Raw genomic sequence first — 114,065 nt, forward strand, 5'->3', positions numbered from 1 at the left:
ATGTGGGAGCCCCTTTACGTACAAACCGCACAGAAGTATCCCCCGCCCCCATATATAGATTTCCCAGCTTACCGTAGAAATAATTACCATAATTATCAACTAAATAATATTTCGGCTCATTTTCATAAGTCGGCTTTTCAATAATACTGAGGTGATGAGCAAATCCTGCCTGTAGAATATTATTTTCAAATAAAGCTAGATCCATATGCCAATCTTGCTCTTTGAACGCATTAATATAATGCTGTATATTCATCTCTTGCTGGCTACGTAAGGTTGGGTCTAAGCCTAAAGCACCGCGGATCCCTTCTTCTAATTCACGATCCCAATCAATATCAATAACTTGTTTGATGTTTTCAACCGCACGAACGCCGCTATAAATCCAGCCTCCTACCAGTAAGATCCCACCAATAACTAGCCCAGCAACTGGAATTGTAGAAGACCCCACTAAGATACCAATAACGGTGACCCCATTGATCACCGCACTCGCAATAGAGAAAGAAGCATTCACAATAAGGTCTTGGCGCTGTTTAGGGTCTGTTACACTGTCCAGTTTAGATAAGCTGTCGTAAGCTTGATAGATATCAATTCCCATCCCCACCAAATTGAAAATCACCACCGTCCCCGTGGCGATCCTCGCGCGGACTAACGAAGTCGCACCCTTACCTGATGCGATATTTAATAGCATTGGTTGCACTATCATATCGCCATAATTAAATAGAGCAGACGCAGCAAGTAAATAAAACTGTTTTTCTAGCTCTTTAATTTCTTCGTCACTAAGATCTGGGTTATCTAATTTGTCCAAAATTGCATACGCGCTGATCAGGCTTTGGATAGCACCGGTTGCGCCCATTAGTTGACCAGCACGATTGGCTATGCGCTGAAATTGAGGAAGCTTATGACCTGCTTGACGAACCTTAGCTAAAGTGGAAGGCGCTATAGTCTCCTGTTGAGCATCAACATTATTCACTAAATATTTAAACTGTCTTTTCAATACCCCCGATTCAGCAAAATTAACTTGGCGCTCGACTAGCTGATGGATATCTGCTGATTTTAATTGCTCATGGAACACTTTAATGAAAGCGAGATCTTCTTTTCCACCTTCCATCAGTGTGAAATACATCGCTAGTTTATCAGGAGAAAAACGGATTTTATTATGTAAATCAATGGATTTTAGGTCGCCTAGAGAAATCGGTTTTCCTTTAATAGTTGCACCAAGTTGTTGTAATTTGGCAAAAGCAATTTTTTCACCATTGAGCGTGACCCAGCGGTTTTTTGGTAGTGTAAATTCAGCTTGGTCAATAATTGTTTGTCGTTGGTTACGCATAGAAGACAATACGGTTTTAAAACCTGTCGAATCCAAGTCAATAAACTGGAAGTCTGCTCTAAATTCGCCATTAGAAAGTTGGAGGTTTTCACTAAAATAATGCTTAATTTTCCGTTGGAATTGCTGCTGAGCTTGCTGAGAAGATCTGTTTTTTACACTTAACTGAATCCCTTGAGGATCAAATAAGCTGATTTCATAACCTCCATTACGTTGCACATGAGTGACGGTGTAAGTTACCGATTTCCCCTTTAAGAATATTATTACATTATTCGTATCTGTAACTGCTGAAAACAGATTTCCTATCGGTTGATCCGCTATTGATATTCCATTTTTGTGAACTTCAATATTAATATATTGGCTATACTGTTCCATCTTTTTCAACAGTGATCTTTCTGCTGATGTCGATGTATTTTTCACTATAGCTTGCTCTATTTGCGATTTACGTTCAATAAAGTCTCGTGCTAAATGACCGTCTGCTAAATAAAATTCAATCGCGTATGTCCCCCCCAACGTTTGATCCATACCTCGGTTTTGAGAGCCAGAACGAATAACCCCATGGTTCAGTAACTCAACCTTATTACCATACATTAATTGTTGGTTAAATTGTGCCAATCGCTGTGCTTGGCTTTGTTCATAAAAATAAAACGCTTCTGTAAAAGAATATTTTTTGAATGGTGCATTTTCCCCAATAAAATTAGCTGAAGATAGTTCACTAAACTCATTTAACCTATTGTTAAATGAAATCAGTTTATGATTATCAGTCACTAACTCTAAAATTTTACCTTTATCTATTCTATCCCCAGCAGGAAATAGTTTCATTAATATATTCTGCGAACGCTCACTTAAGTGATTTAATATTGATAAATCATTTTTTATCGCGATCAATAATGTCTGAATATCACTCGCTTGTTGTTGATAACTACTTGATATTGAGGGTTCTAAGAGCAACTCTAGTGATAATATATTCGTTTCAGCGTTTTGACTTAGATATTCATTTAGTTTTCGGTTAACTAACGGGTCTGATACTGCAATTTTTAATTTTTTAATATCTATATTTCCATTTCCATCTGAAAAATACGTCAATAAATAAGCGTGATCTGTCTTATTGATATCTTGAATAGAAATTTCTTTTAACGCTATTTTTTCTAGTAATACAGTTAGCTGGTGGTGTGGCTGCCACTCTAATTTGGCAAACGGTTTACCGAAATTATTTTCAATATTATCAATGTATCCACTTTGAGTTTCTTTACCTTCAATAAAATTTCGCACAGCGATAGGAATACTTTTCTTACGCTGTATCTCTCTACTTGCATTAATATAGCTATCCGATATTTTTCTTTTTGGATTAAAGTATTCAGCATATTCCCCTTCACGCCAGTTAGCATTAAGAGGAGCACGATATCCCTCATTGATTAATAACTGTTGAAAATTTGAAAGGCTTTCAACATCATTAATAATAACCGCACCCGATGAATTCATTTGGAAATATGTACCTATCGACTGACGTGTTCCTGATAATTTATTTTTTCCTTTTAATTTATCCGGTAAGAAAAAAGTAATCGGAAAGTTATCTTTCATCACACTTCCAGGATTGGCATCATCAGCCCCATGATGTACTAACTCTAATCCAATGGGGCGCTCTAATTTTTTATTTAACTCTTGATTAATCTCCTTGATTTTTGCATTCGTAATACCATTATCTTTCCCCTCTCTTTTATTATATTCAGCTTCATTGTGATAAAGCTTTTTCTGTTCATTTGTGAGTTCATCATAGTTAACACTCGCTTTCCACTCTTGCCATGAAGGCATTTCTGACACTTTAACGTAATGCTCTAGCTCAGAAACTGGATAGATAACACTAAAGAGATCATAATCTGCTGTCATAGCTTTCCCTGTTTTAGGGTCACCGACTACCAGGAAAGGAGCTGTTTTATGACCAGACTGATAAAAGACTTGCCATAACTTAGTTTCTCCTCGTGTTATATTATTCAGAATAAAACTATGTGGTACATTATCCACTTTGGCAGTTGTTCTTCTTATATGGTCCCCCCTGCCTATATCCTCCAATGAAGTCACAGCCCCATATTTAAGTAGCTCATTCATACGCTCATGAGTTACTTCAAGTATTACCGGCTTTGCATGCCCTTGCTCAATAGACTGCGTTATATAACCATTATATTTTTCTTGCTCATCCCGGCCTGATTTTTTAGCAAACTGCTGCAAAATAGGAATAAAGCCACTATGAGGCCCCCAATCTGAACTTTTACCTTTAATCATGAGCCCTTTACTGCCATATAAGCCAGAAGCGATTAAACTTGTCGATTTATAATCAATAGGTCGCATACCTATAATAACATTATAGTCATTAGCAACTTGCGTAATGGCTCGTTGATGATTTTCTGGGATCCCTGTAATAGCCTTAGGTTCATTACTGGATAACGGTTTTAAATGCAAGTTGGTACGAATATAATCCCTTGCAATGTTTTGGTTATTATGGCTTTTATTGATATTTTCAAAGGTCTTGATGTCGAAATTTTTATTTATCGAATATATTTTATATCCATCTTGAGAGATAAAAACATCTTTTTTAATTTTTGCTATAGTTTCAGGATTATTAATTATCCGTGTATAAAGGTCTTGTCCATCTAAAATATCCGTATATGCTATAAACTCTGTGCTCCCTGTGACAACCTTAATTTTTAATAAACAATTTTCCGGATTAAATTCTTTATATATTATTTTACACTTACTCCCCTTCTTCTGATAAGTGATTCCCCTCTCAGCTAAAAGTACATTTTCAGTTATTTTTAAACTGGTATTATTTATTTTTTTAAAATCAATCCAACTATTTCCATTTTTTACAAACTCACTAACAGCTATATTATAATCATTCTCAAAAATAGGTATTTTGCTTTCTTTAGCAATTTTCTTAATATGACTATCTAAATAAGAAAAAAAATCAACCTGTTTGTTAATCATCGCAACACCATAATTAGGGTCAAAGAATTTATATTCCCATGATTTATTTTTATTGTTATACTTTGCGCTAACAACAACTACGTGGTTACCTAAAATCAATTGATAATAGAGTGGTGTTTTATTTTTAGCTGTATGGCCAATAACGACGTCCTTAAACCTCTTGACTGTCGTTCCCTTTAATGTATTGAATGAATAATTCTGATGTATATTATTTCCTTGAACACCTCGTTTTTTATTTATTAATTCTAACTTTAAATAATTATCTCTATTAACACTTTCAGATATCGAATCAATAAAAAAATTTGCATCAGAGACGGAGTATTTATTTCCTAATACCTCCCCACCCCGAATAAATCTATCTTTTAATTTTAAAAATATAGGGTCAGAACTAATAATCTCTCCTTCCTTTGTATTAAAGAAATCTTCTCCTACATATAGTGCATTGATATATTCTTTAAGTTTTATTTTTTGAGATTCATAAAGATACTGATAATACACTTTATCTTTTTTATTTTCATTTACTGCTTTATTAAAATTTTTATCAATTATATCATTAAGATAATCACGAAAAACTCTATTATTAATTTCATCATAGGCTAGGCTATCAAAATAAGTTTTATTCCTTAATGTGTTATTATGAATTCCCTGAATTTTAATAAAACCATAAATATAGTCATTCAATAAAACTTGGGCGTGCATTTTCAAAGCATCATACTTTACTTTATCTATTGCAGATAAACCCTCGCTATCAAAATTAATAATATCATATAAATAATTCAATTGCTGAATGTAATCAGCACCTTTATTGTTTATTTCATAGATTAAAAACTCATTTGTCAACCCATAACAATAACCTGGTGATTGGCTATGATTGATACCATACTCAGTCATCATATTGATAAAAAATGTTTTGTTTTTAGGAGCATTAATATAATTATATAAATTATATTGCATGAAATTAATAGTTTGGTCATTTTCTTTCATCTAGTAATTATCCATAATTATTATTTAAAATAGAAAAATAGCAAAACCAATACTTTCATTCCATAAGTAATATAAAATTAGGAGTAAATTTAACTACACTCATAAAAATAAAAATGCCTCAATAATGAGGCATCAATGGATAATATGAATAGTTTTTAATTACCAAACTGGTTGTTCATCTTGCAAGAAAGGGTTTGTTTTTCGTTCAAAACCGAGATTAGACATCGGCCCGTGACCTGGTATAAATTGAAAATCATCACCAAGAGGTAATACTTTATTTTTAATAGAGGAGATTAAGTCTTGGTGGTTACCGCGAGGAAAATCACTTCGCCCGACTCCCCCTTTAAACAATACATCACCCATTGAAATTAATTTATCAGCGTGATTCACAAAAATAATATGACCAGGGGTATGACCGGGACAATGCAACACATCAAATGTGATATTGCCACAAGTTACTTTATCCCCTTCTTCTAACCAGTAATCTGGCGTAAAATCAGGGCATTCGCCAATGTAAAACATCGCATTTTGCTCTGCGAGGTTTTCAATCCAAAAAGCGTCTTCTTTTTGTGGGCCATAAATAGGCACTGAAAAGTGCTTAGAGAGGATAGCTGATGCACCGATATGATCAGAATGGCCATGAGTTAACAGAATTTTAGTTAACTTCAACCCAAGGTTTTCAATAGTAGAAATTAATTTTTCCGCTTCTCCTCCGGGATCAACAACAACTGCATCTAACGTATTTTCATCCCAAATAACTTGGCAGTTTTGCATAAACGGTGTTACTGGGATAATAGTATATTTCATCGAGCAATTACTCCGTAATCTATGTCACCTATGCACAGATTACCACGTTCTTGCTGGTCCTGTATCGATATGTATAAAATTGCTTCGAGGATAATAACCAACGCCACCCGCTTTCATTTTCAATGCGGCTTTACGGATATTGCTCAACTGTAAACCTTCAATATGGAAATCCATTGCCTGCCCGCGTGTGTGGTAGCTTTTTTTCGCCACACCAGAGCTTTTACTGCGTAATTTATTATTAGTCTCTAGAGAACGATAACCAGAAATAAGCTGCACAGGTTTATTTGTTCCCATCATCATTTGTAATAAATAGATTTGATCAAACAGTTTGGGGTCGATGGTTTTCACTTTGTCACAACGATAGTCACGGAAAAAATGATTTAAACGTGCTAGTTCAGACTTATTGTAGCGGCGCCCATCAAAAAATTCAGTTTTTAACGATTCGCCTGTATTAATATTTTGAAAACGTAAAATACGTGGTCGAGGGGTCGTCATTGCAGCAAATACATGGCTTGGTAATAAACTAAGGCCAATCGTTGCGGCCCCAATACCTAACCATTTTCTGCGGGATTGATCAATTATATCCATAGGTGATAGCTCAGACTCTAATAAATTCAGTATTAATCGATAAAATTTTGGCAACCTATTGAGTCTAGCAAATCATGCCTAGCTTTAATGTATAATAATGTAAAGATATGCATACTTCACAGAAATTTTATTGCAATTTTCGTCAAAAAGAGAGTTTTGTCACTCAAACCGCTCGAAACATGCAATTTAAAACACAAATTATGCTGCCTTTTTCAAAGGTGAATAAAATGGTAATGGCTGAATAGCCATAAAACAATAGAATAAACAGGATAAAAACGGATTTTAGTGGAATTTTGCTGAATGGAAATGTACAGCAAAGAATATTCAGACAGTTAATTTAAATATCTAAGGGGAGAAAAACTCCCCTTTTAAATAAACAATTAGTGTAAAATCTTTTTCAAAATTGGCAAATATTTATCTGCATTATTAATAGAATTATCATACTGATAAATATCGGCTCGATATTGTGGTTGCTGGTCTTTATCTACCCAAGCAGTTTGATAGTACAGAAAAACTGGGATCCTATCGGGTATATTCACATACCGTGTTGCGCCTTCTTTCAATGCACCATCAATTCGTTTTTGTTCCCAACCAGCATCACCTAACAAAATACTGGCTAATTCGCTTGCTTTATTCACTCGCACACATCCAGAGCTTATTGCACGTGCATTACGATTAAATAAACTATGGTTTGGTGTATCGTGTAAATAAATCGCATCTGAACTCGGCATATTAAACTTGTAGCGCCCTAATGAATTGGTAGGGCCAGGGGCTTGTCGAATGCGATATGGGAAATTCGCTGGGGTGATATTTTCCCAATCTATCGCATAAGGATCAATTTCGTACGAATCGGAGCCCCAACCTGAATACACTGTATACCCTTTACGGCTAAAATAACTTGGATCTTGCTTTCCTTTTGGTGCGATATCTTTACGAGCCATACTGGTTGGCACGCTCCAAGGCGGATTAATAACCACGTTATTTAGTGCACTACTCATGATCGGTGTTTTGCGATCAGCACGACCAACAATCACTTTTGAATCTAAAATCACTTCATCATTTAAATAGAAATCTAAAGAATAGCCAGGAATATTGACTAAAATTCCGGTACCACTACTTGCAGGAATAATACGCAAGCGCTGAATATTAAGTGCCATTAAACCCGCTTTCTGCTTAGGCTGCATATTTAGCCAAACACGCGTACCTTTTCCAACCACACCATCTGCTTCTAAACCATATTGTAATTGGAATTTTTTTACAGCCTCGACGAGTTCTTGGTCATAGACTTTCGACACAGCGCTCGCTGGTGTTTCTGATGATTCGACTGTTTGTTCAACCGCCTGTTCTGCGACTTGAGCCATTGTCTCAGGAGGTTCAATTTCTTCGGTTACACTTCCACCTTCAAGTAACCCTTCACGTTGTAAGATTTGACGTAACATAACCACATCATCGCTAGACTGCCCTGGCTTTAATGTTTTCGTTCCCACAATTTCCAAATTATCTTCAGGCATCGCCAATAATTTCAACATTTCCTTGCGCATTGGCACATACATTGGATGATTTGGCGCCTGCGATTTTACCCAACTACTTAGGTTATTAGACTCAACTGCATCTAGCCATGGTTTCATTTGAGCCGTCGTGGGCGCAATAATTTTATATGGCCGATTCGTGTATAACCAATACTGCCCACTCGCTTCTATCGAAGATAAATACTGTAAATAGCCAAGCATGGCATCAGACAAAATAGCGTCACGGCCCAACTCATTTAATTGGTTATTTTCCAATATCGCCAACCATTCCCCGAATTGCGGCTGAACGCCAGCAAGAGATAATTCTGCCAATTGCTGTTGAAATTGGCTAATTGCTGTTTCATCTTGCCACAATAGCTGCATTTGCCTTTCAGCATATAGTTTTGCTAATTGCGTAGAAAAAATGGGTTTCACATCCGTAGGAAGCGACTGTGTTATTTTGGCTAAACTTTCTGTTGGTGTAACTGAAGCTATCGTTTGAACTTCAGAAACACTTTGCTGCGTATTTTCTTCGTTTGAAAATGCAGGAAATTGTAACGCCATCAACCCGCATATTACTGAGACTTGCAGAGCTCGCACTCTTCTCTTCGCCATACATCCACCTTAATTTACTACATGGATAACAATATTTTTATTATAATTACAATTTTATTGTATTTGATTTTAGCAGTAATGTTATAGGAATAGACTAATTTTCCTTTTTTCAGATTATATGCAGTTACGTTAACAATTAGTGAGAAAAAGAATTATTTTCATCATAGATAAATTCAAACATTTATTGGTGCCTTAAACATAGATGAAATTTATTTTAATTAAAAGCTTTAACTAATACTTTCTTTGCCACTTAATTCCATATAAAAAAAGTGGTTTTTATCATGGGATAATATATTTTAAAAATCGGGTTTTATTCAAATTAATTAATAATCCTGTGAAACTGCTTTTATGCTATTTGTTAAATATAAAAAAACCGATATTCATTCCTAAATACCGGCTTTCATTTTATTCACAAAGACTATTATTGCAATGAGGGTGCTTGTACATTCGGGTTTTCTTGCCCGAATCCCTTTAGGCCAACAACATGCACATGCTCATGTGTGCCAATCACTTTACGAACTAATTTATACGTCGTGCCTTTCTCTGGGCTAATATTTTCTGGTGCGGCAATAATCAATTGCATTTCAAGCCTATCGCACAGCTCAAATAACGTCGCAATAGATTTAGCATCTAATCGCGCAGCTTCATCTAAGAATAATAAACGACAAGGAATAATATCTTTCGCACGTAAACGACGAGACTCTTCTTCCCAGCTCTGTACGACCATCACTAAGATCGACATCCCAGTACCAATCGCTTCACCCGTTGATAACGCACCACTTTCCGCTTTTAGCCAGCCATCTGAACCTCTGTTCACCTCGACGTCTAACTCTAAGTAATTACGGTAATCAAGTAGTTCTTCACCTATCGTTTGTGGCAACCGCTGCCCAACATCCACTTGTGGGTTAAGGCGTTGATACAATTTCGCCATCGCTTCAGAGAATGTTAACCGTTGGCTGGTGAACAAGTCTTGATGCATTTCACTTTCTTCAGAAAGCACACTAAGTAACAATGCATGGCTTTCACGAATATTCACATTGAGGCGAACCCCTTTAACCTGGCCAAACGCCACCGCTTGCAGCCCTTGGTTTAGCATACGAATACGATTCTGCTCGCGCTGAATGGTTTTGCGAATAATATTCGCCACACTTTTTGAACTGATCGCCAATTTTTGCTCACGCGCTGTTAGCTCTTCTGTTAAACGCGCCAGTTCAATCTCCATTTGCTCGATTGCATCAATCGGGTCATCTGTACGAATAATATCTTGGCGAATACGTTCACGTAGGTGTTGGTATACCGCGATAAAGAATTTTATCTTCCGATCTGGGTGTTTTGGATCTTCAGATAAACGCAATACATCGCGTAAATGTTCGTTATCCGCAACCGCTAAACGCAGCGCACCCAAGGCTTTATCCGACATCGAACGTAAGCTATCACCGTCAGTATAGGCCAGCTCACGGCGATGTAGACGACGCTCAACGCCATTGTCTTTCACCAAGCGCATGACCGCACACCAACCTGCTTTTGCCGTCACGACCTGCTCACGCAGCATATAGTAGTCTTTTTCTAACTTACGAAGACGCTTCTGTAAGTTATCCATTTCAGCTTCACATAATGTCAGCTGTTTTTCTAACTGGTTAATACGACTACGATTTTCCATGACCCGCTGGTGCAATTCATCGCGTCGAATGCGAGCACGTTCTTGAGCATCAGGATCTGCTTTTACGCCAATCTCTTGCATTTCAACTTCGAGTTCTTTCAACATCTCTTGTTTGGTATCGAAAGAACTGCGTAACGAAGCAAGGACTTGATGGAACTGTGCACTTTGTGCTTGGTGCTGACGCAATTGTTCACGAGCACGTGTACGTTCAGTTTCTGCCTGCTCTAAACGTTGGCGTAGTTTTTCATTCAAGTCCGCATTTTCATTCACCATCCCCGTTGAATCACTGTAACTAAAGTGAGCACGGCGCTGAACGACTTCGACTAATGCAAAAGCTTGTTGTTTAGCATTTTGTTGGCTGTGTTTTGCTGCCTCATAATCTTTACGTAATTGCTCATGTTGTTCAGGGTCACTGAGCAACACGGTCACAATCGGTTCTAATTTTTCTAACGCATGACCATGCTTATTCAGAAAATGCGCGGCTTCTTCCGCTTCCGTTAGCTCTTCGCTTATCTCTTCGACTCTGTCCACCAATGTTTCATCGAGTAATAACCCCATCTGAGGTAATAAGCGATTAAGAGCCGCAAGGCTTTCTTTGCCTTGTGCAAATTGTTGACGTTGTTGCTGAGTTTGCTCTTCAAACTGTACCAAAGCACGTTCAATTTCCGAACGTTTCTGATTAAGCGTACGAATTTCAGCTTCAGGATCATCTTCAAAGGCCACCGAAATATGTTGACCAATAAACCGACTGAATGCTTGGTGTGAACGCTGAATTTTCTGTACGTCAAATGACAGGTTCGCGTAACGCTCAGCCAGCTCATCACGCTCAGCAGTTAATGACTCTAAATGACTTTCACGAGCAGCACGACCAAACAAAGGCAATTCAGGATAACGAGAGTAACGCCATTGACGCTCAGACGAACGGACTAATACCGCACTTTCAAATTCTTGTGCATCAAAAACGCTGTCATCGAACGATTGAGGATCCCCTTCGATAAAATAAACATCATCAGGGCAATCTTGTAATGTTTCGAGCTGGCTACGGACCACAGATAAGTCTTGAACCACAATACCATGACGAGCAGGGCCATATAATGCAGAAAAATAAGCCGCATCTTCAATGGTAATATCATCATAAATTTCAGATAACAAAACACCATTAAAGCGCTCTGCCAACGCTAACATGCGGCCATCTTCCGCACCGCTTGGCTGGCTTAGCCGCTCAATTTGCTTTTCGAGATCTTTACGTTGCGCAGCAACTTCATCTCGTTCAACCGTTATTTCCCTTTCTTGTTCGAGGAGTTGCTGCATAAATTCAGTCACTGCAGTACTTGACTCAAACGTTTCATGAGATTGCTCATTAAGCTGTGTTAGTGCTTCTTGAGCCATAATCCATGCGGGAGCTTTAGATGAAAGTTGGCTAATACGCAGGCGAATTTGTTCCAATTCTTGGCGCATTTGCATCCGCCTTTCGCCACTCTCATTCACACCAACACTAAGTTCCTCTTGTTGTGCTTCCAGTTCAGCCATAAATGCGTCAAGCTCATCTGGCTCATAGCTTTGCCCATGACGTTTACAAAATTCCGCCAACATACGTTCTGCATTTTGCTGGCTATTCAAACGCTGTTGTAATTCAGAGAGTTGCATACGTAACGGTTGCACTCGCTCCGCTAAATGCTGTTGAGATGACCAATCACGTAATAATGTACGCGCTTGTTGGTATGCATCACTGCGGCTAACTTCCCCTATCATATTTTTAACTAATTGATAGGCTTGTTCAAATTGGCTATGAGCAGCATCCGCTACACTTATTTTTTGCTCAAGCGCTAATAACGTTTGAGTTGCTTGTTGCTCACGCGCTTCGAAGGTATCTAACCATTCATCTGCATTATCAATGGATAATTCAGGAAGTTGACACAATTCACGAGCACGCGTTAAAGCATGCAACGCTTGTTGGTACTGAATAGCGCGTGTTTGTTGTACATCCAAAGCTTGTTGGTAATCGGCGAGTTGATTTTTTAGTTCGTCAACTTCAATTTCAGCGGCTTCAGCTCGTGCTTCATATTCTTCTTGAGTTTCAGTCGCCTCAGCAACAACTTCACTTTGTTCTTCAAGACGATAAGTCAGTTCTTCGATGTCTGCTTGATAGCGATCGATTTTTTCTTGTTGACGCAGCGCGGCTTGCACTAAATTTAAATGGTCACTGGCTGCTTGGTAGTCCGCTTCTAATTCTGTAGAAGCCCCATTCTGCTCATTCAACTCACGCGCCATTTCGACACTGCGGACTTGTTCAATTCGCAATTGTTTACGGCTGGCTAATAGCTCATTGCGCGCAGCTAGTGCTGCATCAAGGTGAATGCGTCTTTCATTGGAATGGCGCATATAATCCGCAGAAACATAATCAGTCGCCTGGCTAATTAAATGTTTGAATAAGTCGCGGTCTGATTGAGTGACACGAATGGCTTCTAATGTTAAACGGTTTTCACGCAAAGCCGCTTCCATATCTTGGAATGCTTTACGTACCCCACTGTTTTCTGGCAATAAATAATCACGTAATGAGCGGGTGATTGCGCTAGAAATACCGCCATATAGTGACGCTTCAATCAGTCGATAATATTTGCTTCGATCACTCGCGGAGCGTAAACGTTTAGGTAAAACCCCTAATTCAAACAGGGTCGAATGGTAATCGGTAATTGAGCTAAACTGCTTAAATAAAACGCCTTCCTGTTCCTCAAGACGTTCTTTTAGTTCATTGAGTGGAATGACTTTGGCTTGTCGCCCATCGATAACTTCCGTCAATATTTCCGTTGGAACTGTCGCCAATGGAATGCCTTGTACCATAAATGGCTTAATATCAACTTTCTTATCGCGCCCAGCGACTTGCTGTAAACGCACACCCACCATGACACGCTGATGCTTCGAGTTTAATACATCCAAAATAGCGTAGCAGACACCTGGGCGTAATTTCCCGTGTAAGCCTTTATCCCGCGAACCAGATGTCGCACCGGCTTCCGTTGTGTTACGGAAGTGAAGTAAGGTTAAATCGGGGATCATTGCGGTAATAAACGCCGCCATTGTGGTTGATTTACCCGCACCATTACCACCCGATAACGTGGTCACTAATTCATCAAGGTCAAAGGTTCGGGCAAAAAAACCGTTCCAATTCACCAGCGTCAGTGAGCGAAATTTTCCGCGTTCAATCATTATTCTTCATCCTCATCACTTTCTGCCGGTTCTTGACTCTCTTCGCCATCCTCTTCATCACCATCTTTTAGTGATAATTCACCGTCAAGAGAGATAGCTTCACCATCACGGATCATCCTTAACTGTGCATCTTGTGGGTTATCACCACTGCGTACATCGGCACCAAAACGAAATACAGATTCGCTAATAATAAATTTACTTGAATCATTTTGCAGAAAATGCACCATTCCCAAACGGCGTAAGCGATTGAGTGATGTTCTTAATTTTTCCTGCAATTTTTGTTTATCTAGGTCAGAACCTGTCGAACGTTGATTAACAAATTTAAGTAATTTGCTTTCATCCGCTAATGATAACAATTCTTCAAATAACTCTTGTGAGGTAAAAATACCTTGGTTACTCAAGCGTTCAGGGCTGAGATAGAGATAACAAAGAATTTTTCCAACCATCATATCTAATTCAGATAACACGGAGCGAGGTATTAAGGTTGTTGAGCGCGGACGTAAATAAAAGAAACCTTCAGGGGCGCGAATTAGCTCTACGTTATACCGTGCATAAAATTGTTCTAATGCTTCCTGAAAATCCATTAAAAATGCGTGGTTATCAAGGTCATCAACACTAATATGGCGACCTGAACGCAATTGGCTATCTAGCTCTGGAAAAATCGGGTTAGCTAATGCTTGAGCCAGCTTAACTGGCATAAATTGTTCAATATTTGTCGATGACATGTGCCTGTACCTTGGCTCCGTGATCATTAATAGCTTGCCATTCTGCCGGTAATCCCGCCAAATCAGCCTCTGCGATACCTAATTTAACAGCTTGGTCGATAATAATTCGAGCAACATCAAAATGACGTTTTTGTGGGTATTGCAGTAAGTAGTCATGCAACACACGGCCCACATCGAGTGGCCGCTGCTCTGTTTTATAAATGGCTAACTCAATTTCCATTAGCTCTGCAAGCTTGTCATTTAATTCACTAAACTCTTCAAATTCAAGCTCTGGGGGTAATTCACCCATGACTTCTTCATCATGCAACGCAAGCTCTTCATCACGCATATCGAATAATCGATCCGCATTGGCGTAAGTGAGTGCCCAAGGGCTATCAAGGTAATGCTGAACAGATTGACGTAACCGCTGAGAAAAAATTCTATTTTTGTCCATATCGATGGCCGTACGGATAAACTTATGAACATGACGATCATAACCAATCCATAAATCGATAGATTGTTGACCCCAGCTAACGATACGATCTAATTTATTTTGCAGGTCAAAAACCAGCCTATCCACTAAATCCGAGAACGCTGGCGCATTCATATTGGCTTCTTGAATACGTAATAAATTCGCTTGCAGTTTATCCCCTGCAGCTTCCAATGTGTCTTGCAACTCACGCAATGTACCTGATGTTTCTGAGAGTAATTGCTCACAGTTAGCGATAGCTGCCTGCCAGTCTTGATTTAATAATGCCGCAATATCTTCTTTTACTGAATTTTGTTGTTCATCCATAATGCGTTGCGATAAATCAATACTGTCAAAAATTTCAGCAACTGAATATTTTAGTGGAGCAAACACATAACGATGCCAATAAAATTCATCGCCCCCTTCCTCAGCAGCCTCAGCGGCACGTTGTAGTTCTCCAGCAACAATAGAAAGCTGCATGGAAAGTCTTAATGTTGAGAACTCTCGCTGACGAATATAATAATCGCTGATACCAATCCCCAAAGGGGTTAGGCGGTAAATTGCATTACCTTCAACAATGTCACTAGCAAAACGGTTAAATATCTTCTGGCGAACCATATCATTGATAGCATTATTGGCTCTTACCGCCAAAGATTCAGTCGTCTGTTCAAACCCTTTGCAAACCTCACGAAAGGCATCAATCAGCTCCCCTTCACTCATTTCACCATTGACTCTTTCACTGTTTAATACCGCTACCGCGAGCAAAAATGCTAAACGTTCAGCGGGAAGTGAAATCGAAAAATCATTTTTTCGTGCCCAAGACACAAGTTCAGGGACGGTCTGGGAAAAATCACTCATAAATCGTCCTTTTGTATTTGTTTGCGTGCCATGACATGAATATAACGCCCCATGCTAATATAGGGTTCTTCACGGCAATACTGCTGTTCTAATGCCAACAATGCCGGAAAATCTTTCTGCTGTAACTGCCGACTTTGTAAATAGTCATGGAATACCCTGACACCACTTTTACCGATAATTTGCATATTACACTCACCCAACCAAGCATCAACTTGATGAGGAAAAAGCGGTTTTTGTGGTGATAACGAGCGTTTACGACGACGTTGAATATGTGGCGTTGCAAGATGAAAATTTCCCAAAATTGCGTTACGCATCACCAAGCCATTTGCATTATAGAACATGACAGAAAATACGCCTTCAGGTCTAATTATATCTACCAGTTGTTCAATTGCATATTTTTGATCGCTAATCCATTCAAGTACTGCATGAAATAAAACAAGGTCAACCGGTTCATCAATATACTGAGCTATGTCTTGCGCTGCACAATGAATAAAACGCATGTTATCGCTTATGCCTTGTTCCTTGGCGAGTTCACCGGCGCGCTCCAACATCTCTTCGGATAAATCGCAAAGTATCACTTGATGTCCCATTTCGGCTAGTTTGCGTGAAAAATGCCCTTCTCCCCCGCCTGCATCAAGTATTTTTAGGGTTTTCCCTTCAAATTGGCTGCACAATAATTGAGTTAAATCTTGCCAAACTACCGCTTCTCGTATTTTTCCTTTTGTCGTTCCGTAGATATTTTTTGCAAATTTATCGACAATATCATCAAAGTTGCGGTCTGCCATGTGCTATCCGGTTGCCTATCATCTATTATTTAAAGCGGTTTATGCGCCAATTTGTCGCGAAAAAACGTAAAATGGTTGATTACACCCTGATACTGGGAAAATTAATGCTAACCAGAAATATTCTCACATTGTATTGCACTTATCACATACAATGCGAAGCGACAGTTAAAGCAGGAATTATAACAGATAATCGCTATATTTTTGCATAGTACTTTATTGTACTCAGCAAATTTCAATTTAGTGCTATTAAACACTAATTTGTTATTTTTACGCCAATTTAGCTGCTTTATTGCGTTTTTTTTCTGTAAACACCACCACAACGATTGTTCGATAACCCTTAAGAATAGGCTTAGTTATGTTATTTCTCTTAAAAAAATATATTGGTTCGCTATTGATGCCATTACCATTATTGCTCATCGTCGGGTTTATCGGGTTACTTTTGCTTTGGTTCACGCGCTGGCAACGTTGTGGGAAAGCATTTGCTACCCTAAGTTTAGTTTTAATAACCCTATTAGGGTTACAGCCTATTTCAGATACTTTGCTTGCTCCTGCAGAAAAGCAATTTAATAAACGCTATGAACTTATCACTGAAACTCCACCTCAAGAGGTACGTTACATTGTTGTACTCGGAGGCGGTTTTACATATAACCCTGATTGGAGTCCAAGTTCTAACCTATTGAATAATAGCTTACCTAGAGTGACTGAAGGCGTCCGCCTTTATCTTAACCACCCCGGCAGTAAACTCATTTTCACTGGTGGTAAAGCAAGTAGCCCTATCAGCAGTGCCGAAGTTGCCGCACAAGTCGCTCAATCCTTGGGGGTTCCTGCACAGGATACGATCCCACTCACTGAACCCAAAGATACACAAGAAGAAGCTTATGAAGTTGAAAAAATTATTGGGAAATCGCCTTTTTTATTAGTAACTTCTGCTAACCATTTACCTCGAGCGATGACTATGTTTACTCAACGGGGAATGAACCCTTTCCCTGCACCCGCAAACCAGTTAGTTATCACGAGTGAAATTAATCCATGGGAGAAATATATCCCTTCCTCGTATTACTTCGGTCATAGTGAACGTGCTTGGTATGAATTTCTTGGTACGCTTTGGTGGCATTTAAAACCCAATAATACACAAACGTTAGAAGAGCAGCTTGCCACGCCTGATGTTATTACCGCTGAATAGTAACAAAAAAGGTGTAATCTATTGAGATTACACCTTTCATTTAGCTAAATAGCATATTGGCCATTCCCGCTATTAGGGAAATTCTGACTACGGAATAAATTGCTTTCTAACTAGTTCAAGATCTTCAGGGGTATCAACACCAGCACCTGGCGTAGTTTTCGCAACATCCACATGAATTTTCTCTCCATACCAAAGCACCCTAAGTTGCTCTAACATTTCGATTTTTTCTAATGGGCTTGCTTCCCACTTAATATAACGGCGAATAAACCCTGCACGATAAGCGTATATACCAATATGACGTAAAAAGGTATCACCTATTGTGTCTTGGCTTTTCGCAAAGTTGTCTCTATCCCAAGGGATGGTTGCCCGAGAAAAATACAATGCATAACCTTCGTGATCGGTAACAACCTTCACCGCATTTGGGTTAAACGCTTCATGGGCATCATTAATAGGCACAGCTAGAGTCCCCATTTCAGCTTTGCTCCCCTGAAGGTTATGAGCAACTTGGCTGATAATCTCAGGTGGAATTAAAGGTTCATCACCTTGCACATTCACGATGATTTCATTGTCAGAAAAAGCGTAGGTGTCGATAACTTCAGCCAATCTTTCAGTTCCAGATTGATGGTTTGGATCTGTCATACAAGCTTCACCACCTGCTTCAATCACCGCTTTAGCAACATCAGAGTGATCTGTCGCAACTATCACTCGACTAGCCCCTGATTTAATCGCTTGCTCCATCACTCGAACAACCATCGGCTTGCCGTGGATGTCAGCCAAAGGTTTACCAGGTAGACGTGTTGACGCATAACGAGCAGGAATAATAACCGTAAACATGATGATTACTGGCCTTCATCTAATGAAACAGGGCGCGCTTCATTTTCTAGCAATACAGGAATGCCATCACGAATGGGATAGGCTAGATGATCAAACTTACAGATAAGTTCAAGGTTTTCTTTGTTATAACTCAATTTGCCGTGGCATACAGGACAGGCAACGATTTCAAGTAAACGGTGATCCATGTTTTCTCCCGAATGGATTTTAACTCACTTGGAGTCAGGATATCACATGCAGATATCACCGTTAACTTTAATCTTCCTGAATAAGATCTCCTGCAGGAGATGAGAGGATAAGCAGGAGAAATTGTTCTGTTTATTATTTAATAAGCAATAACGTCAGCTGCCGTTACGCCATCCGAATTACGAGTAACAGAGAACTCAACGTTTTGACCTTCGAATAATGATTTGATTTTTTTATTAGCAATTGACTTTGTTGTCACAAACACATCATCACCACCATTGAATGGGGAAATAAAACCATAACCTTCTTTTGCGTCAAACCATTTAACTCGACCCATATGTAATTGAAAATTCATATTAAAACTCCTTTTGTTCTGAGAACAATATTTTTTTTATCTTTGTATCATTACTCTTTCTTGCTTCCCATTTATAAATTGCCGATCTATTAATACATCAAAGAGTAATTAAACTTTACCAATTCATGCGCACAAATCATTGTGCATATTTTATAACGCTCATATATGTAGATTTCAGACACCGCAAATCTACTGCGAAGTTAACAGTCTATTTTGACATTATGATGACAAAACGCAGTGACAACGACTTTACAGTGTAGATTGTGCGAGGATATGAAGACTAACTAAAGAACGGAGCGTGAAATTTAAGCTAGTATAAAATCCAATTATCAATGTATTGCATCTAGATACATAATAAGTGGATCTATATCACATTGGCGATATTATTATCACAGAGAAACGTTATAGACAAGTTTTTTTGTTATTTGTGATAAGTTTTTTTATTCCGCTTAAGATTTTTTCAGCATCAGTTGTCTGTAATTGTGCTTGGACTGGCAGGAACCACCAATTCGGCTGAGCAAAAGCACGGCATTTCACCGCATCCTTTTCAGTCATTAATAAGTTTTGTTCATTTTTAACTAACCGTGAAAGCTGTTTTAATTCATATGACTGGTGGTCAGCAAAAGCATGAGTGTTAATGACGTCTACCCCTTTGTTTTCTAATGAGGTAAAAAAACGAGGTGGATGACCAATGCCTGCCATTGCGATAACCGCAGGTAATTGTGTAACCGCTCGTTTTTCCCCACTAACAAGGTTACAAGCAACATCACCTTCAAGGGCCATTAAGGCTTCATTTTCTTGAGCTTCACCGCCGTTAACAACAACAGCATTAACACTTTTCAAACGCCCAGCCCTTTCGCGCATAGGCCCTGCAGGTAACCACCAACCATTACCAAACCGACGTTGACCATCAATAACGACAATTTCGTAGTCACGTTGCAAAGCATAATGTTGCAACCCATCATCAGTAATAATCACATCTAATGGAAATTTCTCTAATAAGGCTTTAACTGCATCACTACGCTTGGGGGCAACCGCTACAGGAGATTTAGTACGATGAAAAATTAATACGGGCTCATCTCCTGCAACTTCAGTTGTCGTTGTTTCATCGAGTATCAGCGGGTACTTTTCAGATTTACCACCATAACCTCGAGAAACAACCCCTACACGGTAGCCTTCTTTAGTAAGTGATTCCACTAACCAGATAACAACAGGGGTTTTACCATTTCCCCCCGCTGTCAGGTTTCCAACCACTACTACTGGAATTGGGGCTTTCCATGAACGTTTTAGCCCGATTTTATAAACCATATCTCTAATTACCGTTACTAACCCATAAAGGAAAGATAACGGCAGTAATAAGAGATACAGCCATGATTTACCAGACCAAATACGTTCTATCATTGTTTAAATTGAATACTATGTAATTGTGAATATGCACCATCTTGAGCTAATAGCGATGCATGGTTACCACGTTCAATGATTCGTCCATCTTGTACAACTAATATTTCATCCGCATTTTCTATCGTCGATAACCGGTGGGCAATGACCAAAGATGTTCTATTTTTCTGTAACTCGTCGAGGGCCGCTTGAATAGCACGTTCAGACTCTGTATCTAGTGCAGACGTCGCCTCATCAAGAATAAGAATTGGAGCGTCACGTAGAAGTGCTCGAGCAATCGCTATTCTTTGACGTTGTCCGCCAGAAAGCATCACACCATTTTCGCCAATAACAGTATCTAGACCTTTTTCAAGTTTAGCAATGAAATCCATTGCATAGGCCATTTCTGCAGCTTTCTCTATTTGCTTACGGCTGTAGCTACCATCTGTTGCATAAGCAATATTATTCGCTATCGTATCGTTAAATAGATAAACATGCTGAGAAACCAACGCGACTTGGCTACGTAATGAAGACAATGTGTATTCGCGGATGTCATGGCCATCAATTTGAATAGACCCTTCATCAATGTCATAAAAACGAGTAATCAAATTTGCAATTGTGGATTTACCTGAGCCTGATCGCCCAACTAGAGCAACTGATTTTCCTGCTGGCAAAGTAAACGAAACATCGTCTAACGCAGGATGCTCTTTGGTTGCATAGGTAAAGGTGACATGCTCAAATTTAATATCACCTTTAACTTCTTTAAGTACTTTGGTTCCGTTATCTTTCTCTTGTTCAGAATCTAAGATAGCAAATAAAGTTTGGCAAGCCGCCATACCACGTTGGAATTGAGAGTTAACATTCGTTAATGATTTTAACGGACGCATCAATGCAAACATTGATGAGAATACAACAGCAATTGTACCCGATGTTAATTCATCACGAATTTCAGGAAAACTCGCAGCATATAGAACAAATGCTAATGCAAATGATGCAATTAACTGAACAATAGGGTCTGAAATTGCTGAAGCGGTTACCATTTTCATATTTTGGCGGCGCATATTGTTACTGACTTTATTAAAACGTTCAGTCTCAACTTTCTGCCCACCAAAAATTAAAACTTCTTTATGGCCTTTTAACATTTGTTCAGCACTAGCCGTCACATGCCCCATACCCGTTTGCATATTTTTACTGATCTTACGAAAACGTTTGGAGACAATACGAATAGTGATTGATACAACGGGGGCGATCACGATTAAAATAAGGGAGAGTTGCCAGCTATAATAAAACATCATCGCAAACAACCCGATGATGTAAGCACTTTCCCGAATAATTGTAATTAATGCCCCAGAAGAAGAGGATGCAACTTGTTCTGAGTCATAGGTAATCCTAGATAACAGTGTTCCTGTCGATTGCTGGTCAAAAAAACTAACCGGCATTCCCATCATATGACCAAATAATTTACGGCGCATGTTCATCACGACTTTACCTGCAACCCACGAAACACAATAGGTTGAAACAAAGCTAGACCCACCACGAACAACCATTAATCCTAACACCGCGAGCGGAAGCCATTTTAAAACGTCATTATCTGCCTTATCAAAGCCTTCATCCAATAAAGGTTTTAATAAAGAAATCATAAACGCGTCACCTGCTGCGTTTATGATAAGTGCTATTGCTGCAACGATTAAACCCGCTTTAAAAGGCGCTATTATTGGCCACAAGCGACGAAAAGTTTGTTTTGTCGAAAGGTCTTTATCATTCATACTTTTAATTACCAGACTTAATGTAAGCGCACTATTCTACTCGGGAAATAGCGGTAAGCCAAACCACAGATGATACCAGCGGGGCTGAATTTCATAGCGATAACGCGAAATCTGAATTTTTTCCTTTTTAAACCATAAAGTTAACTGCCCATCTTCTGCTGTATTTAACCATTTAATGTTACTATTTTTATATCTAAAATAGACTTTTGGAGATGGAATTTTCCATGCACTATACCTTGCTGATGATACTACCACCATTGAAGGTTGAACATTTCTTAACAATAAATCTGTTGATGAAGTGCTGCTTCCATGATGTGGAGCGAAAAGAAGAGTCGAACGTAATCGATTTTTGTACATTTCAACAAGTGATTTCTCCCCTTGTTTTTCGATATCCCCTGTTAATAAAATTTTATGGTAGCCATCCGTTAATTGAATGACACAAGAATCATTGTTATGCGATATTGGCGCTAACTTTTCAGGCCATAATACTTCAAAAGTTAATATTCCCCACCGCCATTTTTGACCTTTAAAACATGGAAGGTGAGCCATATTTTTTATCTTATTAAGTTTATTATTTTTTTTTCCTGTATGCCGAAGTTTTTTGTGGCCCAAAACTACTTCTTACACTTAGCCATGGATATTGCTGGATTAAATAATTAGCCCCTCCAGTGTGATCTAAATGATTATGGCTTAAAATTACTCCAATTGGGGTTATATCATGATATTTAAGAAAAGGAATAATTTGACGCTGTGCATTGCTATCCCCTTTCCATGCATTACCTGTATCATAGAGTAATGCCACATTATTTTGTTCTATCACAACTGCCAAACCGTGTCCGATATCTAATACCGTCATTCTCCAGCCTTCTTTGAATTGTTTACCACTTCCCCTTTCTAAGAAAATCAAAATAACCACACAACTAACAAGCCCGAAATAACGCTTATACCACTTAAATAAAACGACAATGATACTTAGCCAACATATTAAGAATAAATAATAGGGGACATTGATGAATTCTGACCAAAAAGTACTTAAATAAGGTAATGGTTTTAGTCCTAAGGCTATAACGCTATCTATCACATATAAAAGCGACTGCTGAACTACTTCTATTGGCACTAAAAATACGACAAAAATAGCAGGAACAACACACCAGGAAACGAGCGGGACAAACCAAAGGTTAGCCACTAAACCCATTATGTTAATACCATTAAATATGATAAGTTGCATTGGAATAAGTAATACTAGTAAGCCAATTTGTAAGTGTATTAATCCTATAATTTTTCCCTGAACACCTTTAGCTAAATGATATGGTAGTGGAAATATCGATAACCAATAAAGAATGGCTAGAACAGCGAAACTAGACAACCAAAAACTATCTGACAAAATCGCCAATGGATCAAATAATAATATTCCCGCTATACTCCAAAGAGCCCATTGCCAAACAAAATACCTTGCTGGTTTATTTTTAATATATATCCATAATAGTAAGGCAAATAATGCTCGAGTCGCAGGGATAGCAAACCCCGAGATCCACGCATAAAAAACAGCTAACCCCAAACCTATTACTGTTGGTAGTATTTCATTGATATATTTTATTGGTAAAAAATATTGAATTCCTCGAGTAATAAAAATACCAAACAAGTAAGCTAAGCCAATATGCAAACCTGATATGGCCATTAAATGTGTTAAGCCCGTTTTTTGTAGTAAATAGGCTTGATCTGCGGCTAATAAACTTCTATCACCAAACATTAACCCATAAATAACTCCTTTATTAGACAATGGATTAATTAGTTCCATGTAGTTATAAATGATTTTTTGCCTTACAGAACACCTCATTTGTAATGGTTTTACTTTTTGGCTTTTCAAAACCCCTATAATTCTATTAGCTAAATAGTAGCGTTGTAGATTAAATCCACCTTCATTTAGTGAGCTGTGCAATGGCCTTACTTTACCATTGATTCGCCAAGATTGCCCTGCGCAAACAGATTCTTTTGTTTTCCATGTAGCATATAAAGGCGGAAAAACAATACGGTTGTTAATTTTTTCAATACGTACTTTGATTTTTTGCTCTTTGTTATTCAAAGGAGTACCAATAATAATCACATCAATATCATTATTTTGGTTAGATAGATAATTAACATGATTAATAATGTTAACTCCATGCCAATTACCCCACAGGAAAAACATAATAATTAATGCTAAAAATTTACCTAACTTACCAAATACAAAAAACATTATTATCAACGTAAAAAATAAAAAAACAAATAACAATTCACTCAACATTATAATTTTAGGTATAAATAAAAGTGGTAACGTACCAAAAATCAATGCAATAGAAGCCATTGTTATCGAAACAGGTAAACTTTTACTAAAGATTGAATTATATTTTTCGAGTCGATTGTTTAGCCATCTTATTATGTAGATGATATTTTCTATCAATTTTTGTATCCCTACATAGCATTTATTCGCTTTAGTTTATTTATTTCTATTATTTTTTTAAAGTTTCCTTCTTTTATTTTACGTAGCGCTTTCCAATATATTTTTCACCGACAAAAAAGTACATATTCGTTTGCGAGGAGCTTCGCAAAATATGGATATACCACTCAATATGGTTTTGAATTGGTTTTAATATTTTTTATAAATATAGAGAGGTGTTGGTGTTGGTGTTGGTGTTGGTGTTGGTGTTGGTGTTGGTGTTGGTGTTGGTGTTGGTGTTGGTGTTGGTGTTGGTGTTGGTGTTGGTGTTGGTGTTGGTGTTGGTGTTGGTGTTGGTGTTGGTGTTGGTGTTGGTGTTGGTGTTGGTGTTGGTGTTGGTGTTGGTTAGATATAAAAAACAGTGCCGTATAGAATACAAGCACTGTTTTGATGTAATAATTAAGATTTACAGCCTAATTATTGGCCGTAAATATTTACACGATCACGTAATTCTTTACCTGGTTTAAAATGAGGAACATATTTACCTTCTAGTTCCACTTTATCACCAGTTTTCGGGTTACGGCCAACGCGTGGAGCACGGTAGTGAAGAGAAAAACTGCCGAAACCACGGACTTCAATACGTTCACCGTTAGCTAACGTATCCGCCATATGCTCAAGAATTTCCTTTACAGCTTCCTCAACGGTTTTTGCTGAAAGATGAGACTGCTGGCTAGCCAGTCTTTCAATTAATTCAGACTTGGTCATAGTACCTCCCTAAACTACCGTTACAAAGGGACAACACTACTGTTGTCCCCACTTAATTATTCGCCTTTAGCTGCTTTGAAAGCTTCAGCCATAGCATTGTTGCCGAATGCTGTATCTTCTTGTTTGTTCACAGCTGCGACAGCGTCTTTCTCATCAGCTTCGTCTTTAGCGCGAACAGACAGGTTGATTACACGGTTTTTACGATCAACACCAGTGTATTTAGCTTCAACATCATCACCAACGTTCAGAACCAGAGTTGCATCTTCAACACGGTCACGTGAAGCTTCTGATGCACGCAGGTAACCTTCAACGCCCAGTGTCAGCTCAACAGTTGCACCTTTAGCATCAACTGCGATTACTTTACCAGTCACGATTGCGCCTTTCTTAGTTGCTGCTAAGTAGTTATTGAATGGATCTTCAGCTAACTGTTTAACACCTAAAGAAATACGCTCACGCTCTGCGTCGACTTGCAGAACAACAGCTGCGATTTCATCACCTTTTTTGTATTCACGAACTGCTTCTTCGCCTGCAACGTTCCAGGAGATGTCAGACAGGTGAACCAGGCCATCGATGCCGCCGTCCAGACCAATGAAGATACCGAAGTCAGTGATAGACTTGATTTTACCTTCAACGCGGTCGCCTTTGTTGTGAGTCTCAGCAAATTGCTGCCATGGGTTAGATTTGCACTGTTTCAGGCCCAGTGAGATACGACGACGTTCTTCATCGATATCCAGAACCATAACTTCAACAACATCACCAACATTAACAACTTTAGATGGGTGAATGTTTTTGTTAGTCCAATCCATTTCTGAAACGTGAACCAGACCTTCAACGCCTTCTTCGATTTCTACGAAGCAGCCATAGTCAGTCAGGTTAGTAACGCGACCAGTCAGTTTAGTACCTTCTGGGTAACGTTTAGCGATTGCGACCCAAGGATCTTCGCCCAGTTGTTTCAGACCCAGAGAAACACGAGTGCGCTCACGGTCGAATTTCAGAACTTTAACATTGATTTCATCACCAACGTTGACGATTTCGCTTGGGTGTTTAACACGTTTCCAAGCCATGTCAGTGATATGCAGCAGGCCGTCAACACCGCCCAGATCAACGAATGCACCGTAGTCAGTAAGGTTCTTAACGATACCTTTAACTTCCATGCCTTCTTGCAGATTTTCCAGCAGTTGATCGCGCTCAGCGCTGCTTTCAGATTCAATTACAGCACGACGAGAAACAACAACGTTGTTGCGTTTCTGATCCAGCTTGATTACTTTGAACTCAAGCTCTTTGCCTTCCAAGTGAGTAGTATCACGAACTGGACGTACATCAACCAGTGAACCTGGTAAGAACGCACGAATACCGTTCAGTTCAACAGTGAAACCACCTTTAACTTTACCGTTGATAACACCAGTTACAGTTTCAGCTTCTTCGTAAGCTTTTTCCAGCATCAGCCATGCTTCATGACGTTTAGCTTTCTCACGAGACAGGATAGTTTCACCGAAACCATCTTCTACTGCATCCAGAGCTACATCGATTTCATCGCCAACTTGGATTTCTAGCTCACCCTGAGCATTTTTGAACTGTTCTACTGGGATAGCAGATTCTGATTTAAGACCTGCGTCAACAAGGACTACGTCTTTATCGATGGCAACAACAGTACCACGGACGATAGAACCAGGACGAGTTTCAATATTCTGCAGGGATTCTTCAAAGAGTTGAGCAAAAGATTCAGTCATATTAATGATCTTCAAGAGTTTTAAATTAACGTCCACTTAGCTTCCCGCCAAATGGGGTTGTTTCACATACCCCACAACATTCCATGTCGCAAGGTTGATGCTATGCTAATAATATAATCACATAGCGATAACTGCGTATATTATCTAATTATAAGCTAAAATAAAGCCTATTATCACGATAATTGTAGAATTTTTTTTGCATAGGTGTGTGCTTTTTCAATAACTTCCCCAATAGACATACTTGTGGAATCCAGCACTAATGCGTCTTTCGCGGCAATAAGGGGGGCAACAGAACGGTTACGATCACGAAAATCACGTTCTTCAATTTCGCTCAAAAGACGTTCAAAATTAACATCAAAACCTTTCTCTTGCAACTGCTTCATCCGCCGATGAGCCCGTTCTTCAGCTGAGGCATCAAGAAAAATTTTTACTGGTGCATCGGGGAAAACCACCGTTCCCATATCACGGCCATCAGCAATAAGCCCAGGTAGTGTTCTAAATGCACGTTGGCGTCGAAGTAAAGCTTCACGTACGCGAGGAAAAGTTGCTGTTTGGGATGCCGTATTTCCTACTGTTTCGGTTCTAATTTGATTTGAAACATCTTCCCCTTCCAGAATGACTTTCAGTACATTGTCTTCAGGAACAAATTTCACATCTAAATTTGCAGCCAAAGGAACTAACGCATCTTCGGATTGGATATCAACATGGTGATGTAACGCAGCTAACGCTAATACACGATAAATTGCGCCTGAGTCTAAAAGTTGCCACCCAAATTCGTTTGCTAATGCTTGGCAAAGTGTACCTTTACCTGCTCCGCTTGGTCCATCAACGGTGATTACAGGGGCTATCGCCACCATAAAAAATCTCCTTTTCTGCAAATAGCCGAGCTACCCGCAATTAAAATCTGTGAAAGTATTATACCAATTCAGTAGATTTGTGAAATAAGCAGGTTCTGATGATTGCTAAAAAATAAGAAAAAATTGATATTTGAACCATAAAAATTAGGTTGATATCAAACAAAGTAATATCAACCTAATCAATAAATTAATGACTTAAACGTGCCAGCTGTTCGAAGTAATCAGGAAATGTTTTTGCCGTGCAGCCCGGATCCAAAATTGTTACTGGCGTATCTGATAACGCAACTAATGAAAAACACATCGCAATACGATGGTCGTTATAGGTTTCAATTACAGCATGCTGTAATTTTTTCGGTGGAACCACACGAATATAATCATGCCCTTCTTCCACTTCAGCACCAACTTTTCTCAGCTCTGTCGCCATCGCATATAACCTGTCGGTCTCTTTTACTCGCCAGTTATAGATATTACGTATCACTGTTTCGCCTTCAGCAAATAGAGCGACGGTGCCAATAGTCATTGCCGCATCAGGAATCGCATTCATATCCATGTCAATGCCCGTCAATGTTCCGCGTTCACATTCAACGTAGTCATCACCCCAACGAATAGTCGCGCCCATTTTTTCTAATACGTTGGCAAATTTAGTGTCCCCTTGCAAACTATTGCGCCCAATTCCTGTTACACGCACTACGCCCCCCTTAATGGCGGCCGCAGCGAGGAAATAAGACGCTGATGAAGCATCACCTTCCACTAAATATTCGCCTGGTGATTGGTATTGTTGCTGCCCTTTGATAACGAAATATTCATATTGATGATTTTCGACATTAACACCGAACGTTTTCATTAATGCTAATGTGATATCAATGTAAGGTTTGGAGACTAACTCGCCAATAATTGTAATTGTTGTGTCTTGCTCTGCACGTGGAGCCGCCATTAACAGCGCAGTTAAAAACTGGCTGGAAACAGACCCATCGACTGAAATTTGACCACCGATAAAACCACCTTTTAAACGTAGTGGCGGGTAGTTTTCTTGTTCCAAATATTCAATCTCTGCACCACCTTCCATTAATGCATCGACCAAGTGCCCAATTGGGCGCTCTTTCATGCGAGGCTCACCCGTTAAAATAATATTATTACGGCTTAGTGATAGTGCTGCAGTCAGTGGGCGCATTGCCGTTCCCGCATTGCCTAAAAATATTTCTAGCTCATCTGGATGAGATAAATTTCCGCCTAAACCTTCCACACGACAACGTGTTTTATCTTCAGACAGTTGGTAGCTAACACCTAACTGGGTTAATGCATTCAGCATATGGCGAATATCATCACTGTCCAATAAATTAGTGAGTGTGGTCGTTCCTTTAGCCATCGCTGCTAATAACAGTGCGCGGTTTGAGACACTTTTTGACCCTGGCAAATTAATTGTGCCGTTAATTGAAGGAATAGGTTGTAATGTCAGGGATTGCATAAAAAGCAGTTTCTCCAGTGAAGTTTTGCAAGTAAATAAAATTTGGCTCTATTTTCTTTTAAGTCAAATACAAAGAGCACAAATAACCGACTGAACATCCTATTTCAGTCGGCAAATCTCATTATTGAGCGTTATGACGTTCAAAATCAGCCATAAAGTCAACCAAAGCCTGAACTCCCGCTAATGGCATCGCATTATAGATTGATGCACGCATACCACCAGCCACTTTGTGGCCTTTCAGCGAAAGTAAGCCTTGTTCTTTGGCTTCGTCAATAAATTTCGCATCAAGGGCTGGATTTTGCATTTGGAACGGTACATTCATCCAAGAACGGTTTTGAACTGCAACACGGTTAATATAGAACTGGCTATCATCAATTGCATTGTAGAGTAATTGTGATTTTTCATAATTACGCTTAGCCATTTCTTGCAAACCGCCTTGCTCTTTTAACCATTTGAAGACCATACCTGCGAGATACCAAGCGAAAGTCGGTGGAGTATTAAACATTGAATCATGTTTTGCTAATACCGTGTAATCAAATACGGATGGAGTCTGAGGTGAAGCTTTACCGAGTAGGTCTTCTCGGATAATAACGATAGTTAGTCCTGCTGGCCCAATATTTTTTTGAGCCCCTGCATAAATTACACCATAACGGCTTACATCAATCGGTTTAGATAAGATAGAAGAGGAATAGTCAGCAACAATAATTTTATCTTCAGGGAAGTCAGGTTCCTCATGAATAGCTAAACCGCCTATGGTTTCATTTGGGCAATAATGGACATAAGCTGCATCATCACTTAATGGCCATTCTTTCATGGGTTTTAAACTCACTACACCGTCTTTTTCTTCAGTAATTTGAATCACATTAGGAGAGCAGTATTTTTCAGCTTCTTTTGCTGCAGACTCGGACCAATAGCCGCTTACAATATAGTCTGCTGTCGTTTTATCACCTAATAAATTCATTGGTAACGTTGCAAAATGGGCCCGTGCCCCGCCGTGACAAAATAAAACTTTATAGTTATCAGGGATGTTTAATAAATCACGTAGATTTTGCTCTGCTTCTGTTGCCACTTCGACAAAGTCTTTTCCGCGGTGACTCACTTCCATCACAGAAACGCCTAACCCCTTCCAATTACAAAATTCTTGTTCAGCACGACGCATGACTTCAACAGGTAGCATAGCTGGACCTGCACTGAAATTATAAACCTGACTCATTGACCTCACCCTATCCATCTTCAATTATGGTTAATAAAATTCACTCAGATAGTTAAAGTTGTACCACTCCAAGCCTTTAGCTGCAACGGTTATTGTCAGCAAGTCCAAAAAAGAAAGAGGGGTTATTTTTTGATAATGAGGAAAAGAATTTTGTTAATCTTGTCACACTCTCGACAAGCATCATTTTATGGAGAAATTAACAATAAATAAGCGATAATATCCCGAATTACGTCATTGCGCTGTATTTCGGGATATTCATTGAATATGTCTTTTATTGAGGATTAAAAATTAGCGAATAACTTTGCTTACGATTTCAATCGCTTCTTTTTCTATTTGACGTAAGTGCTCTTCACCACGGAAACTTTCACAATAAATTTTATAGGCTTCTTCCGTGCCTGATGGCCTTGCTGCAAACCAGCCATAATCCGTCATGATTTTTAAACCGCCGATTGGTGCATTGTTACCTGGCGCAGCGGTTAAACGCTGTGTAATTTTATCTCCCGCCAATGTATCTGCTGCAACCATTTCAGGTGATAATTTACTTAGCTTTACTTTTTCTTCGTGAGTGGCTTTCGCTTGGATACGGTTATAAATCGGCGCGCCGAATTTCTTAGCGAGATTATTATAACGTTGTTGAGGATTTTCACCTGTAACAGCCGTAATTTCAGCTGCGAGTAGGCAAAGAATGATACCGTCTTTATCCGTTGACCACGGTGTGCCATCAAATTTTAAGAACGATGCTCCAGCGCTTTCTTCGCCACCAAAACCTAATTTACCGCTAAATAAGCCATCAACAAACCATTTGAACCCTACAGGTACTTCGACTAGTTCACGACCGATGTCATTAACCACACGGTCAATCATGGCGCTCGAGACCAATGTTTTTCCGACCGCAACATCTTTACCCCATTGAGGACGATGTTGAAATAAATAATCAATAGCAACAGCAAGATAGTGATTTGGATTCATTAAACCATCTGGCGTGACGATGCCATGACGGTCGTAATCTGGGTCATTGGCAAACGCAAGATCAAATTTTTCTTTCATCCCAAGCAAACCCGCCATCGCCCAACTGGATGAGCAATCCATGCGAATAACACCATCATGGTCAAGTGGCATAAAGCGGAAAGTTTGGTCGAGTTGGTCGTTTACGATTTCAATATCGAGTTGATAATATTCTGCAATTTTTTTCCAATATTCAATACCGGAGCCGCCTAGAGGGTCAACACCAATTTTTAAACCTGACTTAGCAATTGCTTGCATATCAACAACATCACCCAATGCACAGACATAAGGCATGATTAAGTCTTGCTGGGTCACATATTCGCTTGTCATTGCTGTATCAAAACTGACTCGTTTTACACCTTCGAGGTTATTGGCTAGCAATTGGTTGGCATTTTTCTCAATCACAGAGGTTAAATCGGTATCAGCCGGCCCGCCATTTGCTGGGTTGTATTTAATACCGCCATCTTCAGGTGGGTTATGTGATGGTGTAATCACAATGCCATCTGCAATATCTTGGTGTGATTGGTTATAACTTAAGATAGCGTGAGAGATAGCTGGAGTTGGAGTAAACCCATTATTCTCCTGAACAATAACATGAACCTGATTTGCCGCTAACACTTCAACCACAGTCATAAATGCCGCTTCTGATAACGCATGGGTGTCTTTGCCCACAAAGCAAGGGCCTGTTACGCCTTGCTTTTTGCGTAAATCAGCAATTGCTTGTGCAATGGCTAGTATATGGTTTTCATTAAAGTTTTTACGCAATGAGCTACCGCGATGCCCTGATGTTCCAAACTTAACAGCCTGAGATGCATTTCCAGGTTGTGGTTGCTGCGTATAATATTGAGCGGTTAATTGAGCGACATTGATCAAGTCACTTTGAAACGGAAGCTGCCCTGCACGTTCATGTATTGTCACTTGTTTTCTCCCAAAGCACTGATGCTTTGTTATCAACACCAGTGGCCTGTCAGTTTTTAAATAGTATTACAAACTTTTTCAATCACATTGGCTGGAAATTGCATTTCCTGCATGATTGCATCAACCATACTACGCTTACGATTAGTATTCGTATTTGTGATCACCCAATAGGGTGTTCCTGGTATATGACGCGGCTTAGATTGCTTGCCAGCTGCAAGTAATGTTTGCTCATCACCAGCAAAATAAATACGAGTTCGGCCATGCATTAACTCTGTTGCACTCGCAAAACGATTTGAATCTAAACTATATAAGGTAGATAAAATCAACATAAAGCGGTCAATCGCTTTACTTTTTTCTGCATAAGCGTCAGATAACAGAAGCTCTCTAATGACTCTAACAGGATTTAATGCAACAGCGGGTGTACTCATCGCAGGTTCAGCCTTAATGACGGCATGTTCCTGACTAATTTCTTTTGCTTGTACTGGCTGCCCGGATTTGAAATTTAACATACGGCGCAAAATATCCGATGCACTTTCACCGATATGCTGTGTATGGCTCGCAATATAGCGGTAAAGCTCTTCATCAACTTCTATCGTTTTCATTTTTTCCCAGTACTTATTTAACTAAAATTTGCGGTGTGATTATAAGACAGATTTAAAAAAAACAAAACAATTAAAATTTCAATAACTTAAAGTAAACACTTTTCTAAGTTCAAAGATAATTCAGTGGGTTATCATGCCATTAATTTCAATATTTTACTTCCGTGAGCGAATTCAATTTTCTGAAATTTATTGGCTATAAACCTCCTAGTTATCGACTATTAACTTACCTCAGCCAAGATAGCCGTTTATTCGACCATTTGGATTTTACTCAGAGCCGTGACATGATAAGACCACATGTACCACTGACGAATTGATCAAATAAATATGACTGTGTTACTTAACCATACTATCCATAAACCTGAAAATCCAATCTCAAATAGCCCTATAGTACTCATACATGGGTTATTTGGTGACCTCAATAACTTAGGTGTTTTAGGTCGTAATTTACAACAATATTTCGATACGATTCAAATTGATGTTCGTAATCACGGTGACTCATTCCGTGATGAGCAAATGAGTTACCAGCAAATGGCCCAAGATGTTATTACATTAATAAAATCTTTAGGGTACGAAAATGCTATTTTAATTGGTCACTCAATGGGTGGCAAAATAGCCATGGCTGCAACTGCAATCGCCCCTAATTTTATTGATAGCATCGTTGCTATTGATATGGCGCCAGTCGCTTACCAAGTCCGTCGTCATGATAAAATATTTGCGGCTCTTGATGCCGTCACGGAAAAAAATGCGAAAACTCGCCAAGAAGCTACCGTGATTATGCGTGATTACATTAACGAAGATGGCGTTATCCAATTTCTGCTTAAATCTTTTAAACAAGGTGAATGGAAATTTAATTTGCCTGCCCTCAAAGCGAATTATGAACATATTATTGGTTGGGAAACCGTACCCGCTTGGAATAAACCCGTATTGTTAATCCCCGGAGGAAACTCCCCTTATGTGCAAGCGGAATATAAAGAGCAAATAGCGCAACAATTTCCACAAGCCAAAGCATGGGTTGTCGCCGATACGGGCCACTGGGTTCATGCAGAAAAACCAGACCATGTATTAAGAGCTATCCATCGCTTTTTATCTATTCCTGATCCTGAATAATTAATCATATTTAAATATAGATATTGGAAAGACATGTATCTTTTCAATATCTTTAAATATATTTGTAGTTAAATATAATTACTTTATTAATTACACAATAAGACTAACTTCAATACACAGCGAATTATAAACCCTGTATTATCCAAATTCTACTCTACCTTATTACTATCTAGTGCATATTTTATTAATGCAAGTTTGGATTTAAAAATTCAAATAACTTAAGGAATTTATTAATATAGAAAATGGATAGTCTAAAATCAAAATCAACATTATATTTCATTAGTGTCATTGCTAAGTTATCAGGGCAAGTAAATCCTAAAGAACTAGAACAAACACTCAATCAATCTATTGGTTATAATGAAAAAATTAACATTATTAAATCGAAACACAACATTCGCTGTAGGAATAAATATCAGAAAGATAAAAATATAGCTAAAATCGTTTGCCCAGCAATTTTATATAATACCAAAGGCGAAGCTTTTCTATTAGCTAACCGCAATCAAGAACAAGTTCTCATTCAGCAATTTGGGAATAAACCGCCAGAGATATGGAGCATTGACGAGCTAAACCAACAATGGAGTGGCCATTGGTTACAGGTAAGCCTTAAACAAGGGCAATTTGACATCACTTGGTTCCAAGCTGAATTTATGAAATACAAATCCATTATTTTGTGGGTTTTATTTTTTTCATTTATATTGCAAATCCTCGCATTAGTCTCCCCTATTGTTATGCAAGTGATTATGGATAAGGTGCTCGTTCATAATAGCTTAGTCACCTTGGACGTTTTAATCTTTGGGTTAATGGTTGCTGCACTAATAGAAGTAACGTTAAAAGGGTTACGTGAATATATTTATCATCATACAGTTAACCGTATTGATATGACACTCGGCTTAAAGCTAGTTAATCATTTATTGAAATTGCCTATTCCCTTTTTTAAAAGTAGGCAAATAGGCGCGATTGTCACTCGCGTAAAAGAGCTCGAAACTATTCGCGAATTTTTAACCAGTAGTTTTTTCACGCTATGTGTTGATGTGTTGTTTTTATTTGTATTCATTTTCGTTATGAATTTAATATCCACAACACTCACAATAATATTTTTGTGCTCTATTCCTTTTTATCTTTTATTGGCTTGGTGGCTAACGCCTAAAATCGAGTCTGCCGCACAGCAACAGTTTACTAATATCGCCATTAATACCTCTTTTTTGACCGAAAGTATTAATGGGATAGAAACCGCCAAAAGTTTATCCGTCGAACCGAATTTTACGCGTCGCTGGGATGGTCAAACCTCAGATATGAGCCAAACTAACTTTGTAGCAGGACAAATTAGCTCCCGTTCCGAGCATCTCGTAATGGCTATCGAAAAAATTACCAGTGCGATTGTATTGTGGGTTGGTGCCTCTGAAGTTCTAGCATTGCAGATGACAATTGGCCAACTTATTGCTTTTTATATGATGGTTAACCATGCTAACCAGCCTCTCATCAAACTGACCAAGCTATGGGGAGACTATATTCGCACGAGCGTCGCTATCGAAAAACTTTCCCAGATTATCAACTTACCCATCGAACAATCTCAGCAAGAAAATAAATTACCTCTTCAAGGGCATTTAAACCTAAAAAATATCTCGTTCCGCTACCAACCGAACATGCCGTTTGTTCTAAAAAACTTTAATTTAAATATTGCAGCGGGAGAAACCATTGGCATTGTTGGCACATCAGGGTCAGGCAAGAGCACTCTTGCTAAATTATTACTACGGCTTTATACCCCTGAAAGTGGAACCATATTTGTGGATGGCACTCCCATATCCGCGATTAACTTACACTCTCTTCGTCAGCAAATTGGTATTGTGTTGCAAGAGAATTTCTTATTCAGCCAATCTGTTTTTCATAATATTGCTCAAACCTCACCTAATGCCTCCATGGATGAAGTGGTTCATGCTGCCAAAATGGCGGGAGCACATGAATTTATTTTGAAATTACCCAAAGGCTACGACACTGTTCTTGCTGAGGGGGGATCATCTCTTTCTGGCGGTCAACGCCAACGCATTGCAATTGCTAGAACGCTGCTTTCAAACCCTAGAGTAATTATTTTTGATGAGGCGACTAGCGCTTTAGACGACGAATCCCAAGCAGTTATTCAAGAAAATATGCAATTCATTGCCAAAGGAAGAACCGTCATCACAATTGCTCACCGCTTATCAACCATTCGCCATCACCAGCGGATTATTGTGATGCAACATGGTGAAATCATTGAGCAAGGTAGCCATCAGCAACTTATTGAACAAGGTAATTTTTATAAACACTTGTGGACTCTACAGCAGTCTCTGAAATCAGACATGGACGTAAAATGAAACATCGATTAGACAAAAACCGTTATAACAGCTTTTTGCCTTCACACTTGGCGATATTAAAAACTCCCCCATCTTACTTGGCACTTTACGTCGCTATTTCTATTAGTGTGGGTATTTTTCTTGCTGTGACTTGGTCGTTTTTTGGTAAGTTGGATATTCAAGCCACCACGCAGGGTAAACTTATTGTTTCAGGGCGAACACAATTAATTCAAGCGTTTGAATTAAGCCGTTTAGAACATATTCATGTTACTGATGGGCAAACAGTAAAACAAGGCGATCCTTTAATTACCGTCAATGTGTTAGGTGTTGACCAAGATATTCTAAGTTTAAATTATCAACACAACTTCCATTTGGCCGAAATAGTAATTTATCAAGCATTGATTTCACAACAGCCTATTGAGCAGTTACCTCTATTTAATCAATTAACTGAACTAGAGCAAAACAACACGCGGGCTAGCTATCAAACACAAAAATTAGAATTTGATTCATTAATGAATGAACTTAATAATGAAATTCAATTGAATACCGTCAATCAACAAGCCCGAAAAGATGAATTACTTACCATCAACTCCCTTATTGTCAATATCAAAAAACGCCTCGATGCACACCATTCGTTAACTGAAAAACAGTTAATCAGTCAAAAGGAATTTTTAGAACAAGAGCGAGAGCTATTAATCGCTAAAAAAGAAAAAGTGACCAAATTATCTGAGCTTTCAATTCTGAAAAGCCAGCACCATGCCTTAAATGAAAAAATAGACCGGATAAAAGCCCAAAAAAACCAAGAGTGGGATGAGAAATACAAACAAGCTGACTTTAAACGAGCTTCTCTTGAGCAAGAACTATTAAAAAATAAAGAAAGAAATCAATTAGAAATTATACGAGCCCCCGTTGATGGCACTATTCAACAGCTTGCTACACACACTTTAGGAGCTGTATTGCAACCCGCACAGCAACTAATGGCTGTTGTTCCTAACAATAATGTTCAATTAGCTGAAATTAAAATCTTGAACAAAGACATTGGGTTCATCCATGAAGGGTTGAGAGCAGAGGTGAAAATAGATGCGTTCCCTTACACACGTTATGGCACGATTGAAGGTGAAGTGATTTCCATATCGCGCGACAGTACTCACGATGAAAAGCTTGGATTAGTGTTCTTAGGGCAAATTGGTCTTAACCAAAAAGAACTATCCGTTGATGGTGAATCTATTGAACTGACTCCCGGTTTATCCATTGTGGCAGAAATAAAAACGGATAAACGCCGTATTATTGACTACTTGCTTAGCCCTATTAATGAATACACCTCAAACGCGATGAGAGAAAAATAATCGATGGAACAGTTTAATAATCATGGCTTGGATGCCTTAGTTTGGGTGGCTAAATATTACCAAAACAATGTTTCATCAGATCAACTCAGGCACGCAATTGGTATGCAAACTTTATCTCCTACAGAGTGGGAAATTAGAGAGTGTGCACATACATTGGGGTATGAAACCGAGCTTATTACTGCACGATACACACAATTAATAACGCTACCTTTACCCGCTTTAATCTATATAGATGGTTTTTGGCAAGTTATTAGCCAAGAAAATGAATTAATTCTCATTAACCCTACTAATGAGGAACGAAAACCTATTCATAACTCTATTGGACATCAAGAAACTGAATATGATGTATTACTCATTAAGGAGCAATTAGAGCCAGAGCAAAAAAAGGCCTTTGGCTTTAGCTGGTTTATTCCCTCTGTTTTGCGACAACATGTTAAATTACGAAATATTTTTATTCTCTCTGCCATTATTCAGCTTTTCGCCTTAATTAGCCCGCTGTTGTTTCAGAATTTAATCGACAAAGTGTTAGTTGGTCGCAGTCTCTCAAATTTACATGTCATTGCATTAGCGATTTTTGCCATTGCTGTTGCAGAACCGATATATGGTTTTATTCGTAATAAAATTTTTAGTCATAGTAGTAGCCAGATCAGTGCTGAGTTGTCAGGGAAAATTTATCGCCACTTAATGGCCTTACCGTTAAATTATTTTAAGTTAAGGCCAACAGGGAAAATTATTGCCAGAATCCGTGAATTAGCCCATATAAGGCAATTTTTAACGGGCTCAACACTGATGCTGTTTATTGATTTTATCTTTGTCATCCTTTTTGTCGCAGTTTTATTTTCCTACAGTAGTTTGATGGCTTGGATTTTATTGGGCTCAATGGGGGTATTTTTTGTTTTATGGATGATACTCGGCCCCATTATTCGCCAGCAAACTGAAAAATCTTATCAAGCGGATGAAAATGGTCTCACTTTTCTCACCGAAAGTATTACTGGGATTGAAACCATCAAAACAACCGCAACAGAAAAATACTTTAATCAACGTTGGAAAAAAATATTTAGCAAACAGCTAACTCAAAGCTTTAAAGTATCAATGCGCAGTGAAGTAGCCTCTCAATTAATGACATTTGTGAGCAAAATAACGACTGCGATCCTTTTGTGGGTCGGTGTCAAAGAGGTATTAAATGGTGGAATTTCTCCTGGCGAATTAGTGGCATTTAATATGCTAAGTGCGCATGTTACGCAGCCCGTATTGCGGTTTGCCCAGGTTTGGCAAGATTTCCAACATACCATTATTTCATTACGCCGAGTGGGAGATATTCTTGATGAACCGGTAGAAAATGAACGTAAAGGGATTGCAAATACATCAAATATTCACGGAAAAATAGAGTTTCAAAATATCCGTTTTCGCTATCAACCTGATACACCTGAAGTTCTCAATAATTTATCCTTAATGGTTAATGCAGGTGAATTTATTGGTATTACTGGCCCCTCAGGTTCAGGAAAAAGTACCTTAACGAAATTATTACAGCGGCTTTATGTCCCACAACATGGGCAAGTTATTGTTGATGGCATGGATTTAGCTGTCGCAGATACCGTATCATTACGCCGAAAAATGAGCGTCGTATTACAAGAAAGTACCTTATTCGTTGGTTCTATCGCAGATAATATCCGTTTGAGTCATCCACAAGCGACTGACGAGCAGGTGATTCACGCAGCAAAATTAGCGGGAGCTTATGAATTTATCATGACATTGACTGATAATTTTAATTATCCCTTATCAGAAAAAGGCTCCAATCTTTCAGGTGGTCAACGTCAAAGGATTGCACTTGCGCGTGCATTACTCACCGAACCCGATATCTTAATTCTCGATGAGGCCACTTCTGCACTCGATTACGAGTCACCGGATGTGCAAATATTGATTAACGATTTATCGCTAGCAAAGCCGCACTACAAGCCAGCCAGCATTTTTGCGATTTGCTTATTTTTGTCTATTTTTATCCATTCATATCATTTTTGTGACACGTTTTTGTCACAATCACCTCTTTATTTGTTTTCAATATAAAACCGACTAATATTGATATCTCTCTACTAAGTGCTCACATATCATACGACCTCATAATCGGAGGTTACATGAACAACAATCAGCTACTTTTACTTGCACTAAACTGTATCAACGAAAATAGAGAGCCATCTCACACTGAACTGTCAAAGATTTACGTTTTTTATAGAACTGAAGTAGATTGCAAAGGCATTTCAATTAACGAGTTTATGCTTAATCAGAATTGGCAACTCGCTGATGAACAAAAGATTCAAAAAGTGATAAGATTTATTGAAACGTATCTTCATCTGTCATCGGAAAAGGCTAAAGATAGAAAGCATGTCGAATAAAACTATTGGTGAATTTATTAAGCAATTGCGCTTATCAAAAAATATATCAACTTCAGAAATTGCAAAGAATCTCACGATTTCCGAAGCTGAATATATAAAGTGTGAAAATGGCGAGATATCTATCTACGTAGATGATTTAAAGAGTATCGCTGGTATGTTATCAGTGAAAGAATCAACCTTGATAGAAAAATACATTGATTAGGCCAAATTGCTTGGCCTTTTGCTTCCCCTCTCATTTTTGTGTCACAGTTTCGGCACAGCTCGTCACTGTGATTTCCCCCTCCATGCTATACTCGTTTCATTATCCCCTCGCAGAATACCATCATGCACAATCTCTCAGAACTATAGAAAGAAGATAAAGACAAAGTGAATGTCGATTTAGCTGCTTCCGGTGTCGCATATAAAGAAAGACTCGGCAAGCCAGTTATCGATGTTGAAGTCGAGCGACAGCACCCCGAGCACCTGCGCGAGTATTTTCGTGAGCGTTTAGTTTATTACAGGGAATTGAGCAAGCGATTTCCGCAGGGGTATGAGTACAACAAAGAGAGTTAAGGTTTTTGTGGCCAGTCAATATCTGGTGCTAGTGAAGCATCAACACGGTTTAACAAAACACGGTATGTTTTCCACGCTATTAATTTTGCTTTGTAACCGTCATCATCAAGACCGACTTCAATGGCATCCTGTAAATACGTGATAGTGGCATTCGCTTCCTCTAATCGCTGCGCCTTTTCCTGCTCGGCTTGTGCAACCAATACCGCTTTTTGAGCTTCAATATCTGTTACCCATTTTTTACCGTTCCACTTATCAAATTCTGTTTTCGGTTCTAAGAGAGTTAGCGTATCGGGTAAATCGCCAATGAAATCAATATCAATCGGTTGGCGTGTTTCAGTACTGTAAGCGGTTTTCCCTCTGTTATCTGTCAAGATTTCCCATTTGGAGCCATCTTCTCTACGCACCACGGCAAAACCGGCTTTTGTCGGTAGTTCTGGTGCATCAATATAAGCGCCAGCGGACACGCTTACATCAAAATAAATATTCTCCATGCTAGCGTTTAAATATTCGCGCGTTTGAGGATCTGCGATGTAGACTTTAATCCAACCCGCTTTTGTGGCTAAACCATTTTCGCCAATTTCGGCTTGTTCAATATCTAAATTATAATTTTTCATTATGCTGCTCTCACAATATATAAAAATGCAATGTTACGAGGACGGTTTTCGTTTGCAGTTCGCGCTTGATTTGATGCTTCAAATTTTGCCCTTGATACTGATGTTCCCGCATCACCTGCGGATGCGATTCGATTTGTCGTTGATTGAGTTGGAGTAAAAACACCATTAGCAATAGTGAACAGCCCGTTTTCTCCCCATCCGATTTCGCCAGTGATGTTCTGCATTGCGTCACTTTGTGCAGATAAGACAGTGCGACCACTATCAACATTTCTCCCTGCATCCAGACCACGAATAAATTCACTACGCAAATCGGGTAATTTTCCCGATGGGTAAGCCACGGCTAATAGCGGGTAAGTTGTTTTATTGAATGTTTGACCATTACAAACTAGAAAACCAGTTGGTGCAGTCGCTTGAGGCCAAGGAATAGGTGAACCAACAGGAAAATCACTTAATTCATTTGAAGTACCAGCTACTTTTAAACAGCCATTTCTGTCTATTGTTGTGTTTATTGTTGTGTAAAAATCTGCCCATTCTTTTGTGGTGTTGTTTTCTATATTACGAAAACCTACTCGACCATCATTAGTAAAGGCAAGCTGAACGCCGTAATTTCTATTTACATAACCAAAAACATTTAAAAAATGATGATTGGTTTTATGGTAGGTATCTGTTTGAGAAGCGGAATAAGCATACCCTATGGAATTTAAACGATAGTCTGATAATAATGAAATACCACCAAATACGGCGCCCGTATCCGACATCCAGCCGCCATCCCCCAAATGCATTAAAGTACCACTTTTTTCCTGTAGTGTATGAGTGTAATACATTTGATTATCTGTCGATGAGACAATACCCGTTTTCCCGCCACGCGTTTCTAACTTAACGATATAGCCGTTATATTTTGAAGCGACATCACCTTCGACTGTCACATTCCCTGAAATGCTCCCACCTGTTTTATTAAATTTCTTATCAAGCCCGTTAGTTAATGCTACATTGGTTGCATAGTCACCCGCAGGGGCGTAATTTCCTTTAGGTTGATATCTGCCGTCTGATTCAATTTTTGTATAACTATCTCCCTTAATTGCGTAACTTCCTGAGGGTTGCTTACCCGCGATTTGCTGTAACATGTCATCAGTACTGATTAGTTTCCACGCAGCATTGACTTGCGTTTGTGTCGCAGTATTAAAGTTAACTTTGTTGTTATCGATTGAGCTTTGATACTCTTTCTTCTCGTCATCGGACTGTAATATCGCCCCCTTCGGATATCCACCAATGGACTCAGCGTACTCTGGAGAAAATTTAAAGCGACCACCTTGAGATTGGTAAACAATGTTCTCTGAAATCTGGTTGAGAATGCCGTTAAAGTCCTGACCTTTTGGTGGCAAACCTCCCGCAGCTACAGGCAGCATGGTAATTTGACCGAAACCCTGATCCCACGTTGCTTGGTTTGAATCCATGCTAGTTTCATAGTTTTCAGGGATAACGTTTTTCTGCCCGTTCTTAGCGAAAGGCTTTACTATTAATTTTGGATTTTTCATTTCGTACCTATTTTATGAAAGGTGCTTGATTGAAAGGTTGGAATCCAGTTTTATAAAAACCGAAATATTCACTCACTGGCAGCTCTGTGATACTCACTTCAACGCCGCAAGGTTTTGGTAATATGTTATGGTTAAAGATTAAATTCTTTTCAAACTCGGATAGACGATACTCAAATACATACCTCGCCTTCATATGCCCTGTTATCAGGTAATACGCTCTTCCTCTAGTGAATGAATCATTTAGAAAGGCGTTAATATTGGGAGCAGTAGCATAGATAATGTTTGCATAAGCTTTCATGATAATGACTTCTCTAAACGATTCATCAGACATCATATAAGCGCTTTCGCTACCATCGCCGCTATAAAATGGCGCTTGGTCAAATGGAAGGTATTTTTCCGTACCATCAAAGCCGAAGTAATCTTGATCGGGATCGGGAATGGATATGCCCCTATCAATTCCAACTATCCTCCCCCAAATATCCAGACCGAACCCCTGCGCTGTATGCACATTAAAAACAAGGGAATAGAAGTCATCTATATTATTCGATAGATCTATTGATTCGTTTGCTGATTTAAGGATAGAGGTGATAATTGGGGAGTTTGCATACTGACTCATTAGGGTTGGGTTAATGCTATCCATCACGTCATCCTTATGTCATCTGGAGATAAGACAGGAAACTCGTCTATCCCAAAATCAATATAATTCCCTAAATCGCCGCCTTTCCTTCCTATTTGAATAGATATCAATCTGTTTCTAGTTGACTGAGCAACAGAGCAGATATAATCACTAGCAATCAGCCGCTTAGCTATCCTCCCCTTGCCTATCCCTGTGTTGAATTCATTGATGATTGCGTTTTTAATTGCTTCTTTATCCTGCAGTGTCAGCAAATCTTTATTCTCAAATTTCACATTAAATTCAACGGGGATGTGGGTTGGTCGAATGAACTTAACGTCATAGGTCGGCGGCATGTATGGGAAGTTAACGGAGTCCTCATAAGTCACCGTGGTGTTACCAACAAATGCGCACCCGGTGCCAGCTTTAATTAAAATCTGTTTGGCAATCTCATTATCATCACCTCCCACAACCGATACTGCGATTGAGTTTCTAATCAGTGAATAGTTGGTTTTACCTACCGTAATGGTCTTATCGCTAGGATTATCAATCACATAACAGTCGATAACGTCGTTAATATTGGAAACAGCTCCGTATGTGGCATCGTTTGTGTTCTTTGCATTCTTCGAGACAGATAATGACCTTCTAAGCTCAAACTCTTGTCGTGTTTCCGTATTTCGACCCGCTATCGCTGCCTTGGTATTTGTTACGCTATCAATACCGACAACATTCAGAACAATACGATTAATTGTATTTGGCTGAGCGTAAATCATGCCATCAACATCACAGGTTGCTTCGACGACAGCTAGCCCATTGCTCATAATGAAAACATCCCTCGATGTTGACCATGTATTGCCATTGTCATCTTGGACTTTGAAGCCTGCTGGAACCGACACGCCAGATAGACCGTTAAAAGTTAACTCGGCTACTGATTTTGTGGCTTTCTTTCGCTGCAAAAAATAAATATAACCTATGGCGTTTTGCATTTGACCATCGGCATATCTCGGATCGAACTGATTAAACAACTCAACCAGCTGATTTCTTTCATCAGTAATGATGGCTGCAAGTGTCGTCACTAGCTGACCTTGTGGCGTGTCCATGTCTTCGTTTAGACCTTCCCCAAAGGTATCTCTCATCATCGACCATAACCCACTTATCACCTCTTGTGTCGTAGGTGTGATAATGCCGTTTGGCGTTATTTCTAGCTTGGGGATCATAATTCTATCACTCCTTCTCTGCCTTGCTTGTCAGTGAAAATCAACCTACCTCTGACTACCCTATCATTCGCGGTGCTTAATTCAGCTTTAGCCGACACCACACCATCCACTGACATTGCCGCATCTTCTAAATGTTGGCGATACAGAGATAATGAATACCTATTTTTACCCAGTATTTTCTCTAGGTAAGGGATGCCTTCATTTTGTGAGTAGTACATATCATGCATGAACACCTTGCATTTATTTGCCACTGACTGAGCGATAGCATACTGATCGGAAGCCATAGCAATATTTCCCGATACATCTAGGGTTAAGTCCCACGTATCAGGCAATAGAAACAGTGTTTTCATTGGTTATACCTGCTGATTTGGCTTATCTGTGTTTGCGTATTCACCGTTAGCTTTGTGCGTGTGACCGTTATAAGTAGCGCGCATATTCGCCATGGTTTGAGTGTTACCGCTGCCAGTGTTGTCGGTGATATCGCCATTCGATTTAATTGTTGATGTGGTTTCCACGGGAGCATCAAGGATTATCTTGGTGCCTTTCTGTCGAATAACACCCGTTGAGACAATATCAATTCCGCTTTCTAGGAAATGAATGTATTGGGATGGAGTACCATTGAGTATGCCCCCTATGTAAAGGCTATCTGCGATGTCATATTGCCGCTTAGTCGATGGTGGCGCGTCCTTCTTGGTTCGCTTTATTCGTGAGATATCTCGTGAAGCGACTAAGCAAATCCCAATATCACCAACCTTTGGATCAATAATTACTGCGTTTCCGCCGCCCTGATAGCGAAAATATGGGACGTTATAGATAGTGGCACTATCGAAGATATTCCCGCCGCCATCCACTTGAAGAACCATTGGTTTGACATCAATAAACCCAACCGGATTTACCCCGCCACCTTTAACCTTCACCACCCTGCAAACTGTTACAGTGCTAATTTTCCCAATCAGGCTATTAATAATGAACTCTTGTGTTCTGGCACCGCCCGCTAAGTCTTCAGGAGCATAAGGTAATACCGTTTCATTTTGCGACATGTACGTTTTTATCCTTCAGGTTTGAGCCGACTATTTCCATAAACCAGCGACCGGAGTCCATCTCAGTTTCTAATTGCGCTCGCATTCCATAGACTCGCCAATCCCCATTACACAATTCAATCTCACTGCCCTTCACGCGGACTAACGCGCCAAACTGAATAGATGGGTCATACAGGCATTTAAAAGTTGCGCCTATATTTGTTATTACTGGATAGCCAATAAGGCCAGTATCAGGCGATATGACCGCTATTTTTATGTTTCTTGGTACGCCTTTTGGTGCTATCGCCACGCTGTTATTACCAAGGTATAAATCAAGGTCGTTATTGACACATAGCCACCTGATTTTTTCTAAGTCAGATCCAGTTAGATAAGGGTTATCGACCATCGCATTGACGTTATTGGATTCAAACGAAAACCCGATACGTTTACATATGCCACTGATAATTTCAGAGACAGAGTGTGAACCCTCGTAGCTTTCGGCTGGTGTCGGTAATTTGCTCTCAAAAACCGCAGAGATAGCCTCAATAACAATTGAAACGTTCGGGGCTTCTGAGTATTCAGGTAAAGCCATGAATATCCCGCCGCTAAACACTTGAGCAAAATCACCCTCCGCGGCTTCAATGGTGATTAAAGTCCTCAGCGCCTTTACATTCTGCCACTTTGCAGTGATGAGTTTATTCATCGTCTCTTGAGGTAGACCGTAAACTCTTATTCGTGCATATGGAGCCGGAGAGCCATAGCCAAATGTCACATCTGCACTAATACGCAAACCGACGTCTGATAGCTTATTTTGGTTATCCGAAGTGAAAACTTCATCTTTACCGTTCAGTTTCAGCGTTAGTTTGATCCTCTTTCGATTAAATGCCATCAGCCCACACCAACTTATATCTAGCACCCAATCCAGTGTAAATCGGGTCTGTATTACCTTGTTGGTCTGCAAATATTAACCACTGACAGATGTACGTCATGTTTCGACATATCCGATTGCAAACCACGTATTCGTTATTCTTTTTCACTGTCGCGTACAGATTATTCCTGCGAGAATTTAGCTCTATCTCGTATTCATCAGTATCAAGCGTGAAGGTTAGAATTTGATTGGGAATTGGAGAGGTTGGAATTATTGTCATCATTGGAGGCTAACTCCTTGATCTACTATCATCTCAGCTTGTTGCTGTATCTGAGTTAGGTCGCCGCCAAGGTTAGAGACTGCTTTATAAAGTACCGATGCCACTTCTTTTGTTCTCAGTAATGCTGATTTGGTGGGGTCATCAATAATCTTCATTAATTCATCAAGCGTATCGCCAGAAAACATGGATGATACTTGCTGCGTTTTGTCTCCAGTGTCCTTGATTCGTGTATCATCAGGATTAGTCACTTCTTCTTCGTCGTACTGAACCGATACCTCGCGTATTTCCTCAAGATGTACGTTCACCTTAATCAAGGTCGCACCGTCTCTAGCCTCACGAGCAAAATCAAAGCCGACAATATTTGCGCTTTTATAAACATACTCAGGCGTGATGATGTAAAACTTGAGTGTGCTTTTGGCTAGTATTTCCAACTGAGCCAGAAAAGCCCCGCGCTCTAATGTGCCACCGCTACTTTTGCTTAATTGCACAGTGGCCTTATATGGGTCAGCCACTTTGTTGTAACTGGTAAAAGAACCCTTCTCTATCGGCGCATTCACTACACGGCTCTGATTTTGGTATTGCAGGGATAGAACGTTATCAGCAAGCAATAGCGGAACGCCGAACTCGTTAAATATTCCCCAGTAGTTACCGAATAGAGTATTGATTAACGCACCACCGCCTAAACTAATTCCTGCGTTAATGGCAGCGTCAGGGATACCCTTCCAGTTTGGTATATCTGGCATTCCGAACATAAGAACCTCGAATTTTAGGTAATAAAAAAGGCCGCCTGAGCGACCATTTATAAAATTTAGATAAACTGCAATCTTCGGATTTAAAACCTAAACTAACTATAGATTTTATTGATTACTCTTCTGGATATATTCCCGATGTTATAGCTTTTCTGAATACCATTAACGGCGTAACGCCATAACTTCCTGCTCTTCTTCCCATGCTATTTCTTATAGAGTCTAGCATTTCATACAGCCCGCTTTTTAGAGGGTTCATATCTTCAGGGATATTCATAAACTGGCCAGATTCCCAGTCAGGTAAAGCATCAACAATACCGATAACGTACCACTCTCCAGGTATTTGAGAGCCATATTTAAGTGCTAGATCTGAAGAGTTGATGGTCATGCCACTAGATGAAAGAGTCATCCAGGTTTGATTACCATTGTGCTCAAATAAATCAACTTGCAATGAGTCATCAACTAAGTCAAGCAGTCCAGACATCATGCCTATAGTCACCCCTGCTTCTATCTCAATATCATGGATATCTACTTTAGACCTTTTAGCTTTTTTAGCTTTTGGAGGGAGATTTGAATTATTTTGCTGGAATCCTGCAAGCGCACCCAGCACAGGAATAGCTTTTCTGAGGCTTATAACATCAAATATCCTTATTCCTCCTCGAGCTAATATCACAGAGCCAATATTCGCACCATCTGTTCCACGATGAATTATATTTAGCTCACTCAATACATCTAAAAGCTGCATTGGTGACGACCAAGAAACATCATGCATAGATTCAATTAGCTCCGATGCATCTTCGGTTGTTTTGTGAGAGCTAGCTACCGCACCGGCAGCCACACCTAGGTTACCCTTTCCTTCCATCTTTTTTTCTGTTGTTTCTGCGCTTTTTTCGCCATTAATTTTTTTTAATGACTGCTGCACGCCATCTATTGAAAGTTGGGCTAGAAGTGTGTAAATACGGGGCTTATCTAAATAAATAAAATCATACAATGAAACGGTGTTTTGTGAGTCTAGCGCCATTCTCTTTTATCCTCTTAAATCTGTCCTTTTTTTCAGCTAAGGATAATTGTGCGCGCTCCATTTTGACATCCACTAATTCCATAAACTCAGAACACTCTTCAACAGATGCGATGAGTGCGTCAGTATCTTTTTTGGATTTTAAGTTTCTAGTCTTCATGTTTCACCTCCCTAATAGGGTGGAATATATCATAATAGAATAAAAAGCACACAATCATATTTTATGCATGTCTATTATGATTATTTAATTACTAAAGTCCAATATTAGTAATGTATTATGTGTATAAATACAGTTATCAAAAAAAACATCTCTTTGGTTTGCATTAGATTATTGAAGTAAACTTTCTTTTTCTATCAAAAATGGCCTTTATTCTAGTAATTTTAATTTAACCATTTTACGGTGTTACTGATCGTTTGATCAGTTGTGATTTAACGCTCTTTCCACGATATCCAATGCCATTCTTGAATAAGGTGAGTCACTTTCATTATATGGCATTGTGTTTGTTAATACAGGCTCTTCACCTTGCATCTGCGTGTAATGCTTAACCTCGCCATTGCTGAATTCGGTTATCAAGAATTTCCCCTTAAAAACCTCGCTCATAAAGACAAGTTTAAATCTTTCGTTCCCCGACAGTAAACCATTTCGGCTTTCTTTATTCAGGTAAATATCTAGTTGGTTCATTTTCTATCCTCAATAAAAAAGCCCCGAGGGGCTTGTTGGTTACTGTTTTTTGTCGTACTTGCAATTGGCTACACCAATGCTAATCTCTTTCCCTTTGTTCTTGTTTTGGATCACTACAGTAACCCCTATTTCATTACTTACAATATAAGCAAAGAAATCTCCAGACTTATCACTACCATAAACAGTTTTCTCCGCTCCCTTTGAAATTAATTCCAGCTTTGGCGATGTTAGAACCACTCCTGTATCTAATACCACATTTACCATCGCGCTATTATCGCCAGAATAAGGCGTAACCTCTAACTTAGCCCCGCCTATACGGACATTATTATATTTATCACTATCATTCAGGTCATCTGGAACAGAATATACGCCACATTCATAACCACCTGCCAATGCTAGTATATTGTAACTATTATCCCTATATAGCCCCATATCATTATTGTTTGTCGCCGAAAACGAAAAGCCAGAAAACAAAATAGGCAGAGCACAGATATACTTAATCATCATTCACCTCATGAACGTTATTTAAACATATTGTGCCACTGCCTTAATGCAAATGGTAGCAAATCAATTCATTGTTGGTACTAACTGATAAACGCGATTAACTAGAGAATCACCAATATCTTCAGCAACACCAGATATTGTACTGGCGGTGGTGCTTATATTGATATCACCAGTGGTAATATCTGTCTTATTGTTGATAGTTTGACTTTGAGTTTGTAGTTTACTAGTTTGCCCCAAGAAATTATCAGCTAAACCGCCAATTCCAGCAGCAAAAGGTTTTGATAGCGTAGACATAAAACCTTTCGCATTATTGATAGCATTGGACTGATTTACTGAATATTCCTTACCTACATCCCACCCCTCTTTCTTGTCAATCAACTCTAGTATAGCCCTTCTCTCAGATGGGCTGTAATCCCCCATCCTCTTGTCTTTTCCGCCTACAACCGCCAACGCATCTCTTATGTATGCCGCCGTATCATTTGATCCCTCAATAGGAGAATGACTAGTAATTGCCTGAGATAGGGTTTTATCTTTATACCCAAGCCCTGCGCCATAATCACCTTTAGTACTCAATTGTTTAGCCCAGTTACTTTCAAACAACATCCACTCTCTAGCTTTATCCCCTGTTTCTTTATCTGGGAATATAGCCATGACATGACCAGCAGCGTTCTTATCATGACCGATAGCACCTAAGCTTTTCGCACCTTCACCCCATATCATATTGCTAGGGTTATTATTGCGCCACGCTCTCGATCCACCTTCTCGAACAATATCCCCGTTAGCTGTTCTGTAGATACGCTTATCTTGATTTGGAACCTCAACCCCCGAAGCGGTAAATCCAGATGATGACCCATTATTTAATAAAGCTTTTTTGAAATTATTAAATACGTTCTTAGCGCCTTCCGTCCCTAAACTTAACAATCCCGCACCAGGAGCAATTCCAAACCCATCAACAGCTTTAGCTGCTGCCATTGCCTTTTCCTCGGCTGTGGCATTTGGATCATTGAACTTATGCACAGCAACCGCAACATTGCCAAATTTTTCAATCATCTTGTCATTGAATTTTTCAAGAGAATCAAAAACTTCATCAATTTTGTTTGCCAGTATACCAAAGGCCAATACAGCTCCGCCCACCAGTAAGCCCGGCAAGCCAAACATTCTAAAAAATCCTGCGCCAATCTTGGTTAAGGTAGATAGTATTTTGAGAGCCCACTTACCAGCAAACCAAGTTGCAAATCCACCTAGAGCCAATTTCCAACCACTCAGGTTTCCGTCTTGGTCAGTAAACCATTTGCCGATAGTGGTATCTTGGAACCACTCCTTAAACGCTTTAAGTTTTTCGAGAACAAAGGTAATTGAAGCATCCCACTCCGACCAATCGAACAGGGATTTTTCACCTTTCTTCCATTTATCGTAATCGTCATAGAGAGCTGCGATTGCGCCACCAAGAAGAAGTAGTAAACCAACGCCACCGAACAACGGTGCAAACATACCCATGAATGCCGCACCAGCTTTCAGGGCTAGAGGGATAAGCGTAACGCCTATTACTGCGCCTATGAACTTGAACACAAAGACAGCCGTGTCTCTGTTTCTATTCAGGTAATTCAAGAATCCCGATATAGTCTCAGAGAATTTAAGCGCATACGGCATCAGGTAGTTTGCAAGTAAGGTTTTTAACCCTTCCCATTGACGGCTAACTAAAGCGTTCTGCTTGTTTAATTGGCGGCTTATTTCTAACTCTTGCTCAGATGAGACGACGATATCTTTTTGCAGTGCAAGATATTCTTCCACCTCACGGCGACCTTGCAACAGCATGTTAATAGTGCCGTCATCAAATCCCATATTCTTAGCGAAGTTATAGGCCTGTGGTCGTGACATTTTCGATAGACTATCTGACACATCCAGCAAGATATCATCAAGGTTTCGGAGTTCGCCATTGGATTTAATCACGCCAACATTCAGCGCATTAAAGTAAGGCAATACCGAAGTATCACCCATTGTCACCATATCCCACAGCGATTTACTCAGACCAGATAAACTCGCCGCCATGCCATCAGCACTACCGCCAGACATTTCCGCAGCACCTTGCCAGCGTTTAACCTCCGCAGCGTTCATCCCTAAGTTTTTGCTCAGGAAATTCAACTGGTCGTTTGTCTTAGCGGTTTCATCGATTAGCTTAGTTAGGCCAGTAGAAACGAAGATAGCGGTAAATAAACCGACTAGCGCCTTAGTTGCATTATTGACCGACTTGGTAAAATTATCAGTCTGCTCCTTGGCTTTCTTCTTTTCCTCTGATAACCCTTTAATTGTTATTGTCAGGTTAGCCGAGGATTTATCCACATCATCAATTGACGCTGACAACTTGTCATTTTCTGCGACTGCCTTTTTTACATCGTTAACAAAGCCATCGTTATCAAGTTTTAGCGATACGAGAAGGGTATCAATTAGAGTTGCCATCGTTTAACTCACTCATCAGTTGCTTGTTGTACGCCTCGACTTGATGAATTTCTAGCAAGTTAAGCGCGTCCTCTAGGCTGTAAATCGTTGAAAGCTCGTGCAGTGTTGCATACTTGGCTGTTATCACCTGATACACAACACTGGACACGTTCAAAGTTTCAGCCATCACGCCATCACGTAGCGGTAGACCAGCTTTTAACTTTTCGAGCTTAAGCCACCGCCTTGCACTAAAAAATCAAGGTGAATGGCCAATGCCTCCTTGCGAAGTGTGAACATCGTGGTGAGGTCTTTCACGTCGGAATCAAGTAACAGAGGTCGAGCGGTGCCACCTGACGGGATGGTTTGTACGCAATCCAGAAGCTCATCCAGTAGCGGAATGCCGACATTCGGATTAATCCCTGCCAGCGCCTTGATTGCTACGTTAGCCATGCCTAGCATACCCATATTTGGACTGACGCCTTCCAAGTCCACACCACCATTGGCAATTGCGAACAGTGCTCGCATCGCCCAGTTATCCGCTTTGGCAATTGGCATTTCGGTAACTTGATACATCATTCCAGCATCACGACCTTTTTCAATCGTGATAGTTTTTGATTTCAGCGTCATTAGATTTCCTCAGCACCTTCGAAGACCATATTGAAGTTGTAGCTTGTTCCGTCGAGCATTTTTTTACCGCTTGCGCCGCCAGTCATTGACGTTAAGCCGCCCGTTGCGCTGTAGCGTTTGCCGATTGATGGAATTTCGACAACGATATCCACAAATCGGGCTTCCATGTTCGCGTTAAAGTCCTTGCGAATGTTTTCCATGATTTGTGTAGATACACTGTTTGCTTCCAAGTAAAGCGTCCATTGCGTTTCATGTGGCGTGTAGCCGATGGACTGTTTACCATCGACACCCATGCGAGTCTCGCCGATATTTGCGTCACCAAAGTTCCACGCGTTATCAGCCTGAAAACCTTGCAACTTCACGAACTCGTCATAAACGCCCTTACAGCGGATCATCAAAACGGCATTTGCCGATGTTAATGTTCTTGGGTTATGTCCCATTGGCATAATTTTTTACCTCTTACTGGACGTTGATTGATGGGAGATTAACTTGCTGAACACTGCCGCCATCGGCGTACCACAGTTTCAGAGGCATTGATTTACGAAGACCGCGTGTTTGCGCTGGCGTGTCTTCAATCTTCATGCACCAACCCGCCGTATTGATTTGAGATGCCGCATCAAATCCAGCTTCGATGTTGATTTGTTTCTTTTGTTGCTCAGATAGCTCAACGCCAGTTTGGATGCCTCCAAAATTGAGCATTTGGAATACTGGATCAGCCACGGCAGAACGATGAATTGCCTTACCTGTTTCGTTGTAAGGTACAGATTTAAAGCTTTTCAGCATCGTCATTAACGCTAATTGGAGTTGGTTATTGAAGAACACCTGATTCACATAACTATCAACCCACTTAAACTTACCTGATACGGAACCAGGATAAACAAAGATGAAGCGGTCATTAGCCGTGCCGTATGCGCCGTAGAAGTTAAAGCCCATCGCGATTAATTCATCTGCCAGCGCTTTATCTGTTACTGAAGGCGTTAAACCTTCCTGACCACGGAATGCCAAGTTTGTGCGGCCGTTCAGCTCATCAAAGTTCAGGCTTGCTGCAAATCCACAGACAAAGGCTGCGTGTTTGTGGCTACCGTAAAATAAGCATGTGCCGCCGATATCGGACTCTTTAATTGCTGAACTGATAGTTTCTAGCTCACCTTCTCCGTTTTCTGTTTGATACAGAACGTGCATATAGCGGTCTTTTTGCAGAGCGACCCAGCGAGAAATTGCTAGCTTTTCTTCTGCGGTAAAATCAATCGCCGCGATAGAAACAAAGTTTGTCGTTTCTTTGGTGATGCGAGGCAGTAGCTCTTCGATAGTGTCAGCGTTGATGCCGTTGTTAGCTTGTGCGCCAGATGCTTCAGTTAATCCCATGAACGTTGCTAAATCACCTTCAGCAAATGAGATAGAACCAACCGCGCCTTTTGTTGCGCCTTCGATGACAAACACTTTAGCGCCTGTGTCATAGGTACACGTTGCCGCAGCACCTAAAGCCGTAGTGACTGTCGCCGCTAAAGATGAATAACTGTTAACCTCAGTTTCGAAGTTCACAGATGTAACCTGACCATCGATTGTTAAAATCAGACCTTGTGGTAATGCTGCAAATTCGCTAGCGGTTCGAGTTGGAAGCTTAGCGCCGACTAACTTAGCCGCTTGGGCTGTCGTAACCATTGATGCGATAAATAGCGTGTCAGGCAACACTGTGCAGTTATCAAATCCTGCAAAATACACCTGCGCAGCCTCATACTCTTTAGAGTCTTTACCGAACACTTCGCCGACCAAATCAGCAGAGCCGAAAGCTTTCACGCCTAGCATCGATGCTGGTTGCTTTTTGGTGATAAACAATGCGTTAAGAGCCAGTGGATTGCCGCCAGTGCCAACGACACCGGGCAATATCTGGACGATATCGCTTGCCGGAATAGATTTCATATTTTTACCTTAGATATTTGTGGTAGTAATTGAGATTTCGTCGACACCATCGACGTGATAGGTTGTTTCAGGGTTATATTGAAGTTTGACTTCAAGCATCATCCTGTTTTCGTACTGATTTGATTCGTTAACGAGGATATTCTTTCTTGGCTCGCCACAATAAAGTGGCTGGCATTTAGTCATTCGCGAGGTTGTATAGTCACTTCGCCAAAGATTCGCTACAACACGAGAGCGTGAGTTTGCTTCAGCACCGTAAAAATCCAGTTGAAATGCTGCCTCGACTGATGACTGAGACGCCATTTCTTCTATCGCTGGATTCCAGTAATCAGAGGTGTAATCAAGATTGCGCTCAAACAGCATGTGCATAACAATGCCGTCTTTGGGTAATGGGACATTATTCTGATACCCCACTACGACAGGGCAGTCGAATAACTCAATCAAGTATGGTCTCAGTTCAGAAAATATATCGCGCTCTGTGACGCTTATTGTTGCCGCCATAAAAGCACCTTAACCCAAGATGGGTACGATTCTATGACCTTAGTTACTAGCCATTCAGACGCTTCAGATTCGCCATAAGCAACAAAGCTAATCTTATCCGCCCCTTTCTGACTAGCTCTCCGAATGGCCTCAATCTGCCCTCTCGCATATCCGTATATAAACTCACCTTGCTGATTGATAACGCCTAAATGCTCAAGGTCTTGAGTGCTCAGGCTTTGCAATTGCATGGAGATTTCATACTCGGAATACTTAGGGGTTTGATATCCAGCATCGTCAATATCAAAACCTTCATCAGCCAAGAGGGTTGCTGGTAAGTTTTTGTTAACCACCTGAATAGCAGCGTTGGCGATAGCTCTAACTTTGATCATCATTCACCTCAAAACTAAATGACCTAGATAGCCTCATAGAATCACGAAGGGGGCTATTTGATCCTTTCTTAGCAATGGTAGAAGCAGCATTAGGTGGAGAAGTCCAAGTCATCACTGACTCATGCAACTCCTCTACTATTGCACCACCTAGATATTCCATCCCCCCCCTTACACCTCCTCGGTTTTCTATTCCTTTGGCCAGTATTGCAGACCAAGTCGTTCTGCCATTAGCAATGACTGAGCGAAAAAAAGGTCTGGGAGGTATGTTTATTGTATGAGCTGGAATATTGTGATCTGTTGCGAAATTAGAGTTTTTAGCTTTTACGAATCGTCCATTTCTGTTAAATGTGCCGTCTTTTCTGATGCTGCGGTAAATCGTACCTGTTCTTTCTGCTTGATTTATGCTTGCTCCAAATTCTTGCATATAAGCAACATGAGCAACTGGTGTGCCATCATCATAGATAGCTCCCTCTAATACCCCTGCCCTTAGCTCTAGGTTAGAACCAGACGATAGATATTTTTCCAGCGCTTCCTCAAGCTTGCTTTTAGCCATAATAACCACCTCTCCAAACAGGCATTGGCATGACACCAAGCGTGTACAGGAATGAGCGATATTGACTTGTTAAAGCCCAATACTCAGCACCGTAAGGCGTTTGTGTGTACCACTTTTCAGCATTAGTTGTTGTTCCATAGTCCAGCGATACAGAAACACTTCCCTCGGCTGCGCTAGATGCTCGGCCTACCGCGCTGTTACCATCTTCGATATTTGATTGAAGTATGGCCATGTGAGCGACAAGCAAGAAGAGAAGCATTTCACGCTCCTTCAGGTCTTTAACGCAGCTAAACCTATCATTACGCAAGAGTAGTCCAGCCTTAACGAACGCTGATTCTAGCTGTGCATCAGTGCCTTTGGTGTTGGGATAAATCTCGCGAAACTTAGCTACGTTAAACTCCACAACGCCATCGTTGATATTGCTGGCTGCTTGCTGGCTGCGATATTTCATTAGTTCGCGATTATTCATGTTATCCCTTACTCTTCGGCAGTCTGCACACCTTCAGTGTTTTGCTTTAGACGCTCAGTTTTTGACTTTGTGTCTTTCTTTTCTTTTGACTCGGCTTCAACGCTTTTCACTTTTTCGTGAGCGAAGATGAGGCCATTTTTAACAATGTCACGACCTTTATTTTCTTCCAGCCATGCATCCCAAATCGATTTATCGACGCCATGAGTTAGACCAAAGCCGTTTTCGTCTTGAATGCCATTAGCGAAACCTTTTACTGTTACTCGCTGATTGCCAACATCCAGATACAAGCCATTAGCCAATTTGCACGCCACTGTTACTTCAGACATAAAATTCACCTATAAAAATGCCACCCGAAGGTGGCAAGGATTAACAACGAGGATAATGATTAAGAAACCAGCATCGATGCAATGAACATTGGACGATAGATGATGCACCCGAAAGTACCCTGAGAACGTTTTTGCTTCCAAGATGACAGTTCGGGGATCATCGCGTGAACGCGCATTTTTTCAGTGAAGCTCAGGTCTAGTGTTTCTTGACCTTCATATTCACGAACAATCAGCTTAACAACTTCACCCGCATCAGTAGAAAACTCAGGGATGCTGCGAATTTCCAAGTTAGGGAAGTTTTTGTTTAACTGGTCATACACGTTAACGTTGTACTGGTTTGTTTTGTGCAGGTTAACTTCGTTTTTCGGTGATAATAACAGCACCATTGGGGTAGAGGCTTCTACATGGCCATTGGTTTGCTTGATGAGCTCGCCATACAGTTTGCTCTGAATTGAGTCATAAACACCTTGCCCGTCCATTGCTTCCCATGGAGTTGACGTCACATTAGGCAGTGAATCAGGGTCATTCAAGATGCCGTAGTTTTGCAGACCATCAATCCCGTAAATGTAGGATTTGTTTTGGAACTTGTTCAAGGTCAGTGCTGCTGCAATTTGCTTGCGAGAAGACCAATCAATTTTGGCCGCACCAGCCATCGCCATTTCTTTTTCACCCAAACGGATAATTGTCTGATAGTGATAAGGTTGACGCATAGGCCAGTTAACGTTTACGCCAGCTTGACCATTGTTGCTGTAGTCGCCATAGCTTGACGCTTCACCAGTAGATTCAATCACTGGGAAATGAGCTGTTTGTGTTGTCCAGTCACCTTTTTTGGTCTCACCGAAAATCTCAGCCATACGCATTGGCGTAACAAGCGTTTCGATTAATTTCGGATCAACGTAGGTAGTGAACAGTGATAAAACACCAGCGTTAGGCGTAGTCACTAGCTCACTATCCATTGCCATTTGTTTAGCAAGTGGCGTTAATGCTTGAGGATTGTAACCTGTCGCAAAGACAATGCCAGCTCGCTGCTCAAGCGCATTAAAATTTAATTGTGTCATTACTTATCCTTACAGTGAGCTAGACATTTTAGTTAAGCCAGATGTAACCGTTTTGGCCACACGGAACGGAGTTGCTTCAACTGTTGCGTCTTCAGGGTCGATAGCGTCAACTGCTTTTGCTTTACCTGTTGCTACATCAGCAACAATAAATTGACCGCGAGTACCGCCCGCTTCGAGATTGACGAAATAGTCACCGCCAGTCATGAGGGTGATTTCACGGCCTTTAGGTACTAACATTGTTGCACCTTCGCCATACGCAGAGATGATCGCCTGATTGTTACGATGAACGAAACCGATCAATGCACCTGCCGTTTTAACGTTGGTTACTAAGCCATTTTCGTCAGCCCATGCAAATAAACCAACCGTTACACCTGTTGCACCTGATCTTAACTGCCCCTCACCAGCCAGCATTGAGAAATGCGGGTTAGTCGAGGCGAAGTCACCCGCCACACCTAGTGGCAAGTCGTTATTCATTCGAGTTTGAAAACCTGTCATGATTTGTCCTTATTAAGCCTGTTTGAAGCGAGTGGTGTACGGGTCTTCAGCGAATGCCGCAGAGTCCATGCCTAGACTTGCTTTTTGAGGTTGAGCGCGATTTTGCTTAACCATGCCAACCATTGTTTTGAATGCGCTAGGATGAACGCCAGAGATATCCACTCCACATTGCTTTAATGCATATGCGTAGACATCATCAGCACTGTCCATAGCAACCTGACCGACCAGAGACTTCACTTCTTCACGCGCTTCAAATAACTTAGTTACACGAGCAACGGCTTGGTCTTCAGCTAACTTGATAGCAGAGTCCATCGCTTTATCTTTTTCACGGTCTTTGCGTTCGCGCTCTTCACGCTCTTTGATGCGCATATCTTCTGATTCGTTATCACGTTCAGCTTGTGTTTGCTCATCTTCAGCTTTTTTCTTAGCGTCATCTTCGTCAGAGGCTTTTTTATCTTCCTCTTTCTCGTCTTCAGCCTTTTTAGCCTCTTCGTCTCTAGCACCCACCAACGCTTCGGTAGATACTTCATCCATACCCAATGCAACCGCATTCACAATCGCATGAAGTTGCGCTTCTGTTAGGTCTGAATCCATCCCTAACGCTGTTTTTGTTTGTGCGGCAATGTTAGCAAGCGCACCTTTTTTCAGTTTCATTAATTTCTCCAAATCAACTGTTTGATGGTCTGAAATAATAGCGTCTCGCCCGATTCTGCCGCGCTCGACTAATGCAACGTGGTTACCGATAATGTTTCGCATAACTCCGTCGTAATACTGCCCTTCAAACTCTCCACTGGTCATATCTGCTGTATAGCCATAACCTGCGGATAGCTCTTTCATTTTTTCTGCTTCAATTAACCCGATTGCATATCCATCCCACACGCACAAGTCGGCAAACAGGCGACCGTCTTCAAATGTGATATTTGATCCGATAGTGCCAATGGTTGATTGTTTCTGCGGTTCGTCTGAATCGACGGGAATATGCTTGATGAGTAATTGTTTTTTGCTGAATGTATTTGCTGCTCGCTCTAATTCGACAGGGTCACGCAGCATGTAGTAAATCCGCTCAGGCTCTAGCGCTAGCCTTTCACTATCTGGTATCTCTCTACCGTAATAGGGGTTTACTGCGGCTTTGGATATCACGGTACGCTCAACGGTTAGGTGCCCGTTTGCGTCCTTACTCCGCATTGATGTGCCACTGTCGAAAGCGAGGCTATCTGTCATCTTCATGACCGCCCCTATTTAAAATGGAAGAATTGCCTTACTGCCACATCGACAATTTATTTTTTCACCCGGCAATATCCATTCACCATCGATATACATTCCCTTTTCAATGTCGAACTTCTTACCGTGAGCCTTAACGTGTGATTCTCGTGGTTGCTTACCTGCGTGAGAGTGGATCCAAATAGCCTCTTTAATCCCCAACTCTTTCCGCCTTGCTTGTTCAATAACTGCATGAGCCTTGTTAGCTTGGTCACGCGCGATTGTCTTCGCTCGGTTTCTGGCGATATGAAAATCATGCGCCAAGTTATCGGTTAGTGTTGCTAGGTCATAGCCACCTGTTACTGATTGCCAGACATGCATCTGAACCTTACTTAGGTACTCAGTGCCAATGGATTTAATCAGCCCAACGTTTTCACCCATCGCAGCCCGCAAGGCATCTAACGTCCGTTCGCTGTTTTGCATTCGAACAGTGAATCCCTTGCGCCTTAACATTGCCGCAAAGCGAGTATCGTAGTTGCCAACCGTTTTATCGATGAAGTCTTTTGCGACCTCTTCAGATATTGAGTTAAGTCGCCTATTCCACTTATCCAGCATGTAATCTGCGATATGGGCTATCCAGTCTGAAATTCCGTCATTGGCTAGAGCCTTTTTAGCTCTCCCGTGATATTCGTTAATGAGAGCGTCATCAAGCTCCTTTCGGATATCCTTGATGATTTCCATTAGCTCTTTGTAATACCACGCACATATAGCCTCTGACGTCTTGATTTCAGGCATTACCGCATCACTCGGTTTCTTCCTCCGCACTTCCATAATCAGGAACTCCAAAAGGTGATGGGATTATCTTGTCAGGGTCGATAAAGCTAAACTTGCTTGATTCGTCCGTTGCAAGTGTTTGCCTAACCTCTTCACCATCAACCGCGCCAATATTCACCAGCTTCTCAGCCGTTTCCGCATTGGTACGATTTATTTCAGCAATCTCTTTCTCATCCAACTGATAAAGCGGCGTGAACTCGAAATAGATACCGTCGTTAATCTTTCCGAATAGGTGAAGCTGAATAAGGTCGATGATCTTGTTTATTTGTGGCAGCAAGTGAGCATTTTGAAGCGAAGAGATGTAATCGTAATAAACCCTAATCTCACCATCACTGTTAGCGTTTAGACCATTAGGTGTGATACCTAACAGCTTAACCATGGGCGTATGGCTTGGAGCTGACATTTGCTCCTGCATTTGGCGCTGCAAAGCATCCAAGCCAGACAGTGGAGTATTGAACTGGAAGAATTCTTCTTTCTGCTTATCCGTCAGCATCAACCCGCGATTATCTCTAATCTGCGAGAACATCTGAGCACGAAGAACCATGCTTGCGTTACTGCCGCCAGAAAGAATGTCTTCCATGTCGGTAGCTAGGCCAGTTAGCGAAAACGAGTGAATTAGGTCGCTAATAGAGTCAGTTGTACGCTGCCACCGTTCGACATACGGCTTCATTAACTGAAGCATGGATAAACCGCTAAAGTTATATGCTGGCTTCAGGATATCGCTCACGGGTCGCATGATTAGTGTTAGCAATCTATCAGCGTGAGTATTCTTACCTAAAACAAACCACTGAGTAGGCACGAAGAAATCAGGGCTAGTTGGGTCGGTTGAGTTGTACATACTAGGCGTTGACCAGATAGGCTCAATCACCGCAAATCCGTTTAGCTCACCTTCCTTTACTCCCGCCTCATTGATAAGTAGTGGTAAATCACGCTTATCATCATGCCCTTTGATATCTAGATAAATCTGAGAGCGCCCGAATATCATTTCATTCTCAATGTGACGCCTGAAAATGTCACGAATGCCGAAATCTTCAAGCGCTTGGTTAATTTGAGAAACAATATCTGATTTATCGGCTGCATTCTGACCGTCATCGCGCGATTTAACCTTGCCCCACTCGCGCGTCATTTCTTTAGCTGTGGTTTCAGGAACGCTGCGATAATCACTAGACTGAGACATAATCGCCAGCGTGGGATAACCAAGGAACCCAGTGTAGAAGCCCACATCTTGGCTGGCATACTGATTGGCGTATGCATATGTACCACAGCTATCCATTGCGATAGGAGCATCTTCGCCTTCAGGCAACACCAGCGGATGAAGCTCAGGGGCTTTAATCTTAACTGGCTGCTGCCGCTTTGTTTCCTCAGTGACTAGCATCTGCATTAGCTGCGTTTGAGATGCGGCTTTCTTTGCCTCTAACTCAAGCTGCTTTGTCTTTTCTTGCTCAATAGCAAGCTCCGCCTCTCGCTTTGACAGGCGTTTTTTCCATTTGAATAATTTCATTAGATACCTGCAAGTGCTGCGGGGTTAATTCGTAGACCACCACGAACATCGGCAAACGCCATAATGAACGCGTCGGCTTTGTTGGGGCTTGGTATTCCGCGTTTCTTCATATCCTTTTTGCTCTCAACCTTTACGCGTCCGTTGTTGTCATAATCGACTTGGGGTCGTGATAACTCGGCTTTAAGGTATTCGATATCTTTCATATCACTGGATATGCTGATTAACTGGTCATCGGTGAATTTGTCGCCATGCTCGACAGCTCTCCAAGTGTTATAAAAGCGGTCAGCGACTAATTGCCATTGCTGCGCTTTCAAGTTTGAGAACATATCTTTATTTGTTTTACCGGGCTTATAGTTGCTTTCTGGCTTCTCAACGGAAGCACCTGCGTTAAATCCCACAGTAACAATGCGATTATCTTTACGGTTAAATTGAGCCTTAACGCCAGAACCTACGCCGATTGAGTCATAGATAACCGTATCTACGTTATTCTTAACCGCGTCCGCATAGACCTTGTCAGCGCTAAATATGACATCTTGACCTCGCCACTCTTCAACAGATAAGGCAACCGAGCCATGACGAAGCACTATTGCGTTAGCATCTTCGCCATCATCAGCAACGTCGAAACCGACAATTCGCTTACCTCTTGGCTCAAACCCTAGCTTGATATGCGCATCAACGGCTACCTCAATCCATGCAGGCTTGATAATTGCCAGCGCTGAATCTGCTACAGGTTCGCCCAGCCAGATATGGCGGTAAAGCTCAGGGTCGCGCTCTTTGCACTCTTCCATTTGCTTAGGGAGTGGCGTGTCGTAAAAGTGGGGATTTACATCGTAATTAGCTTTGAGGACTATCGCACCCTCTGGCGGCTTCACAACGAATCGCTGATAAGTGTCATCAAGAATGTTCTTTGGGTTGAAGCTCACCCATATCTCAGCGTTTTTATCGCCACGAATTGAGGGTAACAATACTTCCCATGAATCTTTAACTACCGCCTCAGCCTCTTCAATCCAGCAAATTCCGACACCTTGAATTGATTTAATCTTGGTGACGTTGTTTTTAATGCCAGCAAATACGAATGAAGCACCGGTGCCAAGGTGAATAATAGTGTTCTTTTGTATCTCGAACTCTTTTTCATATCCTAAGCGGTCGATAGTTTCACAAAGCAGCTTATGCACCGAATCACTAATCGAACCCTGAAACTCACGGGTGCAAAGGATGACCGTTTTGATTCTGCGTGATACTTCAATCGCTAGCTCTGCAAAGAAATAAGATTTACCACTACCTCGACCACCGTAAGCCACCTTATAAGGGGCGCTTGCTGCAAATGGTTTGAAGTAAGGGTTAGCCATCGAATATCTCCTTGATAGAACGATTCTCGACTTTCACGTCAGCGGTTAGGTCAACTTTATCCACGAAGGCACTAACGTTTTTGTGCTTGCCTAGTAGCTCAAGGTTTTTGACTTTGTCAGGCCATTTTATTTTCTTCATGATGCCAACTAAATCGCGCTCACCATCTTTAGACTCGAACATTTCAGCTAAGTCCATGCCGCTTAATGATATGCGCCAAACTTTAGGCCACTCATGAATAGGCTTTATTCCTCCATCATCATGAAGTATGTCCAATACATCCATTTGGTCTATCTCAACAAGGCGATTGAGAACATAGTCAGCCGTTATCTCTAATCGCTCACTGCGATCATTCATTAATTCCTGAATTCGTTTTTCAATGTCAGGTTTTGTCAGGTTTTCATTCCCAACACTTCGCGCAGTCTTTTCGCTGTACCCCGCACGAATAGCCGCCTGTGTAGCGTTCAAGTCAACGAGGTACTCACGACAAAACATTTCTTGCTTATCGGTGAGTGCCATTCTTTTACCCTCATAGTTAATTAAAAAGCCAACTCGAAAGCGGGCTTTGTGACTAACAATAAAAAATACCGCTGAGCGACCTATTCAGGCGATGCAACTTTTAGTACATCGGTAATTTATTGATTTACAAGCAAAGCGCATTTTTACGCCGCCAATCTATGCATCTCATCGAGCAATGGTTGCTTATGGTTTTTATTAAACAACTTAGTTAATTCTTCCTTTCGTTGTTCAAAGTTCCATCCCATTGAGATAAACACTGTGTTGGCTCTTTGTAATTCAGTTACGCAATGTATTTGCTCTGGTGTTAAGTAATCACGGATAGGCTCTTTCTTTCCTATTTCGTTATGTACACGAAACTTAGCAGATGTCATACCAAGCACAATGCGATTAATTAAGTCTGCTTCATTACTAAAATGGTGAGGTGAAATAGTCTTGCCTTGTTCCTCTCTAGCCTTTTTGACTGCATCGGTCATTGGCTTATATTCCAATCTTGACGTATTTCTATCTAACTTTTTGGCAGCTAAAGCAGATCGCATCTTGAAGAATTCAGAAACAAGTCTTTTCTTGAACGCCCTGACTACATCATTGTTACGCATGTATGTAATTAACAATGTTGCCTGCTGCTCATTAAGTAGTGCTACTTGTTTCTTTTGTCGTCCACCGTCTGTATCAAAGGATCGCATTTCAAATGCCACCCTTCCGAATTCATTTAAGTCATCAACATAATGACGAACAAGTTGAATTACTGTTTTGTGTTTCTTTTTAACTCCATCGGCGATTGCAGAAGAGCTAGTCAATAAATCAAATTTTTTAATTTCCACTAAAGACATAGTTAGTTCCTTTTAGAGATAAACCTTGCGCTCAGGAGTAACCAGCCCAAAGAGGGTTAACCAAACCACTACTGGTTATCCTCAAGGCTTATCCTGAAAGGTTCTTTGGTGTGTATGTGCCGAGCGTGGCACAGGGTGAAATGCGTACTACTGATTACAAAACTTGAATAAATGTAACTTTCTTTTAACTTTACTTTCGTAACGTAACATTAAGAGGGGTATGGTTATTACATCGCTAAGTTATTAGCTTCATATATATTCCTACACTTTTAAGCCTCAACACCAGGGGCTATTTTTTTGCCATTAAAAAGCCCCTGATTTCTCAGAGGCTCATTATTCGCTTGCATATTTTGAATACGTCAACTACATTTAATGTGATATTTATTTGTTCAACAGATGTGCTTAGCCTACCCTGTGTGGGCTTTTTTTTATTTCATCACCTGTCGTTGTTGTTCAATTTCCCGCATTGCTTTCCTGTTAAAAATATACTTAACTAATAGGTTAATTTTTCATTGCATAAGAGGGAGCATCAATATATGTATACCAATCCCATTACTCTCTTACTCATATTTCTTCCTATCCTTGCCTGTATATTATTCATTATTGCTCAAGATAAAAAACCATCAGACGTAATGACTATTTTTTTGAAGTTCTCTATCTACTTGTCAAGCGCTCTTACTTTCATAAATTTAATTTTTTTTGCAAGAGCATTTACTGATTGGTATTAACGTAAACACTCCGTTCTAATGTAATCTTGCAAGCCAAGTATCATTTGCTTGGACTCTGCGATTCGCTGCCTGAGTAACCAATAATTTCCGATAGCGGAGTCAGTAGGTCTGGCGGTTGCTTCATCATCCATGCCGGAGGTTGAATTGGTTTCGCCTTTCGGACAACTGGCTCTGATGTACACCCGCTCAGGATTACGCTCAGCAGCAATACGCAACTGGTCAATTTCAGCTTTTGCATTTGTGAGTTCCGTTGTGTGTTTGGTGTCAAGTTCGTGAAGGGAGTTGATGCGTTTTTCGTAGTCTGCTATTTCAGCAACGAGAGAACTGTTTGCTTTCTTTAGGCCTTTATTCTCTTTACCAAGCTCAATCATTTCTTTAGTTGAAAAGAACAAAGCAATACACAGCCCGCCCCACAACAGAACAGGGAGCCATGATTTTAAGCTGTTCACAGCAAGCCCCACGCTTTTTCGAATGTAGCCTCATCATACGGTTGTGAGCCGTTTTCATGACGAATGATTGCTTTGGCGAGTTTGATAGCGGTTGCCTTATCATCAAGACTGATAATATCAGCAGGCGATACACCCAACTCTTTAGTCACGCCATTAATATATGCGCCAGTATTGTTCTCATTCGTCGGAGCCCAACGATTAATCAAGCCGGATACAGTGTTTAATCCGTACTTGCGCTGGTAAGTTCGAAGTAATGCGATTAATGCACGAATACCATAGTCAGGGCTTTCGAATCGACAGAAGCGAGATTCAACACTTGGGTTATGCGGTAATTGACCTTTCCAATTATTGGCTTTGTTGTAGTCAATATTGCCGGGGTTATTATTGCGGATACCACGGGATACTTTACTCATCTGATACTCCAACTTTGTTTCCTGCCGCTCTACGCAATAAGCGACCAATAAAGTCAACGCCAAGGTATCCAATGAAAACGCTTAGCAAGTAAACTAACTCATTATTCATTTCAAAAATGTTCAACATATCCTTAGCGAACCAAGCGAATATTGAACACATCACCGCGTCCATGGAGGTTTTCTTCCATCCCCCACCGTTATAACGACCGCGGAGAATAGCCATACCTCCTGCAAGTGCTGCGCCAACTCCCTGCTCTTTGACTGACGACAGCCATTCAGATAGTTGTACCCATACTTCAGGATTTTCTTTCATACGTTTCATGGCTCACCCCCGTATCGGAGGAATTTAGTTAATAAATAGCCGCGCACAATCTCTATGTGTCAATTAAGTGTGTGTGATTAGAATTCTGTGGCGGCGTATACGAAAAAAGGCCGCACTAGGCGACCTCTTGAATGTGAACTTGTAAGGATTACTTACAGGTTGAACTAGCGATATGGGAATTCCCATAACGGAACAATATCAACAAGTTAAACTATGTCACCCTCATTGATGAGGGAAAGTAAATTAGAAAGCCCCACCGAAGTGAGGCTCTATATTCTTGCTTTGGGATAATGAAATGCAAAATTCCCATCATTAGAATCATGTTTACACAGAAAAGTGCAAAAGTCAATTTATACTTTAAAAGTATTCGATATTATTTTGTCACTTTTTTTAGTATGTAATCAGCCTTATTCTCGCCAATCTCACACTCATTGGACAATGATTCATAAAATCTACTTACTGATTTTTTCCATTGGTCAGGTGATAATCCACTAATAGCAGAAACAGCATGATATGCCTTGCTGGCTGGGATTCTTTCATAGCCCCTTCCTGAACATCGCTTGCATGCTTTTCTTACTGGCATTCCTGTCCTCTCAAGCTCCTCCCTATCTATTACGTCTCCTCTGCCCTTGCAATCATTGCAGGCGCAAGAAATAACACCCTTTCCATTGCATTTCGTGCACAGCTCATCAACCAATTCCAGCTTTTCTTTCCTAAAGACAACGCTGCCGCTTTTATCCTTTACTCCTTCATGCTTAACAACCGTCTTCCTTTTACTAACAACGCCTCGCCCTGAGCACTTCACGCACTCAGTAACACTTGCGGCAGACCTGCAATAATCCTCATATGCGAATTTTGCGAGAATTTGCATCACTTTTGCTTTAACCTTTCCTTCTAGTTTGCGTAAGGCTGCAACCTTGTCGCAATGCTTCAAAGCATACTGAGTTAATAACTGCACTGCCTTAACTTTGTCATTCTGGCTGATCTCCATCTTTCCCGAGAACGCAGAAAAGCCGAATGACTCTTTACTTTGGCAATACCCGATAGCAGCCATCACATCAGTTCCAGTAAGTGAGTCTGACGATGTAGCTCTAGGTGAGTCAGATATCGAAGTGGACTTAGCAAAATGATATTTTACCGCGCTTTCTAGGTTCATCTTACCTCCGGCAATACTGTGTGATTATGGCAGTCATAACGTGTGCTATATGCTTTGCGTAGTAGAGACTCCTTTCTCCACCCTGTTTCTTGTCTGACTTTTAGATATCCTTTACTGTTTTGAGTGACCACATGGTGATGCTTGGTTTGCCGCCTGAGCCATCTAGCCTCTTCAATTGCTGCGCCTATGTCAGTGAACATCACACATCCCCCATCTGATAAGTTATGCCGTGCTGATACCAATCAGGTAACGTGAACTCAATCCGACCTGTTACACCTTCGCTACGTAGCTCCTGAAGCCGTTTAAGCTCAACTTTCATGTGCTGGTATAAATCATCCATCTGCCATGGCTTTAACCTCACAGCCGTTCCCGCTAAACGAGCCACGCTATCAATAGTCATCTCGCTGTAAGTGATAACAGCATGAGCATTGAATTCGTGTGGGTCTTCGCCTAGTTTTCGGTGACAGCCAGCGCAGTGAGAGAAGGCGTTTAGAGGATGGTATCGAGTTGCTTTGTGTCGTCGTGATTTAAAGTGGGAGCAGTGAAGTTTTGAAGGTTCGTGTCTAAAGTGTCTTCCGCAGTAGTCGCATTCGTAATCTGTTCGTTCCCTGACTAGCTGCGAAAATACAATATCGTATTTATCGCGTTTTAGTGACATATCAACGTATTACCTCCGCAATTAAACCTGCCACTAAAGCAAAGGCAGACCAAATCAAAACAAATTTTCCGTATTTGAATAACAATTCAAAGTTAAACATGTGCTTATGAAATGTCTCTTTGTACGTTGGGTGATTATTTTTATTCATCTCCACATCCTATTAATCATTGTTCGCGGTGTTGGCTTGAGCCACTTTTGGGTGGGTAGGTTGACTGATACATCGAAATACTGAGGGTTAATATTGAGTATCTTTACTGGTGAATAACCTTGCCTTCGATAATGCTCACAAAGTCTTTCTGCTTCTTCGTAAGTGAGAAGCCTGTGTACGTGGGGCTCCTTCACTTTCTCGCCCTCCGCTTCTTAGCTACTGGCTTCTCTTTGGGTTCTTCGCTGTCAGCTTGCTTATTCTGTGGCTGCAAGCACTGAGGGATTACTTCCATCCATTTTTTCATTTGCTCTAATGCGTTAGTTCGCTTTGCCATTATTTTTTATTCCTCCGCGTCTTGGCTGCTCGGTTTATCTTTGCGTGACCTGTGATGCGCTTAGTTGATGTGGGGTAGCTGTACCAATAGCTATTACGATTGATAGCCCATAAGGCGTTCTGTGATGCTAGTGACGCCATGGCGATTGCCATTTTTGATATGATATTCATCTCTCTATCCTTAAAAGAATGTCAGTAACCGATTCTCAGTGATTTCATTGCATCCTCTGAAAATGTGTTTTATTGCTGCGTTAATCATGGCCTTGTAACAGCGTTCGAATTCGTCTGAATCCATATTGGCAAATGACAGGCTCTTAGCCTCTGTACGCACATCGCCGTTTAGCCTTACCGTTTGCTCATAAAATCCTGCAAGTATCGTCAAATCCTTTCTGAAGCGCTCAAATTGGCTATGCTCATCCATACAGTCGAGCCCTGCCTTATTTGCGCACCAGTAGTCGAAACAGAATTTAAAGAATACGAACATCTTTTTATGAAATGCTGGGTTTCTTGTGAGCTTGGCGCTGAAGGTGTACATCTCGCCATTTTTGAATTTAGTTAAACGTGGTAGGTCGTGTTCGAATGCTGGTGCAAATATGCCATTGGCGCATTTGACCATTTCTATTTCCAAGTTAGCCTCCTATTTCACAAACTCCCATTGGATTCCGTCATTAGCCATATCATCTAGCCACCAAACATGGCCTTTTTCGTTTGTGACAAAATAGTCGCCATCCTGACCTTGAACCTCTCGCTCGTAAAAGCCTAGGCCGGGCATGAGAATTCGAATTTTAATCGGTGTATCACTCACTGTTAGCTCTCCTGTTCCATGCATCTATCGCTAAATGGGCTAGGCTTCTGTCAATATTTAAATGGCATGACGTGCAACAAACCACCCAATACTGCCTCTTCTCTGAATTACGTAATGCCAATGTGATATTGCCATTGCCGCACATTGGGCAGTTTTTAATCCTTTTGCTCATCATTCACCCTCTGGCATTGGTGGGAGTGGCATCCAGTGGGTTGCTATCCATTGAGGGTTTCCACGGTAGAAACCCTTTGCCATTAACCCCTTTGAGGAATTGAAGGTTTCTAGTTTGTCAGCTGTAAATCTATCTCCAGTGAAAATATTGCAACACAAAACATCAGTCTTGATCGGCGGCTCTTGCTCACTCACCTTAACCCAATTAGTTCCCTGCATTAGATGCCTCCATCTGGTGAATTTTTTCTTGCAACGCTTTAAACTTCATCGTGTTGGATAAATTCTCGATTTGCATTAATCGCAAATATGCCTTGCCGCGTGGTCTGTGCTTATCAGCTGCTAGCTCATGCTCAAAAAATATTGCGTCCGTTCTTTGCCTGAAGTATTTAACGTTCGCATGAATGTATCTACCCGCTATAAATCTACCTTGGCGTAAGTACGCTTTATTCAGCTCTGTTAACGTTGTTCCTTTCATCACTCATCCCTCTAATTAATATTGATATTCTTAGTGCAAAACTTAAATATCCACCTAATTAGGCATGTCATCACTAATGCCTGAATAATCACTATTGGCAATGAGCCTAGGTAAACATGAAGATTAAACTCGCCTAACTTATCTATCGCGATTAAAAGCGATACCGAACCCCAAGCAATGAGTTGAAATAGAAACGTCAGGATGTTGCTACTAAATATTCTGACAAGTGCTTCCTCATACCATTTCATCACTCAACACCTCGCTTAATTGCCCGCTTAGCTTCTCTGCGTATTGCTATTCCCATGCGTTCTAGCCAGTCGGCGTATTTCAGCAAAGCCTCAGTTTCAGTTTCTAGTCTAGGGAAATCGTCCAAATTCAAACTAACTTCCCAGCCATGAAGCGCCTGTCTTTTGGTGACTTTTATTTTCTGCTCCAGGCGTGTTTTTTCGTTGTAGTGAAGAAGTTGATAGGTTTTAACTTTCTTGTCGTCATCCTTTTGGTATGCGACTAGCTCCATTTTTGTTTGCCGCGTTTTCATCTAGAAGTCCTTATGATTTGGTGTGTTAGGCTTACAAAATCGCCGCGTTCATGAGTTTAATGAGTTGCCTTTTTGATAAGGAAACTTGGAATACCTCTGGCAAACCACGCAGACAAACCGCATACGCCTTGGCTTCTTTCAGGTGATTATCGGGGTTGTTTAGGTAATCTATCGCTGATTTCGCTTGTGTAGTGGCTGGGATATCGCTTTGCTTTAGGCGTCTAACGTATGGCTTACCAATTCTGTGTTTAATCATTTTAAATTCCTTTGGTTACTTGAATCCGTGTTTGTTTTTCAGGTCAGCAATGATTGATAGCGCTTTGTCACGCTTAGTGGGCGTCACTTTGCCTTCTAGCTGCAATATCGGATCGGGTATCTTCTCGCCTGATTTAATTTTGTTGGCCATGACTTTTAACTCAGACGCGCAAAGTTTTATAACCTCTGAATCAGACAGGTTACGGCTTCTCATTTCTGAGTAAACTTTAGTGACAATCCAGTAACAGGCATTTGATGGCCAATTAAACCTACGCCAGCCGCGCTCCGAGCAATACTTTTTGAATACCTCGTATAGTTCGGTTTCAGTGGGTAATCCAAGCTGAGTGAAGTCCTCCTGTTTGCACCACTGAACAAACTGACCAGGAGAAGGTAAAAATGGGCTAGTTTGCTGCCTTGCAATTTTCATCCCGACATTGATTTGCTCAAGCGTCCTAATTCCATTTTCAATGAATGCAATAGTCCATTGGCGTTTAAACTCGTCAAGGTCACTTTGTTCTTTGAAGTTGGCTATTGCCGCTGGGAAGGTTGCTTTCAGTTGTCTGAAAAGCTCGTTAAATACTTGGGCTACTTGCTGTTTTACCGCTTGCTTCTGCTGTGGCGGCGCATGTGCTGCCATTGCTTGCAGTGCTGTTGAATCACGCTGCTGGATTGCTGTAACTAGTGATTTCATACATCGATACCCTCCATCCATTCAGTGCTTTCGTAGTCTATCGATTGCCTTGCTGGCTGCTGGCTTCCTGACACTCTTTGCGTGCGGTTTGGCTGCTGACTTTGAATAACCAGTGTTGGCCACTTCTCACGGAGTTTTGCTGGCGATAAAACATTGCTACACCAGAACGAATCTTTGTTTGCCCATTTGAACATTTTGCAAATGTCTTGATGGGTGTGCCCGTCTAACTGTCTCATCAGTCGAACATCGTTAGCCCAAGTTGACCAGTTTGGCTCTTTGGTTGTTGGGCTGACTATCAATACTTGTGAGTAAATCCATTGAGCCGCTTTCAGGTCATCAGCATCCCCCCACTTGTTACCCTTGGGTGAGCTAACAACCGCATCAGGCTTAACCATTAAAACTTTTTCAGATGGTCGGTCAGAGGATTCGTTAGAATTCTCAGACGAAGAGTTATTAATATCTTTTACTGTATTTGAAATAATGTCTTTGGTGATCCCCTTTTTCGGGGATACCACTACACGTTTTCGGGGATGGTTATCCCTGTTTTCAGGGATAGTTTTCCTTGTTTTCGTGTATACCCATTCTGAGACGTTTTTATTGATAGAAATGTATCTGTTTTGGCCTATTCGTCGAACATGAATAATCCCTCTAACTTCAAGCACTCCGACTGATTCAGATACAGGATTTCTACCTAGCTTAGTTTTCTCTTCAATCAAGATGTTTTGTATTCTGTCCTCTTTCTTTTGCCACCCCCACGTTAAGCGAATAATGGCATTTAATACCTGCCATTCCCTGCCTGCTAGTTGGAGAGCGCACAGAGCATCTTGAATTTCATTTGCTACCCGAAGGTAGCCATTATCAAGATCAGCCACCTTAACCTCTAGTTTGTCTGGTATCAGTTGTTTGTTAGCAAAGTCCACATGCTTAACAACGTTCATATCAACCTCCTTGTCAATTTAGTTCGTAATCAGTGAAATAACCTGATGCCATTTTTTTAAATCTTGACTCAGTAACGCAATGAGTCGCTGAGATTTTCCTTGCCTTTCCTTCTGGGGGTATCATGGTGCATTGATAGATAATTCTTCGCTGAAATTTCCGTGGCATTTCTACCACGGCTAAAACCTCAAGAACCCTCTTACCTTCAGCATCTGCTGTGTACCATGTTTCTTCGTAGCCATAATCATTACCGCTATCTTGGTGCTCAGTAGTTCGATGACAGCCACCGAACCACAAAACATCCAATAAATCCCTACCAAATACATCCCTATAAGGGATTTCTATACGCTTGAACGGATAAACGGTTTCAAATTTATCGCCAACCTTAAGCGATGATTCGTTTACCTTTTGTTCTATATTCATGTATAATTACTCCCGTGAATGATTTACTAATACGCCTCAACTGTTCCAGCAGCTGGGGCGTTTTCTTTTGTTCTCATCAAAGAAAGCTCGCCGATTTGTTTCCACAAAAAGCGATATTCTTCCTCAGATATTTTTCTCTCACCTTCCAGCACAAAATCTTTAATACCCGAAGCTGCCAGCGTTTCGCATAGCTCAGGAAATTTGTCAGTTCTGCGCAGAATGGTTGAGTCATGAACACCTAATGTTTTTGCTACCACTGACTGAGACTTAGCTCTCAATGCTTGTAATGCCGTAGCGATTAGATGATTTGATACGAATTGATTGAAGTTTTTGCGTGTTGTTGCGTAGTCCATTTGTTAAATTCCTTTTGACGTAGTTAGTCCGTTGCTCACGATCCTGTGAGTTAAGTTTTCTCCCGTTTGCAAGGAGAGCGGATTGATTATTAAAGAGCTTTGCTGCTATGCAGCTAATAATTTTTTTTGGCTAACACGAAGCAAATCAGATGCTTTGTATTTTCCTTTGGAAACTTTTTGTATTGCTTTTGCATAGTTTGTCTTTCCAAAAAACTCAGTCATCGGTAAAGACTCGTTCTTTAGCCATTTGTAAACAGCTCGATTACTAACTCCACAGGCTTTCGCAACCTGTGAAACGCCGATGTCCGTTATTGGCTCCCTAATGTTATTCATTAAACATCCCCTTTGTGTACTTTTGGTACGCATTATTGCCGTACTGAAAGTTTTTTGCAAGAGGTTTATTATTGTACTCATGGTACAAGTCGAAAAAGTGCGACAAGAATTTGCTAAAAGGCTAGCACTGGCCTGTGATAATGCTGGCTTAAATGAACGTGGTAGAGGCGCTGCAATCGTTAAAGCTATTGGCGTTACATCCAAAGCGGTTAGCAAGTGGTTTAATGCTGAATCTTTGCCTAGGCAAGAGAAGATGAATGCTTTGGCTAAATTCTTACGTTGCGATGTAGTCTGGTTGCAGCATGGAGAAGGTGAAGCATTTAGCGACCCACTCCCAGAAATAAAATCAAAAAAATATGAAAACCTAAGGCCAGACCAAATTGAGTTATTAGAGCTATATGAGAGGCTTCCAAAAATAGAAGCTGAGAGACTAATCAGGGAATTAAAAGCCAAGGGGGCGCACTATGACGCAATATTTGAAGAGATGCTCAAGAAGCGCGGATTAGACGCATCTTAGCAAGTGGCCTGACGACACGTTTTAAACTAATTTAAGGATTGAATGATGAGTGAAGAAAAAGAAGAAAAAAGAGATATGTATATCGACATGCATAACTCTGTAACAGCAAGCGAATTTTTCAAGTTTCTGGAAGAAAAAGGCGTTACAAGTAAATGCTCATCATGTGGCAAGAATTCAATGAGCGGAGTTCTGGCAGTTGGTGAAAATCAGGCGCTGACACTAACATCTATGAATAAAGAGATGTCAAAGGTTGTCGCCCATGAATGTGTCGGGCTTACTTGCATCCTCTGTGGTCATGTGGATATATTCTGGGTTAACATTATTAGAAATTGGAAGGAATCACAAAAGAAAAAAGCTAAGGAATAGCACATGAATAATGAGATTAGAGAGCCAGAATTGGTATATGACCCAAGCCCTATTCATTTCAGCAGACCTCCTTCATTTGAAGTTGCTAATCACGATCAAGTTATTTATATTGTACCAACAGGAATGCCTAGCAAGACACCATCTGCTAATGAAAATAACGAGGTTAGTAACATGTCTAGGAAGGAATTTTACGTCAGTGTTGCTGCTGTTTTTCTCACTATTATCATTGCGGTTGTAACTTCAGTTTCAAGTATAACAAATCAAGTTAATGACTCAGTCAATGAATCAAGAAAAGAATTGCAAGCGTCAATAAATACGAATAGACAAGAAATAACTACTGCAATGACCGCAATGGAAAGCAGAGTTAATGATAGGTTTACCCGAATTGACTCTCAGTTTGAGAAGACAGAGTTGCGCATAGATAAAGTCGAATCAAAAATTGATGATAACTTTAAAGAAACCAATAAGAACATAAACGAGATAAAAGATTTAATCACCAAGACAAAATAATTTATTATCCATAAATAGCCAATAGCCCTCAGCGCGAGGGCTTTTTTGTGCCCTATCCAATCTTCCCCATACTTCTAACCACTTGAGCGGCATCACGCAAAGCACCTTTGTGTAAGGTGTTCGTTACCTCTTTACGACATCGCTCAAGTTCATCAATAATCATTTCTTTGGTGATGGTGTCGGTATTGTCCAGTAGTCTAAATACCGCACCGCCCACTTCCATTACCACTTTTACAACTTTCTCGTCATCTAAATTCATAAATCCTCCTGAGTTTTACGACAATTTAGCATAGGTTTCGCTATATCGTGTGATTTTCCTCGCAAGATAAATAATTTTTGAAAATAAATTACCTGAAAATACAAAAGTTTAACTTAATTATGTACTTTTCCATTAAATTTGCGTACTTTTGGTACTTGATTATCGCGTACTATTGGTACACAATACATTCCATCGAAGGCAAGCAACATGAAATATACGCCTCATGCTCTTTAATAATTTAGCTTCCTCCTTGCAAACGGGAGGCCAAAGTGAAGTTAGCTTTGGGATTGGTGAATGCAGGTAGTTCCTGCTGATTCATGGTAACAGTCAATTGAGTTTGACCAACAGTGCAAAGGTAACTTTGCATCAGATTGAATCGCATGGCGATCATTGAATGTTTGATGGTTCGATTCCATCAATAGGCTGGCATGGACTCACCATGAAAACGGACTGAAACCAGCGTAACGAACTGGCACCAATCACCAAAGTTAACTAACTGAGGATTTTATTATGAACTCAAGACAGCGTTACAAATTAAGCAGGAAAGAGAAGCGCATGGAGCAGCGTAAAGAAGAATCACGGAAGGTTAATTCATTTGATGTCATGGCGCAGATAATCGTTGAGTTGAAGAAGCTCAAATCAGCACCAGACACACGCAAGCAACCACGGCTACGCAAGCCGATTATGAGTGATGGAAGTGTTACGGCGAGATAAAGCCCACGGATGGGCTTAGCGTAAATTAATATCTTCTAATTCCAGCTATGCTGTCTGGGAAATCAATATCAATTGAGGGGGTCTTATTCATCTTAAAATCATTACTGCAATTATAACAAGTGTAAAGATAATAACCGCCACTAGACATTTTGTTGGCATTCGGTTGAAGTATGGATATTACAGAATCTGTTACGCACTTTGCACATATATAGTGAGATGGCTTATCTGTATGAAGAGCGGTGTTATAAGCATAAACAAAAGAACCAGATTCAAGCTTTTGTGGCTCGTACTTTTTAAACTCACGATTAAAATTTTTAGCGCTCTTGACTTTTTCTTGCAGCTCAGAAATAAGCTGTCTGTTAGATTGTCGGTCATCCTCAAGAGCAACAACACGGTCATATAGTTCTGATGATTTATCAATCATTGCCTGAACTTCTTTTCTGACTTCTTCATCAATTTTCTTATCAAAAATCCTTTTACCCAAAGAGCCTATATCTTTGAGCATTTGATACGACGTGCCGATTGGCATAATTCAATCCTTTAATTACGTTGGGGTGATTGAATTATACACAGATTTCTTGCGTTGGGGAATGTAAGGAACCACCTCGCCTGACGTGGTTAAAAGCAGGCACAGTTAACTAATTACAGTCCATCAAGGTGGGCTGTGGTGAGATAGCTTTTTTGACAGCACGACACAAACCAAAGGCGATAAATCGGTCTCGCCTAATAAAAAGTACCGTTTGAATCGGAGGATTTATGTAACAAAAAAGCGGACAGACCGCAGTTGCATAGCGGCAAAGGTTAGGTAGTGACTACCCCCTGAGTAGCATGATTGCTAGCCTGTGTAGCGACGGGTTAAGGTTCCTATATTACAAATAGCTCTGGTAAAGCAGCGTACAAGCCAAATACGCACCAGTTATTAGCGGCGATTGAGCGGCATGAACTCAAGGGCATGAGCGCGTCCACTGCGAGAGTGTGGATTATCAATAGGTTAGTGAGTTGATTAATAGATAGGAGATAGAGATGGAACCAAGGGATTATCGATTTTATAAAATTAGCAAAGAAGCTACCAAGCAAATCAAAAAAGAAACCGCCGAAATTCAAGCTAAACGGCAGGTGCTTCTCAATGAAGCCATTGAAAGCGTTGGGGCTAAAGGAGTTAGCTTTAGTAATTCATGGGGTGAAAATGGAACGACAATTCGCGCATTTGCTTTCGCAGTAGATAAAGAATTCGATTTTGCAGTTAAAGAATCTCAGCGAACTAGTGAGTTAAAAGTTATTCGAGCTAAAGCTAACTCGAAGAAAGGTAAAGCGTTTAACGCCGCATTAGACGCAGAGAAAGATGAACTCAATAAGAAGCTCAAAGATTTACCATGCTTTAAAGACTACATCATCAATAAGTTCGACATTCAATGCTGTTCTATTAGCCAGCACGGCAGCGGTGCTGGAATGCGAATGTTGGAAACGATTGTCGGATATCCACAAAACGATAAAAGCTTTCTTATTTGCGCCATACCAAATCATGAGAGAGGCATGGATAAGCAACCAAGCATTCCAGATTGCTTTGAAGAGATAACCTACGGCGTGTTTTATGACCTATCAAACAGCAAGTAGCATCGTGTTTAGTTAATAACGGAGGGAGTATGACAGATAAACAGCATTTACCATGGCAACTAGAGGGGCTGCGTGATGAGTTCGCTAAGGCAGCTCTTCAGTCATTAATTGCACATTTTGATTATGGGCGCATAGGATTCACCGAGGAAAGAATGGACGCAATTGCCAAGGAAGCTTACGGCATGGCAGATGCAATGTTAAAGGCTAGGGGGTGATATGGGATTAAATACAACACCAAGCCCGTGGGAAGTTAGAGACGGGTTCATATATGGGGCCGATGGGGATATTGTCGCTGAAGGGTATGGTTATGTAGGAGATGACAATCTAATCTCAGCAGCACCAGAGTTATTAAGTGAGCTCATTCGACTACGAAACATAGTTGCAAGCTACAAACAGGACAGCGGCGACAATTTAGATATCACTGACTCTGTAATCGCAAAAGCCCTCGGTCAGCAGTAAGCAATCATTTAGCTACATTTACTGATAATGTAGATATATCCAATAATGCAGAATATGAAAAAATAGGGTCAATAGGCATAAAGATAACAAACGTTAACCAACCAATACTCACCATGTCATATGCAAAATTAATATACATAGGGTCTCCTTGCGTTTAATAACTGTATATCACTGTACTAAAGAAACTAAATCAATAAGAAATCACTTAATCATTCATATCGCTATTAATAGTGAGGAATACGCACATAAGGAGCATAGGAAATGGCAAATGAATTAGTCGTAATTGAGAAGTCGACGGCGCTTGAAGTATTTAAGTCATCGGATAGCGTCGAAGATATCATTCGTAAAGTAGAGCAAGAAGTTAACTCTTTTATTCCAGATGTTAGCACTGCCAAAGGTCGCAAGGAAATTGCTTCACTGGCTTACAAAGTCGCTCAATCGAAAACTTACCTTGATGGGCTCGGTAAAGACTTGGTGGCAGAGTTAAAAGAAATACCAAAGCTAATCGACGCCAATCGCCGAACTGTGCGAGAGCGTTTCGATACATTGCGCGATAAAGTTCGACAGCCACTTACCGAGTGGGAGGCTGAGCAAGATAGAATAAAAGCAGAAAAGCAAATGTTAGCCTGGCACGAAGAAGCGCTAGAAATGAATGCCGCATTTGATAAGGCACTTGCTGAACGCATCGAGTCAGACCATGAAATCGCCCTGCTCATGAATGAGAAATTCGACCGAGATTTAGCAGAAGCTAAAGCCGAAGCAGAACGCCAGCGTATTGCTCACGAAGAAGAGCTAAAGAAACAAGCGGCAGAGCAAGCAAGATTAGCTGCCGAACAAAAAGCACAGCAAGAAATCGAAGCAGCAGTACAGCGCGAACGCGATGCAAAAGAAGCACAAGAGCGTGCTGAGCTTGATAAGCAGTTAGCTATCGAAGCTGAGCGCAAGAAAGCTCTTGAAGCTGAACAAGCGCGATTAGCGGAAGAAGAGCGCAAGCGTCAGGAAGATGCAAAACGTCAAGAGGACAAAGAACATCGCCGCAAGTATAACCAAGAAACATTACAAGCATTAGTCAGAAACGGATTTGATGAAAAATTAGCGACTGAATTTATTAAACTAGTCGCAAGTAACCAAATCCCCCACATGACAATGAATTACTAACACGCAAGGGATTAATTATGAGTCAGTGGATTAAATACTCAGAACAAAAGCCAGAAAAAGAAGGTGTTTATCTCTGGCGAATGGACAGCAAAACCGTCGATGGCGAAAAGGTAATTGCAAGAAAGCGGATGCGAACTAGAGGAGCAGGCCATCAATCAGTCCTATCACCAGAGTTTGATTATTGGGATGGATATAAACTGCATGTTCCGGAAGGTCTTGAGTGGATGGAGGATGACAAAACAAAACCCGAGATAGATTTCACAGGATGTGATGACATATCTAAGTGTCCATTTTGTCAAAAAACTCCATTACTACATGCGTACAGCCCTTTTGTTTTACCTAGTCCACGGGGTTTAAATACATTCAACCTAAAGTGCTGTGCTTGGAATGGATCTCCAACCTACAACGACCCAAGAGAGTTAATCAAACGCTGGAATAACGCAGTATCTAAGTAACCCACCGCACCAACACCAGAACACTTTCAATAACAATCGCTATCAATCGATAAGTGAGGGATTTCTTATGCCAAAAATTAACGAATTAAAACGTCAGGAACTCAGCTATCGACTGAATAGCGAGAGCTTCAAAGATGAAGTTAAAAACAAAATTAAGTGGGATTGGATAGCTTTCATTATCTCCTTAATTGCTTTCATGGCGCTGATACCGAGGTGGATATGACATTACACATAAATACAAAAGGTTATTACCCATCAATAACGTTTGATAAAGACTTCAGGTTATCAATTGAAAATCATGAAGTGCAAAAAATAGAGGGAGACACGGATGCTCTCTTTACTGCAATGGATGCACCGATTGAGGAGATAGTAGATTTCCTCTTAAAGCATGAATGGACTGATGCTCTTATGGAAGAGTACATCACCAGAGGGAAAGGAAGCCTAATATTTTCGGCAGTGGCCAAGTTAAGTAAGGACGCAGCATGAGAATTTCAGAGTATGAAATCAAGCGAAGGCAGGATGCCGAGAAGCGACGCAGGGAGTGCGAGGAAGAAGATGAATACTATCGCATGGAAAGTCTAGGAATTCATCCTCAGTCAACGCCTAGCAAGTGGATGAGAGGTGAATATGGGTAAATATTTAATACCTGCATTCCCCAGTCATAAAAGCAAGGATGCCGCCCTGAAATATGCTTTACCAATGATTGATGAAGATATCGAAAGGCGAAGGATAAGGGATTCATTAGCAGAAAGCGGGGTTAATTTGGAGGTTATAGGCTTGAAGCCAGTTGAAAGGATTTCAACACTAGAATTAGCTCTCGCCGCGCTAGTTAAAAGTCAAAACTTAGAAATGTCCCAATTCTACCCTCCTCTACCTGAACACATTAAAGCGCAACGAAGACAGGCTGACTTGGAGCGATACGCAAGGCATTTATTCAAAGATAACTTTGACCCTTATCTAAATATTCCAGAGCTACCAATGGGAGGTAGAAAAGTTGGTGACTAAATACAGAACTATTGACACTGAGACTTGCGATTTTGATAGCGGAATAGTTGAAATAGCAAGTATCGATTTAAACGACACGGAAATTGATTATAACTCGCAGCAATCCCACTTTGTAAACCCGCAGAAACCAATATCAATAAGTGCAATGGCGATTCACCACATCACCGATGAGATGGTTGAACTATCCCCGCTTATTGAAGATGTAATTGATGCTTATAAAGGAGCTGATTATCTGATTGCACACAATGCAGAATTCGACAAACGGATGATGCCAGAAATGGATGCGCCTTTTATCTGCACTTTAAAACTAGCGAGGCGTTTATGGCCTGAGTTAGAAAGTCACAGCAATCAATATCTACGCTATGCACTGAAACTGGATGTTCATGTGCCAGAGGGATTGCACGCTCACAGAGCTCTATATGACTGCATTGTTACAGCGTCATTATTTAAGCGAATCAAGGATGATTCAGGGTGGTCAGATACGGAAATGTTAGAAATAACTAATCAGCCATCACTATTAAGCAAGTTGCGTTTCGGTAAGTACAAAGGGATGACATTTACCGAAGTAAAGAAAGAAAACGCAGGGTATTTAACTTGGCTTCTAGGCCAACCTGATTTAGACCCTGATGTTGAGTTTAGCATTAATTACTGGCTTGAGAGGTAAATATGGACTTAGACAAACTAGATGAGCCATTCAGCCCTAACGATATTGAATGGAGAGTTCAGCAGTCAGGAAAAACAAACAAAGGTGCTTGCTGGGCAATGGTTCTCGCATATGTGACAAATCGAGCTATTCAAAAGCGATTGGATGAAGTTTGCGGAAAACAAGGCTGGAAAAATGAATTCACCCCAGCACCAGATAAAGGCGTCATGTGTGGAATATCAATAAAAATTGATAACGAATGGATCACTAAATGGGATGGTGCTGAAAATACCGCAGTGGAAGCGGTAAAAGGAGGTATGTCTGGCTCAATGAAACGCGCGGCAGTTCAGTGGGGCATTGGTAGATACCTGTATCAACTAGAAGAGTCATTTACCAAATGCGTTACTGAAAAGCCCAAAGATCAAAATGGATGGGTTAGAGCCAAAACCAAGGATGGAACTATATTTTGGTGGGAAATCCCTACACTACCAGCATGGGCACTGCCTTCATCTAATGCGCCACGAAATGAACATAAACAGCAAGTGAACCAACAGCAGGAAGCTGAGACCCCACTTGATGTTTTTACAGCCTATCTATTAAAGGCGACCAATGAAGACGAAATCATGACTAAATATAGGGAAACGTGGGGCGCGCTGGAAGGCAATAAGCAACTTCAGGATGAATGCCATAGATTAACAGGCATTAGAATCAACGAACTTAAAAAGGCGGCGTAAATGGCTAGTAAAGGCGTAAACAAGGTAATTCTCATTGGTCACTTAGGCCAAGACCCTGAAATTCGGTACATGCCAGCAGGTGGCGCAGTAGCGAATCTTACACTAGCCACATCGGAATCGTGGCGTGATAAGCAATCAGGAGAAATGCGGGAGAAAACAGAGTGGCATCGAGTGTGCATCTTCGGCAAGTTAGCTGAAGCTGCAGGTGAATACCTGAAAAAAGGCTCACAAGTCTATATCGAAGGTTCTTTGCAAACGCGTAAATGGCAAGACCAAAGCGGTCAAGACCGATACACAACGGAAGTGGTGGTAAATATCGGCGGGTCTATGCAAATGCTAGGTGGTCGTGGCAGTGATGCGCCACCTCAAGGCCAAGGCGGTTGGGGTCAACCTCAGCAACCAAAAGCTGCGCAACAGTTCAGCGGTGGTGCTGCACCTGCACGTTCAGGAACTCCAGCACCACAAACCAATGAACCACCAATGGATTTCGATGACGATATCCCCTTCTGACCCTTCCCTATGTGATTTAACCAAAGGATATAACCATGGATAAATGCTGCTTATGCAAAAAAGAGCTTGATGATTATAACGGGTATGAATACCGAGGCTTTCATTCCTGCGAAGAGCATTTTGATGAAGTATGCGACCGAGTTGACAGGAAAAGGCAGGAAATTATCAGTCGTCATGATTCTATGTCTAGGCCACTGAAGGGATTAGATATAAGGCCAGACAATCCTATCGGGAAAGCTAACCGAGAATTGCTTAAGGGAAGCATTGAAGTTAGCGGGAAAGAAACTTATTTGGAAAAAGAATATCGCAAAGGAATTCTTTAATTAACCAAAGGATATATTTGCAAGGATGCAATGAATAAAAAAGCCGCCACAGAGAGGACGGCAAGGGGACGTGCAGGAATGAAACTTATAATTTATCTGTGTAAGCAATTTAAGAATAGTTAAGGCATGGAATTTAGCAAGGAAGCTAGATAAAAAAATGCCGACACAGGGAGGTCGGCGAAAATTGCACAGCTTGTTACTACTCTTTCGGGGTTAAGTGTAGAAGGTAAATAAGTGTTTGCCATGAAACGTTTTAATCCTAGCGATTAAATATATGCAATAAGAGGAATGAATATGAAGGTTGAACAATCAAAAATAAACAAACTTGTTATCTCAAATGTTCAAAATCACGACCCTATTCACGTCTATCTTGAAGATTACGGCGACAACCGCCAAGGCCGTGTGACTATCAGTGAGTTTAGTGAATCGTGGTCATGCTACTGGGGTGGCATGGGTATGTCGCTAACTGAGTTTTTATTATGGATAACAAATCAATACTGGATTGGTTATTTAGACCCAAGTTTAGACAGGGAAGTTGATTCCGATAATGAAGAAAATATTGCTTTTGTTAAAAAAGAAATAATGCGGTGTCGCAGAAAGGGAATTATAGATGAATTTGATGCGCGTAGCATGTTTGATGATGTCGAATATAGTGAAGATATAATGCACGATATGTTTTTCCCAAGGATTGGAATTACATATGAAAAGCTGTTCAATGGAGACCTTTATTCCGTTAGTTGGCCTAAACAAGAAAATCCAGATTATTGGAGAATGGAATCGCGGCTTAATGTAATTCGTGATGCGCTTAAACAATTAAAGGTGGAGTGATGGATAAATCAAGGCAGCAATTTGAAGCTTTTATAAATGATGGCGGCTTTCCTTGGTTAAAAGCGTCCATTCCGATTATGTGGATGGTATGGAAAGCATCACGCGAGAGTTTGGAGGTTGAATTGCCAGAGGGTTTTGGTGTGCATGAAGTTTGGTGTTACCCAGCGTATTTGGTTGAGAACGAGCTAATCAATATCGGAGTGAAAATAAAAAATGAATAAAGAGATATTGGAAATAGCGAAGCATTTAAAAAATAAAATAAACTCTGGTGAGGGCGTTGATGAATATAGCTGGCAAGACATAATTGATGTATGTAATGAACTAGAGCGCATTGACAACCTAGAGCCTGTAGGTTATATGGAATCAAATGGTATTAATTATATCAATCAGCATGGATTCACTCATATTAACTCCGAGCAATCAGGCTCAATAAATATCCCTCTATATAAATTAGATTAAATAACCATACAAATAATCGGATATGTATTACTCATGCTAATACAGGGTTCTGCTGTGCCTATCACGGAGCAAATATACACACAGCAAGAATGCGAGAGTCGTGCTATGCAGATAATGATGGTGCGGGATGTTGAAATTAAATGTGGTGAGGTTTTCAGATGAGCGAAATTAAATCATTAGCAGATGGTGACAAATTAAATAACGAAACATGGAATAACTTTATTGAACGACTTAAATATCACAACCAAGGCGAAGGTGTTAATTATCACTACACTGCAAGCCCAATATTCACAGTTAGAGAGAAAGTCAAAGTAACTGGCAGTGACGATGACGAAGTTGGGATTTATTGTGAAGATAATTATTACGATGATATCGACGAAGCATTTAATGACCTTGAAGAAGATATAGCCTGTAAGGTTCGTGAATATGTCGATGAATTTGAAGTGTACGAATGGGATGAATTAGACGACCACAGTAAAGCCGATGCAATTAATAATGTCATATCCGACTCATATATTTACTACTGGAAATGGGATTATAGAACTGTAAATTCACATCTAACAAAAGAAGCTGCTGAGCGATTTATTAAGCGCAAGCAGCACGACTACGGCAAGCTATCAATATATGTTGAGTCTGCTTACTGGTGCTGGGAATTGCGAACAATAATTGATGCAATGATGAATGGTAAAATTAAATACGTTGGTGATGAATAATGAAATATAAAGTCGGCGATAAGGTTAGAGTAGTTAAAGATATTCTCGGCTCTAATCTTGTTGGTTATGAATGCGAAGTAACATCGATTGATAATAGTGAAACTTTAAATATTGGAGTTAATTTTCCTGATGGTATTGAAACGTATTTCGCACAAGGTGAATTGGAGTTAATCAATGAAACAAGTTCAAGCAATGACGACGTTAGTTTTAATTGATGGCGTTACGTATCAAATAGCATTACCAAAACAATATGTATTTCTTCAGGCAAAGCAAGCGCTAATGTTCGTTCAAGAGTTCGGTGGTTTAATTATTCCATGTGAATTTACTAATATAAAACCAATGGAAGCTGACGAATTGCCTTTTAATATAAGTGATAGCAAGGATGAAGGCTGACTACGGTGGAAGCCACACACCAAAGGAATTGCGTGATAGATGGCAAACTCCACTACCTTTATTTACAGCATTGGACGCTGAATTCGGTTTCTATTTAGATGCTGCCGCCGATAGAAATAACCACCTTTGTGCTCATTACTTAACCGAAAAAGACGACTCGTTAAATTGTGATTGGGAAAGTTATGGCGCTATTTGGATTAACCCACCCTATTCCAATATTCAGCCGTGGATTAATAAAGCCGCTGAGCAATGTAAAAAACAATTACAGCCTATAGTAATGCTAATTCCGTCTGATACATCAGTAGGCTGGTTTAATTCAGCGTTAGAAACAGTTGATGAAGTTAGATTAATTACAGGAGGAAGGATTTCATTTATTAACGCTGCTACAAACAAACCAGTTAACGGGAATAACAAAGGCTCAATGCTTTTAATATGGCGTCCGTACATTAAACCTAGAAAGATAATTAGCACTGTCGATAGAGATGAGTTGATGAATATCGGCAATCAAATATTAAATGAATGGAAAATAGCATAGGTGAATTATGAAATTAATAATTCGCGGCGAAGTCACGCCCACTGAAAGGATTGCTATTAATACGGCATTGGAAGCCCACAAAAAGAATCACAACCGAACAGGAATAATCGTTAATCACAAGATAAAGATAGGGAAGAATATCTACCCTGTCGAAATTCAAAACTGTCAAAAGTCTTATATGGTAACAATGAGAAATAAAAGGCAGAGGATATGAATGAGCAGATATTAGAGAACGGACGTAGAAAAATAGCAAGGGAATGCAGAGACAAATTAAAGCAACTAAAAAAATCAGCGATAAACAAAGCACAGCAATACTCAAAGATTACCTACCCAAGTTTAAATTAACACTCACCAAAGAACACAAAAAGTTTCCACCAATCATGTGGCTAATTTGGTATGTCAATAGCATCGATAAGGAGATTAATAGTGGATGACTCTCTTTATACAATAAAAGAATACGCATCAATGATCCGACTGTCATCTTCAACGGTATACCGCAACCCTGCTAAATATTACATGTTCAGGGTCGGTAGCTCATGGAGAGCAAACAAGGAAAGCCTAAAAAAGTTTGAACAGGCGCAGTTTAACGACAATAATGTCTATCGGCTGGCTTTGGTCGGTAGTAAGAGGAAAACCAAATGCCAATATACAAAAGAGGCAGCAAGTATTGGGTCGATGTATCCACCCCAACTGGCGAGAGAATTAGACGCTCTACTGGCACCTCAGACAAAATAAAAGCACAAGAATATCACGACAAACTAAAGCATGACCTGTGGCAGCAGGATAAGCTTGAGAAGCAACCAGATCGGATATTTGAGGATGCAATCATTTTGGCTCTTAAAGATGCCAAGGGGCAAACAAGCTTTAAAACTAAGCAAGCTTACTCTAAGTATTTTATCGCTATTTTAGGTGGAAAAAAGCTCTCATCAATCACTAGTGATGACATTGCAAATGCAATACCTGATTATAGCCCTATTACTAAGCGTAAGTTAACAAGTGCAACAAAGAATAGATATCGCTCTTTTGTTTTAAGGGCTTTTTCATTGGCACACAAAATGGGGTGGTTAACCAAGTCATCCTATATACCACGGATGAAAGAGCCCACTGTTAGGGTTCGATGGTTAGAAAAGTGGGAAGCTGAACTACTACTGTCTAACATCAAAGTTAAGTGGATGAAGGATTTTGTTTCTATTGCTATTTTAACAGGCATGAGAAAAAGCGAAATATTATCACTTAAATGGAAGAGCGTAGACCTAGTTAGAAGAGTTGCTCATGTAACGGCTGATAATGCAAAGTCAGGGAGAGCTAGACCGGTTCCTCTAAATGAGGTGGCCATTGAAATTCTAAATGGAATTGAAAATGATGGTGACTATGTGTTTTCTAACGAAGGAAAGCGAAGGAGTAACTATTATCGTGAATGCTATTACCAAGCATTAACTGATTCTGGCATAACTGATTTCACTTTTCACGACCTCAGACATACATGGGCAAGTTGGCACGCACAAAGTGGAACTCCGCTCATGGTATTAAAAGAAATGGGTGGATGGGAAACGCTAGAAATGGTTCAGAAATACGCGCACTTTAGCGGTCAGCATTTAACCAAATATAGTGAGCATGTCACAATTTCGACACAGTCGAAGAATGAAGCCAGTCAAAAGCCGCATCTAACACTTTTAACTGGCTGATGTAAAACGATTAATTTCACACATCCAAAATTCAAAATCACTTCGACTTTAGATTACGAGTCAGAAGCCGCCATTATGGAGAATATGCCATTAATTACTCAAGGAAGAACCGTCATTAGCATTGCTCACCGGCTAAATACGATTATGCACGCTGATAGGATATGTGTGATTTGCCAAGGAGAAGTACACGAGATGGATACCCACGAAAACTTACTCAAATCAAATGGTTTATACGCCAATTTATGGCACCAGCAGACACAATAATACGAATAAAAAAGCATCACGCTTATAGCAAGTGGTGCTTTTTTACCAAAAGCGCTCATTTTACAATCAATTAAACCCAATCATCATTGATGAAGCTATAGCACAAGGGGATTAGCTAGGGTATCATGGCGCGCTGAATTACTGGCACACCCTTTTAGCAGTTATAGACATGGCAAAAGAACAAACGGATCGAACGACACTAGATTTGTTCGCTGAGGAACGAAGGCCTGGGCGACCTAAAACAAGCCCGCTATCACGGGATGAACAACTGAGGATCAACAAACGCAACCAACTGAAACGAGATAAAGTGAAGGGATTGCGCAGAGTTGAATTGAAACTGAACGAAGACGCTGTCGCGGTATTGAATCAGTTAGCTGAAGATAAAAATATAAGCCGTAGTGAATTGATCGAAGAAATTTTGATGTCACAACTTGAACATGTTGATACATCAATACTCAAGTAACGTTATCTTGATAAATCACACAAATTTGACAGACTTAGCAACATTTTTTCGCCAAAATAAGGCGTAATATTCTATCTATTTTCGTTCTAAACGGGCTATAGAAGGCGAATTTTCACCTCTAGCTCTCTTAGAAAAACAAGAGGTTAATCACTTTATGGCAGTCATAGGCATTTTCTTCGGAAGTGACACAGGTAACACAGAAAATATTGCCAAAATGATCCAAGAAAGATTAGGCAAAGATGTAGCAGAAGTTCACGATATCGCGAAATGCAGCAAAGAAGATATTGAAGCTTTTGACATTCTACTTCTTGGTATTCCAACTTGGTATTATGGTGAAGCCCAATGTGACTGGGATGATTTTTTCCCTACTCTCGAAGAGATTGATTTCGAAGGTAAACTTGTCGCCTTATTTGGTTGTGGAGACCAAGAAGACTACGCTGAATATTTCTGTGATGCTATGGGTACGATCCGCGATATTATCGAACCACGTGGTGCTGTTATTGTTGGTCACTGGCCAACAGAAGGTTATCACTTTGAAGTATCCAAAGGCATGGCAGATGACAACCATTTTATTGGTTTAGCTATTGATGAAGATCGTCAACCTGAGCTAACTGATGAACGTGTTGATGCATGGGTAAAACAAATCTCTGAAGAAATGTCTTTAGCTGAAATTTTAGGCTGATAGACTACATAAAGAACCCTTACCCATAGATTACACCACTGTCTTACACAAAATGACCCCCCTAAGCCAGTGGCGTAGTCTAAAATAACCGATAAGGTATCCTAATAGGATAGGTTCTCAAGAGATTATCAAAATAATGAGACAATGCATGGTTTCTATTTTTATTTTCCATGCCTATAATTGTAAATCAGTTTAGAAGACAACTGTATTGATGTTAAAAATGTCTCATTATTGTTAAATTTATGATTTAAGATACAGGACAAACCCGCATGACAGACAACAATAAAGCATTGAAAAATGCTGGACTCAAAGTCACTCTTCCAAGATTAAAAATTTTGGAAGTACTTCAAGAGCCTGAGTGCCACCACGTCAGTGCGGAAGATCTCTATAAAAAGCTGATCGATATGGGTGAAGAGATCGGGTTAGCAACTGTATACCGCGTGTTAAACCAGTTTGATGATGCCGGTATCGTAACCCGTCACAACTTCGAGGGGGGTAAATCTGTATTCGAACTAACTCAGCAACATCACCATGACCATTTAATCTGTTTAGATTGTGGAAAAGTGATTGAGTTTACTGACGAATCCATTGAAACCCGCCAAAAGAATATCGCTGCTCGCCATGGCATTAAACTATCTAACCATAGTTTATATCTATATGGTCATTGCGCAGATGGTGATTGCCGTGACAATGCTGACGCACACGAAGCAAAAGAGTAATAGTATTCAACCATCGTTGATGAAACATCATGGTTAAAAATGCCAAAACCCTGATAATACAATTTTATCGGGGTTTTTTATTTTAAGTATTAATATTCCCTTTTTTACTCGATTAGTGATAATTGTTAGTAAGTAACTTAAACACAATTATTTATCACTGTATTTTAGCAACAATGCAAGATTTTTATAAAAACTATAATAGTTGCAATTCAAATCAAAACCCTTATATTATTTCAGAGATAAATATATTCCGTTATCTAGAATAATACTTTACATATCAAAGTGGTATATAAATAACATCATAGATGATTCCAAACATTTCATACTATTTAAAATTATTTAATTACCTTGCTATAATTTCAACTCCAAATTAGAGAGTTAATGATCCAAATGTAGTCATAACGTTAAATCATCATTTAAATGCGTAATTACATTTATTGACTAAACTAATTGAGTACTTGAGTACTTGAGTACTTGAGTACTTGAGTACTTGAGTAATTTGTAAGAGATTAACTGATGAAAAAAACCTATCTTTTTCTCAATACAAGTTTTTTCTTCTGGTTTCTTACTTTAATAGGGTGGTTTTTTAGCTATTCGTCTATCACCTTATTTTCGTTTGTATTATCAATACTGTTCTTGATCGTATACTTCAATCAAAAAAAGGTAAGTAAAATGTTCACCAAAAGACAAAACAAGCCCACGCCTACAGCGACGTCCCCTTCTATAAGTAATGAGCCTGAAGTGACTACAAAAATAGAAGAACAAATAACACTGTCAACTCCGACTATTAGTGAAGAAAAATCGAATACGATTATCTCTAGGGACGTTATTTTTGAAGGAAATATTACGTCTAATGAGCAAGTGCATATCTATGGGAAAGTCATTGGAAATATAACAGGAAAAGAAAATACGGTTAAAGTTATGTTAAACGGCCAAGTTACGGGAAATATCACCTGCAAAGAACTGGTGGTTAATGGTCGTATTGAAGGTGAATGCTTATCTGATACTATTTGTATTGAAAATAATGGGGAAATCCACGGTACTATCCATTACAGTAGTTTATCAATTAAAAAAGGGGGAATTTTATCTGGCCAAGCACAAGTTAAAAACCCACCCCATCAATCAGAAAAAGTTACCGTATTAAAAGATAAATTAAAACAAGATACCCTTATACTCAATGAAAGTGTAAATAACGCATCCTTGTAATCAAAAATAAAATAAGGTGAATAAATTCACCTTATTTTTAACTCTTAATATAAGTGTTTATTCTTGTCTTAATATTCCATTCAATATTAAAAATATATGGTAAGCCTTTAGCTATCAGGGCAAATGACTGCTATAGTTTCTTTATAGCAGTCATTGCTACTAAAGGATTTTACTAATTAGAATACCGTGAATGGCATCATCACCATAAATTTAATATCTTTTTCATCTTGGAAGATATTTCCGTAACCACCGCCATAGCTCGGAATATCTGTATGGTTATCATACTTGGTAAAATGCAGTTTAAATAGCGTATCTTTTGCTCGACCTGATTGTACGGTATATAAAATATCAAAGTTCCATGCACTTTCTTTTAAGCGTACATCCTGAGCATATTGGCTATTAGTACTTGGTTTAGCATCCCATCCATAAATATATGAGGTTCCAACCTTCCATCCAGCTAAGTCCCAATTTTTTAAATCATACATAACACCGGCCATAACGGCTTTTTCATTATTAGCATTCCAATCCGAACGGCCATCCCACCAAATGTCCATGCGACCATTTGATGTTGCCCAACCGGGGGTCATACGCTGCAGGAAATAACCTTGGTTACCTTTGGCTTTTACATAGGTTCCTTCTAATTTAAAATCAAATTCATCGTAAGTGTAGCCTAGTGTCATCGCTTGCAACCAAGCTAAACCGTCATAAACATCGTTAACTCCACCGCCTGAAACCTTATCTTTTGCACCATAAAATTGATAAGACATACGTAAGTCACGGTCAACAACAGGAACTGCATAGGAAACCTTGGCAAAATATTGATCCATATAGCTTTTAGCTTGCCCATATGCCCCTTCTAAGACTAAATTGTTTTTAAAGTCATATTTAAAGCCAATTGAGTGTAAATAACTGATCCCAGTTTCACCATCCGCTTCACGAAAGTCATACATGCTACGGTACCAAGGTGCTTTATAGCGGTCAGTCCACATATAGGACATGCTAAGTTCACCATTTTGCTCAAAATCAAACACCCCGCCTACCTCTAATCCGCGATATGTACCCGGCATATAGCTCCAGTGGGATGCGAGTATAGTTTGACCAGTAGGTTGAATATAGCCACCTCTACCCCAGAAAGGGCCATATTTCAATTTTGCAGCAGCCTTATAAAAAGTCACACCACTACGATCTCCAGTCCATTTTTCATCCCAACGTGATTTCGCATCACTAAAGCCGATTTCATTGGGTGCAGCTGGCCCACTATTAGATAACTCAATAGCGGTAAAACCCGCTAAATCTAGCCCGATGATGTCCTGAAAATAACCGGATGAGAAATCAAGACTGGCATTAAATGTTGAGTGTTTAAGATTATCCGCATACTTTTTATATTTATCGCTATTTGGGTCTAAATCTTTACGTGAACGATCGCGTTGCCAGTAGTAAAAGCCACCTGTAAGTTTTGAATCTTCAATAAATTGCTCCGCATGCATGATTGGTTGATAACCAATAGGAAGCATTGCTATTGCAATTTTTAAGACGAGCAATTTCCTGCCAGTATTGACATTTTTATTAACCATTCTTGTATTCCTCTAATATTTTTTAATTTTATTTTTCGGCCGAAATACGATTTAACTTTCCATTTAAATCTAAATATTCACAATGAGTTATATCTCTTGCGATGTATTTAGCCTATTTTTTGCAACGCGAATTATCAACACAGATACAGGCTTTGTTGCCAAAATATGATCAACGGCACATTAATTTTAATTAACTGTCATTATCACCGATGATGACCTTGCTAAAAATAAAAAGTAATTGATTGATAAATATAAAAAATATGCATGGGATACGTATAAGGAAGTGTTTAAGAAAAAATCAATAAATTAACTAATTGTTCCTTAATTTCGTCTATTCTGCAGGAATTCGCTAAGTTCTATCACCACATTGACCTAATTGCCTTAAAATAGATCAGATTACTGAGTCAAATAATTAGGATAAATGTTGTTATGCTGAAAAATAACATACACAGCTATAAAATTTCTCAATAAATAATCAAATAAAATGTACAGCATTATTAAGAAAAGCACCGCATTATCATTTGCTATTATGAACTCTCCTTTTCAATATAAAGAGTTCGTAAATGAAAATAGACTTAACAGGCAAACGCGCATTAGTCAGTGCATCAACAGCTGGAATTGGTTATGCAATTGCTAAAGGCCTCGCTAATTGTGGCGCAGAAGTTTTGATTAATGGCCGTAACAATATACGTGTTAATGATGCCGTTTCTCTGCAGCGACTGCCGAAGAAGTCGCGAATATGGTAGTTTATACCTGCTCTAAACAAGCCTCAGCGACTTCCGGTGCAGCCTTACGTGTTGATGGTGGCGTTATCGATGACATTGTGTAATTCGAGCATTCAATAATATTGCCTTATTGTCACAGCAAAACTAACGGGGTACAGGCTACTGCACCCCGCTGTATGAAATAAATACTCGTTTTGATAATTAATATTTTTCGAATAATGCCTGAATTTGCTGAGGATCTTTAGTCTGAGTTAAGGCTAATTGCAGCAATACGCGCGCTTTTTGCGGATTTAACCTTTCTGAAGCAACAAAACCATATAAGTTATCATCCACTTCGGCATTTCTTGTCGTATACCCTGTTGGTACACGGCTTGAGCGAACGACAACCACGTCTTCTTTCGCTGCTTTTGCTAAAGCGTCAAAGACAGTCTTATACATATTACCGTTACCCACACCCGCGCTTACAATTCCTTCAACCCCTTCTTCTCTCAAGGCTTTCACAGGAGCTGCTGATGCATTGGCATAGTTATAAACGATACCTACCGCAGGGAGCTTTTCGAGCTTACTGACGTCGAATGCCGCTTTGTCACTACGAGGTTGCGCTGCTTGGAAATAAGTAACTTTACCATCATGAATAAAGCCTTCTGCCCCACTATTAACGGCATCAAACGCTTGTACTTCAGTGGTGCTCATTTTCATCACATTACGGCCTTGCACGACTTTATCGTTCATTGCCATCAAAACACCGCGCTCTCCAGCAGACTTATCCGTCGCTAAAACGACTGCATTATACAGGTTCAAAGGACCGTCAGCGCCTAAAGCCGTTGACGGTCGCATTGCACCAACCAAGACAATGGGCTTTTTACATTGCGTGGTTAAATCAAGGAAGAATGCCGTTTCTTCTAAAGTATCAGTCCCGTGAGTGATTACAAAACCATCTGTTTTATCACAATCTTGGTTAATTTTTTTCGCCAGTGCCAGCCAAACTTGGTCATTCATATCTTGCGAACCAATATTCACCAATTGCTCACCACTTAAATTAGCGATTTTTTGGTTTCTGGCACCGCATTAATTAAAGCATCAATCCCTACTTTACCCGCTTGGTAACTGGAGGATGTGGCTGAATCACCACCACCTGCTATCGTTCCCCCTGTCGCCAATACCGTAATATTCGGTTGAGCGATAGCGGATACGGCAAACAGTGAAACCAATGTCGCCAAAAGCGCTTTATTTCTGTTTTTCATCCTATTTTCCTTTCATTAATAAACTTCGGTTATTATGTGGAATTGTGCTGAATTTTATGTGACCTATACAATTATTTTAGGATAAATAATGAATTTTAAGATGATTTATCTATGAATGAATAAAAAGCGTGAGGCTTGCAGCAAAAATCCGTATCATAGCCCGTTTGAAACACTCTATTCACAAGTGACTGACAATGAGCCAAACTTTTATTCCCGGCAAAGATGCCGCTCTTGAAGATTCCATTGATGCATTTCAAACCAAATTAAAGAAATTAGGGTTTGATATTGAAGAAGCCTCTTGGTTAAACCCTGTACCTAACGTTTGGTCTGTACATATCCGCGATAAAGCGTGCCCACTTTGCTTTACTAATGGTAAAGGGGCGAGCAAGAAAGCTGCATTAGCCTCAGCGCTTGGTGAGTATTTTGAGCGTTTATCAACGAATTACTTCTTTGCGGATTTCTACCTAGGTAAATCTATTGCTGAAGGGGATTTTGTCCACTACCCTAATGAAAAATGGTTCCCATTAACCGAAGATGATAGCTTACCTGAAGGGTTATTAGACAATCGTTTGATTAAGTTTTATGACCCCGACAACGCCTTAGCCGCCAGCCAATTAATTGACTTGCAATCTGGTAATGAAGAACGCGGTATTTGTGCACTGCCATTTACCCGTCAATCAGACAACCAAACCGTATATATTCCAATGAATATTGTTGGCAATCTCTATGTTTCTAACGGGATGTCTGCGGGCAATACAGCCAACGAAGCTCGTGTACAAGGACTTTCCGAAGTCTTTGAACGCTTTGTAAAAAATAAAATCATTGCTGAAAGTATTAGCCTACCGGCTATCCCAGCAGACGTCATGGCACGCTACCCTGCGGTAGTTGAAGCGGTTGAAACCTTAGAAAAAGAAGGTTTTCCAATTTTCTGTTATGACGCATCACTCGGTGGCCAGTACCCTGTGATTTGTGTGGTGTTATTTAACCCACAAAATGGGACTTGTTTTGCCTCATTTGGTGCTCACCCCGACTTTGGTGTTGCCCTTGAGCGTACCGTCACGGAATTACTGCAAGGCCGTGGCTTAAAAGACCTCGATGTGTTTAATGCACCGACCTTTGATGACGAAGAAGTGGCTGAGCACACGAATCTTGAAACTCACTTTATTGATTCAAGCGGTTTAATTAGCTGGGATCTGTTTAAAGATGATGCCGATTATGCCTTTGCAGATTGGAGCTTTAAAGGCACAACTCAAGAAGAGTTTGCAACACTTATCAGTATTTTCAATACATTAGATGCTGAAGTCTATATTGCAGATTATAACCACTTGGGTGTCTACGCTTGCCGAATCTTAGTCCCAGGTATGTCTGATATTTACCCAGTTGAAGACTTACATATCGCCAATAACGCGATGGGCGCTTATTTACGCGACACCATTATCAACCTACCTGATAGCCAATGGGAAAAACAAGACTATCTTGCCCTTATCGAGCAATTAGATGACGACGGTTTAGATGATTTTACCCGTGTTCGTGAATTACTTGGTTTGGCAGTAGGTAAAGACAATGGGTGGAGTAACCTGCGTATTGGTGAACTAAAATCCATGTTGGCACTAGCGGGTGGAGACCTTGAACAAGCACTTGCTTGGGTTGAATGGACACAAGACTTCAATAGCTCAGTATTTACTGCCGAGCGCGCAAATTATTATCGTTGCTTGCAAACCCTGTTGTTGTTATCTCAAGAAGAAGAACGTGACCCTGCGCAATACTACAACGCCTTTGTGCGTATGTATGGTCAAGAGGCAGTAGATGCTGCATCAGCCGCTATCGCTGGGGAATCATGCTTCTATGGCTTGTGGTCTATTGACGAAGAACTTAAAGCACTTCCTGCGCATCAAGCTTTGCTGGCTGCTTATGAAAAGCTGCAAAAAGCAAAGCGTGATAATGCATAATGTGAATTAAATCGTTGACGGGGAACTTGCCCCGTCAACATTTTTACATTTTATTGGTTTATATTAATTATAAATCCAATGAACGTTTCCATAATAAGAAATCAAACTGTTCTAGGCGATCCGCTTGGACCTGATAGTCACCGCTTGCCGTATCAATTACCCGTTCAAATAGCCCTTTACTTATTGTCGGTAATGGAACCCCATCAATAATTGGCCCGCAATCATAATCAATTATGTCCGATAGGCGCTCTGCAATGGCACTATTCGTCGATATTTTTAAAACAGGTACAATCGGGTTCCCTGTGGGAGTGCCAAGCCCTGTTGAGAAAATAACCACATTACACCCTGCAGCAACAAGTCCTGTGACTGCATTAACATCATTACCTGGCGTACAGACTAATGATAACCCACTGTCAGGCATCGGCTCCGCATAGTCACACACCGCACTAATCGGTGAGGTTCCGCCCTTTTTAGCCGCTCCGGTCGATTTAATCGCATCGGTTATTAACCCGTCCGCAATATTGCCGGGACTTGGGTTATCGGCAATGGTAGTATTAAAGAAATTCGCTGTTTTTTCATAACGTTCCATCAAATCTAAGAATTTTTTCTTATCCTCAAAAGAGACGTACCGCTTCACCATATCCCCTTCTGCACCACATAATTCCGGAAATTCAGCTAACCCTGATGCGCCCCCCAAAGTCACTAGCCAATCAGAAACTAGCCCCATCGCAGGGTTACCCGAGATCCCAGAAAAACCGTCAGAAGCGCCACATTTCACACCGAGTTTTAAATGAGACAACGGAACGTCCACACGAGATTGCGGTATGACGGCCTTCATGCACTCATAGGTTTGCTTCAATGCTGTTTGCATCATTTCTTCTTCGCTACTCCACTCTTGCTGGCGAAAGTAAAGTGCAGGTTTAGCAAAATTAGGGTTACGAGCAACAAGTGACTCTTTAAACATTTTACGCTGTGCTTTTTCACAGCCCAAACTGAATACCGTAATACCGATGACATTAGGGTGGTCCGCATAAGCAGCAAGCACATCACACATCGTTTTACTGTCAGAGGTCGCTCCACCACAACCACTCGTGACCGTAATACATCGTACACCTTCTATATGTGGGAATAATTTAGGTTTTGCCGTTCCCCCTTGCTCACCAGCTGTTAAATCCAACGCAAAATTTTTCAAACTATTATTGGTATAACCTAATGCTTCATTTAAGGCGTCTGTAAGTTTTGTTACATTGCGGTTTTCACAAAATACCAATGGAAAAATTAACCAGTAGTTTGCGGTTCCTACTCGCCCATCCTCACGTACATAGCCTTTAAATGTGCGTCCTTGATATGCAGATACATCAGGTGCATTCCACTCGTACGGTGCATCTTGTTCTAAAGAAACTGGGGCTGCATAGTGGCGAATATTATCGACTGTGATAACTTCACCTTTTGCAATTGGCTTTGTTGCTTTTCCTACTGCTGTGCCATACATAGAAACAATGCCATCAACGGGTATCGCTTCCATGGCAAATTTATGCTTTGCTTTAACATCAGTCACGAGGATCACATCTTCACTTCCCCAGTGATAAATATCCCCTGCTTGCAAGTCCTTTAAGGCAACAATTAGGTTGTCGCTCTCATCAATTTTGAGAATTTTTTGCATGTCACACCTTCCTAAAAATTGTCATTAGTTAGATGACAATGCGTTGAGATTCTTGTTATGCGTATTTTTTTTAAGTAATGCGATTAAGACGGCACAACCTACGGTGATCACCGCTAATGTCACGATACCTGCGGTATTGCTATTCATCATTTTATCGACTTCCACGCGAATGATTGGCGCGAGGAATGAACAAAATGCCCCCATGGTGGTACAGAAACCAATTCCTGCTGCTAATGCAGGGCCGCTTAATAACTGAGGAGGAAACGTCCAAAACACTGGTTGAACGGATAAAAAACCAACAGCGCTTAAACATAATGCTGCAATAGCAAAAACAGGGCTTGCAAATGCTGACAATGCCAAACCTAATGCTGCGGCTAACATACACAGCACTGAGATTTCGATGCGACGAGTTGGATGGCGGTCAGCAAAACGAGGAATGTAATACACCCCGAATGCAGAACAAGCCCAAGGTATGGCAGCAACTAAGGATTGTTTAAAGCCTAAACTTTCCCCCATTAAGGACGCAACTTGGGAAGGCAGAAAGAACATCAAACCGTATACTGAAATTTGTATCGTGCCGTAAATCAGTGCAAGGTGCCAAACTTTGATATTTTTTAGTGCAGATAATACCGATGTGGTTTCAGTTTTTGCATTTTCTTTGGCTAATTGTTCAGTTAGCGCTTTTTTCTCTTCTTCGGTTAAAAAACGGGCTTTTTCAGGGCTATCATCCAAATAAAAGAATGCAAAAATACCAATCACAACGGCAGGAAGTCCTTCAATGACAAACATCCAGAACCAACCTGGCCGGCCTAACCAGCCATGCAATTCCAGTAACGCGCCTGATAATGGCGAACCCAGTGTCAATGCCAAAGGTACACCTAGAACAAAGATCCCAATTACAGACCCACGTACATTATTGGGGAAATAAATTGAGGCTAATAATAGAATGCCTGGATAAAAGCCAGCTTCCCCAAGTCCCAACAAGAAACGCAAAACTATAAATTGCGTTTCATTGGTGATAAAACCTGTCATTGCCGACAGAACGCCCCAGATTACCGTGGTAATACTCAGCCACTTTTGCGCACCAATTTTGTTTAAAATTAAGTTAGCGGGAATGCCAAATAGCGCATATGCCGCAAAGAAAATACCGGCACCAAAAGCAAACGCTGAATCAGATAAACCAATGTCGACTTGCATTGCATCTTTCGCAAAACCTACGTTGACTCGGTCAATAAATGCAACAAAATACAAAATAAACATCAGGGGTACTAAACGTTTCCACGATTTGGCTATCGCAGAATTTAAAACAGGATTGTTATAAGCTTTAGTTGTCGCCATGATATTTTTCCCTGTTGGTAAGATGTTCTATTGTGTTTGATTCAGGAAAGGTCAGAGCGGTGAATCAGCAAGGGTTAACAACTGCTGAAGTTGCTCAATCTGTATATTGTTCAACCCAATAAATGGTGCTGTACAATAATCTGAATTAACCACACCTTTTAGCTGCAACGCTTTCTTAAAGGTTGGGATGAATGGCGCATTGACGCCATATATAGCCATCAATTGGTCTACTCGTTGCTGGTGTTTTGCCACTAACGCTAAATCACCTTGGGTAAACGCCTGCATCCATGATGCAAAAAATTGCGGCACAATATTTGAAAGCCCACCAATGCACCCATTTCCCCCCGATAACACCACATGAGCAAAGTTATTATCGTAACCTGCGTATACCTCAAAATGAGGCAAGCGTGATTTCACCGTTTCAATCACTTGGGCGGTATGAGTCGTGTCAGGAATGGTATCTTTCAATCCGATGATATTGGGATATTTATCCGCTAAACGTAGGCAAACATCAGGGGAGACAGAATAACCTGTTCGTTCAGGAAAGTTATAAATGAAAATGTTAGCAGATGTTTTTGCTGCTATCGCACTGTAAAAACGAAAAATACCTTCATCATCTAGCGGGAAATAATATGGGCTAATAATCATCACCCCATCGATTCCTTTTTCATATGCATAGTTAGCCAATTCAATCGACTCTTCCACATCAAGGCGGCTTGCCCCTGCATAAACACGCATTTCCTCCTTGGGATAACGACCACATAGGTCGATGAGTTTTTTTGAGCTCTGCATATTGAGCGCAAAAAACTCCCCCGTGCTTCCCATAGTGACAAAACCGGAGACTTTGCCCTTCAATGAGTCATAAACACGTATATTTTGTTCTATATCCACTCGACCTTTGTCATCAAAGATGGTCACTACTGGAGTGATATAACGACTTTCCATACTGATAATCTCCTTGTTACCGATATTCATATATACAAACCACATTCATAAATAAAAACCATAAACAAGAAATCATGAATCATTGATTGAGTCAAATTCATACAACTCATATGAAAATTTTATGTAATAATCTGATTAAAAAGATATTTGAAGGGATTAAGTGGTCATAAAGCTAACTAAAGAATAATTTTTTTATTGCTAAATTTTGAGCAAAGTCACGCCTTTTGGATGACTTTACCCATTATTAAGAGTGACCAATTTGAGATTAAACGTATTCCTGAGATGATTTACATAGTGGTATTTTAAACCTAGAATAGCGACAAAATTAATCAGGGAGGTGGTTTAATGTCTACGGGGCACATGCCGACAATTCGGGTATTAGAAATACTGCAAGTTTTATCGGCTGAAAATACTGGGCTTTCTTTGACGCAACTTTCTGATAAAACACAAATATTAAAAGGGACGATTTATCCTATCTTAAAAACATTGGTTGAACATCGGTATATTAATTACGATGATAATAGCCAGCTATATTATTTAGGTATCGCCTGCTCGCTTCTTTCCCGCTCATTTTTCGAAAAATCCTATTGGCTAAAAATGGTTCATCGGGAAATGGTGCATATCGTTGATGAATGCAATGAAGTGTGCCAAATGGGGATTTTAGACGGTGCTAATGTGTTATACATTGATAAAGTTCAATCGGCGCAAAAGGTCCAATTAATCTCTAATATTGGAACTCGTTTGCCTGCGATTTACTCGGCACTGGGTAAGGCTATGATTTTTAACTACAGTGACCAGCAAATTTCCGAACTTTATCCTTCGGGTTTTACTCCGTTAACCCAATACAGCGTGCAAACTTTGGCTGAACTGCGCCTACAGCTTAACGCGGTTCGCGAAAATAGTTATGCCGTTGATAATAAAGAAATTGATGAAGAAACCATTTGTTATGCTGTCTCATTACGACAACGCAATAACATCATTGCGGCAATCAGTGTGTCTATCCCAACCTTCCGCATCGATGAACCCAAAGTGAACCAAGTCATCAAAACGCTCTTAACTAGTCGAGAACGTATTGAGCAAGAACTAAACACTCTTGACAATATTGAATTTTATACCTAGTTACAACGTTAAAAACGGATTGTTTTATTAAGATATATCACTTTAATTTATCGATTAATTTATATTAATCTTTTATTATTTGCATAATTGTTAGATAAATATTGCAAAAAAATGGTTTGGCTAAGGAATATATATCGGAATCTCCCCTAATTAACTAGGGCATTATGCAAACATAAGTTAAATTATATGCCAAAGAGATCATATTCATCTTAAATAGTTAACATTTACGCGTATATTTTTACTTATTTTGCTGGCCAAAACTGACTTTATAAAAATTTTATATAAATTTTAAAAAATATTTAAACCTTATTTATCAAATGGATAAGTTGTAATTTAACATTAAATTAACCGTTTTCACCACTCTCTCTAGAGAGTTCATGATCCATATCAAATTTATCAATTCTCCCCTTTGTTACTATTATTGCGTGCTATAATTAATCAACTTTGTAAGAGAGTGTTGGTATGAAAGCTGACAACCCTTTTAATTTATTGCCACCAGCTGTAATGGCGCAAGTCGCAGATGATGCCTCTGTTTATAAGGCAAATAAACATCCTGCAATTACTTACTTGTCAGCATTCACTGCCGGTATTTTTATCTCTATCGCATTTGTATTCTATATCACGGCAACAACCGGGGCAGCTGAAGCGCCTTATGGTTTCACTAAACTTATTGGCGGGATTTGTTTCTCCTTAGGCCTGATGTTAGTGGTTGTATGTGGTGCAGACCTTTTCACCTCCACCGTACTCACTATCGTCTCAAAAGCCACAGGTAGAATCACTTGGGGGCAAATGTTCCTCAACTGGTTTAATGTCTATATTGGTAACTTAATTGGCGCGCTGTTCTTTGTTGCACTGATTTGGTTTGCAGGACAATACACCGCAGCCAATGGCCAATGGGGATTAAATGTATTACAAACCACCAGCCATAAATTGCACCATACCTTTATTGAAGCGGTTGCATTAGGAATTTTAGCAAACTTAATGGTTTGCCTTGCCGTTTGGATGAGTTACTCCGGCCGTAGTTTAACTGATAAACTGGTCGTTCTAGTGTTACCTGTCGCGATGTTTGTGGCGAGTGGTTTTGAGCATAGTATTGCAAACATGTTCATGATCCCATTAGGTATTATGATTAAAGAGTTTGCACCTGCTGAATATTGGTCTCAAATAAATATGTCTCCTGATCAATTTTCACACCTAACAGTCGGTAACTTTATTACAGATAACTTAATTCCAGTTACTATCGGAAATATTATTGGCGGCGCGATTTTAGTCGGCCTCATTTATTGGTTTATGCATTTACGTAGTGGCCAAAAACATTAATAGCCACTGACACACACGAAAAGATTTATTAAGATCCCTAAAAGATCCATTGTTAAAAGGTAAAAGTATCATGTCCGAGTTAAATGAAAAATTCGCTTTAGCATGGCAAGGTTTTAACCAAGGTGACTGGCAGAATAACGTCAACGTACGTGATTTCATCCAGAAAAACTACACTCCATATGAAGGTGATGAATCTTTCTTAGCAGGCTCTACTCCAGCAACTGACACGTTGTGGGATAAAGTCATGGAAGGGATCAAAATCGAAAACCGCACTCATGCGCCAGTTGATTTTGACACAGATGTCGCTTCAACCATCACTTCCCATGATGCAGGTTACATTACTAAAGAATTAGAAAAAATTGTTGGTTTACAAACTGATGCACCTCTGAAACGTGGTCTTATCCCGTTCGGTGGTATCAAAATGGTTGAAGGTTCATGCAAAGCTTACGACCGTACTTTAGACCCTGAAATCAAAAAAATCTTCACTGAATACCGTAAAACTCACAACCAAGGTGTTTTCGACGTTTACACGCCAGACATCTTAAAATGCCGTAAATCAGGTATCTTAACGGGTCTACCTGATGCATATGGTCGTGGTCGTATCATCGGTGACTACCGTCGTGTTGCACTGTACGGTATTGATTTCCTGATGAAAGACAAATTTAACCAATTCACCTCTTTGCAAGAAAGATTAGAAAAAGGTGAAGACTTACAAATGACTATCCAACTGCGCGAAGAAATTGCTGAACAGCACCGTGCATTGGGTCAAATGAAAGAAATGGCTGCAAAATACGGTTACGATATTTCTGCACCAGCAACAAACGCACAAGAAGCAGTACAGTGGACTTACTTCGGTTACTTAGCCGCTGTTAAATCACAAAACGGTGCTGCAATGTCATTTGGTCGTGTTTCTACCTTCTTAGACGTGTATATCCAACGTGACTTAGAAGCAGGTAAAATCACCGAACAACAAGCGCAAGAATTAATTGACCACTTAGTCATGAAACTGCGTATGGTACGTTTCTTACGTACTCCTGAATACGATGAGTTGTTCTCTGGTGACCCAATCTGGGCAACTGAATCATTAGCAGGTATGGGCCTTGATGGTCGTACTCTGGTAACGAAAAGCACATTCCGTTTCCTGAACACACTGTATACCATGGGCCCATCTCCTGAGCCAAACATGACTATCCTGTGGTCAGAAAAACTGCCAATGAATTTCAAAAAATTCGCAGCAAAAGTGTCTATCGATACCTCATCAGTTCAGTATGAAAATGATGACCTGATGCGTCCAGACTTCAATAACGATGACTACGCAATCGCATGTTGCGTCAGCCCAATGATTGTTGGTAAACAAATGCAGTTCTTCGGTGCTCGCGCAAACTTAGCGAAAACCATGCTGTATACCATCAATGGTGGTGTTGATGAAAAACTGAAAATGCAAGTAGGTCCTAAACATACACCAATCATGGACGAAGTCTTAGATTTCGATACTGTGATGAACCAAATGGACCACTTCATGGATTGGTTAGCAACTCAGTACGTCACAGCACTGAACTGCATCCACTTCATGCATGATAAATACAGCTATGAAGCTTCACTGATGGCGCTACATGACCGTGATGTTTATCGTACCATGGCTTGTGGTATCGCAGGTCTATCTGTTGCTGCTGACTCACTGTCTGCAATCAAATATGCGAAAGTTAAACCAATTCGTGACGAAGACGGCATTGCTATCGACTTCGAAATCGAAGGTGAATATCCACAATTTGGTAACAACGACTCTCGTGTAGATGATATCGCGTGTGACTTAGTTGAACGTTTCATGAAGAAAATTCAGAAACTGCCTACTTACCGTAACGCGGTACCAACTCAGTCAATCCTGACCATCACATCTAACGTTGTGTATGGTAAGAAAACAGGTAACACACCAGATGGTCGTCGTGCAGGTGCACCATTTGGACCAGGTGCAAACCCAATGCACGGTCGTGACCAAAAAGGTGCGGTAGCTTCACTGACTTCTGTTGCTAAACTGCCATTTGCTTACGCGAAAGATGGTATTTCTTATACTTTCTCTATCGTACCAAATGCGTTAGGTAAAGATGATGACGTTCGTAAAACTAACTTAGCCGGTCTGATGGATGGTTACTTCCACCACGAAGCGTCTATCGAAGGCGGCCAGCACTTAAACGTTAACGTTATGAATCGTGAAATGCTGTTAGATGCAATGGAAAACCCAGAGAAATATCCACAGCTGACTATCCGTGTATCGGGATATGCTGTACGTTTCAATTCACTGACTAAAGAACAACAGCAAGACGTTATTACTCGTACTTTCACAAGCACAATGTAATAATTAGCTTATTAAAATAAAGTAAATTAAAGACCCCGCTTTATGGGGTCTTTTTATCTATACCAGCAACGATATTTTTTCTCTAAAGTTTGCGGTATGACAGATATTTTGGAGTGCCTGCTATGTCTATCGATGATACAAAAACCAAAACAATAGCGATAACTAATATGACAGAAACCCCAACCACACTCGGCCGCATTCATTCATTTGAATCATGCGGAACGGTCGATGGTCCAGGGATCCGTTTTATTGTCTTTTTCCAAGGCTGCTTAATGCGCTGCCTGTATTGCCATAACCGCGATACTTGGGACACCCATGGTGGCAATATCGTCACTGTTGACGAATTAATGAAAGAAGCCGTGACCTATCGCCACTTTATGAATGCGACAGGCGGCGGCGTTACCGCCTCTGGTGGTGAAGCTATCTTACAAGCCGAATTTGTTCGTGACTGGTTCCGCGCATGTAAAAAAGAAAATATTCATACTTGCCTTGATACCAATGGCTTTGTACGCCGCTACGACCCAGTGATTGATGAACTGATGGATGTCACTGACTTAGTGATGCTTGATTTAAAACAAATCGATGATGCAATTCATCAAAAATTAGTGGGTGTTTCTAATCACCGTACTTTGGAATTTGCCCGTTACCTTGCCAAACGCAACCAAAAAACCTGGGTACGCTATGTTGTCGTGCCGGGTTGGAGCGATGACGACCATTCAGTACATTTACTGGGCGAATTTACCAAAGATATGAACAATATCGAGAAAATCGAATTATTACCTTACCATGAGCTTGGTAAACACAAATGGGAAACTATGGGTGAAGAATACAAGCTAGATGGCGTTAGACCACCATCAAAAGAAGTGATGGAACGAGTCAAAAGTATTCTTGAAAGTTATGGTCACAAAGTGATGTACTAAAATTATAGGGTATACGGATTTAATGGTTGATGGGGCACCTTTACCCCACCAACCTGATACCATTATCAGATGGTTGATAGATCGACCCCGTAGTTGAGTTCCTCTGCGAAGTCCGGCAGTCCGTAACCGATGGTTTTCTTGTAGAACGGAGAGACCTTCGCGGTCGGGGCCTTCTTCTTGTGCTTCGTGGTGTAGAGCATTCGTGCCCGCATCACCTCGAAGGAGTAACCACGTCCTTCACGGTTCTTGTCCTTGGCCAGTCGGTTGATGGACTCCGTGTAAGCGTTGGTGACGGGCATGTCCGTCTCGAAGTAGGTCATGATCTCTTCGCGCCAGTTGCCTACAGCCCTGACCAGATCGCTCCAGACTTCCTTCTGGCCCTTCGGGATGGTGGCTATCCACTCGTCCAGGGCGGCTTCTGCCTGGGGCCGTGTGGTAGCGTCCCAGATGCCGTAGAAACGTTCCTTGTGCTCGTAGGCGGCCAGCAGTTGTGGGAATGCGCCGGTCCAGGTCTCCATGATGAGGCGTTCCCGGTTTGAGACTTCGTGAGCGCGTTTCAGCAGGATTTTCCGGTCACCCTTGAGGGTTCGGCTCTGGGAGGGCATCAGCTCCTTCCTGAGGCCCTTGCGCACCTTCTCCAGGGCATCGTTGGCCATGCGCACCACATGGAACTTATCGACCACGATGCGGGCCTGTGGCAGCACCGCCTTGACCGCTGCTCGGTAGGGATTCCACATGTCCATGCTGACGATCTTGACCTTCTGCCGGTCTTTCATCTTCATCAGGTAGTTGGTCACCACGTCCTGACGGCGGGTGGCCAGCAGGTCGAGCAGGGTCCTCTCCTCGATGTTGGTCAGGATGCAGCGGTAGCGCTTGTTCAGGTACAACTAGTCAATGCCGAGAATGCGGGGCGTCTCGAAGCGGTGCCAGCGCCCCAGGAATTCGGCGCGGGCGTTGAAAATGTCGCGTACCGTCTTCTCGTCCAGGCCCGTGGTATCAGCCACGTAGGCGTAGGGGTGATTGAAGGCTTCCTTCTCCACGTACTCATGCAACCGCAGCGTCATGCGGAAGCCGTCCACCATCTCCGGTAGCTGGGGCCTGAAGGTGGTCTTGCAGGCCCGGCAGGTGTACCGGCGACGAACTACCCAGAGGGTGACCCGCTTGCCGTGGATGGGCAGGTCACGATAGGGAACATCACGCTTGCCGAACCGCACGAACTCACCCTGCACGCAGCACCCCTCGCAGGCTACTGGTGTAGGTGCTTCAAGCCGAAAATGTATGTCTTCATTCTGCTCATCAGAATCCACCAACTGGTAACCAGGAAGGCTTAACGAATTAATCATCTCCCGCCTTGATCAGAAAAACAGGTAGGTGGCGTAACCGGCAATCATCGCCATAGCAAAAATGACTGCTAAAAACGCCGCTAAAAGCTTCAGCGTGAACAAAGAGCGCAACAGAATGAGCTCAGTCAGGCTGGCTCCGGCACTGCCGATGATCAACGCAAGCACCGTCCCGGCACCCACGCCTTTGGCCATCAGAGCCGCTGCCAGAGGTATGACGGCTTCAGCGCGAATATACAACGGCACGCCGATGACAGCGGCAACTGGAATGGCAAAGGGATTATCTGGGCCTGCATACTGCTCCAATAAGTCAGTGGGCATGAAACCATAGATCACGCTGCCAATCGCAATAGCGATGAGCAGGTAAGGCAACACATCGATAAAGTCCGACCAAGCTTCCCGCCACACACCATTGTACTTCCCTTCTTTCTTAACCGTGACAGTGGGTTGACTGTCACAGCATTCGCTAGACGTAGAGACTGTTGTCTTCCTATCAGCCCCGCAAGAAGCCGTCTTCGGAGTGGTGTCGCAGCTGTTGGTGCCGCAACTCGATGCGGTCGATGTAGCACTGCACGGGCTTGCTGATGAACTACATCCACTGCTCTCTTGTGTCGCCGTCCGGCGCACATAACGCTCGAAGCCAAGCGTGTGAAGCAGCCATCCGGCACCTACCGCGACCACCAAAGCGGCGAGCACATAGATAGCAGTAAGTGTCCATCCAAACGTGGCAACCAGCAGGCCGACGACGATAGGATTCAGCAACGGAGATGTGAAAAGAAACACCATCATCGGCCCAAAACCGGCCCGTGCCTGAATCAACCCTTTCAACATGGGGATAGTCGAGCAACTACAGAAGGGCGTTATAGCTCCTAAACCAGCAGCAAGAAAATAGCCTCGCTTCCCACTGGAAGTCAGTAACGCTTCCACCTTGGATGGTGGGATGTGACGTTGAAGAACTCCGACCAGCAAGCTAATGCCAATGAATAAAACCGATAGCTCGATAGCGAGAAAGGCGAACATGCCTAGAGCGTCTTGGAGTTGAGGTGACATTCAATATTACTCCTATATTTCTAGTTTTATCGAAATGATGTACGCAGTCTACTTGCGTTTATCCGACCTGTCAACTATAATTCTAGAAACATCGAATTATTGGGGCGTGCTATGGATCACGAAAAGGTTGCAGCCAGCTTAGCTGAGCTAGGGAATAGTCACCGACTGTCCGTGTTCCGCTTTCTGGTCAAAGCTGGCCATGATGGGGCTTCGGTCGGAGATATCCAGAAGGGGCTGGGTATTCCTGCTTCGACGCTATCACATCACCTTGCGCGCATGGCCAAGGTAGGGCTGATCCGGCAGGAGAAACATAGCCGCACGATTGTCTGTATACCCGAGTATGGGCACCTAGAGAATTTGATCGGTTTCTTACAAGAGGAATGTTGTGCAGGTGTCCGGATTGCGCATGAACCAGAACCGCTTTGACGCTTGCCCAGCTCTCGCTGTCCTCCCTAGTCAGCATCGCTATGAAGACTCAGGCGAAGGTGGAAACAGAAAATTGGCAGTAGAGTAGGCTGAAGAGGATCAATCAGATAATCCGCTGAGAAAGATTTTCTTCTTTACATCTTTGACATTTTATCAACCAGAAATTCCGGATACCCAAATTATAGAGGCTCTTTGCAGAGCCTCTTATTTATTTGAAAAGCGGTAAATGGCCAATTAACTGAGTAACTGCTTTTTTATTTCCCACCAAGCCTATCCCTGCCAATTGAATATCTTTATATTGCTGTTCAGATAATTTCTGCTGATATTCATCATAAGTACGGCAAGATTGAGCGAGCAAACTAAAAGGAATGATATAAATATCATCCTTCTGGTAAGCGACCACTTCAATCTCTTTCATATATTGCTCTGCGGATTTTAATATCGGTAATGGTGCATAAATCACCCCTGGGTAATTCATATTATCCAAACTATTAAGATCATTCCCTACCATATTATTGACTTTATTTCCTAAACTCACACCAATTACACTCGCTGCATTCATCGCTAAACCATTCGATAAGTTTTGGTTTACCACGATGGCACAACGGTGTTCTGTTGGATTAAAAATCATCTCTCTTTTCCCTTTTACTGTTTGTTATTGTTCTAAAACACCTCATTATTATTGCATTTAAAGAAAGAAATAGGCTTTCTAACTCAGTCATTACACGCTAAAATTTAGGCAATTTTATCCTATTTTATGCGATTTTAAGGTAAAGGCTTTCATTTATGGCAATAGATAAGACAGAAATAAAAATATTGAAATTACTACAAGATGACGCTCGAATAACGAATCAAGTTCTTGCTGAAAAAGTAGGCATGTCAGCCTCTCCCTGTTGGCGAAGAGTTAAAAAGCTAGAAGAAGAACATGTTATTGAAGGATATCGCGCTATTCTCAATCGTAAAAAAATTGGCTTAGGTGTGATGGTATTTGTTCGCGTTATTATTGATAGCGATAGCGAGGCTGAAGCTCAAAAATTTGAACAAGAAGTGACTGAGCTCGAAAATGTTGTCGCTTGCTACAGTATTGGTGGTGATACCGACTTTTTATTGCAGGTTGTATCTCATGATTTAGACTCCTACGCCGATTTCGCGATGACGGTTATTCGCCGGTTACCGGGTATCAAAGAAATGCAAAGTATGTTTGTACTAAAAGAGATTAAGCCATTGGATGCTTACCCCATATCGCTCATTTAACCGCTGGGTAAATGGCATTTTGCTTACGTATTAATAATAATGATTATTTAATTTACTATTCACTATTAAATTAGGGTTTGGTCTTACTGTATAGAATAAAAAAAACAGCCGTTTTCACTGTACTACTAAATACTCATACTCTATTCAATACATTAAGGTATAGATAATGGTCTTATTACAATAAAAAATATCTTATACAAGAAAATTTTAATCAAAAATACCTTACCAGAATAGTCTGCTTTATAATAAGTTAACTTATCTGCATACTACTGCCGATAAGTTACAAGAATGAGTATAAACTCAGAAAACTTATTAATAATAATATATTGCTAATTCACTACGACTAACAGGTTCCTTTCTTATCATGAATAATGAAAACTTCAGTGCAGATAACAACCCTGCACCTACAATTAACGCACAAACTCAAGCCGATACATTCGTTTTTCACGCAGAACCTCGCACAGTAGATGCAGGTGAAGGTGTTAACTGGATCAGCCAATCATGGTCTCTTGTTAAAGAAAAGCTGGGAATGTGGATCCTAATTAACATCGTTCTGTTTGCGGTGATCTTTATCATTTCAATGATCCCATTCTTGAACTTACTGATTACTTTTATTACGCCTATTTTTATTGGTGGTATTATTGCTATCAGTGAAAATCAACGTAAAACTGGCCAAGCAGAAATTGGGTTATTATTTGCTGGTTTCCAAAATAAATTCGGTACCCTATTTGCCGTTGGTGCCATCAACTTTGCGGCTAACTTAGTAGGCATGATCATCGCATTTATTATCGGTGGTTCTGCTATGTTTGGTTTATTGATGGAAAGCAACCAATATGGTTCACCATCTGACGCGGCTATCCTTGCATCTTCAGGTACATTCTTCTTTGCAATTATTATCATGGCCGTTGCTGCGTTAGTAGGTACTGCCTTGACATGGTTTGCTCCAGCATTGGTTATGAACCACGACTTCACTGTTGGCGCTGCAATTTCTGCAAGCTTACAAGCTGTTAAGAAAAATATCCTGCCAGGTCTCCTGTTCTTTATCGTTTTATCAATCTTAATGATAATTTCAGTAATTCCTTTAGGTTTAGGTTTATTAGTTTCTATGCCAATTATGTATGTTTGCTATTACAGCAGCTACCGCAGCCTGTTTTTCTCACAAGTAAAATAAACCAAAGTGTGATGGTTTAACGACTTTGCTAAATCATTAAATCTAAAAAAGGAAAGCAATTGCTTTCCTTTTTGCTATCCCATACAAATTCACATATATTCCTTTAAATAGTAATCTCCCTCTTTCCTTTCATAAATTGGAGCTGTTTTCCATGTATTTCGATATTACTGATTTAAAACTGTGTGTTAATGTCGCTAATGCAGGGAGCATCACCCATGGAGCGAAACTAACTTATCTTACACTGCAATCTGCAAGTGAACGGATACGTGGGTTAGAAAATGAATTAAACGTAGATATTTTTGTTCGCTCAGTGAAAGGGGTTTCATTATCAAATGCAGGTCATACATTTATTGAGCATGCGAAAACAATTTTGCAGCAAATTGAAGTAATGCAAGATGAACTGCAGCAATATAGTCGACACCTGCGTGGGCATATTAATATTCTTTGTAATACCTCTGCTCAAATGGAGTTTTTACCTGCCCGTGTTAGTGCTTATTTACGCCAGCACCCTGCGATGTCTGTGTCAGTGAAGGAAATGCCAAGTACTAATATCGTCACTGCAATCAGAAATAAAATCGCTGATATCGGTGTTATCGCAGATTCTACTGATCTCACCGGGCTGGATATCCGGCCATTCAGCTCAGATGAATTAGTTGTTTTTGTCCATAAAGATAGCCTTTGGGCAAACCGAGAAAATGTTCCATTTTCTGACATTATTGATGCTGAATTTATTGGTTTAATGGAAGATAACCCATTACAAAAACATATTGATAATAACGCCAAACAACAAGGCAGGCGGCTAAATTACCGGGTACGTATGCCAACATTAGATGCTGTAATGCAAGGAGTTAATGATGGCATTGGCATAGCCATTATTCCCAAACAAGCGGCACAGCGTAGCCAGCTCTCTGCGAGTAAAATAGTGCAATTGACTGAAATTTGGGCATGCCGAAAATTAGTTATCTGTGCACGAGATTTCAACCAATTACCTGATTACACTAATGAGTTTGTTAATTTTTTAATTAATTGGTCATCTGAAGGCTAATTTTGTCGCCATGTAAATTCCTAATCCGATCAAACCAATAAAAAAGCAACGACGGAATAATTTCTCGCTAATAATCTTGCGAAAATATTGACCAAGGTACATTCCACCAATAGCTGGTATTAAGGCAAAGGCAGATAAACTCCAATTAATATCATATTGTTGCTGGTCAATGGATAACTTGATTGCTAATGCAACTGTTGATGCGGTAAATGCTAACCCTAGAGCCTGAATAAGCTCATTTTTATTTAATTTTAAGGTTTGCAAATAAGGGACTGCTGGAATAACAAATACACCCGTAGCAGCCGTAATCACACCTGTGATATACCCCACTGTTGGTGAAAGCCATATTTCATGTTTCTTGGATGATGGCATTTTTTTTGCGATTAACCCCCATATTCCATAGATAATAAGCACGAAACCAAGTGCAGGTAGTGTCCAACCAGATGCTGAGGTTAAAGAAGGTAAAAAACTGAATATGGTGCCAAGTACCACCCCAATAATAAAACCACTGAGCCGTTTGATTAGTGCCATAAATTGTGGGCCAATCAATAATTGCCATATATTCGTGATTAACGAGGGAATAATTAACAAGCTAGCAGCGGCAGCAGGCTCCATTGACGTGCTTAATAACCCCATTGCGATTGTCGGTAACCCTAACCCAATCACCCCTTTTACAAGGCCTGCTAGTAAGAAAACACCAATAATTACACCCATTTATTTCGCTCCGATAAATTTACTTTACCGTAGAGTAATGTCCTACATTGAATAGTGCTATTTGGAAAATATTGAGGGGGGATCAGGTTTAGCCTGAGGATACGTTTTCAAAATGCTTTAAATTTGCAAAAAAAACGCGACTACTATGAGTCGCGTTTTACTTTTGAAGAAGTAACGGAAATTAACCGATGAACTCTAACCCTTTCATATATGGGCGTAATACTTCTGGAACTTCAATACGGCCATCTGCTAATTGGTAGTTTTCTAAAATCGCCACCAATGTACGACCAACCGCTAAACCAGAACCATTCAGAGTATGAACAAGTTGTGTTTTCTTATCACTCTTACCGCGGAAGCGAGCTTGCATACGACGCGCTTGGAAATCCCACATGTTTGAACAAGATGAAATTTCACGATAAGTATTTTGCGCTGGTAGCCATACTTCTAAGTCATAAGTTTTACGTGAACCAAAACCAATATCACCGGTGCATAAAATCACTTTACGATAAGGTAAGTTCAGTAATTGTAATACTTTCTCTGCATGGCCAGTCAGCTCTTCCA

General features: G+C 40.6%; 126 protein-coding genes and 6 pseudogenes (2 of these 132 running past the window's edge). 49 read left to right on the top strand and 83 right to left on the bottom strand.

The features are described from left to right. The 8 genes from FVA69_RS14085 to cmoM form a co-directional block, all read right to left on the bottom strand. Positions 1–5,287, bottom strand: the 5' portion of a protein-coding gene (locus FVA69_RS14085; RefSeq protein ID WP_164528977.1) for an anthrax toxin-like adenylyl cyclase domain-containing protein. It extends 3,284 nt beyond the left edge of the window; the window shows 5,287 of its 8,571 coding nt (coding positions 1–5,287); the start codon lies at positions 5,285–5,287; the stop codon falls past the left edge of the window. 159 nt (positions 5,288–5,446) lie between these two features. After that, entirely contained in the window at positions 5,447–6,094 is a 648-nt protein-coding gene (locus FVA69_RS14090; protein ID WP_164528978.1) for an MBL fold metallo-hydrolase, read from the bottom strand. A gap of 39 nt (positions 6,095–6,133) precedes the next feature. After that, on the bottom strand, positions 6,134–6,682 hold the full coding sequence (locus FVA69_RS14095) for a YcbK family protein (protein WP_004256173.1): 549 nt from the start codon (positions 6,680–6,682) through the stop codon (positions 6,134–6,136). Positions 6,683–7,062: 380 nt separating this feature from the next. Continuing rightward, positions 7,063–8,805, bottom strand: coding sequence for a L,D-transpeptidase (gene ldtD, locus FVA69_RS14100; protein WP_164528979.1), 1,743 nt, complete (start codon positions 8,803–8,805; stop codon positions 7,063–7,065). Between the two features lie 421 nt (positions 8,806–9,226). Next, positions 9,227–13,669: a chromosome partition protein MukB gene (gene mukB / locus FVA69_RS14105; RefSeq protein WP_164528980.1), complete on the bottom strand. Its 4,443-nt coding sequence runs from the start codon at positions 13,667–13,669 to the stop codon at positions 9,227–9,229. Further along, on the bottom strand, positions 13,669–14,394 hold the full coding sequence (gene mukE, locus FVA69_RS14110) for a chromosome partition protein MukE (RefSeq protein WP_004909591.1): 726 nt from the start codon (positions 14,392–14,394) through the stop codon (positions 13,669–13,671). The genes mukB and mukE overlap by 1 nt, the downstream gene beginning before the upstream one ends. Further along, positions 14,375–15,700, bottom strand: coding sequence for a chromosome partition protein MukF (gene mukF, locus FVA69_RS14115; protein WP_109911049.1), 1,326 nt, complete (start codon positions 15,698–15,700; stop codon positions 14,375–14,377). The genes mukE and mukF overlap by 20 nt, the downstream gene beginning before the upstream one ends. Beyond that, on the bottom strand, positions 15,697–16,485 hold the full coding sequence (gene cmoM, locus FVA69_RS14120; protein ID WP_004909582.1) for a tRNA uridine 5-oxyacetic acid(34) methyltransferase CmoM: 789 nt from the start codon (positions 16,483–16,485) through the stop codon (positions 15,697–15,699). Before cmoM ends, mukF begins: the two co-directional genes overlap by 4 nt. A 355-nt stretch (positions 16,486–16,840) precedes the next feature. Between cmoM and elyC the strand changes: the two genes are divergently transcribed. Next, positions 16,841–17,668: an envelope biogenesis factor ElyC gene (gene elyC / locus FVA69_RS14125; RefSeq protein ID WP_164528981.1), complete on the top strand. Its 828-nt coding sequence runs from the start codon at positions 16,841–16,843 to the stop codon at positions 17,666–17,668. An 87-nt stretch (positions 17,669–17,755) separates the two neighbouring features. Here elyC and kdsB read toward each other — a convergent pair whose 3' ends face one another. From kdsB to seqA, 15 genes are all read right to left on the bottom strand, one after another. Further along, entirely contained in the window at positions 17,756–18,502 is a 747-nt protein-coding gene (kdsB, locus tag FVA69_RS14130) for a 3-deoxy-manno-octulosonate cytidylyltransferase (RefSeq protein WP_164528982.1), read from the bottom strand. 5 nt (positions 18,503–18,507) lie between these two features. Next, complete coding sequence (locus FVA69_RS14135; RefSeq protein WP_004256203.1) at positions 18,508–18,687, bottom strand: Trm112 family protein; 180 nt, start codon at positions 18,685–18,687, stop codon at positions 18,508–18,510. Between the two features lie 137 nt (positions 18,688–18,824). After that, the gene (locus FVA69_RS14140; protein ID WP_004909576.1) at positions 18,825–19,040 is read right to left on the bottom strand and encodes a cold-shock protein; all 216 of its coding nucleotides are present in this window, start codon (positions 19,038–19,040) and stop codon (positions 18,825–18,827) included. 402 nt (positions 19,041–19,442) lie between these two features. Next, positions 19,443–20,441 (bottom strand): tetraacyldisaccharide 4'-kinase, encoded by a 999-nt coding sequence (gene lpxK / locus FVA69_RS14145; protein WP_004909572.1) that lies wholly within the window; start codon positions 20,439–20,441, stop codon positions 19,443–19,445. Then, on the bottom strand, positions 20,438–22,183 hold the full coding sequence (gene msbA, locus FVA69_RS14150; protein ID WP_004909568.1) for a lipid A ABC transporter ATP-binding protein/permease MsbA: 1,746 nt from the start codon (positions 22,181–22,183) through the stop codon (positions 20,438–20,440). Before msbA ends, lpxK begins: the two co-directional genes overlap by 4 nt. A 36-nt stretch (positions 22,184–22,219) precedes the next feature. Then, a complete protein-coding gene (locus tag FVA69_RS21395; RefSeq protein WP_238789246.1) occupies positions 22,220–22,795 on the bottom strand; it encodes an MBL fold metallo-hydrolase in 576 nt (191 codons plus the stop codon). Next, positions 22,755–24,623, bottom strand: a complete 1,869-nt coding sequence (locus tag FVA69_RS14155) for a DNA internalization-related competence protein ComEC/Rec2 (protein ID WP_238789247.1) — start codon at positions 24,621–24,623, stop codon at positions 22,755–22,757. Before FVA69_RS14155 ends, FVA69_RS21395 begins: the two co-directional genes overlap by 41 nt. A 164-nt stretch (positions 24,624–24,787) precedes the next feature. Continuing rightward, positions 24,788–25,042 carry a hypothetical protein gene (locus FVA69_RS21705; protein ID WP_164528983.1) on the bottom strand — a complete coding sequence of 85 codons (255 nt, stop codon included), beginning with the start codon at positions 25,040–25,042 and terminating at the stop codon, positions 24,788–24,790. 34 nt (positions 25,043–25,076) lie between these two features. Beyond that, on the bottom strand, positions 25,077–25,364 hold the full coding sequence (ihfB, locus tag FVA69_RS14165) for an integration host factor subunit beta (protein WP_004256221.1): 288 nt from the start codon (positions 25,362–25,364) through the stop codon (positions 25,077–25,079). Between the two features lie 56 nt (positions 25,365–25,420). After that, positions 25,421–27,094 (bottom strand): 30S ribosomal protein S1, encoded by a 1,674-nt coding sequence (gene rpsA, locus FVA69_RS14170; protein WP_004909559.1) that lies wholly within the window; start codon positions 27,092–27,094, stop codon positions 25,421–25,423. A gap of 173 nt (positions 27,095–27,267) precedes the next feature. Continuing rightward, entirely contained in the window at positions 27,268–27,951 is a 684-nt protein-coding gene (gene cmk, locus FVA69_RS14175) for a (d)CMP kinase (RefSeq protein WP_004909557.1), read from the bottom strand. A 187-nt stretch (positions 27,952–28,138) separates the two neighbouring features. Beyond that, a complete protein-coding gene (gene aroA, locus FVA69_RS14180) occupies positions 28,139–29,416 on the bottom strand; it encodes a 3-phosphoshikimate 1-carboxyvinyltransferase (RefSeq protein WP_164528984.1) in 1,278 nt (425 codons plus the stop codon). Between the two features lie 121 nt (positions 29,417–29,537). Then, positions 29,538–30,629 (bottom strand): 3-phosphoserine/phosphohydroxythreonine transaminase, encoded by a 1,092-nt coding sequence (gene serC / locus FVA69_RS14185; protein WP_164528985.1) that lies wholly within the window; start codon positions 30,627–30,629, stop codon positions 29,538–29,540. Positions 30,630–30,917: 288 nt separating this feature from the next. After that, positions 30,918–32,552, bottom strand: coding sequence for a phosphoglucomutase (alpha-D-glucose-1,6-bisphosphate-dependent) (gene pgm / locus FVA69_RS14190; RefSeq protein ID WP_109911043.1), 1,635 nt, complete (start codon positions 32,550–32,552; stop codon positions 30,918–30,920). A gap of 56 nt (positions 32,553–32,608) precedes the next feature. Beyond that, positions 32,609–33,154 carry a replication initiation negative regulator SeqA gene (seqA, locus tag FVA69_RS14195; RefSeq protein ID WP_109911042.1) on the bottom strand — a complete coding sequence of 182 codons (546 nt, stop codon included), beginning with the start codon at positions 33,152–33,154 and terminating at the stop codon, positions 32,609–32,611. 324 nt (positions 33,155–33,478) lie between these two features. Here seqA and ybfF point away from each other — a divergent pair, with 324 nt between their 5' ends. The 7 genes from ybfF (at position 33,479) to FVA69_RS14230 (ending at position 40,876) form a co-directional block, all read left to right on the top strand. Next, a complete protein-coding gene (gene ybfF / locus FVA69_RS14200) occupies positions 33,479–34,261 on the top strand; it encodes an esterase (protein ID WP_109911041.1) in 783 nt (260 codons plus the stop codon). 242 nt (positions 34,262–34,503) lie between these two features. Continuing rightward, a complete protein-coding gene (locus FVA69_RS14205; protein ID WP_164528986.1) occupies positions 34,504–36,609 on the top strand; it encodes a peptidase domain-containing ABC transporter in 2,106 nt (701 codons plus the stop codon). Next, a complete protein-coding gene (locus FVA69_RS14210) occupies positions 36,606–37,934 on the top strand; it encodes an HlyD family type I secretion periplasmic adaptor subunit (protein ID WP_164528987.1) in 1,329 nt (442 codons plus the stop codon). Before FVA69_RS14205 ends, FVA69_RS14210 begins: the two co-directional genes overlap by 4 nt. A gap of 3 nt (positions 37,935–37,937) precedes the next feature. After that, positions 37,938–39,998 carry a type I secretion system permease/ATPase gene (locus FVA69_RS14215; RefSeq protein ID WP_238789248.1) on the top strand — a complete coding sequence of 687 codons (2,061 nt, stop codon included), beginning with the start codon at positions 37,938–37,940 and terminating at the stop codon, positions 39,996–39,998. 68 nt (positions 39,999–40,066) lie between these two features. Continuing rightward, a complete protein-coding gene (locus FVA69_RS14220) occupies positions 40,067–40,324 on the top strand; it encodes a hypothetical protein (RefSeq protein ID WP_117162086.1) in 258 nt (85 codons plus the stop codon). After that, the gene (locus tag FVA69_RS14225; protein ID WP_164528988.1) at positions 40,314–40,526 is read left to right on the top strand and encodes a helix-turn-helix domain-containing protein; all 213 of its coding nucleotides are present in this window, start codon (positions 40,314–40,316) and stop codon (positions 40,524–40,526) included. Before FVA69_RS14220 ends, FVA69_RS14225 begins: the two co-directional genes overlap by 11 nt. 164 nt (positions 40,527–40,690) lie before the next feature. Further along, positions 40,691–40,876, top strand: a complete 186-nt coding sequence (locus FVA69_RS14230) for a DNA polymerase III subunit theta (protein ID WP_238789249.1) — start codon at positions 40,691–40,693, stop codon at positions 40,874–40,876. On the opposite strand, the gene FVA69_RS14235 is transcribed toward FVA69_RS14230, so the two are convergent. From FVA69_RS14235 to FVA69_RS14470, 48 genes are all read right to left on the bottom strand, one after another. Beyond that, positions 40,873–41,490: a tail fiber assembly protein gene (locus FVA69_RS14235; RefSeq protein ID WP_164528989.1), complete on the bottom strand. Its 618-nt coding sequence runs from the start codon at positions 41,488–41,490 to the stop codon at positions 40,873–40,875. The two genes, FVA69_RS14230 and FVA69_RS14235, sit on opposite strands and share 4 nt — an antisense overlap. Next, a complete protein-coding gene (locus FVA69_RS21400) occupies positions 41,490–43,025 on the bottom strand; it encodes a phage tail protein (RefSeq protein WP_238789250.1) in 1,536 nt (511 codons plus the stop codon). The genes FVA69_RS14235 and FVA69_RS21400 overlap by 1 nt, the downstream gene beginning before the upstream one ends. A 7-nt stretch (positions 43,026–43,032) precedes the next feature. Beyond that, positions 43,033–43,665, bottom strand: coding sequence for a DUF2612 domain-containing protein (locus tag FVA69_RS14245; protein ID WP_164528990.1), 633 nt, complete (start codon positions 43,663–43,665; stop codon positions 43,033–43,035). Further along, positions 43,665–44,855 carry a baseplate J/gp47 family protein gene (locus FVA69_RS14250; protein WP_164528991.1) on the bottom strand — a complete coding sequence of 397 codons (1,191 nt, stop codon included), beginning with the start codon at positions 44,853–44,855 and terminating at the stop codon, positions 43,665–43,667. Before FVA69_RS14250 ends, FVA69_RS14245 begins: the two co-directional genes overlap by 1 nt. Then, on the bottom strand, positions 44,852–45,205 hold the full coding sequence (locus FVA69_RS14255; RefSeq protein WP_164528992.1) for a hypothetical protein: 354 nt from the start codon (positions 45,203–45,205) through the stop codon (positions 44,852–44,854). The genes FVA69_RS14250 and FVA69_RS14255 overlap by 4 nt, the downstream gene beginning before the upstream one ends. Positions 45,206–45,208: 3 nt before the next feature. Continuing rightward, on the bottom strand, positions 45,209–45,895 hold the full coding sequence (locus FVA69_RS14260; RefSeq protein WP_164528993.1) for a Gp138 family membrane-puncturing spike protein: 687 nt from the start codon (positions 45,893–45,895) through the stop codon (positions 45,209–45,211). Further along, complete coding sequence (locus tag FVA69_RS14265) at positions 45,882–46,763, bottom strand: baseplate hub protein (RefSeq protein ID WP_164528994.1); 882 nt, start codon at positions 46,761–46,763, stop codon at positions 45,882–45,884. The genes FVA69_RS14260 and FVA69_RS14265 overlap by 14 nt, the downstream gene beginning before the upstream one ends. Before the next feature lie 258 nt (positions 46,764–47,021). Next, positions 47,022–47,765: a phage baseplate protein gene (locus FVA69_RS14270; protein WP_202983384.1), complete on the bottom strand. Its 744-nt coding sequence runs from the start codon at positions 47,763–47,765 to the stop codon at positions 47,022–47,024. A gap of 121 nt (positions 47,766–47,886) precedes the next feature. Then, on the bottom strand, positions 47,887–48,789 hold the full coding sequence (locus FVA69_RS14275; protein ID WP_164528995.1) for a DUF6414 family protein: 903 nt from the start codon (positions 48,787–48,789) through the stop codon (positions 47,887–47,889). Beyond that, positions 48,752–48,946, bottom strand: coding sequence for a hypothetical protein (locus tag FVA69_RS21710; RefSeq protein ID WP_164528996.1), 195 nt, complete (start codon positions 48,944–48,946; stop codon positions 48,752–48,754). The genes FVA69_RS14275 and FVA69_RS21710 overlap by 38 nt, the downstream gene beginning before the upstream one ends. A gap of 258 nt (positions 48,947–49,204) precedes the next feature. Then, positions 49,205–49,468 carry a hypothetical protein gene (locus tag FVA69_RS14285; RefSeq protein WP_164528997.1) on the bottom strand — a complete coding sequence of 88 codons (264 nt, stop codon included), beginning with the start codon at positions 49,466–49,468 and terminating at the stop codon, positions 49,205–49,207. Between the two features lie 39 nt (positions 49,469–49,507). Then, positions 49,508–49,972, bottom strand: a complete 465-nt coding sequence (locus FVA69_RS14290) for a hypothetical protein (RefSeq protein WP_164529416.1) — start codon at positions 49,970–49,972, stop codon at positions 49,508–49,510. A gap of 63 nt (positions 49,973–50,035) precedes the next feature. Next, positions 50,036–52,429 (bottom strand): hypothetical protein, encoded by a 2,394-nt coding sequence (locus tag FVA69_RS14295; RefSeq protein ID WP_164528999.1) that lies wholly within the window; start codon positions 52,427–52,429, stop codon positions 50,036–50,038. Positions 52,430–52,624: 195 nt separating this feature from the next. Continuing rightward, positions 52,625–53,035: a hypothetical protein gene (locus FVA69_RS14300; protein ID WP_164529000.1), complete on the bottom strand. Its 411-nt coding sequence runs from the start codon at positions 53,033–53,035 to the stop codon at positions 52,625–52,627. After that, entirely contained in the window at positions 53,035–53,481 is a 447-nt protein-coding gene (locus tag FVA69_RS14305; RefSeq protein WP_051473540.1) for a phage tail fiber protein, read from the bottom strand. The genes FVA69_RS14300 and FVA69_RS14305 overlap by 1 nt, the downstream gene beginning before the upstream one ends. 13 nt (positions 53,482–53,494) lie before the next feature. After that, positions 53,495–54,955: a DUF3383 domain-containing protein gene (locus FVA69_RS14310; RefSeq protein ID WP_164529001.1), complete on the bottom strand. Its 1,461-nt coding sequence runs from the start codon at positions 54,953–54,955 to the stop codon at positions 53,495–53,497. 9 nt (positions 54,956–54,964) lie between these two features. Continuing rightward, complete coding sequence (locus FVA69_RS14315) at positions 54,965–55,453, bottom strand: phage neck terminator protein (RefSeq protein ID WP_164529002.1); 489 nt, start codon at positions 55,451–55,453, stop codon at positions 54,965–54,967. Further along, positions 55,438–55,821 (bottom strand): hypothetical protein, encoded by a 384-nt coding sequence (locus FVA69_RS14320; protein WP_202983385.1) that lies wholly within the window; start codon positions 55,819–55,821, stop codon positions 55,438–55,440. Before FVA69_RS14320 ends, FVA69_RS14315 begins: the two co-directional genes overlap by 16 nt. Next, positions 55,808–56,374, bottom strand: a complete 567-nt coding sequence (locus tag FVA69_RS14325) for a hypothetical protein (RefSeq protein WP_164529003.1) — start codon at positions 56,372–56,374, stop codon at positions 55,808–55,810. The genes FVA69_RS14320 and FVA69_RS14325 overlap by 14 nt, the downstream gene beginning before the upstream one ends. Beyond that, positions 56,367–56,843 carry a DUF4054 domain-containing protein gene (locus FVA69_RS14330; RefSeq protein ID WP_202983386.1) on the bottom strand — a complete coding sequence of 159 codons (477 nt, stop codon included), beginning with the start codon at positions 56,841–56,843 and terminating at the stop codon, positions 56,367–56,369. The genes FVA69_RS14325 and FVA69_RS14330 overlap by 8 nt, the downstream gene beginning before the upstream one ends. Positions 56,844–56,851: 8 nt before the next feature. Then, positions 56,852–57,169: a hypothetical protein gene (locus tag FVA69_RS14335; RefSeq protein WP_164529004.1), complete on the bottom strand. Its 318-nt coding sequence runs from the start codon at positions 57,167–57,169 to the stop codon at positions 56,852–56,854. 59 nt (positions 57,170–57,228) lie between these two features. Continuing rightward, positions 57,229–58,227 (bottom strand): DUF2184 domain-containing protein, encoded by a 999-nt coding sequence (locus FVA69_RS14340; RefSeq protein WP_164529005.1) that lies wholly within the window; start codon positions 58,225–58,227, stop codon positions 57,229–57,231. Positions 58,228–58,236: 9 nt separating this feature from the next. Beyond that, positions 58,237–58,722 carry a structural cement protein Gp24 gene (locus FVA69_RS14345; protein ID WP_202983387.1) on the bottom strand — a complete coding sequence of 162 codons (486 nt, stop codon included), beginning with the start codon at positions 58,720–58,722 and terminating at the stop codon, positions 58,237–58,239. Between the two features lie 12 nt (positions 58,723–58,734). After that, positions 58,735–59,949, bottom strand: a complete 1,215-nt coding sequence (locus FVA69_RS14350; protein WP_164529006.1) for a DUF2213 domain-containing protein — start codon at positions 59,947–59,949, stop codon at positions 58,735–58,737. A 12-nt stretch (positions 59,950–59,961) separates the two neighbouring features. Beyond that, positions 59,962–60,753, bottom strand: coding sequence for a phage minor head protein (locus FVA69_RS14355; protein WP_164529007.1), 792 nt, complete (start codon positions 60,751–60,753; stop codon positions 59,962–59,964). Continuing rightward, the gene (locus tag FVA69_RS14360; RefSeq protein ID WP_164529008.1) at positions 60,725–62,257 is read right to left on the bottom strand and encodes a DUF1073 domain-containing protein; all 1,533 of its coding nucleotides are present in this window, start codon (positions 62,255–62,257) and stop codon (positions 60,725–60,727) included. Before FVA69_RS14360 ends, FVA69_RS14355 begins: the two co-directional genes overlap by 29 nt. Further along, complete coding sequence (locus FVA69_RS14365; RefSeq protein ID WP_164529009.1) at positions 62,257–63,606, bottom strand: PBSX family phage terminase large subunit; 1,350 nt, start codon at positions 63,604–63,606, stop codon at positions 62,257–62,259. The genes FVA69_RS14360 and FVA69_RS14365 overlap by 1 nt, the downstream gene beginning before the upstream one ends. Continuing rightward, positions 63,599–64,123: a terminase small subunit gene (locus FVA69_RS14370; RefSeq protein ID WP_164529010.1), complete on the bottom strand. Its 525-nt coding sequence runs from the start codon at positions 64,121–64,123 to the stop codon at positions 63,599–63,601. The genes FVA69_RS14365 and FVA69_RS14370 overlap by 8 nt, the downstream gene beginning before the upstream one ends. A 143-nt stretch (positions 64,124–64,266) precedes the next feature. Then, on the bottom strand, positions 64,267–64,953 hold the full coding sequence (locus FVA69_RS14375) for a Rha family transcriptional regulator (protein ID WP_164529011.1): 687 nt from the start codon (positions 64,951–64,953) through the stop codon (positions 64,267–64,269). 724 nt (positions 64,954–65,677) lie between these two features. Beyond that, entirely contained in the window at positions 65,678–66,130 is a 453-nt protein-coding gene (locus FVA69_RS14380; protein WP_164529012.1) for a lysis protein, read from the bottom strand. Continuing rightward, positions 66,127–66,543 (bottom strand): structural protein, encoded by a 417-nt coding sequence (locus FVA69_RS14385; RefSeq protein WP_164529013.1) that lies wholly within the window; start codon positions 66,541–66,543, stop codon positions 66,127–66,129. Before FVA69_RS14385 ends, FVA69_RS14380 begins: the two co-directional genes overlap by 4 nt. After that, positions 66,536–66,856, bottom strand: a complete 321-nt coding sequence (locus tag FVA69_RS14390; protein WP_172412302.1) for a phage holin, lambda family — start codon at positions 66,854–66,856, stop codon at positions 66,536–66,538. The genes FVA69_RS14385 and FVA69_RS14390 overlap by 8 nt, the downstream gene beginning before the upstream one ends. Positions 66,857–67,238: 382 nt before the next feature. Continuing rightward, a complete protein-coding gene (locus FVA69_RS14395) occupies positions 67,239–68,021 on the bottom strand; it encodes an antitermination protein (RefSeq protein ID WP_164529014.1) in 783 nt (260 codons plus the stop codon). Continuing rightward, positions 68,018–68,221, bottom strand: a complete 204-nt coding sequence (locus FVA69_RS21715) for a hypothetical protein (protein ID WP_164529015.1) — start codon at positions 68,219–68,221, stop codon at positions 68,018–68,020. Before FVA69_RS21715 ends, FVA69_RS14395 begins: the two co-directional genes overlap by 4 nt. Continuing rightward, complete coding sequence (locus FVA69_RS21720) at positions 68,221–68,421, bottom strand: hypothetical protein (RefSeq protein ID WP_238789251.1); 201 nt, start codon at positions 68,419–68,421, stop codon at positions 68,221–68,223. Before FVA69_RS21720 ends, FVA69_RS21715 begins: the two co-directional genes overlap by 1 nt. A 596-nt stretch (positions 68,422–69,017) precedes the next feature. Beyond that, entirely contained in the window at positions 69,018–69,161 is a 144-nt protein-coding gene (locus tag FVA69_RS21725; protein ID WP_164529017.1) for a hypothetical protein, read from the bottom strand. Beyond that, positions 69,161–69,331: a hypothetical protein gene (locus FVA69_RS14415; protein WP_164529018.1), complete on the bottom strand. Its 171-nt coding sequence runs from the start codon at positions 69,329–69,331 to the stop codon at positions 69,161–69,163. The genes FVA69_RS21725 and FVA69_RS14415 overlap by 1 nt, the downstream gene beginning before the upstream one ends. Positions 69,332–69,341: 10 nt before the next feature. Further along, positions 69,342–69,788, bottom strand: coding sequence for a DUF1367 family protein (locus FVA69_RS14420; RefSeq protein ID WP_164529019.1), 447 nt, complete (start codon positions 69,786–69,788; stop codon positions 69,342–69,344). Between the two features lie 9 nt (positions 69,789–69,797). Continuing rightward, positions 69,798–69,989 carry a hypothetical protein gene (locus FVA69_RS14425; protein ID WP_164529020.1) on the bottom strand — a complete coding sequence of 64 codons (192 nt, stop codon included), beginning with the start codon at positions 69,987–69,989 and terminating at the stop codon, positions 69,798–69,800. Between the two features lie 147 nt (positions 69,990–70,136). Continuing rightward, positions 70,137–70,355: a DUF551 domain-containing protein gene (locus tag FVA69_RS14430; protein ID WP_164529021.1), complete on the bottom strand. Its 219-nt coding sequence runs from the start codon at positions 70,353–70,355 to the stop codon at positions 70,137–70,139. Continuing rightward, entirely contained in the window at positions 70,342–70,611 is a 270-nt protein-coding gene (locus FVA69_RS14435) for a hypothetical protein (protein ID WP_164529022.1), read from the bottom strand. Before FVA69_RS14435 ends, FVA69_RS14430 begins: the two co-directional genes overlap by 14 nt. Positions 70,612–70,858: 247 nt before the next feature. Continuing rightward, positions 70,859–71,149: a hypothetical protein gene (locus tag FVA69_RS14440; RefSeq protein WP_164529023.1), complete on the bottom strand. Its 291-nt coding sequence runs from the start codon at positions 71,147–71,149 to the stop codon at positions 70,859–70,861. 31 nt (positions 71,150–71,180) lie between these two features. Then, positions 71,181–71,405 (bottom strand): hypothetical protein, encoded by a 225-nt coding sequence (locus FVA69_RS14445; protein WP_164529024.1) that lies wholly within the window; start codon positions 71,403–71,405, stop codon positions 71,181–71,183. Between the two features lie 15 nt (positions 71,406–71,420). Next, the gene (locus FVA69_RS14450) at positions 71,421–72,095 is read right to left on the bottom strand and encodes a replication protein P (protein ID WP_164529025.1); all 675 of its coding nucleotides are present in this window, start codon (positions 72,093–72,095) and stop codon (positions 71,421–71,423) included. After that, the gene (locus tag FVA69_RS14455; protein WP_164529026.1) at positions 72,092–73,033 is read right to left on the bottom strand and encodes a replication protein; all 942 of its coding nucleotides are present in this window, start codon (positions 73,031–73,033) and stop codon (positions 72,092–72,094) included. The genes FVA69_RS14450 and FVA69_RS14455 overlap by 4 nt, the downstream gene beginning before the upstream one ends. A gap of 13 nt (positions 73,034–73,046) precedes the next feature. Then, entirely contained in the window at positions 73,047–73,454 is a 408-nt protein-coding gene (locus FVA69_RS14460) for a hypothetical protein (protein WP_164529027.1), read from the bottom strand. A gap of 26 nt (positions 73,455–73,480) precedes the next feature. Then, positions 73,481–73,807, bottom strand: a complete 327-nt coding sequence (locus FVA69_RS14465; protein ID WP_164529028.1) for a hypothetical protein — start codon at positions 73,805–73,807, stop codon at positions 73,481–73,483. 105 nt (positions 73,808–73,912) lie between these two features. Continuing rightward, positions 73,913–74,140 carry a helix-turn-helix domain-containing protein gene (locus tag FVA69_RS14470; protein ID WP_164529029.1) on the bottom strand — a complete coding sequence of 76 codons (228 nt, stop codon included), beginning with the start codon at positions 74,138–74,140 and terminating at the stop codon, positions 73,913–73,915. A 79-nt stretch (positions 74,141–74,219) separates the two neighbouring features. On the opposite strand from FVA69_RS14470, the pseudogene FVA69_RS21410 reads away from it, so the two are divergent. From FVA69_RS21410 to FVA69_RS14485, 3 genes and pseudogenes are all read left to right on the top strand, one after another. Next, positions 74,220–74,447 (top strand): annotated as a pseudogene (locus FVA69_RS21410) (helix-turn-helix domain-containing protein); the annotation flags it as partial. A 252-nt stretch (positions 74,448–74,699) separates the two neighbouring features. Then, positions 74,700–75,023 (top strand): hypothetical protein, encoded by a 324-nt coding sequence (locus FVA69_RS14480; RefSeq protein WP_164529031.1) that lies wholly within the window; start codon positions 74,700–74,702, stop codon positions 75,021–75,023. Between the two features lie 3 nt (positions 75,024–75,026). Next, a complete protein-coding gene (locus tag FVA69_RS14485) occupies positions 75,027–75,533 on the top strand; it encodes a hypothetical protein (RefSeq protein WP_164529032.1) in 507 nt (168 codons plus the stop codon). Between the two features lie 52 nt (positions 75,534–75,585). Here FVA69_RS14485 and FVA69_RS14490 read toward each other — a convergent pair whose 3' ends face one another. Further along, positions 75,586–75,792, bottom strand: coding sequence for a hypothetical protein (locus tag FVA69_RS14490; RefSeq protein ID WP_136134472.1), 207 nt, complete (start codon positions 75,790–75,792; stop codon positions 75,586–75,588). A gap of 510 nt (positions 75,793–76,302) precedes the next feature. Between FVA69_RS14490 and FVA69_RS14495 the strand changes: the two genes are divergently transcribed. Continuing rightward, complete coding sequence (locus FVA69_RS14495) at positions 76,303–76,506, top strand: hypothetical protein (RefSeq protein ID WP_164529033.1); 204 nt, start codon at positions 76,303–76,305, stop codon at positions 76,504–76,506. Positions 76,507–76,531: 25 nt separating this feature from the next. On the opposite strand, the gene FVA69_RS14500 is transcribed toward FVA69_RS14495, so the two are convergent. Continuing rightward, positions 76,532–77,035 carry a hypothetical protein gene (locus tag FVA69_RS14500; protein WP_154601193.1) on the bottom strand — a complete coding sequence of 168 codons (504 nt, stop codon included), beginning with the start codon at positions 77,033–77,035 and terminating at the stop codon, positions 76,532–76,534. 494 nt (positions 77,036–77,529) lie between these two features. On the opposite strand from FVA69_RS14500, the gene FVA69_RS14505 reads away from it, so the two are divergent. The 26 genes and pseudogenes from FVA69_RS14505 to FVA69_RS14630 all read left to right on the top strand — a co-directional run bounded on the left by FVA69_RS14505 (position 77,530) and on the right by FVA69_RS14630 (position 91,354). Beyond that, on the top strand, positions 77,530–78,120 hold the full coding sequence (locus tag FVA69_RS14505; protein ID WP_164529034.1) for a DUF5420 family protein: 591 nt from the start codon (positions 77,530–77,532) through the stop codon (positions 78,118–78,120). Between the two features lie 29 nt (positions 78,121–78,149). Next, a complete protein-coding gene (locus tag FVA69_RS14510) occupies positions 78,150–78,335 on the top strand; it encodes a hypothetical protein (RefSeq protein ID WP_164529035.1) in 186 nt (61 codons plus the stop codon). A 1-nt stretch (position 78,336) separates the two neighbouring features. After that, a complete protein-coding gene (locus FVA69_RS14515; RefSeq protein ID WP_164529036.1) occupies positions 78,337–78,579 on the top strand; it encodes a hypothetical protein in 243 nt (80 codons plus the stop codon). Between the two features lie 261 nt (positions 78,580–78,840). After that, positions 78,841–79,737 carry a cell envelope biogenesis protein TolA gene (locus tag FVA69_RS14520; RefSeq protein ID WP_164529037.1) on the top strand — a complete coding sequence of 299 codons (897 nt, stop codon included), beginning with the start codon at positions 78,841–78,843 and terminating at the stop codon, positions 79,735–79,737. A gap of 17 nt (positions 79,738–79,754) precedes the next feature. Further along, positions 79,755–80,192 carry a hypothetical protein gene (locus tag FVA69_RS14525; protein ID WP_140171620.1) on the top strand — a complete coding sequence of 146 codons (438 nt, stop codon included), beginning with the start codon at positions 79,755–79,757 and terminating at the stop codon, positions 80,190–80,192. 67 nt (positions 80,193–80,259) lie between these two features. Next, positions 80,260–80,415: a hypothetical protein gene (locus FVA69_RS21730; protein ID WP_164529038.1), complete on the top strand. Its 156-nt coding sequence runs from the start codon at positions 80,260–80,262 to the stop codon at positions 80,413–80,415. After that, positions 80,412–80,678: a hypothetical protein gene (locus FVA69_RS14535; RefSeq protein ID WP_048606419.1), complete on the top strand. Its 267-nt coding sequence runs from the start codon at positions 80,412–80,414 to the stop codon at positions 80,676–80,678. The genes FVA69_RS21730 and FVA69_RS14535 overlap by 4 nt, the downstream gene beginning before the upstream one ends. A 141-nt stretch (positions 80,679–80,819) precedes the next feature. Then, positions 80,820–81,197: a hypothetical protein gene (locus FVA69_RS14540; RefSeq protein WP_164529039.1), complete on the top strand. Its 378-nt coding sequence runs from the start codon at positions 80,820–80,822 to the stop codon at positions 81,195–81,197. After that, complete coding sequence (gene exoX / locus FVA69_RS14545; protein WP_164529040.1) at positions 81,187–81,861, top strand: exodeoxyribonuclease X; 675 nt, start codon at positions 81,187–81,189, stop codon at positions 81,859–81,861. The genes FVA69_RS14540 and exoX overlap by 11 nt, the downstream gene beginning before the upstream one ends. Before the next feature lie 2 nt (positions 81,862–81,863). After that, positions 81,864–82,574, top strand: coding sequence for a Rad52/Rad22 family DNA repair protein (locus FVA69_RS14550; RefSeq protein ID WP_164529041.1), 711 nt, complete (start codon positions 81,864–81,866; stop codon positions 82,572–82,574). Further along, positions 82,575–83,084 (top strand): single-stranded DNA-binding protein, encoded by a 510-nt coding sequence (locus FVA69_RS14555; RefSeq protein ID WP_164529042.1) that lies wholly within the window; start codon positions 82,575–82,577, stop codon positions 83,082–83,084. A gap of 35 nt (positions 83,085–83,119) precedes the next feature. Then, positions 83,120–83,407, top strand: coding sequence for a hypothetical protein (locus tag FVA69_RS14560; RefSeq protein ID WP_096864293.1), 288 nt, complete (start codon positions 83,120–83,122; stop codon positions 83,405–83,407). A 294-nt stretch (positions 83,408–83,701) separates the two neighbouring features. Next, entirely contained in the window at positions 83,702–84,235 is a 534-nt protein-coding gene (locus tag FVA69_RS14565) for a hypothetical protein (protein ID WP_164529043.1), read from the top strand. After that, complete coding sequence (locus FVA69_RS14570; protein WP_164529044.1) at positions 84,235–84,456, top strand: hypothetical protein; 222 nt, start codon at positions 84,235–84,237, stop codon at positions 84,454–84,456. Before FVA69_RS14565 ends, FVA69_RS14570 begins: the two co-directional genes overlap by 1 nt. Then, positions 84,449–84,694 carry a hypothetical protein gene (locus tag FVA69_RS14575; protein WP_164529045.1) on the top strand — a complete coding sequence of 82 codons (246 nt, stop codon included), beginning with the start codon at positions 84,449–84,451 and terminating at the stop codon, positions 84,692–84,694. Before FVA69_RS14570 ends, FVA69_RS14575 begins: the two co-directional genes overlap by 8 nt. 158 nt (positions 84,695–84,852) lie before the next feature. Then, positions 84,853–85,407, top strand: a complete 555-nt coding sequence (locus FVA69_RS14580; protein ID WP_164529046.1) for a hypothetical protein — start codon at positions 84,853–84,855, stop codon at positions 85,405–85,407. Beyond that, positions 85,407–85,622: a hypothetical protein gene (locus tag FVA69_RS14585; RefSeq protein WP_164529047.1), complete on the top strand. Its 216-nt coding sequence runs from the start codon at positions 85,407–85,409 to the stop codon at positions 85,620–85,622. Before FVA69_RS14580 ends, FVA69_RS14585 begins: the two co-directional genes overlap by 1 nt. Beyond that, positions 85,582–85,800 (top strand): hypothetical protein, encoded by a 219-nt coding sequence (locus tag FVA69_RS21735; protein WP_164529048.1) that lies wholly within the window; start codon positions 85,582–85,584, stop codon positions 85,798–85,800. The genes FVA69_RS14585 and FVA69_RS21735 overlap by 41 nt, the downstream gene beginning before the upstream one ends. Continuing rightward, complete coding sequence (locus FVA69_RS14595; RefSeq protein WP_164529049.1) at positions 85,790–86,335, top strand: phage N-6-adenine-methyltransferase; 546 nt, start codon at positions 85,790–85,792, stop codon at positions 86,333–86,335. The genes FVA69_RS21735 and FVA69_RS14595 overlap by 11 nt, the downstream gene beginning before the upstream one ends. Before the next feature lie 7 nt (positions 86,336–86,342). Further along, positions 86,343–86,549, top strand: a complete 207-nt coding sequence (locus tag FVA69_RS14600; protein ID WP_164529050.1) for a DUF4060 family protein — start codon at positions 86,343–86,345, stop codon at positions 86,547–86,549. 424 nt (positions 86,550–86,973) lie between these two features. Next, the gene (locus FVA69_RS21740) at positions 86,974–88,020 is read left to right on the top strand and encodes a tyrosine-type recombinase/integrase (protein ID WP_164529051.1); all 1,047 of its coding nucleotides are present in this window, start codon (positions 86,974–86,976) and stop codon (positions 88,018–88,020) included. Positions 88,021–88,059: 39 nt separating this feature from the next. Next, positions 88,060–88,284 (top strand): annotated as a pseudogene (locus tag FVA69_RS21745) (type I secretion system permease/ATPase); the annotation flags it as partial. A 169-nt stretch (positions 88,285–88,453) separates the two neighbouring features. Next, positions 88,454–88,747, top strand: coding sequence for a LexA regulated protein (gene ybfE / locus FVA69_RS14615; protein ID WP_004909532.1), 294 nt, complete (start codon positions 88,454–88,456; stop codon positions 88,745–88,747). A gap of 154 nt (positions 88,748–88,901) precedes the next feature. Next, the gene (gene fldA, locus FVA69_RS14620) at positions 88,902–89,429 is read left to right on the top strand and encodes a flavodoxin FldA (RefSeq protein WP_004256261.1); all 528 of its coding nucleotides are present in this window, start codon (positions 88,902–88,904) and stop codon (positions 89,427–89,429) included. 269 nt (positions 89,430–89,698) lie between these two features. Beyond that, positions 89,699–90,148, top strand: a complete 450-nt coding sequence (fur, locus tag FVA69_RS14625; RefSeq protein ID WP_004256285.1) for a ferric iron uptake transcriptional regulator — start codon at positions 89,699–89,701, stop codon at positions 90,146–90,148. 672 nt (positions 90,149–90,820) lie between these two features. Continuing rightward, the gene (locus FVA69_RS14630) at positions 90,821–91,354 is read left to right on the top strand and encodes a bactofilin family protein (RefSeq protein WP_004909525.1); all 534 of its coding nucleotides are present in this window, start codon (positions 90,821–90,823) and stop codon (positions 91,352–91,354) included. A 176-nt stretch (positions 91,355–91,530) separates the two neighbouring features. Here FVA69_RS14630 and chiP read toward each other — a convergent pair whose 3' ends face one another. Beyond that, on the bottom strand, positions 91,531–92,928 hold the full coding sequence (chiP, locus tag FVA69_RS14635) for a chitoporin ChiP (RefSeq protein WP_164529052.1): 1,398 nt from the start codon (positions 92,926–92,928) through the stop codon (positions 91,531–91,533). 563 nt (positions 92,929–93,491) lie between these two features. Here chiP and FVA69_RS14640 point away from each other — a divergent pair. Together FVA69_RS14640 and FVA69_RS21415 are read left to right on the top strand one after the other, a co-directional pair. After that, a pseudogene (locus tag FVA69_RS14640) lies at positions 93,492–93,638 on the top strand (oxidoreductase); the annotation flags it as partial. Positions 93,639–93,640: 2 nt separating this feature from the next. Next, positions 93,641–93,757 (top strand): annotated as a pseudogene (locus tag FVA69_RS21415) (SDR family oxidoreductase); the annotation flags it as partial. 97 nt (positions 93,758–93,854) lie between these two features. On the opposite strand, the pseudogene ansB reads toward FVA69_RS21415, so the two are convergent. Continuing rightward, positions 93,855–94,897 (bottom strand): annotated as a pseudogene (gene ansB, locus FVA69_RS14645) (L-asparaginase 2). A 194-nt stretch (positions 94,898–95,091) separates the two neighbouring features. Here ansB and ycaO point away from each other — a divergent pair. After that, entirely contained in the window at positions 95,092–96,846 is a 1,755-nt protein-coding gene (ycaO, locus tag FVA69_RS14650) for a 30S ribosomal protein S12 methylthiotransferase accessory factor YcaO (protein ID WP_110731821.1), read from the top strand. Positions 96,847–96,913: 67 nt separating this feature from the next. On the opposite strand, the gene FVA69_RS14655 is transcribed toward ycaO, so the two are convergent. Genes FVA69_RS14655 through FVA69_RS14665 form a run of 3 tightly spaced genes read right to left on the bottom strand, consistent with a single transcriptional unit; the run spans position 96,914 to position 100,792 of the window. Then, positions 96,914–98,509: a UxaA family hydrolase gene (locus FVA69_RS14655; protein WP_164529053.1), complete on the bottom strand. Its 1,596-nt coding sequence runs from the start codon at positions 98,507–98,509 to the stop codon at positions 96,914–96,916. A gap of 24 nt (positions 98,510–98,533) precedes the next feature. Beyond that, positions 98,534–99,847, bottom strand: coding sequence for an MFS transporter (locus tag FVA69_RS14660; RefSeq protein WP_117162151.1), 1,314 nt, complete (start codon positions 99,845–99,847; stop codon positions 98,534–98,536). A 51-nt stretch (positions 99,848–99,898) separates the two neighbouring features. Further along, the gene (locus FVA69_RS14665) at positions 99,899–100,792 is read right to left on the bottom strand and encodes a dihydrodipicolinate synthase family protein (RefSeq protein WP_117162152.1); all 894 of its coding nucleotides are present in this window, start codon (positions 100,790–100,792) and stop codon (positions 99,899–99,901) included. Positions 100,793–101,137: 345 nt separating this feature from the next. Between FVA69_RS14665 and FVA69_RS14670 the strand changes: the two genes are divergently transcribed. From FVA69_RS14670 to pflA, 4 genes are all read left to right on the top strand, one after another. Beyond that, on the top strand, positions 101,138–101,911 hold the full coding sequence (locus tag FVA69_RS14670; RefSeq protein ID WP_004909501.1) for an IclR family transcriptional regulator: 774 nt from the start codon (positions 101,138–101,140) through the stop codon (positions 101,909–101,911). A gap of 462 nt (positions 101,912–102,373) precedes the next feature. Further along, positions 102,374–103,231 (top strand): formate transporter FocA, encoded by an 858-nt coding sequence (gene focA / locus FVA69_RS14675; protein WP_109911032.1) that lies wholly within the window; start codon positions 102,374–102,376, stop codon positions 103,229–103,231. Between the two features lie 70 nt (positions 103,232–103,301). Further along, entirely contained in the window at positions 103,302–105,584 is a 2,283-nt protein-coding gene (gene pflB / locus FVA69_RS14680) for a formate C-acetyltransferase (RefSeq protein WP_109911031.1), read from the top strand. 167 nt (positions 105,585–105,751) lie between these two features. Then, positions 105,752–106,504, top strand: a complete 753-nt coding sequence (gene pflA / locus FVA69_RS14685; protein WP_042851778.1) for a pyruvate formate lyase 1-activating protein — start codon at positions 105,752–105,754, stop codon at positions 106,502–106,504. Between the two features lie 65 nt (positions 106,505–106,569). On the opposite strand, the pseudogene FVA69_RS14690 reads toward pflA, so the two are convergent. Together FVA69_RS14690 and FVA69_RS14695 are read right to left on the bottom strand one after the other, a co-directional pair. Next, a pseudogene (locus FVA69_RS14690) lies at positions 106,570–107,847 on the bottom strand (ISL3 family transposase). A 12-nt stretch (positions 107,848–107,859) separates the two neighbouring features. Continuing rightward, positions 107,860–108,894, bottom strand: coding sequence for a permease (locus tag FVA69_RS14695; protein ID WP_029396327.1), 1,035 nt, complete (start codon positions 108,892–108,894; stop codon positions 107,860–107,862). Positions 108,895–109,005: 111 nt separating this feature from the next. Between FVA69_RS14695 and FVA69_RS14700 the strand changes: the two genes are divergently transcribed. Next, complete coding sequence (locus FVA69_RS14700; protein ID WP_000349485.1) at positions 109,006–109,320, top strand: ArsR/SmtB family transcription factor; 315 nt, start codon at positions 109,006–109,008, stop codon at positions 109,318–109,320. A 208-nt stretch (positions 109,321–109,528) separates the two neighbouring features. Here FVA69_RS14700 and FVA69_RS14705 read toward each other — a convergent pair whose 3' ends face one another. After that, positions 109,529–109,951, bottom strand: a complete 423-nt coding sequence (locus tag FVA69_RS14705) for a DUF2000 domain-containing protein (protein ID WP_164529054.1) — start codon at positions 109,949–109,951, stop codon at positions 109,529–109,531. Between the two features lie 155 nt (positions 109,952–110,106). On the opposite strand from FVA69_RS14705, the gene FVA69_RS14710 reads away from it, so the two are divergent. The 3 genes from FVA69_RS14710 to FVA69_RS14720 all read left to right on the top strand — a co-directional run bounded on the left by FVA69_RS14710 (position 110,107) and on the right by FVA69_RS14720 (position 112,790). Continuing rightward, positions 110,107–110,574, top strand: coding sequence for an Lrp/AsnC family transcriptional regulator (locus FVA69_RS14710; RefSeq protein WP_004909485.1), 468 nt, complete (start codon positions 110,107–110,109; stop codon positions 110,572–110,574). Between the two features lie 364 nt (positions 110,575–110,938). Beyond that, positions 110,939–111,745 carry a BPSS1780 family membrane protein gene (locus FVA69_RS14715; protein ID WP_004909482.1) on the top strand — a complete coding sequence of 269 codons (807 nt, stop codon included), beginning with the start codon at positions 110,939–110,941 and terminating at the stop codon, positions 111,743–111,745. 151 nt (positions 111,746–111,896) lie between these two features. After that, positions 111,897–112,790 carry a LysR substrate-binding domain-containing protein gene (locus tag FVA69_RS14720; protein ID WP_109911030.1) on the top strand — a complete coding sequence of 298 codons (894 nt, stop codon included), beginning with the start codon at positions 111,897–111,899 and terminating at the stop codon, positions 112,788–112,790. Here FVA69_RS14720 and FVA69_RS14725 read toward each other — a convergent pair. Together FVA69_RS14725 and serS are read right to left on the bottom strand one after the other, a co-directional pair. Beyond that, positions 112,776–113,504 carry a sulfite exporter TauE/SafE family protein gene (locus FVA69_RS14725; RefSeq protein ID WP_004909475.1) on the bottom strand — a complete coding sequence of 243 codons (729 nt, stop codon included), beginning with the start codon at positions 113,502–113,504 and terminating at the stop codon, positions 112,776–112,778. The genes FVA69_RS14720 and FVA69_RS14725 overlap by 15 nt on opposite strands. Before the next feature lie 181 nt (positions 113,505–113,685). Next, on the bottom strand, positions 113,686–114,065 hold the end of the coding sequence (gene serS / locus FVA69_RS14730; RefSeq protein ID WP_164529055.1) for a serine--tRNA ligase. The gene runs 913 nt beyond the window's last position; only the last 380 of its 1,293 coding nucleotides appear in the window; its start codon lies beyond the right edge, outside the window; its stop codon occupies positions 113,686–113,688.

Source organism: Providencia sp. PROV004, assembly GCF_011045615.1.
Lineage (GTDB): Bacteria > Pseudomonadota > Gammaproteobacteria > Enterobacterales > Enterobacteriaceae > Providencia > Providencia rettgeri.

Excerpts from the sequence above, each read along its gene's own strand:
- FVA69_RS14090 (WP_164528978.1), bottom strand. The coding sequence starts at position 6,094 with ATGAAATATACTATTATCCCAGTAACACCGTTTATGCAAAACTGCCAA.
- FVA69_RS14095 (WP_004256173.1), bottom strand. The coding sequence starts at position 6,682 with ATGGATATAATTGATCAATCCCGCAGAAAATGGTTAGGTATTGGGGCC.
- ldtD (WP_164528979.1), bottom strand. The coding sequence starts at position 8,805 with ATGGCGAAGAGAAGAGTGCGAGCTCTGCAAGTCTCAGTAATATGCGGG.
- mukB (WP_164528980.1), bottom strand. The coding sequence starts at position 13,669 with ATGATTGAACGCGGAAAATTTCGCTCACTGACGCTGGTGAATTGGAAC.
- mukE (WP_004909591.1), bottom strand. The coding sequence starts at position 14,394 with ATGTCATCGACAAATATTGAACAATTTATGCCAGTTAAGCTGGCTCAA.
- mukF (WP_109911049.1), bottom strand. The coding sequence starts at position 15,700 with ATGAGTGATTTTTCCCAGACCGTCCCTGAACTTGTGTCTTGGGCACGA.
- cmoM (WP_004909582.1), bottom strand. The coding sequence starts at position 16,485 with ATGGCAGACCGCAACTTTGATGATATTGTCGATAAATTTGCAAAAAAT.
- elyC (WP_164528981.1), top strand. The coding sequence starts at position 16,841 with ATGTTATTTCTCTTAAAAAAATATATTGGTTCGCTATTGATGCCATTA.
- kdsB (WP_164528982.1), bottom strand. The coding sequence starts at position 18,502 with ATGTTTACGGTTATTATTCCTGCTCGTTATGCGTCAACACGTCTACCT.
- FVA69_RS14135 (WP_004256203.1), bottom strand. The coding sequence starts at position 18,687 with ATGGATCACCGTTTACTTGAAATCGTTGCCTGTCCTGTATGCCACGGC.
- FVA69_RS14140 (WP_004909576.1), bottom strand. The coding sequence starts at position 19,040 with ATGAATTTTCAATTACATATGGGTCGAGTTAAATGGTTTGACGCAAAA.
- lpxK (WP_004909572.1), bottom strand. The coding sequence starts at position 20,441 with ATGATAGAACGTATTTGGTCTGGTAAATCATGGCTGTATCTCTTATTA.
- msbA (WP_004909568.1), bottom strand. The coding sequence starts at position 22,183 with ATGAATGATAAAGACCTTTCGACAAAACAAACTTTTCGTCGCTTGTGG.
- ihfB (WP_004256221.1), bottom strand. The coding sequence starts at position 25,364 with ATGACCAAGTCTGAATTAATTGAAAGACTGGCTAGCCAGCAGTCTCAT.
- rpsA (WP_004909559.1), bottom strand. The coding sequence starts at position 27,094 with ATGACTGAATCTTTTGCTCAACTCTTTGAAGAATCCCTGCAGAATATT.
- cmk (WP_004909557.1), bottom strand. The coding sequence starts at position 27,951 with ATGGTGGCGATAGCCCCTGTAATCACCGTTGATGGACCAAGCGGAGCA.
- aroA (WP_164528984.1), bottom strand. The coding sequence starts at position 29,416 with ATGCAATCCCTGACATTACAACCTATTCCTTCAATTAACGGCACAATT.
- serC (WP_164528985.1), bottom strand. The coding sequence starts at position 30,629 with ATGAGTCAGGTTTATAATTTCAGTGCAGGTCCAGCTATGCTACCTGTT.
- seqA (WP_109911042.1), bottom strand. The coding sequence starts at position 33,154 with ATGAAAACGATAGAAGTTGATGAAGAGCTTTACCGCTATATTGCGAGC.
- ybfF (WP_109911041.1), top strand. The coding sequence starts at position 33,479 with ATGACTGTGTTACTTAACCATACTATCCATAAACCTGAAAATCCAATC.
- FVA69_RS14205 (WP_164528986.1), top strand. The coding sequence starts at position 34,504 with ATGGATAGTCTAAAATCAAAATCAACATTATATTTCATTAGTGTCATT.
- FVA69_RS14210 (WP_164528987.1), top strand. The coding sequence starts at position 36,606 with ATGAAACATCGATTAGACAAAAACCGTTATAACAGCTTTTTGCCTTCA.
- FVA69_RS14215 (WP_238789248.1), top strand. The coding sequence starts at position 37,938 with ATGGAACAGTTTAATAATCATGGCTTGGATGCCTTAGTTTGGGTGGCT.
- FVA69_RS14220 (WP_117162086.1), top strand. The coding sequence starts at position 40,067 with ATGAACAACAATCAGCTACTTTTACTTGCACTAAACTGTATCAACGAA.
- FVA69_RS14225 (WP_164528988.1), top strand. The coding sequence starts at position 40,314 with ATGTCGAATAAAACTATTGGTGAATTTATTAAGCAATTGCGCTTATCA.
- FVA69_RS14235 (WP_164528989.1), bottom strand. The coding sequence starts at position 41,490 with ATGAAAAATTATAATTTAGATATTGAACAAGCCGAAATTGGCGAAAAT.
- FVA69_RS21400 (WP_238789250.1), bottom strand. The coding sequence starts at position 43,025 with ATGAAAAATCCAAAATTAATAGTAAAGCCTTTCGCTAAGAACGGGCAG.
- FVA69_RS14245 (WP_164528990.1), bottom strand. The coding sequence starts at position 43,665 with ATGGATAGCATTAACCCAACCCTAATGAGTCAGTATGCAAACTCCCCA.
- FVA69_RS14250 (WP_164528991.1), bottom strand. The coding sequence starts at position 44,855 with ATGATCCCCAAGCTAGAAATAACGCCAAACGGCATTATCACACCTACG.
- FVA69_RS14255 (WP_164528992.1), bottom strand. The coding sequence starts at position 45,205 with ATGAAAACACTGTTTCTATTGCCTGATACGTGGGACTTAACCCTAGAT.
- FVA69_RS14260 (WP_164528993.1), bottom strand. The coding sequence starts at position 45,895 with ATGTCGCAAAATGAAACGGTATTACCTTATGCTCCTGAAGACTTAGCG.
- FVA69_RS14265 (WP_164528994.1), bottom strand. The coding sequence starts at position 46,763 with ATGGCATTTAATCGAAAGAGGATCAAACTAACGCTGAAACTGAACGGT.
- FVA69_RS14270 (WP_202983384.1), bottom strand. The coding sequence starts at position 47,765 with ATGCCAGATATACCAAACTGGAAGGGTATCCCTGACGCTGCCATTAAC.
- FVA69_RS14275 (WP_164528995.1), bottom strand. The coding sequence starts at position 48,789 with ATGGCGCTAGACTCACAAAACACCGTTTCATTGTATGATTTTATTTAT.
- FVA69_RS21710 (WP_164528996.1), bottom strand. The coding sequence starts at position 48,946 with ATGAAGACTAGAAACTTAAAATCCAAAAAAGATACTGACGCACTCATC.
- FVA69_RS14285 (WP_164528997.1), bottom strand. The coding sequence starts at position 49,468 with ATGAACCAACTAGATATTTACCTGAATAAAGAAAGCCGAAATGGTTTA.
- FVA69_RS14290 (WP_164529416.1), bottom strand. The coding sequence starts at position 49,972 with ATGATTAAGTATATCTGTGCTCTGCCTATTTTGTTTTCTGGCTTTTCG.
- FVA69_RS14295 (WP_164528999.1), bottom strand. The coding sequence starts at position 52,429 with ATGGCAACTCTAATTGATACCCTTCTCGTATCGCTAAAACTTGATAAC.
- FVA69_RS14300 (WP_164529000.1), bottom strand. The coding sequence starts at position 53,035 with ATGACGCTGAAATCAAAAACTATCACGATTGAAAAAGGTCGTGATGCT.
- FVA69_RS14305 (WP_051473540.1), bottom strand. The coding sequence starts at position 53,481 with ATGCCAATGGGACATAACCCAAGAACATTAACATCGGCAAATGCCGTT.
- FVA69_RS14310 (WP_164529001.1), bottom strand. The coding sequence starts at position 54,955 with ATGAAATCTATTCCGGCAAGCGATATCGTCCAGATATTGCCCGGTGTC.
- FVA69_RS14315 (WP_164529002.1), bottom strand. The coding sequence starts at position 55,453 with ATGGCGGCAACAATAAGCGTCACAGAGCGCGATATATTTTCTGAACTG.
- FVA69_RS14320 (WP_202983385.1), bottom strand. The coding sequence starts at position 55,821 with ATGATCAAAGTTAGAGCTATCGCCAACGCTGCTATTCAGGTGGTTAAC.
- FVA69_RS14325 (WP_164529003.1), bottom strand. The coding sequence starts at position 56,374 with ATGGCTAAAAGCAAGCTTGAGGAAGCGCTGGAAAAATATCTATCGTCT.
- FVA69_RS14330 (WP_202983386.1), bottom strand. The coding sequence starts at position 56,843 with ATGAATAATCGCGAACTAATGAAATATCGCAGCCAGCAAGCAGCCAGC.
- FVA69_RS14335 (WP_164529004.1), bottom strand. The coding sequence starts at position 57,169 with ATGTCTGAAGTAACAGTGGCGTGCAAATTGGCTAATGGCTTGTATCTG.
- FVA69_RS14340 (WP_164529005.1), bottom strand. The coding sequence starts at position 58,227 with ATGACACAATTAAATTTTAATGCGCTTGAGCAGCGAGCTGGCATTGTC.
- FVA69_RS14345 (WP_202983387.1), bottom strand. The coding sequence starts at position 58,722 with ATGACAGGTTTTCAAACTCGAATGAATAACGACTTGCCACTAGGTGTG.
- FVA69_RS14350 (WP_164529006.1), bottom strand. The coding sequence starts at position 59,949 with ATGAAGATGACAGATAGCCTCGCTTTCGACAGTGGCACATCAATGCGG.
- FVA69_RS14355 (WP_164529007.1), bottom strand. The coding sequence starts at position 60,753 with ATGGAAGTGCGGAGGAAGAAACCGAGTGATGCGGTAATGCCTGAAATC.
- FVA69_RS14360 (WP_164529008.1), bottom strand. The coding sequence starts at position 62,257 with ATGAAATTATTCAAATGGAAAAAACGCCTGTCAAAGCGAGAGGCGGAG.
- FVA69_RS14365 (WP_164529009.1), bottom strand. The coding sequence starts at position 63,606 with ATGGCTAACCCTTACTTCAAACCATTTGCAGCAAGCGCCCCTTATAAG.
- FVA69_RS14370 (WP_164529010.1), bottom strand. The coding sequence starts at position 64,123 with ATGGCACTCACCGATAAGCAAGAAATGTTTTGTCGTGAGTACCTCGTT.
- FVA69_RS14375 (WP_164529011.1), bottom strand. The coding sequence starts at position 64,953 with ATGTCTTTAGTGGAAATTAAAAAATTTGATTTATTGACTAGCTCTTCT.
- FVA69_RS14385 (WP_164529013.1), bottom strand. The coding sequence starts at position 66,543 with ATGAGTAAAGTATCCCGTGGTATCCGCAATAATAACCCCGGCAATATT.
- FVA69_RS14390 (WP_172412302.1), bottom strand. The coding sequence starts at position 66,856 with ATGAAAGAAAATCCTGAAGTATGGGTACAACTATCTGAATGGCTGTCG.
- FVA69_RS14395 (WP_164529014.1), bottom strand. The coding sequence starts at position 68,021 with ATGAACCTAGAAAGCGCGGTAAAATATCATTTTGCTAAGTCCACTTCG.
- FVA69_RS21715 (WP_164529015.1), bottom strand. The coding sequence starts at position 68,221 with ATGTTCACTGACATAGGCGCAGCAATTGAAGAGGCTAGATGGCTCAGG.
- FVA69_RS21720 (WP_238789251.1), bottom strand. The coding sequence starts at position 68,421 with ATGACTATTGATAGCGTGGCTCGTTTAGCGGGAACGGCTGTGAGGTTA.
- FVA69_RS21725 (WP_164529017.1), bottom strand. The coding sequence starts at position 69,161 with ATGGCAAAGCGAACTAACGCATTAGAGCAAATGAAAAAATGGATGGAA.
- FVA69_RS14415 (WP_164529018.1), bottom strand. The coding sequence starts at position 69,331 with ATGAATATCATATCAAAAATGGCAATCGCCATGGCGTCACTAGCATCA.
- FVA69_RS14425 (WP_164529020.1), bottom strand. The coding sequence starts at position 69,989 with ATGCATGGAACAGGAGAGCTAACAGTGAGTGATACACCGATTAAAATT.
- FVA69_RS14430 (WP_164529021.1), bottom strand. The coding sequence starts at position 70,355 with ATGCAGGGAACTAATTGGGTTAAGGTGAGTGAGCAAGAGCCGCCGATC.
- FVA69_RS14435 (WP_164529022.1), bottom strand. The coding sequence starts at position 70,611 with ATGAAAGGAACAACGTTAACAGAGCTGAATAAAGCGTACTTACGCCAA.
- FVA69_RS14440 (WP_164529023.1), bottom strand. The coding sequence starts at position 71,149 with ATGAAAACGCGGCAAACAAAAATGGAGCTAGTCGCATACCAAAAGGAT.
- FVA69_RS14445 (WP_164529024.1), bottom strand. The coding sequence starts at position 71,405 with ATGATTAAACACAGAATTGGTAAGCCATACGTTAGACGCCTAAAGCAA.
- FVA69_RS14450 (WP_164529025.1), bottom strand. The coding sequence starts at position 72,095 with ATGAAATCACTAGTTACAGCAATCCAGCAGCGTGATTCAACAGCACTG.
- FVA69_RS14455 (WP_164529026.1), bottom strand. The coding sequence starts at position 73,033 with ATGAACGTTGTTAAGCATGTGGACTTTGCTAACAAACAACTGATACCA.
- FVA69_RS14460 (WP_164529027.1), bottom strand. The coding sequence starts at position 73,454 with ATGAATATAGAACAAAAGGTAAACGAATCATCGCTTAAGGTTGGCGAT.
- FVA69_RS14465 (WP_164529028.1), bottom strand. The coding sequence starts at position 73,807 with ATGGACTACGCAACAACACGCAAAAACTTCAATCAATTCGTATCAAAT.
- FVA69_RS14470 (WP_164529029.1), bottom strand. The coding sequence starts at position 74,140 with ATGAATAACATTAGGGAGCCAATAACGGACATCGGCGTTTCACAGGTT.
- FVA69_RS14480 (WP_164529031.1), top strand. The coding sequence starts at position 74,700 with ATGATGAGTGAAGAAAAAGAAGAAAAAAGAGATATGTATATCGACATG.
- FVA69_RS14485 (WP_164529032.1), top strand. The coding sequence starts at position 75,027 with ATGAATAATGAGATTAGAGAGCCAGAATTGGTATATGACCCAAGCCCT.
- FVA69_RS14490 (WP_136134472.1), bottom strand. The coding sequence starts at position 75,792 with ATGAATTTAGATGACGAGAAAGTTGTAAAAGTGGTAATGGAAGTGGGC.
- FVA69_RS14495 (WP_164529033.1), top strand. The coding sequence starts at position 76,303 with ATGAACTCAAGACAGCGTTACAAATTAAGCAGGAAAGAGAAGCGCATG.
- FVA69_RS14500 (WP_154601193.1), bottom strand. The coding sequence starts at position 77,035 with ATGCCAATCGGCACGTCGTATCAAATGCTCAAAGATATAGGCTCTTTG.
- FVA69_RS14505 (WP_164529034.1), top strand. The coding sequence starts at position 77,530 with ATGGAACCAAGGGATTATCGATTTTATAAAATTAGCAAAGAAGCTACC.
- FVA69_RS14510 (WP_164529035.1), top strand. The coding sequence starts at position 78,150 with ATGACAGATAAACAGCATTTACCATGGCAACTAGAGGGGCTGCGTGAT.
- FVA69_RS14515 (WP_164529036.1), top strand. The coding sequence starts at position 78,337 with ATGGGATTAAATACAACACCAAGCCCGTGGGAAGTTAGAGACGGGTTC.
- FVA69_RS14520 (WP_164529037.1), top strand. The coding sequence starts at position 78,841 with ATGGCAAATGAATTAGTCGTAATTGAGAAGTCGACGGCGCTTGAAGTA.
- FVA69_RS14525 (WP_140171620.1), top strand. The coding sequence starts at position 79,755 with ATGAGTCAGTGGATTAAATACTCAGAACAAAAGCCAGAAAAAGAAGGT.
- FVA69_RS21730 (WP_164529038.1), top strand. The coding sequence starts at position 80,260 with ATGCCAAAAATTAACGAATTAAAACGTCAGGAACTCAGCTATCGACTG.
- FVA69_RS14535 (WP_048606419.1), top strand. The coding sequence starts at position 80,412 with ATGACATTACACATAAATACAAAAGGTTATTACCCATCAATAACGTTT.
- FVA69_RS14540 (WP_164529039.1), top strand. The coding sequence starts at position 80,820 with ATGGGTAAATATTTAATACCTGCATTCCCCAGTCATAAAAGCAAGGAT.
- FVA69_RS14550 (WP_164529041.1), top strand. The coding sequence starts at position 81,864 with ATGGACTTAGACAAACTAGATGAGCCATTCAGCCCTAACGATATTGAA.
- FVA69_RS14555 (WP_164529042.1), top strand. The coding sequence starts at position 82,575 with ATGGCTAGTAAAGGCGTAAACAAGGTAATTCTCATTGGTCACTTAGGC.
- FVA69_RS14560 (WP_096864293.1), top strand. The coding sequence starts at position 83,120 with ATGGATAAATGCTGCTTATGCAAAAAAGAGCTTGATGATTATAACGGG.
- FVA69_RS14565 (WP_164529043.1), top strand. The coding sequence starts at position 83,702 with ATGAAGGTTGAACAATCAAAAATAAACAAACTTGTTATCTCAAATGTT.
- FVA69_RS14570 (WP_164529044.1), top strand. The coding sequence starts at position 84,235 with ATGGATAAATCAAGGCAGCAATTTGAAGCTTTTATAAATGATGGCGGC.
- FVA69_RS14575 (WP_164529045.1), top strand. The coding sequence starts at position 84,449 with ATGAATAAAGAGATATTGGAAATAGCGAAGCATTTAAAAAATAAAATA.
- FVA69_RS14580 (WP_164529046.1), top strand. The coding sequence starts at position 84,853 with ATGAGCGAAATTAAATCATTAGCAGATGGTGACAAATTAAATAACGAA.
- FVA69_RS14585 (WP_164529047.1), top strand. The coding sequence starts at position 85,407 with ATGAAATATAAAGTCGGCGATAAGGTTAGAGTAGTTAAAGATATTCTC.
- FVA69_RS21735 (WP_164529048.1), top strand. The coding sequence starts at position 85,582 with ATGAAACAAGTTCAAGCAATGACGACGTTAGTTTTAATTGATGGCGTT.
- FVA69_RS14595 (WP_164529049.1), top strand. The coding sequence starts at position 85,790 with ATGAAGGCTGACTACGGTGGAAGCCACACACCAAAGGAATTGCGTGAT.
- FVA69_RS14600 (WP_164529050.1), top strand. The coding sequence starts at position 86,343 with ATGAAATTAATAATTCGCGGCGAAGTCACGCCCACTGAAAGGATTGCT.
- FVA69_RS21740 (WP_164529051.1), top strand. The coding sequence starts at position 86,974 with ATGCCAATATACAAAAGAGGCAGCAAGTATTGGGTCGATGTATCCACC.
- ybfE (WP_004909532.1), top strand. The coding sequence starts at position 88,454 with ATGGCAAAAGAACAAACGGATCGAACGACACTAGATTTGTTCGCTGAG.
- fldA (WP_004256261.1), top strand. The coding sequence starts at position 88,902 with ATGGCAGTCATAGGCATTTTCTTCGGAAGTGACACAGGTAACACAGAA.
- fur (WP_004256285.1), top strand. The coding sequence starts at position 89,699 with ATGACAGACAACAATAAAGCATTGAAAAATGCTGGACTCAAAGTCACT.
- FVA69_RS14630 (WP_004909525.1), top strand. The coding sequence starts at position 90,821 with ATGTTCACCAAAAGACAAAACAAGCCCACGCCTACAGCGACGTCCCCT.
- chiP (WP_164529052.1), bottom strand. The coding sequence starts at position 92,928 with ATGGTTAATAAAAATGTCAATACTGGCAGGAAATTGCTCGTCTTAAAA.
- ycaO (WP_110731821.1), top strand. The coding sequence starts at position 95,092 with ATGAGCCAAACTTTTATTCCCGGCAAAGATGCCGCTCTTGAAGATTCC.
- FVA69_RS14655 (WP_164529053.1), bottom strand. The coding sequence starts at position 98,509 with ATGCAAAAAATTCTCAAAATTGATGAGAGCGACAACCTAATTGTTGCC.
- FVA69_RS14660 (WP_117162151.1), bottom strand. The coding sequence starts at position 99,847 with ATGGCGACAACTAAAGCTTATAACAATCCTGTTTTAAATTCTGCGATA.
- FVA69_RS14665 (WP_117162152.1), bottom strand. The coding sequence starts at position 100,792 with ATGGAAAGTCGTTATATCACTCCAGTAGTGACCATCTTTGATGACAAA.
- FVA69_RS14670 (WP_004909501.1), top strand. The coding sequence starts at position 101,138 with ATGTCTACGGGGCACATGCCGACAATTCGGGTATTAGAAATACTGCAA.
- focA (WP_109911032.1), top strand. The coding sequence starts at position 102,374 with ATGAAAGCTGACAACCCTTTTAATTTATTGCCACCAGCTGTAATGGCG.
- pflB (WP_109911031.1), top strand. The coding sequence starts at position 103,302 with ATGTCCGAGTTAAATGAAAAATTCGCTTTAGCATGGCAAGGTTTTAAC.
- pflA (WP_042851778.1), top strand. The coding sequence starts at position 105,752 with ATGACAGAAACCCCAACCACACTCGGCCGCATTCATTCATTTGAATCA.
- FVA69_RS14695 (WP_029396327.1), bottom strand. The coding sequence starts at position 108,894 with ATGTCACCTCAACTCCAAGACGCTCTAGGCATGTTCGCCTTTCTCGCT.
- FVA69_RS14700 (WP_000349485.1), top strand. The coding sequence starts at position 109,006 with ATGGATCACGAAAAGGTTGCAGCCAGCTTAGCTGAGCTAGGGAATAGT.
- FVA69_RS14705 (WP_164529054.1), bottom strand. The coding sequence starts at position 109,951 with ATGATTTTTAATCCAACAGAACACCGTTGTGCCATCGTGGTAAACCAA.
- FVA69_RS14710 (WP_004909485.1), top strand. The coding sequence starts at position 110,107 with ATGGCAATAGATAAGACAGAAATAAAAATATTGAAATTACTACAAGAT.
- FVA69_RS14715 (WP_004909482.1), top strand. The coding sequence starts at position 110,939 with ATGAATAATGAAAACTTCAGTGCAGATAACAACCCTGCACCTACAATT.
- FVA69_RS14720 (WP_109911030.1), top strand. The coding sequence starts at position 111,897 with ATGTATTTCGATATTACTGATTTAAAACTGTGTGTTAATGTCGCTAAT.
- FVA69_RS14725 (WP_004909475.1), bottom strand. The coding sequence starts at position 113,504 with ATGGGTGTAATTATTGGTGTTTTCTTACTAGCAGGCCTTGTAAAAGGG.